112 protein-coding genes, 1 tRNA gene, 9 rRNA genes, 1 riboswitch and 2 other annotated features (2 of these 125 running past the window's edge) are annotated in these 115,343 nt (G+C 31.4%); of the genes, 114 read left to right on the top strand and 8 right to left on the bottom strand.

Annotated elements, in window-relative coordinates:
- From JW646_RS08640 to rpsI, 5 genes are all read left to right on the top strand, one after another.
- On the top strand, positions 1-542 hold the 3' portion of the coding sequence (locus JW646_RS08640; protein WP_074920383.1) for an energy-coupling factor transporter ATPase. 325 nt of this gene lie to the left of the window's left edge; only the last 542 of its 867 coding nucleotides appear in the window; its start codon lies off the left edge, out of view; it ends in the stop codon at positions 540-542.
- Complete coding sequence (locus JW646_RS08635) at positions 536-1,333, top strand: energy-coupling factor transporter transmembrane component T family protein (RefSeq protein WP_074920384.1); 798 nt, start codon at positions 536-538, stop codon at positions 1,331-1,333. Before JW646_RS08640 ends, JW646_RS08635 begins: the two co-directional genes overlap by 7 nt.
- A gap of 12 nt (positions 1,334-1,345) precedes the next feature.
- The gene (truA, locus tag JW646_RS08630; protein ID WP_228417290.1) at positions 1,346-2,077 is read left to right on the top strand and encodes a tRNA pseudouridine(38-40) synthase TruA; all 732 of its coding nucleotides are present in this window, start codon (positions 1,346-1,348) and stop codon (positions 2,075-2,077) included.
- Between the two features lie 118 nt (positions 2,078-2,195).
- Positions 2,196-2,624, top strand: coding sequence for a 50S ribosomal protein L13 (gene rplM, locus JW646_RS08625; RefSeq protein WP_018590401.1), 429 nt, complete (start codon positions 2,196-2,198; stop codon positions 2,622-2,624).
- Between the two features lie 27 nt (positions 2,625-2,651).
- Positions 2,652-3,044: a 30S ribosomal protein S9 gene (gene rpsI, locus JW646_RS08620; protein WP_026255080.1), complete on the top strand. Its 393-nt coding sequence runs from the start codon at positions 2,652-2,654 to the stop codon at positions 3,042-3,044.
- Between the two features lie 280 nt (positions 3,045-3,324).
- Here rpsI and JW646_RS08615 read toward each other — a convergent pair whose 3' ends face one another.
- On the bottom strand, positions 3,325-3,783 hold the full coding sequence (locus JW646_RS08615; protein ID WP_331478085.1) for a rubrerythrin family protein: 459 nt from the start codon (positions 3,781-3,783) through the stop codon (positions 3,325-3,327).
- A 158-nt stretch (positions 3,784-3,941) separates the two neighbouring features.
- Positions 3,942-4,058, top strand: a riboswitch (FMN riboswitch).
- Between the two features lie 180 nt (positions 4,059-4,238).
- Between JW646_RS08615 and ribD the strand changes: the two genes are divergently transcribed.
- From ribD to JW646_RS08475, 28 genes are all read left to right on the top strand, one after another.
- Entirely contained in the window at positions 4,239-5,342 is a 1,104-nt protein-coding gene (gene ribD, locus JW646_RS08610; RefSeq protein WP_228417289.1) for a bifunctional diaminohydroxyphosphoribosylaminopyrimidine deaminase/5-amino-6-(5-phosphoribosylamino)uracil reductase RibD, read from the top strand.
- On the top strand, positions 5,327-5,974 hold the full coding sequence (ribE, locus tag JW646_RS08605) for a riboflavin synthase (RefSeq protein WP_148558550.1): 648 nt from the start codon (positions 5,327-5,329) through the stop codon (positions 5,972-5,974). The genes ribD and ribE overlap by 16 nt, the downstream gene beginning before the upstream one ends.
- Positions 5,975-5,985: 11 nt before the next feature.
- A complete protein-coding gene (locus JW646_RS08600) occupies positions 5,986-7,185 on the top strand; it encodes a bifunctional 3,4-dihydroxy-2-butanone-4-phosphate synthase/GTP cyclohydrolase II (RefSeq protein ID WP_228417288.1) in 1,200 nt (399 codons plus the stop codon).
- An 87-nt stretch (positions 7,186-7,272) separates the two neighbouring features.
- Entirely contained in the window at positions 7,273-7,740 is a 468-nt protein-coding gene (gene ribH, locus JW646_RS08595; RefSeq protein ID WP_074920389.1) for a 6,7-dimethyl-8-ribityllumazine synthase, read from the top strand.
- A gap of 141 nt (positions 7,741-7,881) precedes the next feature.
- On the top strand, positions 7,882-8,067 hold the full coding sequence (locus JW646_RS08590) for a hypothetical protein (protein WP_228417287.1): 186 nt from the start codon (positions 7,882-7,884) through the stop codon (positions 8,065-8,067).
- A 169-nt stretch (positions 8,068-8,236) separates the two neighbouring features.
- Positions 8,237-8,938 (top strand): response regulator transcription factor, encoded by a 702-nt coding sequence (locus tag JW646_RS08585; protein ID WP_148558553.1) that lies wholly within the window; start codon positions 8,237-8,239, stop codon positions 8,936-8,938.
- Positions 8,925-9,119 carry a hypothetical protein gene (locus JW646_RS08580; protein WP_074920392.1) on the top strand — a complete coding sequence of 65 codons (195 nt, stop codon included), beginning with the start codon at positions 8,925-8,927 and terminating at the stop codon, positions 9,117-9,119. Before JW646_RS08585 ends, JW646_RS08580 begins: the two co-directional genes overlap by 14 nt.
- A gap of 16 nt (positions 9,120-9,135) precedes the next feature.
- Entirely contained in the window at positions 9,136-11,163 is a 2,028-nt protein-coding gene (locus JW646_RS08575) for a sensor histidine kinase (RefSeq protein ID WP_228417286.1), read from the top strand.
- A 107-nt stretch (positions 11,164-11,270) separates the two neighbouring features.
- Positions 11,271-11,987: an N-acetylmuramoyl-L-alanine amidase CwlD gene (cwlD, locus tag JW646_RS08570; protein ID WP_206925877.1), complete on the top strand. Its 717-nt coding sequence runs from the start codon at positions 11,271-11,273 to the stop codon at positions 11,985-11,987.
- A 436-nt stretch (positions 11,988-12,423) separates the two neighbouring features.
- Positions 12,424-13,926: ribosomal RNA gene (locus JW646_RS08565) — 16S ribosomal RNA — on the top strand.
- 194 nt (positions 13,927-14,120) lie between these two features.
- Positions 14,121-17,020, top strand: a 23S ribosomal RNA gene (locus JW646_RS08560).
- Between the two features lie 210 nt (positions 17,021-17,230).
- Positions 17,231-17,347: ribosomal RNA gene (gene rrf / locus JW646_RS08555) — 5S ribosomal RNA — on the top strand.
- 434 nt (positions 17,348-17,781) lie between these two features.
- Positions 17,782-17,919 (top strand): hypothetical protein, encoded by a 138-nt coding sequence (locus JW646_RS08550; RefSeq protein WP_228417285.1) that lies wholly within the window; start codon positions 17,782-17,784, stop codon positions 17,917-17,919.
- 522 nt (positions 17,920-18,441) lie between these two features.
- Positions 18,442-19,943 (top strand): 16S ribosomal RNA (locus JW646_RS08545).
- Positions 19,944-20,053: 110 nt separating this feature from the next.
- Positions 20,054-20,129 (top strand) — tRNA-Ala (locus JW646_RS08540).
- 143 nt (positions 20,130-20,272) lie between these two features.
- A 23S ribosomal RNA gene (locus JW646_RS08535) occupies positions 20,273-23,174 on the top strand.
- 137 nt (positions 23,175-23,311) lie between these two features.
- A 5S ribosomal RNA gene (gene rrf / locus JW646_RS08530) occupies positions 23,312-23,428 on the top strand.
- A gap of 435 nt (positions 23,429-23,863) precedes the next feature.
- Positions 23,864-24,001 (top strand): hypothetical protein, encoded by a 138-nt coding sequence (locus JW646_RS08525; protein ID WP_228417284.1) that lies wholly within the window; start codon positions 23,864-23,866, stop codon positions 23,999-24,001.
- Positions 24,002-24,526: 525 nt separating this feature from the next.
- Positions 24,527-26,034: ribosomal RNA gene (locus JW646_RS08520) — 16S ribosomal RNA — on the top strand.
- 195 nt (positions 26,035-26,229) lie between these two features.
- Positions 26,230-29,128, top strand: a 23S ribosomal RNA gene (locus tag JW646_RS08515).
- Positions 29,129-29,200: 72 nt separating this feature from the next.
- Positions 29,201-29,317: ribosomal RNA gene (rrf, locus tag JW646_RS08510) — 5S ribosomal RNA — on the top strand.
- Together the 16S, 23S and 5S rRNA genes with 1 tRNA gene alongside form the textbook arrangement of a ribosomal RNA operon.
- 102 nt (positions 29,318-29,419) lie before the next feature.
- Positions 29,420-30,847: an aminotransferase class I/II-fold pyridoxal phosphate-dependent enzyme gene (locus JW646_RS08505; protein ID WP_228417283.1), complete on the top strand. Its 1,428-nt coding sequence runs from the start codon at positions 29,420-29,422 to the stop codon at positions 30,845-30,847.
- A gap of 24 nt (positions 30,848-30,871) precedes the next feature.
- Positions 30,872-31,462: a nucleoside/nucleotide kinase family protein gene (locus JW646_RS08500; RefSeq protein ID WP_074919742.1), complete on the top strand. Its 591-nt coding sequence runs from the start codon at positions 30,872-30,874 to the stop codon at positions 31,460-31,462.
- Between the two features lie 175 nt (positions 31,463-31,637).
- On the top strand, positions 31,638-32,573 hold the full coding sequence (locus JW646_RS08495; RefSeq protein ID WP_074919741.1) for a DNA polymerase III subunit: 936 nt from the start codon (positions 31,638-31,640) through the stop codon (positions 32,571-32,573).
- Entirely contained in the window at positions 32,570-33,457 is an 888-nt protein-coding gene (locus JW646_RS08490) for a PSP1 domain-containing protein (protein ID WP_074919740.1), read from the top strand. Before JW646_RS08495 ends, JW646_RS08490 begins: the two co-directional genes overlap by 4 nt.
- A gap of 51 nt (positions 33,458-33,508) precedes the next feature.
- A complete protein-coding gene (locus JW646_RS08485) occupies positions 33,509-34,258 on the top strand; it encodes a tRNA1(Val) (adenine(37)-N6)-methyltransferase (protein ID WP_074919739.1) in 750 nt (249 codons plus the stop codon).
- Between the two features lie 2 nt (positions 34,259-34,260).
- The gene (rsmI, locus tag JW646_RS08480; protein WP_074919738.1) at positions 34,261-35,094 is read left to right on the top strand and encodes a 16S rRNA (cytidine(1402)-2'-O)-methyltransferase; all 834 of its coding nucleotides are present in this window, start codon (positions 34,261-34,263) and stop codon (positions 35,092-35,094) included.
- Positions 35,095-35,114: 20 nt separating this feature from the next.
- Positions 35,115-35,819, top strand: a complete 705-nt coding sequence (locus JW646_RS08475) for an HD domain-containing protein (RefSeq protein ID WP_228417282.1) — start codon at positions 35,115-35,117, stop codon at positions 35,817-35,819.
- Positions 35,820-35,841: 22 nt separating this feature from the next.
- Here JW646_RS08475 and JW646_RS08470 read toward each other — a convergent pair whose 3' ends face one another.
- Positions 35,842-36,270, bottom strand: coding sequence for an Lrp/AsnC family transcriptional regulator (locus JW646_RS08470; protein ID WP_148556958.1), 429 nt, complete (start codon positions 36,268-36,270; stop codon positions 35,842-35,844).
- Between the two features lie 32 nt (positions 36,271-36,302).
- Positions 36,303-37,733 carry a nicotinate phosphoribosyltransferase gene (locus JW646_RS08465; protein WP_228417281.1) on the bottom strand — a complete coding sequence of 477 codons (1,431 nt, stop codon included), beginning with the start codon at positions 37,731-37,733 and terminating at the stop codon, positions 36,303-36,305.
- A gap of 185 nt (positions 37,734-37,918) precedes the next feature.
- Between JW646_RS08465 and JW646_RS08460 the strand changes: the two genes are divergently transcribed.
- The 13 genes from JW646_RS08460 (at position 37,919) to JW646_RS08400 (ending at position 48,089) form a co-directional block, all read left to right on the top strand.
- Entirely contained in the window at positions 37,919-38,473 is a 555-nt protein-coding gene (locus JW646_RS08460) for a nucleoside recognition domain-containing protein (RefSeq protein ID WP_074919734.1), read from the top strand.
- The gene (locus JW646_RS08455; protein WP_074919733.1) at positions 38,473-38,994 is read left to right on the top strand and encodes a spore maturation protein; all 522 of its coding nucleotides are present in this window, start codon (positions 38,473-38,475) and stop codon (positions 38,992-38,994) included. The genes JW646_RS08460 and JW646_RS08455 overlap by 1 nt, the downstream gene beginning before the upstream one ends.
- Positions 38,995-39,276: 282 nt before the next feature.
- Positions 39,277-39,522, top strand: a binding site (T-box leader).
- 23 nt (positions 39,523-39,545) lie between these two features.
- Complete coding sequence (gene metG, locus JW646_RS08450; protein ID WP_278280873.1) at positions 39,546-41,525, top strand: methionine--tRNA ligase; 1,980 nt, start codon at positions 39,546-39,548, stop codon at positions 41,523-41,525.
- A 12-nt stretch (positions 41,526-41,537) separates the two neighbouring features.
- Entirely contained in the window at positions 41,538-42,308 is a 771-nt protein-coding gene (locus JW646_RS08445) for a TatD family hydrolase (protein WP_228417280.1), read from the top strand.
- Positions 42,309-42,442: 134 nt separating this feature from the next.
- A complete protein-coding gene (locus tag JW646_RS08440) occupies positions 42,443-42,583 on the top strand; it encodes a hypothetical protein (protein ID WP_187359236.1) in 141 nt (46 codons plus the stop codon).
- Positions 42,584-42,594: 11 nt separating this feature from the next.
- Positions 42,595-42,969 carry a GntR family transcriptional regulator gene (locus tag JW646_RS08435; protein WP_074919730.1) on the top strand — a complete coding sequence of 125 codons (375 nt, stop codon included), beginning with the start codon at positions 42,595-42,597 and terminating at the stop codon, positions 42,967-42,969.
- A 1-nt stretch (position 42,970) separates the two neighbouring features.
- Positions 42,971-43,804, top strand: coding sequence for an ABC transporter ATP-binding protein (locus JW646_RS08430; protein WP_228417279.1), 834 nt, complete (start codon positions 42,971-42,973; stop codon positions 43,802-43,804).
- Position 43,805: 1 nt separating this feature from the next.
- Positions 43,806-44,462: an ABC-2 transporter permease gene (locus JW646_RS08425; protein ID WP_228417278.1), complete on the top strand. Its 657-nt coding sequence runs from the start codon at positions 43,806-43,808 to the stop codon at positions 44,460-44,462.
- A gap of 13 nt (positions 44,463-44,475) precedes the next feature.
- Complete coding sequence (locus JW646_RS08420; protein WP_228417277.1) at positions 44,476-44,994, top strand: hypothetical protein; 519 nt, start codon at positions 44,476-44,478, stop codon at positions 44,992-44,994.
- 103 nt (positions 44,995-45,097) lie between these two features.
- Entirely contained in the window at positions 45,098-45,694 is a 597-nt protein-coding gene (locus JW646_RS08415; protein ID WP_228417276.1) for a DUF3793 family protein, read from the top strand.
- Between the two features lie 166 nt (positions 45,695-45,860).
- The gene (locus JW646_RS08410; RefSeq protein WP_228417275.1) at positions 45,861-46,367 is read left to right on the top strand and encodes a sigma-70 family RNA polymerase sigma factor; all 507 of its coding nucleotides are present in this window, start codon (positions 45,861-45,863) and stop codon (positions 46,365-46,367) included.
- 1 nt (position 46,368) lies between these two features.
- Entirely contained in the window at positions 46,369-47,634 is a 1,266-nt protein-coding gene (locus JW646_RS08405) for a DUF5643 domain-containing protein (RefSeq protein ID WP_228417274.1), read from the top strand.
- A 20-nt stretch (positions 47,635-47,654) separates the two neighbouring features.
- Entirely contained in the window at positions 47,655-48,089 is a 435-nt protein-coding gene (locus JW646_RS08400) for a hypothetical protein (protein WP_228417272.1), read from the top strand.
- Positions 48,090-48,148: 59 nt separating this feature from the next.
- On the opposite strand, the gene JW646_RS08395 is transcribed toward JW646_RS08400, so the two are convergent.
- Complete coding sequence (locus JW646_RS08395) at positions 48,149-48,613, bottom strand: VOC family protein (RefSeq protein ID WP_228417270.1); 465 nt, start codon at positions 48,611-48,613, stop codon at positions 48,149-48,151.
- A 137-nt stretch (positions 48,614-48,750) separates the two neighbouring features.
- Here JW646_RS08395 and JW646_RS08390 point away from each other — a divergent pair, with 137 nt between their 5' ends.
- The 3 genes from JW646_RS08390 (at position 48,751) to JW646_RS08380 (ending at position 50,955) form a co-directional block, all read left to right on the top strand.
- Complete coding sequence (locus JW646_RS08390; RefSeq protein ID WP_074919723.1) at positions 48,751-48,981, top strand: hypothetical protein; 231 nt, start codon at positions 48,751-48,753, stop codon at positions 48,979-48,981.
- A gap of 52 nt (positions 48,982-49,033) precedes the next feature.
- Positions 49,034-49,678, top strand: coding sequence for a YidC/Oxa1 family membrane protein insertase (locus JW646_RS08385; protein ID WP_228417268.1), 645 nt, complete (start codon positions 49,034-49,036; stop codon positions 49,676-49,678).
- Between the two features lie 167 nt (positions 49,679-49,845).
- Positions 49,846-50,955, top strand: coding sequence for a geranylgeranyl reductase family protein (locus tag JW646_RS08380; RefSeq protein WP_228417267.1), 1,110 nt, complete (start codon positions 49,846-49,848; stop codon positions 50,953-50,955).
- A gap of 68 nt (positions 50,956-51,023) precedes the next feature.
- Here the strand turns inward: JW646_RS08380 and JW646_RS08375 are convergent, their stop codons facing one another.
- Entirely contained in the window at positions 51,024-51,308 is a 285-nt protein-coding gene (locus JW646_RS08375) for a hypothetical protein (protein WP_228417265.1), read from the bottom strand.
- A 388-nt stretch (positions 51,309-51,696) separates the two neighbouring features.
- Between JW646_RS08375 and JW646_RS08370 the strand changes: the two genes are divergently transcribed.
- The 10 genes from JW646_RS08370 to JW646_RS08325 all read left to right on the top strand — a co-directional run bounded on the left by JW646_RS08370 (position 51,697) and on the right by JW646_RS08325 (position 58,392).
- A complete protein-coding gene (locus tag JW646_RS08370; RefSeq protein ID WP_074919719.1) occupies positions 51,697-52,098 on the top strand; it encodes a hypothetical protein in 402 nt (133 codons plus the stop codon).
- A 13-nt stretch (positions 52,099-52,111) separates the two neighbouring features.
- The gene (locus JW646_RS08365) at positions 52,112-52,315 is read left to right on the top strand and encodes a helix-turn-helix transcriptional regulator (protein ID WP_074919718.1); all 204 of its coding nucleotides are present in this window, start codon (positions 52,112-52,114) and stop codon (positions 52,313-52,315) included.
- Positions 52,316-52,338: 23 nt separating this feature from the next.
- A complete protein-coding gene (locus JW646_RS08360; RefSeq protein WP_206925068.1) occupies positions 52,339-52,548 on the top strand; it encodes a hypothetical protein in 210 nt (69 codons plus the stop codon).
- Positions 52,549-52,803: 255 nt separating this feature from the next.
- Positions 52,804-53,424 carry a DUF3786 domain-containing protein gene (locus tag JW646_RS08355; protein ID WP_228417263.1) on the top strand — a complete coding sequence of 207 codons (621 nt, stop codon included), beginning with the start codon at positions 52,804-52,806 and terminating at the stop codon, positions 53,422-53,424.
- Between the two features lie 125 nt (positions 53,425-53,549).
- Positions 53,550-54,080, top strand: coding sequence for a ribonuclease M5 (gene rnmV / locus JW646_RS08350; RefSeq protein WP_074919715.1), 531 nt, complete (start codon positions 53,550-53,552; stop codon positions 54,078-54,080).
- A gap of 10 nt (positions 54,081-54,090) precedes the next feature.
- A complete protein-coding gene (gene rsmA / locus JW646_RS08345) occupies positions 54,091-54,963 on the top strand; it encodes a 16S rRNA (adenine(1518)-N(6)/adenine(1519)-N(6))-dimethyltransferase RsmA (protein ID WP_074919714.1) in 873 nt (290 codons plus the stop codon).
- A 163-nt stretch (positions 54,964-55,126) separates the two neighbouring features.
- The gene (locus JW646_RS08340; RefSeq protein WP_206925071.1) at positions 55,127-55,468 is read left to right on the top strand and encodes a PadR family transcriptional regulator; all 342 of its coding nucleotides are present in this window, start codon (positions 55,127-55,129) and stop codon (positions 55,466-55,468) included.
- Between the two features lie 5 nt (positions 55,469-55,473).
- Positions 55,474-56,019, top strand: a complete 546-nt coding sequence (locus JW646_RS08335) for a DUF2812 domain-containing protein (protein ID WP_206925072.1) — start codon at positions 55,474-55,476, stop codon at positions 56,017-56,019.
- 203 nt (positions 56,020-56,222) lie between these two features.
- Positions 56,223-57,467, top strand: a complete 1,245-nt coding sequence (locus JW646_RS08330; RefSeq protein ID WP_228417261.1) for a hypothetical protein — start codon at positions 56,223-56,225, stop codon at positions 57,465-57,467.
- A gap of 136 nt (positions 57,468-57,603) precedes the next feature.
- Positions 57,604-58,392 (top strand): hypothetical protein, encoded by a 789-nt coding sequence (locus JW646_RS08325; protein WP_074919711.1) that lies wholly within the window; start codon positions 57,604-57,606, stop codon positions 58,390-58,392.
- 48 nt (positions 58,393-58,440) lie between these two features.
- Here JW646_RS08325 and murC read toward each other — a convergent pair whose 3' ends face one another.
- Complete coding sequence (murC, locus tag JW646_RS08320) at positions 58,441-59,799, bottom strand: UDP-N-acetylmuramate--L-alanine ligase (RefSeq protein ID WP_074919710.1); 1,359 nt, start codon at positions 59,797-59,799, stop codon at positions 58,441-58,443.
- 235 nt (positions 59,800-60,034) lie between these two features.
- Here murC and purR point away from each other — a divergent pair, with 235 nt between their 5' ends.
- From purR to JW646_RS08070, 50 genes are all read left to right on the top strand, one after another.
- Positions 60,035-60,913: a pur operon repressor gene (gene purR / locus JW646_RS08315; protein WP_074919709.1), complete on the top strand. Its 879-nt coding sequence runs from the start codon at positions 60,035-60,037 to the stop codon at positions 60,911-60,913.
- A gap of 165 nt (positions 60,914-61,078) precedes the next feature.
- Positions 61,079-61,357, top strand: a complete 279-nt coding sequence (gene spoVG, locus JW646_RS08310; RefSeq protein ID WP_018591966.1) for a septation regulator SpoVG — start codon at positions 61,079-61,081, stop codon at positions 61,355-61,357.
- Between the two features lie 250 nt (positions 61,358-61,607).
- Positions 61,608-61,855: a binding site (T-box leader), on the top strand.
- Between the two features lie 82 nt (positions 61,856-61,937).
- Positions 61,938-63,161 carry a tyrosine--tRNA ligase gene (tyrS, locus tag JW646_RS08305; RefSeq protein ID WP_228417382.1) on the top strand — a complete coding sequence of 408 codons (1,224 nt, stop codon included), beginning with the start codon at positions 61,938-61,940 and terminating at the stop codon, positions 63,159-63,161.
- A 212-nt stretch (positions 63,162-63,373) separates the two neighbouring features.
- A complete protein-coding gene (gene glmU / locus JW646_RS08300; RefSeq protein ID WP_228417259.1) occupies positions 63,374-64,750 on the top strand; it encodes a bifunctional UDP-N-acetylglucosamine diphosphorylase/glucosamine-1-phosphate N-acetyltransferase GlmU in 1,377 nt (458 codons plus the stop codon).
- A gap of 60 nt (positions 64,751-64,810) precedes the next feature.
- Complete coding sequence (locus JW646_RS08295) at positions 64,811-65,761, top strand: ribose-phosphate diphosphokinase (protein ID WP_074919707.1); 951 nt, start codon at positions 64,811-64,813, stop codon at positions 65,759-65,761.
- A 203-nt stretch (positions 65,762-65,964) separates the two neighbouring features.
- The gene (locus JW646_RS08290; protein WP_228417257.1) at positions 65,965-67,026 is read left to right on the top strand and encodes a type IV pilus twitching motility protein PilT; all 1,062 of its coding nucleotides are present in this window, start codon (positions 65,965-65,967) and stop codon (positions 67,024-67,026) included.
- Between the two features lie 225 nt (positions 67,027-67,251).
- A complete protein-coding gene (locus tag JW646_RS08285; RefSeq protein WP_228417255.1) occupies positions 67,252-67,866 on the top strand; it encodes a prepilin peptidase in 615 nt (204 codons plus the stop codon).
- Positions 67,867-67,878: 12 nt separating this feature from the next.
- Positions 67,879-68,442 (top strand): aminoacyl-tRNA hydrolase, encoded by a 564-nt coding sequence (gene pth, locus JW646_RS08280; RefSeq protein WP_074919705.1) that lies wholly within the window; start codon positions 67,879-67,881, stop codon positions 68,440-68,442.
- A 13-nt stretch (positions 68,443-68,455) separates the two neighbouring features.
- On the top strand, positions 68,456-71,848 hold the full coding sequence (gene mfd, locus JW646_RS08275) for a transcription-repair coupling factor (protein WP_228417254.1): 3,393 nt from the start codon (positions 68,456-68,458) through the stop codon (positions 71,846-71,848).
- 16 nt (positions 71,849-71,864) lie between these two features.
- A complete protein-coding gene (locus JW646_RS08270; RefSeq protein WP_228417252.1) occupies positions 71,865-72,857 on the top strand; it encodes a peptidylprolyl isomerase in 993 nt (330 codons plus the stop codon).
- 106 nt (positions 72,858-72,963) lie between these two features.
- The gene (locus JW646_RS08265; protein ID WP_074919702.1) at positions 72,964-73,503 is read left to right on the top strand and encodes a stage V sporulation T C-terminal domain-containing protein; all 540 of its coding nucleotides are present in this window, start codon (positions 72,964-72,966) and stop codon (positions 73,501-73,503) included.
- Positions 73,504-73,644: 141 nt separating this feature from the next.
- Positions 73,645-75,258 (top strand): putative polysaccharide biosynthesis protein, encoded by a 1,614-nt coding sequence (locus tag JW646_RS08260; RefSeq protein WP_228417250.1) that lies wholly within the window; start codon positions 73,645-73,647, stop codon positions 75,256-75,258.
- A 69-nt stretch (positions 75,259-75,327) separates the two neighbouring features.
- Positions 75,328-76,776, top strand: a complete 1,449-nt coding sequence (gene yabN, locus JW646_RS08255) for a bifunctional methyltransferase/pyrophosphohydrolase YabN (RefSeq protein ID WP_074919700.1) — start codon at positions 75,328-75,330, stop codon at positions 76,774-76,776.
- Positions 76,777-76,856: 80 nt separating this feature from the next.
- On the top strand, positions 76,857-77,141 hold the full coding sequence (locus JW646_RS08250) for an HU family DNA-binding protein (RefSeq protein ID WP_018591954.1): 285 nt from the start codon (positions 76,857-76,859) through the stop codon (positions 77,139-77,141).
- A 71-nt stretch (positions 77,142-77,212) separates the two neighbouring features.
- Entirely contained in the window at positions 77,213-77,455 is a 243-nt protein-coding gene (locus JW646_RS08245; RefSeq protein WP_018591953.1) for an RNA-binding S4 domain-containing protein, read from the top strand.
- A gap of 60 nt (positions 77,456-77,515) precedes the next feature.
- On the top strand, positions 77,516-77,770 hold the full coding sequence (gene yabP / locus JW646_RS08240) for a sporulation protein YabP (protein ID WP_074919698.1): 255 nt from the start codon (positions 77,516-77,518) through the stop codon (positions 77,768-77,770).
- Positions 77,770-78,246, top strand: a complete 477-nt coding sequence (gene yabQ, locus JW646_RS08235) for a spore cortex biosynthesis protein YabQ (RefSeq protein WP_074919697.1) — start codon at positions 77,770-77,772, stop codon at positions 78,244-78,246. The genes yabP and yabQ overlap by 1 nt, the downstream gene beginning before the upstream one ends.
- Positions 78,243-78,536, top strand: a complete 294-nt coding sequence (locus tag JW646_RS08230; RefSeq protein WP_139216799.1) for an FtsB family cell division protein — start codon at positions 78,243-78,245, stop codon at positions 78,534-78,536. Before yabQ ends, JW646_RS08230 begins: the two co-directional genes overlap by 4 nt.
- 128 nt (positions 78,537-78,664) lie before the next feature.
- Positions 78,665-79,591, top strand: coding sequence for a Ppx/GppA phosphatase family protein (locus tag JW646_RS08225; RefSeq protein WP_074919696.1), 927 nt, complete (start codon positions 78,665-78,667; stop codon positions 79,589-79,591).
- A 93-nt stretch (positions 79,592-79,684) separates the two neighbouring features.
- Entirely contained in the window at positions 79,685-82,054 is a 2,370-nt protein-coding gene (gene spoIIE / locus JW646_RS08220; RefSeq protein ID WP_074919695.1) for a stage II sporulation protein E, read from the top strand.
- A 270-nt stretch (positions 82,055-82,324) separates the two neighbouring features.
- Entirely contained in the window at positions 82,325-84,196 is a 1,872-nt protein-coding gene (pepF, locus tag JW646_RS08215) for an oligoendopeptidase F (protein ID WP_228417248.1), read from the top strand.
- Positions 84,197-84,300: 104 nt separating this feature from the next.
- Entirely contained in the window at positions 84,301-85,188 is an 888-nt protein-coding gene (gene galU, locus JW646_RS08210) for a UTP--glucose-1-phosphate uridylyltransferase GalU (RefSeq protein WP_018591946.1), read from the top strand.
- A 338-nt stretch (positions 85,189-85,526) separates the two neighbouring features.
- Entirely contained in the window at positions 85,527-86,528 is a 1,002-nt protein-coding gene (gene glpX / locus JW646_RS08205; RefSeq protein WP_074919693.1) for a class II fructose-bisphosphatase, read from the top strand.
- A 402-nt stretch (positions 86,529-86,930) separates the two neighbouring features.
- Entirely contained in the window at positions 86,931-88,520 is a 1,590-nt protein-coding gene (gene rho, locus JW646_RS08200) for a transcription termination factor Rho (RefSeq protein WP_074919770.1), read from the top strand.
- 146 nt (positions 88,521-88,666) lie between these two features.
- Positions 88,667-88,867 carry a 50S ribosomal protein L31 gene (gene rpmE, locus JW646_RS08195; RefSeq protein ID WP_018591942.1) on the top strand — a complete coding sequence of 67 codons (201 nt, stop codon included), beginning with the start codon at positions 88,667-88,669 and terminating at the stop codon, positions 88,865-88,867.
- Positions 88,868-88,989: 122 nt separating this feature from the next.
- A complete protein-coding gene (locus JW646_RS08190) occupies positions 88,990-89,562 on the top strand; it encodes a thymidine kinase (RefSeq protein WP_074919692.1) in 573 nt (190 codons plus the stop codon).
- Positions 89,563-89,659: 97 nt separating this feature from the next.
- Positions 89,660-90,556, top strand: coding sequence for a DUF1385 domain-containing protein (locus JW646_RS08185; protein ID WP_074919691.1), 897 nt, complete (start codon positions 89,660-89,662; stop codon positions 90,554-90,556).
- Positions 90,557-90,575: 19 nt separating this feature from the next.
- Entirely contained in the window at positions 90,576-91,421 is an 846-nt protein-coding gene (gene prmC, locus JW646_RS08180) for a peptide chain release factor N(5)-glutamine methyltransferase (RefSeq protein WP_148556992.1), read from the top strand.
- A 44-nt stretch (positions 91,422-91,465) separates the two neighbouring features.
- Positions 91,466-92,530: a peptide chain release factor 1 gene (prfA, locus tag JW646_RS08175; RefSeq protein WP_074919689.1), complete on the top strand. Its 1,065-nt coding sequence runs from the start codon at positions 91,466-91,468 to the stop codon at positions 92,528-92,530.
- Positions 92,531-92,625: 95 nt separating this feature from the next.
- Positions 92,626-93,306: a ZIP family metal transporter gene (locus JW646_RS08170; RefSeq protein ID WP_228417247.1), complete on the top strand. Its 681-nt coding sequence runs from the start codon at positions 92,626-92,628 to the stop codon at positions 93,304-93,306.
- A gap of 29 nt (positions 93,307-93,335) precedes the next feature.
- The gene (locus tag JW646_RS08165) at positions 93,336-94,373 is read left to right on the top strand and encodes an L-threonylcarbamoyladenylate synthase (protein WP_228417244.1); all 1,038 of its coding nucleotides are present in this window, start codon (positions 93,336-93,338) and stop codon (positions 94,371-94,373) included.
- A 299-nt stretch (positions 94,374-94,672) separates the two neighbouring features.
- Positions 94,673-95,125 (top strand): ribose 5-phosphate isomerase B, encoded by a 453-nt coding sequence (gene rpiB, locus JW646_RS08160; protein ID WP_074919686.1) that lies wholly within the window; start codon positions 94,673-94,675, stop codon positions 95,123-95,125.
- A gap of 14 nt (positions 95,126-95,139) precedes the next feature.
- Complete coding sequence (gene upp / locus JW646_RS08155) at positions 95,140-95,769, top strand: uracil phosphoribosyltransferase (RefSeq protein WP_074919685.1); 630 nt, start codon at positions 95,140-95,142, stop codon at positions 95,767-95,769.
- Positions 95,770-95,855: 86 nt separating this feature from the next.
- Complete coding sequence (locus JW646_RS08150; RefSeq protein WP_074919684.1) at positions 95,856-96,086, top strand: AtpZ/AtpI family protein; 231 nt, start codon at positions 95,856-95,858, stop codon at positions 96,084-96,086.
- A gap of 6 nt (positions 96,087-96,092) precedes the next feature.
- Entirely contained in the window at positions 96,093-96,482 is a 390-nt protein-coding gene (locus tag JW646_RS08145) for an ATP synthase subunit I (RefSeq protein ID WP_074919683.1), read from the top strand.
- A gap of 4 nt (positions 96,483-96,486) precedes the next feature.
- On the top strand, positions 96,487-97,191 hold the full coding sequence (gene atpB, locus JW646_RS08140) for a F0F1 ATP synthase subunit A (protein ID WP_083399427.1): 705 nt from the start codon (positions 96,487-96,489) through the stop codon (positions 97,189-97,191).
- Between the two features lie 77 nt (positions 97,192-97,268).
- Entirely contained in the window at positions 97,269-97,529 is a 261-nt protein-coding gene (gene atpE, locus JW646_RS08135; RefSeq protein ID WP_228417242.1) for an ATP synthase F0 subunit C, read from the top strand.
- A gap of 97 nt (positions 97,530-97,626) precedes the next feature.
- Complete coding sequence (atpF, locus tag JW646_RS08130) at positions 97,627-98,127, top strand: F0F1 ATP synthase subunit B (protein WP_074919681.1); 501 nt, start codon at positions 97,627-97,629, stop codon at positions 98,125-98,127.
- Positions 98,124-98,666, top strand: coding sequence for a F0F1 ATP synthase subunit delta (locus JW646_RS08125; RefSeq protein ID WP_148556996.1), 543 nt, complete (start codon positions 98,124-98,126; stop codon positions 98,664-98,666). The genes atpF and JW646_RS08125 overlap by 4 nt, the downstream gene beginning before the upstream one ends.
- Before the next feature lie 15 nt (positions 98,667-98,681).
- A complete protein-coding gene (gene atpA / locus JW646_RS08120; RefSeq protein ID WP_206925082.1) occupies positions 98,682-100,184 on the top strand; it encodes a F0F1 ATP synthase subunit alpha in 1,503 nt (500 codons plus the stop codon).
- Between the two features lie 27 nt (positions 100,185-100,211).
- The gene (gene atpG, locus JW646_RS08115; RefSeq protein ID WP_148556997.1) at positions 100,212-101,081 is read left to right on the top strand and encodes an ATP synthase F1 subunit gamma; all 870 of its coding nucleotides are present in this window, start codon (positions 100,212-100,214) and stop codon (positions 101,079-101,081) included.
- A gap of 12 nt (positions 101,082-101,093) precedes the next feature.
- Positions 101,094-102,488, top strand: a complete 1,395-nt coding sequence (gene atpD, locus JW646_RS08110) for a F0F1 ATP synthase subunit beta (protein WP_228417240.1) — start codon at positions 101,094-101,096, stop codon at positions 102,486-102,488.
- 3 nt (positions 102,489-102,491) lie between these two features.
- Complete coding sequence (locus JW646_RS08105) at positions 102,492-102,755, top strand: F0F1 ATP synthase subunit epsilon (protein WP_083399426.1); 264 nt, start codon at positions 102,492-102,494, stop codon at positions 102,753-102,755.
- A 599-nt stretch (positions 102,756-103,354) separates the two neighbouring features.
- Positions 103,355-103,948, top strand: coding sequence for a germination lipoprotein GerS (gerS, locus tag JW646_RS08100; RefSeq protein ID WP_228417238.1), 594 nt, complete (start codon positions 103,355-103,357; stop codon positions 103,946-103,948).
- Between the two features lie 334 nt (positions 103,949-104,282).
- The gene (locus JW646_RS08095; RefSeq protein ID WP_018591921.1) at positions 104,283-104,564 is read left to right on the top strand and encodes a hypothetical protein; all 282 of its coding nucleotides are present in this window, start codon (positions 104,283-104,285) and stop codon (positions 104,562-104,564) included.
- The gene (locus tag JW646_RS08090) at positions 104,557-104,922 is read left to right on the top strand and encodes a type II toxin-antitoxin system PemK/MazF family toxin (protein ID WP_074919675.1); all 366 of its coding nucleotides are present in this window, start codon (positions 104,557-104,559) and stop codon (positions 104,920-104,922) included. The genes JW646_RS08095 and JW646_RS08090 overlap by 8 nt, the downstream gene beginning before the upstream one ends.
- A 153-nt stretch (positions 104,923-105,075) precedes the next feature.
- On the top strand, positions 105,076-105,903 hold the full coding sequence (locus JW646_RS08085) for a transketolase (RefSeq protein ID WP_074919674.1): 828 nt from the start codon (positions 105,076-105,078) through the stop codon (positions 105,901-105,903).
- On the top strand, positions 105,896-106,825 hold the full coding sequence (locus JW646_RS08080; protein ID WP_228417237.1) for a transketolase family protein: 930 nt from the start codon (positions 105,896-105,898) through the stop codon (positions 106,823-106,825). Before JW646_RS08085 ends, JW646_RS08080 begins: the two co-directional genes overlap by 8 nt.
- Positions 106,826-106,972: 147 nt before the next feature.
- Entirely contained in the window at positions 106,973-107,398 is a 426-nt protein-coding gene (locus JW646_RS08075) for a hypothetical protein (RefSeq protein ID WP_074919672.1), read from the top strand.
- Positions 107,399-107,639: 241 nt separating this feature from the next.
- Positions 107,640-109,652 (top strand): methyl-accepting chemotaxis protein, encoded by a 2,013-nt coding sequence (locus tag JW646_RS08070; protein ID WP_228417235.1) that lies wholly within the window; start codon positions 107,640-107,642, stop codon positions 109,650-109,652.
- Positions 109,653-109,757: 105 nt separating this feature from the next.
- Here JW646_RS08070 and JW646_RS08065 read toward each other — a convergent pair whose 3' ends face one another.
- A complete protein-coding gene (locus JW646_RS08065) occupies positions 109,758-110,327 on the bottom strand; it encodes a 5-formyltetrahydrofolate cyclo-ligase (protein WP_206925086.1) in 570 nt (189 codons plus the stop codon).
- Positions 110,328-110,495: 168 nt separating this feature from the next.
- Here JW646_RS08065 and JW646_RS08060 point away from each other — a divergent pair, with 168 nt between their 5' ends.
- Positions 110,496-111,647: a S41 family peptidase gene (locus JW646_RS08060; RefSeq protein WP_228417233.1), complete on the top strand. Its 1,152-nt coding sequence runs from the start codon at positions 110,496-110,498 to the stop codon at positions 111,645-111,647.
- Positions 111,648-112,192: 545 nt separating this feature from the next.
- On the opposite strand, the gene JW646_RS08055 is transcribed toward JW646_RS08060, so the two are convergent.
- Entirely contained in the window at positions 112,193-112,384 is a 192-nt protein-coding gene (locus JW646_RS08055) for a hypothetical protein (protein ID WP_074919668.1), read from the bottom strand.
- 223 nt (positions 112,385-112,607) lie between these two features.
- Here JW646_RS08055 and cobT point away from each other — a divergent pair, with 223 nt between their 5' ends.
- The 4 genes in view from cobT to JW646_RS08035 are tightly spaced (at most 20 nt apart) and all read left to right on the top strand, a layout consistent with a single transcriptional unit that may run on beyond the window.
- The gene (gene cobT / locus JW646_RS08050) at positions 112,608-113,654 is read left to right on the top strand and encodes a nicotinate-nucleotide--dimethylbenzimidazole phosphoribosyltransferase (RefSeq protein ID WP_074919667.1); all 1,047 of its coding nucleotides are present in this window, start codon (positions 112,608-112,610) and stop codon (positions 113,652-113,654) included.
- A gap of 20 nt (positions 113,655-113,674) precedes the next feature.
- Complete coding sequence (gene cobU, locus JW646_RS08045; protein WP_228417232.1) at positions 113,675-114,232, top strand: bifunctional adenosylcobinamide kinase/adenosylcobinamide-phosphate guanylyltransferase; 558 nt, start codon at positions 113,675-113,677, stop codon at positions 114,230-114,232.
- Positions 114,233-114,237: 5 nt separating this feature from the next.
- Complete coding sequence (cobS, locus tag JW646_RS08040) at positions 114,238-115,005, top strand: adenosylcobinamide-GDP ribazoletransferase (protein WP_074919665.1); 768 nt, start codon at positions 114,238-114,240, stop codon at positions 115,003-115,005.
- 9 nt (positions 115,006-115,014) lie between these two features.
- Positions 115,015-115,343, top strand: partial view of a histidine phosphatase family protein gene (locus JW646_RS08035; RefSeq protein ID WP_074919664.1) — the 5' portion only. The gene runs 280 nt beyond the window's last position; only the first 329 of its 609 coding nucleotides appear in the window; its start codon is at positions 115,015-115,017; its stop codon lies off the right edge, out of view.

Genomic DNA, 115,343 nt, shown 5'->3' with positions numbered 1-115,343 from the left:
CTTCTAATTTGAATTTAAGCCAAGAAGAAATATCTATCAGGGTAAAAGAGTCTATGAGGGCTGTAGGACTTGATTATAATGAATATAAAGACAAATCACCTTTTGATTTATCTGGTGGGCAAAAACGTAGGGTGGCAATTGCTGGAGTTATAGCCATGAATCCAGAATTATTAATACTAGATGAACCTACTGCTGGACTAGATCCAGGAGGAAGAGATGAAATCTTTGCTTTAATAAAAAGGTTGCATGAAGAAAGTGATATGACTATAATACTATCTTCTCATAGTATGGATGATATGGCTAAGATAGCTAAGACTATAATAGTTATGAATCATGGTAAAATTGAATTTATGGGAACGCCTAGACAAATTTTTAATAATCATGCATCAAGACTTAAAGAAATAGGATTAGATGTGCCTCAAGTTTTAGAATTGGCTATAAAATTAAAGGATAAAGGTTTTGATATAAAAACTGATGTCTTAACAATAGAGGAAATAAAAGAAGAAATACTAAACTTTATGAAAGGAAGAAAGAAATGTTAAAAGATATAACAATAGGTCAATATTATCCTGCAAATTCTTGTATTCATAAGTTAGATTCAACAACAAAGCTTGTTGCAACAATAGTATTCATGGTATCTTTATTTGTAGTAAATAAATTCTGGCCATATTTATTAGTGACAGCAGCGTTAGTTGCAGTAATAAAAATGTCTCAAATACCTCTTAAATACATTATAAAAGGTATAAAACCACTTAGATGGATAATTCTATTTACATTTGTTATAAATATATTCTTTTTACCTGGTGAGGTAATTTGGAAGTTTGGTTTCTTAACTCTAACTAAAGAGGGAATAAGACAGGCTATTTTTATGTCTATAAGATTAGTATTTTTAGTTGTTGGAACATCACTACTTACTTTAACAACTTCTCCTATACAACTTACAGATGGTATAGAAAGAATGTTAAATCCCTTAAAGAAAATAGGAATGCCTGTCCATGAGCTAGCTATGATGATGACAATAGCTCTTAGATTTATACCTACATTATTAGATGAAACTGACAAAATTATGAAGGCACAAATGTCTAGAGGTGCTGACTTTGAAAGTAGCAATATAATAAATAGAGCTAAAAACTTAGTACCATTATTAGTACCATTATTTGTTAGCGCTTTTAGAAGAGCTGATGAATTAGCGATGGCAATGGAGGCTAGGTGTTATAGAGGTGGATATAATAGAACTAAGATGAAAGAAGCTAAAATTACAAAAGCTGATTATATAGCGTATGTTTTACAAGTTGTATTTTTGGCAATTATAATAGTAACTAAATTCATATAAATGAGGAAGTAAATGAGAAATTTAAAACTTACTATACAATATGATGGCACAAAATATTGTGGTTGGCAAAAACAGCCTAACTCTTCTGGTATACAGGGTACAATAGAATATGCCATATATGAAATAACAAGAGAAAAAGTAAATATAATAGGATCTGGAAGAACAGATGCAGGTGTTCATGCTTTAGGCCAAGTTGCTAACTTTAAGACAAACTCAAATATACCCGCAGCTAGAATTCCTGATGCCTTAAATGCAAAGTTGCCAAAGGATATATCTATAATTGACTGCCAAGAAGTATCTGATGATTTTCATTCTAGATACAGTGCAACAGGGAAAATATATAGATATTTAATATATAATAAGCCTTATAGAAGCCCATTATACAAGGATATATCATATCATGTTAGATATGACCTTGATATAGAAAAAATGCGCGTAGAAGCTCAATCACTACTTGGAACACATGAATTTAAAGGATTTATGAGTTCTGGATCATCAGTAAAAGATACAGTTAGAACTATTCACAATATTTCAATTGAGGAAAGTGGAGACTTAATTGCTCTAGAAGTGGAAGGAAATGGATTCTTATACAATATGGTTAGAATCATAGTAGGAACATTGGTGGATATAGGCAGAGGAAGAATAGATAAACCGCTGGAAGAAATAATTGCTTCGCAAGATAGGGGAGAAGCAGGTCATACCGCGCCTGCACACGGATTATTTCTTAAAAAAGTTCATTATTAAACTTGACACACCAGGGTCATTGTATTAAAATGAATAAGAGTGTGCTAGTAAGTCCACATTGCCCCGGACTTTATATATACGGTAGATAAAAAATTTAAAAAATTAAGGAGGGACAACCATGAAAAGTTATATAGCTAAACCAGCTGACGTACAAAGAAACTGGTACGTAGTTGATGCTGAAGGAAAAACATTAGGTCGTCTTGCTACAGAAATAGCAACTATATTAAGAGGAAAACATAAACCAACATTTACACCACACGTAGACGGTGGAGATTTTGTTGTTGTTGTAAACGCAGCGAAAGTAGTTTTAACAGGAAAGAAATTAGATCAAAAATTATATAGATACCACACTGGTTATGTAGGTGGATTAAAAGAAATAACTTACAGAGAAATGATGGAAAAGAAACCAGAAGAAGTAGTAGCACATGCTGTTAGCGGAATGTTACCAAAAAATAAATTAAGAAGCAGAATGATGACTAGATTAAGAGTATTTGCAGGTGCTGAACATACACATGCAGCTCAAAACCCAGTTGAATTAAACGTATAGGATTAATAGGTGAAAGGAGGAGTTATCATGGAAAAAGTTCAATTCTACGGAACAGGAAGAAGAAAAAGCTCTGTAGCTAGAGTTAGATTAGTTGCAGGTGAAGGAAATATAGTAGTTAATGGAAGAGATGTTAATGAATATTTTAACTACGAAACATTAATAAGAGATGTTAAACAACCATTAGTTTTAACTAATAATGAAAATAAATACGATGTAATAGTAAAGGTTGAAGGTGGAGGATTCACTGGACAAGCTGGAGCTATAAGACACGGTATATCAAGAGCTTTATTAAAAGCTGATGCTGAGTTAAGAGGAGACTTAAAGAAAGAAGGATTCTTAACAAGAGATGCAAGAATGAAAGAAAGAAAGAAATATGGTTTAAAAGCTGCAAGAAGAGCGCCTCAGTTCTCAAAAAGATAGTTTTTATTCAATATTGGAAATTTTTCAAATTGTATATACAAGATGTATTTCAACAAAGTTGTTGGAATACATCTTTTTTTATTATAAACTTTAACTAACAATTTCTCATAAAATAAACGAATATAAAATTTATTTAATTAGATACTTAATCAATACACAATATAAAATTACAATGTGGGATTGTAAAATTTAAGTTTATAAAAAATGGCTAACAACTAATAGTTGTTAGCCTAACTTAATATTGGGTTTTGGGATTATTTATTTGAGATTAATTACTCACTTATTTATGGTTTTCTGCTCTAACTTGGAAGTATGACTGTGGATGATTACAAACAGGACATAACTCAGGTGAAATGCTGCCTTTATGTTTGTGACCACAATTTTGGCAATGCCAGTAAACTTCACCGTCTTTTTTAAATATAGTTCCATTTTCCAGATTTTCAAGCAGTTTACGGTATCTTTCTTCGTGTTCTTTTTCAATGTCTCCAATAGATTCAAATAAATATGCTATTTTATCGAATCCTTCTTCTTTAGCTTCTTTCGCAAAAGTAGCGTACATATCAGTCCATTCGTAGTTTTCTCCGAAAGCAGCATCTTTTAAGTTTTCTGGAGTTGATGGAATTCCATCATGTAAAAGCTTGAACCAGATTTTAGTATGTTCTTTTTCATTATTTGCAGTTTCTTCGAAGATATCAGCTATTTGATTATATACTTTCTTCTTTGATTTAGTAAATTCAATCTATATAATTAATATTTGTTTTTGTTAATATTACATTTATACCATAAAATGGAAAGTTTAAACATTAAAATGTATTTTTTCTAAAAAATTCATTTATAAGTAAGATAAAAATATAATTGACAGATTAAGCATATTAAATTATGATTATCTTAATTGAATAAAATCTTCAGGGCAGGGTGAAATTCCCTACCGGTGGTTATAGCCCACGAGCCATTATGGCATGATTCGGTGTGATTCCGAAGCCGACAGTAAAGTCTGGATGAAAGAAGATGAAATAATTAATCTGATTTAATTTTTATTAATTGGAATTGTATGCTCTGGAATGAATTTATCATTTCAGAGTTTTTTGATTTAAAATAAAACTATACAATTAGATTAATTGATTTATATAAATTCTGCCTTGAACATATTGTTCAAGGCTTTTTTATTTTTAAGAATGCTATTGGAGGTGAAGTATGATTGATAAAAAATATATGCAAATGGCTTTAGAACTTGCTAAAAAAGGTTGTGGCTTTGTAAATCCCAATCCTATGGTTGGTGCTGTTATTGTAAAGGATAATGAAATAATAGGAGAGGGATATCACCAAGCCTATGGAATGTTTCATGGGGAACGAAATGCAATTAAAAATTGTAAAAAATCACCTAAAGGAGCAACTATATATGTGACATTAGAACCTTGTTGTCATTATGGAAAAACACCACCGTGTACACAGGCTATTATAGAAGCTGGTATAAGTAAAGTTGTTATAGGGTCATTAGATCCCAATCCATTGGTAAGAGGAAAAGGAATAAAGGAGCTTCATAATAATGGAGTTGAAGTTGTAGATGGATTTTTAAAAGAAGAATGTGATGCTCTAAATGAAGTTTTTTTTCATTATATAAATACAAAAATACCTTATGTTGTAATGAAGTACGCAATGACAATGGATGGTAAAATTGCAACTTATACTAATCAGTCTAAATGGATAACAGGAGAAGTTTCGAGAAAAAAAGTACATGAAGATAGACATAAATATAGTGGAATAATGGTGGGAGTAGGAACTGTATTATTAGATGATCCCATGCTTAACTGTAGATTAGATAATAGAAAAAATCCTACAAGAATAATATGTGACACTAATCTAAGGACGCCTATTGAGAGCAAATTAGTAAGTACAGCTCATGAGATACCAACAATAATAGCAACGAGTGAAAGTGATATAGATAAACAAAAAATATACAAAGATAAAGGATGTAGGGTTATAGTTGTACCTAAAAAAGATGATCATATTGATTTGAGAGAATTAATGATTATATTAGGAGAAGAACAAATAGATAGCATTCTTTTAGAAGGTGGGGGAGCTTTAAATTGGTCAGCATTAAAAAGTGGAATAGTTAATAAAGTTCATACTTATATTGCACCTAAAATATTTGGAGGCATAAATGCCAAATCTCCAGTATCAGGCATAGGAGTAGATAATCCTGAGAATTCATTTTATTTAAAAAATACAAAAGTAATAAAATTAGATGAAGATATATTGATAGAAAGTGAGGTGGTACATGAATGTTCACCGGAATAATAGAGGAAATAGGAATAATAAAAAATGTAAAAAAAAATAATAAATCTTCAATTATTACTATACAAGGTAAAAAAATATTTGAAGATATTAATATAGGGGATAGTATTTCTGTAAATGGTGTGTGCCTTACTGTAACTACATTTAGCAACGAAATTTTTACAGCAGATGTAATGAATGAAACTCTGAGTAGATCTTCATTGGATAGTTTGCAAAATGGAAGTTATGTAAATTTAGAAAGAGCAATGTCTGCAAGTGGTAGGTTTGGTGGTCACATTGTATCAGGGCATATCGATGGAACTGGAAAAATAATAAAAATTAAAAGAGATGATAATGCAATTTGGTACACAGTGACAGTGGAAAACAACTTAATAAAATATATAGTAGAAAAAGGATCTATTGCTATAGATGGAATAAGTTTAACTGTTGTAAATGTAAATGAAAATAGTTTTAGTGTATCGATTATTCCTCACACATCACAGGAAACTATACTTTCCCACAGGTTAGTTGGGGATATTGTGAATATCGAGAATGATATTATAGGGAAGTATGTGGAAAAGTTAATAACTTTTGAAAAAAACAAAAAAGATGAAAGTAATATAACAATGGATTTCTTAATAAATAATGGTTTTTAGGAGGAGCAAGAATGTTTGAGTTTAATAAAGTAGAAGAAGCTTTACAAGATCTTCGTGAAGGAAAAATAATAATTGTTACTGATGATGAAGATAGAGAAAATGAAGGCGATTTTATATGTGCGGCTGAATTTGCGACAACAGAAAATGTGAATTTTATGGCTACTCATGCCAAAGGCCTTATATGTATGCCTATGAGCAAAGAAATTTGTGATAAATTACAACTTACTCAAATGGTATCAAATAATACAGACAATCATAGTACTGCATTTACAGTTTCCATAGATTATGTGGATACAGTGACTGGAATATCTGCTCTAGAAAGAAGCATAACAGCTATGAAATGTGTGGATGAAAATTCTAAGCCAGAAGATTTTCGTAGACCGGGTCATATGTTTCCGCTTTTGGCTAAAGAAAATGGTGTGTTGGAGCGCAACGGCCATACAGAAGCTACTGTTGATTTAATGAAATTAGCAGGACTTAAAGAATGTGGGTTATGTTGCGAAATTATGAGAGATGATGGAACTATGATGCGTACAACAGAATTAATAGAGTTATCTAAAAAATGGGACATAAAATTTATAACCATAAAAGATTTACAAGATTATAGGAAAAAACATGACAATCTTGTAAAATGTGTAGCTAATACAAAAATGCCAACAGCTTATGGAGATTTTAGAGCATATGGATATATAAATAAATTAAATGGAGAACATCATGTAGCTTTAGTAAAGGGAGATATAAGTAACGGGAAAAATATATTGTGTCGTGTACACTCAGAGTGCTTAACGGGAGATGCTTTTGGTTCACAAAGATGTGATTGTGGAGAACAATTTGCTGTTGCTATGAGACAAATAGAGGAGGAAGGAAGAGGAATACTTCTTTATATGAGACAAGAAGGACGTGGTATAGGTCTTATAAATAAACTTCGTGCTTATGAATTACAAGATCAAGGCATGGATACTTTAGAAGCTAATTTGGCTCTTGGATTTGAAGGGGATATGAGAGAATACTTTATAGGAGCTCAAATATTAAGAGACCTAGGAGCGAAAACTTTAAGACTACTTACAAATAATCCTGAAAAAATATATGGCCTATCAGGATTTGGCATAGAAATTGTAGAAAGAGTACCAATACAAATGAATCCAACTACAAATGATGTATTTTATTTAAAAACAAAGCAAGAAAAAATGGGTCATATTTTAAATTATTAAAATATATTTTGATCATATCACCAAGGAGATGCCTTAGCTGTAGCTTAAGGAAAAATAAAATTTTAATTATAAAAGGAGATAAAAAGTATGAGAATATATGAAGGAAAGTTAGTATCAAAAGATGTAAAAATAGGTATAATAGCAGCTCGTTTTAATGAGTTTATAACATCTAAGTTATTAGGTGGAGCGGTAGATGCTCTAAAACGACATGATGTAGATGAAGAGAATATAGAAGTTGCATGGGTGCCAGGAGCATTTGAAATACCTTTAATAGCATCAAAAATGGCAAAAAGTAAAAAATATGATGCAATAATATGCTTAGGAGCAGTAATTCGCGGAAATACAACTCACTATGATTATGTATGTAGTGAAGTATCAAAAGGAATTGCTCATGTATCATTAAACAGCGATATACCAGTAATGTTTGGAGTTATAACTACAGAAAATATAGAGCAAGCAATAGAGCGTGCAGGAACTAAAGCAGGAAATAAAGGATTTGATTGTGCAGTAGGAGCCATAGAAATGATTAATTTAATAAGAGAAATAGAAGCGTAGAGGATATTGACTGATTAGAAACTCATAGCATTTTGCTGTGAGTTTTTTTGTAAGAATTCCTTAAGAAATAGAGTGACTATAATGTAAGAAATTTATTCTATTATATTAGTATAGTAAAAAATATAGGAGGTGAAGATTAATATGCTTAATCAATACATATGGAAAAGTGCATTGATAGAAAATAAAAACCTAATTGTAGGAGCAATAATATATTTAACAATTTTAGTAATCCTGTATTTAACTAATAAAAGAAGAAAATTTAAAGTAAAACAAATTATTCAGGAGGTATTGTTAAGCATATACACAATAGCCTTATTAAAGGTGTAAGGTATGCGGGAATTGATAACCTTTTAATAAACTCATTATTTACACTTGTTGATTTTATAATTTATACATATGAATATAAATACATATTAAAAAAACCGAAAGTTATAAAAGAATGTAATTCTAGTGTATAATACAAGTGATAATGAATTGTATAAAGGAGATGATGCAAATGTACAATATATTAGTAGTTGATGATGATAAAGAAATAGTTGAATCAATAGATATATTTTTACGAAATGAAGGTTACAACGTATATAAAGCATATAACGGAGTAGAAGCTTTAGATGTATTAGTAAACAAAGATGTGCATCTAATACTTATGGATATAATGATGCCAAAACTAGATGGAATAAAAGCAACAATAAAAATAAGAGAAGAAAAAAATATACCAATAATTTTAGTTTCAGCAAAGAGTGAAGATACAGACAAAATAATGGGACTTAATATAGGAGCAGATGACTATATAACAAAGCCGTTTAATTTGTTAGAACTTATAGCTAGAGTGAAATCCAACTTAAGAAGATATGTGGCATTAGGAACTTATAATAATGAAAACATAAATAATAAAGAAGTATTAAGTAGTGGTGGTTTAGAGTTAAATACATCTACAAAAGAAGTAAAAGTAGATGGACAAATAGTAAAGGTAACTCCTATAGAGTTTAAAATATTAAACTTACTTCTTGCTAATAAAGGAAGGGTGTTTTCTATAGATGAAATATATGAAAAAGTATGGAATGAAGAAAGTTTTAATGTGGAAAATACGGTAGCAGTTCATATTAGAAGAATAAGAGAAAAAATTGAGATAAATCCAAAAGAACCAAGATATTTAAAAGTAGTATGGGGAGTGGGATACAAAATTGAAAAACTATAATAGGAAAGTATTTAGAGAAAGAAGCTTAATGTTTAATTTTATATTTGTATTACTAATGTTTGCCATAACTCAGATAATAGGAATTATAATATGTTTCAATTATGGTGGCATGAATATATTTATAGATACAGTAGTTATATTTATTTTAAATTACATGTTATATAAAGCATTAAGATTTTAAAGAAAAAGGAGATTATATGAAAGGTAATAAAGGATTTAAGTTTATTAACTTAGTAATTATATTTATATGTATATCAGCATTTTTAGCAATGATACCTACAACAATTAATTTATTTGTTAAAGGTGCAGGAGTATTCACAAGCTATATGCATAAAGGACAATTTGCTATAGAAGATGAGTTTTATAAGAGTAGGGCTTTTGATAATAACTTAATGAGCTATTTAACATCCATTGCAAGTGGAAGCGTAGAAAAAGAAGATAAAAATTCATCTGATGAAGATGCAAATGATACAAAAGAACGAAGGATATATTCAAGGGAAGAATTGAAACAAATCTCAAACCTTAATTATTTTATTATAAATAAAGATACAGATGAGATTTATACAAATACAGATAGTAAGACATCGAAAGAATTTAAAAATAAATACAAAGGAGAATGTGATGTAATAATATCATCAAAAGGTCATAATGTTGGCTATTCTAAAACATTCAACAATAATGAATATAAAGACTCAAATGTAAATGATGAATTAGGACCTGTTATGCAATTAAAAAATGGTGAAATATATATGTCCATCCCTGAAAACTTTGAACGTGATTCTGGTGTATATGACAGAATATATGAAACAAAAAGTAATTTCAATAGAGAGGTAGTATTTGTTCAAATAATATCAGCAACTTTAGCTTTTTCACTTGTATTAGGAATAATATGCACATTTTTATATAAAAGAAGCAAAGCTGAACTATTTGATAAAGATAGTTTTTGGTTGAAACTTAGTAAATTTATACCTTTAGAATTATATATAGTAGGGTTAATATGTGCAGTAGTATTTGTAATACAAAGTATTGATTATTATTATGACTTGGTTAGTAGCTTTACATTTAGTTTTTTAGGTATAGGTTTTATTTGTACTGTGCTTTATATATTTAACAAGCAAGTAAATAGCTATGATAACAAGTTAGATTTCTTCAAGACAACTTTTGTTTATAGAGTATTTAACTTTTCTAAAAAAATATTAGTAAAGACATCAAAACTTACAAGAAGTATGCCTCTATCAAAAAGAATAGTAGGATTAACTATAGTATGCATAATAGCTAATTTATTTTTAATGATAATTGCAATGGACAGCTATAATTTTTTTGTCGTAATTATATCATCCATTTTAACAATAGGTGGACTATCTTATTATATATTGAAAAAGTTGTGGTACCTGTCATATATAATGGATGGTACTCAGAGAATAAAAAATGGAGATATTCATCATAAGCTAAAATTAATAGGTGAAGATAATTTTACAACTTTAGCAGATAATATAAATAATATAAGAGATGGTCTAGACAAAGCGATAGATAACCAACTAAAAAGTGAAAGAATGAAATCCGAGCTTATTACAAATGTATCCCATGATTTGAAAACTCCGCTAACTTCAATAATAAACTATGTAGAATTAATAAAAAAAGAAGAAAGTATTAGTCCAGAGTATTTAAAAGACTACGTAAATGTATTAGATTCAAAATCAAAAAGATTAAAGATATTAATAGAAGATTTATTTGAAGCTAGTAAAGCTAGTAGTGGAAATATAGAATTAAATATGGAAAAAATAGATCTTACTCAATTATTAAGACAATCTATTGGAGAGATGGAAGAAAAATTATCAGAAGCTAACTTAGACTTAAAGATAAATATACCAGAAGCTAAAACTTATGTAAAAGCAGATGGACGAAGATTATATAGAGTTCTTGAAAACTTATTAATTAATATATCTAAGTATTCTTTACCAAACACAAGAGTATATATAGATATAATTGAAGAAGATGACAAGGTTAAATTGACAATGAAAAATATATCTTCTTATGAATTGAATTTTGACCCGGAAGAAATAATGGAAAGATTTAAAAGGGCTGATGATTCTAGAAATACAGAAGGTAGTGGACTAGGTCTTGCTATAGCCAGGGATCTAGTTAACTTACAAGGAGGAACTTTCTCTATAGATATAGATGGAGATTTGTTTAAGTCTATAGTTGAGTTCGATATAATGAGATAATTTTAGTTTAAATATATAGGGAACATACTTTCATAGTATGTCCCTTTTTAATTGAAATAAAGTAATAAATCAAGATAAACCTCAATATAAATATATGGGGTGATAATGTGAGCAAATTAAGTAAAAAAATAATATTTGGAATAATATCATTGGCATTGATAATAGTATCAATAATAGAAATAAAAACTGCTTCAGAAGATGTAATTAAACTAATGCCAATAACCAGTAAAACAATAATTGTAGATGCAGGGCATGGGGGAATAGACCCAGGGTCTATGACTAATGATGAATCCATTAAAGAAAAAGATGTTAATTTGAAAATAACAAAGAAAGTAAAAGAATTATTAGAAGCTAGTGGTGCAGCAGTAATATTGACAAGAAATGATGACACAAGCTTATATACTGAAGAAGCAGGAAAAACTATTAGACAAAAATATAATGAAAATTTGAGAAATAGGAAAAAAATAATTAATGAATCTTCAGCAGATATGTTTGTATCTATACATCTTAATAAATTTCCTCAATCATCTAAATATTATGGTGCACAAACTTTTTACCCATCAGGAAAAGAAGATGATAAAAAACTAGCAACTTATATTCAAAGTGAACTAAAAAGGGTAGTAGATAAGACAAATAATAGACAAATAAAGCCTAGTAATGATATTTACTTAATAAAAGATAACCAGATACCTTCTACATTAATAGAATGTGGGTTTCTTTCTAATGACAAAGAGGCGAAGTTATTAAATGATGAAGAATATCAAGACCAGATAGCATGGGCTATTTATGTTGGCATACAAAAATATTTTAGTGAAAATAATTAAAATTAAACTACATACTCATATAAAAAGTTATAAAATCTGTTTGATTTTATAACTTTTTATATTTAATATTATATAAAAATATAAAAAGTGAAATTGTTAAAAAATTGGCGTATTACTATGTTAAGAGTATATAATATGTTTATAAAATTAAAATGTATAAAAAAACTTTTGTAAAAAGTGTTGACGTATTTTATTTAAAATGGTAAAGTAATACTTGTCCTTGAGACAGGGACAAAACGTCAACGAAAAACTTCTTATAAAAAGTAGTTGACAAATAAAAACAGCTTTGGTAAGATAAAGAAGCTGAAACAAGCAAAGAACTTTGAAAATTAAACAGTAGGTTAACAATAAATTAATTCTTTAAGAATTAAACTGAAACAACAAACAAACCAAGCCAGATATTCAGATAATGATTAGTCTGAGCAATGGACAACTTTTTTATGAGAGTTTGATCCTGGCTCAGGATGAACGCTGGCGGCGTGCCTAACACATGCAAGTCGAGCGATTTACTTCGGTAAAGAGCGGCGGACGGGTGAGTAACGCGTGGGTAACCTGCCTCATACACATGGATAACATACCGAAAGGTATGCTAATACAGGATAATATAAGAGATTCACATGGATTTTTTATCAAAGCTCCGGCGGTATGAGATGGACCCGCGTCTGATTAGCTAGTTGGTAAGGTAATGGCTTACCAAGGCGACGATCAGTAGCCGACCTGAGAGGGTGATCGGCCACATTGGAACTGAGACACGGTCCAAACTCCTACGGGAGGCAGCAGTGGGGAATATTGCACAATGGGCGAAAGCCTGATGCAGCAACGCCGCGTGAGTGATGAAGGCCTTCGGGTCGTAAAACTCTGTCCTCAAGGAAGATAATGACGGTACTTGAGGAGGAAGCCCCGGCTAACTACGTGCCAGCAGCCGCGGTAATACGTAGGGGCTAGCGTTATCCGGATTTACTGGGCGTAAAGGGTGCGTAGGTGGTTTTTTAAGTCAGGAGTGAAAGGCTACGGCTCAACCGTAGTAAGCTCTTGAAACTGGAAAACTTGAGTGCAGGAGAGGAAAGTGGAATTCCTAGTGTAGCGGTGAAATGCGTAGATATTAGGAGGAACACCAGTAGCGAAGGCGGCTTTCTGGACTGTAACTGACACTGAGGCACGAAAGCGTGGGGAGCAAACAGGATTAGATACCCTGGTAGTCCACGCCGTAAACGATGAGTACTAGGTGTCGGGGGTTACCCCCCTCGGTGCCGCAGCTAACGCATTAAGTACTCCGCCTGGGGAGTACGCTCGCAAGAGTGAAACTCAAAGGAATTGACGGGGACCCGCACAAGTAGCGGAGCATGTGGTTTAATTCGAAGCAACGCGAAGAACCTTACCTAAGCTTGACATCCTTTTGACCGATGCCTAATCGCATTTTTCCTTCGGGGACAGAAGTGACAGGTGGTGCATGGTTGTCGTCAGCTCGTGTCGTGAGATGTTGGGTTAAGTCCCGCAACGAGCGCAACCCTTGCCTTTAGTTGCCAGCATTAAGTTGGGCACTCTAGAGGGACTGCCAGGGATAACCTGGAGGAAGGTGGGGATGACGTCAAATCATCATGCCCCTTATGCTTAGGGCTACACACGTGCTACAATGGGTGGTACAGAGGGCAGCCAAGTCGTGAGGCCGAGCTAATCCCTTAAAGCCATTCTCAGTTCGGATTGTAGGCTGAAACTCGCCTACATGAAGCTGGAGTTACTAGTAATCGCAGATCAGAATGCTGCGGTGAATGCGTTCCCGGGTCTTGTACACACCGCCCGTCACACCACGGAAGTTGGGGGCGCCCGAAGCCACTTAGCTAACCCTTTTGGGAAGCGAGTGTCGAAGGTGAAATCAATAACTGGGGTGAAGTCGTAACAAGGTAGCCGTATCGGAAGGTGCGGCTGGATCACCTCCTTTCTAGGGAGAATTAACCTACTGTTTAATTTTGAGGGTTCTTTGAACACTCAATTAGTACTTACTTGTTAAGTACTTAGTACTTTGAAAACTGCATAACATTTAGTGATATGACATTATATAAAGAAGAAGATAAACTTCTTAAAAAATATATCATATAAAGAAGATAACTTTTAAAAATATCAACTTTAATAACTGGTCAAGTTATTAAGGGTGTAGGGCGAATGCCTTGGCACTAGGAGCCGATGAAGGACGCGATAAGCTGCGATAAGCTTGGGGGAGTTGCACGTAAACTGTGATCCCAAGATTTCCGAATGAGGAAACTCACTTAGAGTAATGTCTAAGTATCGTATAGTGAATACATAGCTATATGAGGGGAACCCGGGGAACTGAAACATCTAAGTACCCGGAGGAAGAGAAAGAAATTCGATTCCGTAAGTAGCGGCGAGCGAACGCGGAACAGGCCAAACCAGTGAAGTTTTCTTCACTGGGGTTGCGGACATATCATAACGAAGAGGCTATTGTAGACGAAGAGAGTTGGAAAGCTCCGCTATAAAGTGTAAAAGCCACGTAGTCAAAACAAGAAGACTTCAGATATGATCCAGAGTACCACGGGACACGTGAAACCCTGTGGGAAGCAGGAGGGACCATCCTCCAAGCCTAAATACTACCTAGTGACCGATAGCGTATAGTACCGTGAGGGAAAGGTGAAAAGAACCCCGGGAGGGGAGTGAAATAGAACCTGAAACCCTACACTTACAAGCTGTAGGAGCACATTATTTGTGTGACTGCGTACTTTTTGTAGAACGGGCCAACGAGTTACGTTACCTAGCAAGGTTAAGCACTTAAGGTGTGGAGCCGCAGCGAAAGCGAGTCTTAACTGGGCGTATAGTTAGTTGACGTAGACCCGAAACCGGGCGACCTATCCATGGGCAGGTTGAAGCGAAAGTAAAATTTCGTGGAGGACCGAACCCACGAGCGTTGAAAAGCTCGGGGATGACCTGTGGATAGCGGTGAAATTCCAATCGAGCCCGGAGATAGCTGGTTCTCTCCGAAATAGCTTTAGGGCTAGCCTCAAGATTTAGAGAAACGGGGGTAGAGCACTGAATGTCCTAGGGGGTATTGCACTTACCGAAGACTATCAAACTCCGAATACCGTATTCTTATGCTTGGGAGTCAGACTGTGGGTGATAAGATTCATAGTCAAAAGGGCAACAGCCCAGATCGTCAGCTAAGGTCCCTAAATGTACGTTAAGTGGTAAAGGATGTGGGATTGCACAGACAACCAGGATGTTGGCTTAGAAGCAGCCACTCATTTAAAGAGTGCGTAATAGCTCACTGGTCGAGTGATCCTGCGCCGAAAATTTCCGGGGCTAAAACGTACTACCGAAGCTACGGCATCATTTATGATGGGTAGGAGAGCTTTCTATACGGATTGAAGCATTACCGTAAGGAGATGTGGACTGTATAGAAGTGAGAATGTTGGCATGAGTAGCGAGATGTGGGTGAGAATCCCACAGGCCGTAAACCCAAGGTTTCCAGGGGAAGGTTCGTCCGCCCTGGGTTAGTCAGGACCTAAGCCGAGGCCGAAAGGCGTAGGTGATGGACAACAGGTTGATATTCCTGTACCACCAATAACCGTTTGAGAAATGGGATGACACAGTAGGATAAGCTAACCGCACTGTTGGTTATGTGCGGGCAAGTATTGAGGCAGTTCAGGTAGGCAAATCCGCCTGAATAATGCTGGGGTACGATGCGGAGCGAAATTTAGTAGCGAAGTAGCTGATTTCACACTGTCGAGAAAAGTCTCTATCGAGGTTAAAGGTGCCTGTACCGCAAACCGACACAGGTGGGTGAGGAGAGTATCCTAAGGCCAGCCAGAGAACTGTTGTTAAGGAACTCGGCAAAATGACCCCGTAACTTAGGGAGAAGGGGTGCCATGGAAACATGGCCGCAGAGAATAGGCCCAAGCGACTGTTTACCAAAAACATAGGTTTCTGCTAAGTCGCAAGACGATGTATAGGAGCTGACGCCTGCCCGGTGCTGGAAGGTTAAGGGGATCTGTTAGGGTAACCGAAGCAGTGAACTTAAGCCCCAGTAAACGGCGGCCGTAACTATAACGGTCCTAAGGTAGCGAAATTCCTTGTCGGGTAAGTTCCGACCCGCACGAAAGGCGTAACGATTTGGGCACTGTCTCAACAACAGACTGGGTGAAATTGTAATACCGGTGAAGATGCCGGTTACCTGCGACAGGACGGAAAGACCCCATGGAGCTTTACTGTAGCTTGACATTGAGTCTCGGTGCTACATGTACAGGATAGGTGGGAGGCTATGAAGCATGGACGTCAGTCTGTGTGGAGCCATCCTTGGGATACCACCCTTGTAGTACTGGGATTCTAACCAGCTGCCTTGAATCAGGTAGTGGGACACTGTCAGGTGGACAGTTTGACTGGGGCGGTCGCCTCCTAAAGAGTAACGGAGGCGCTCAAAGGTTCTCTCAGTACGGTCGGAAATCGTACGTAGAGTGTAAAGGCAGAAGAGAGCTTGATTGCAAGACATACAGGTCGAGCAAGGACGAAAGTCGGACTTAGTGATCCGGTGGTACCGCATGGAAGGGCCATCGCTCAACGGATAAAAGCTACCCTGGGGATAACAGGCTGATCTCCCCCAAGAGTCCACATCGACGGGGAGGTTTGGCACCTCGATGTCGGCTCATCACATCCTGGGGCTGTAGTAGGTCCCAAGGGTTGGGCTGTTCGCCCATTAAAGTGGTACGCGAGCTGGGTTCAGAACGTCGTGAGACAGTTCGGTCCCTATCCGTCGCAGGCGTAGGAAATTTGAGGAGACCTGTCCTTAGTACGAGAGGACCGGGATGGACGTACCGCTGGTGTACCAGTTGTTCTGCCAAGGGCATAGCTGGGTAGCTAAGTACGGAAAGGATAAGCGCTGAAAGCATCTAAGCGCGAAGCCTACTTCGAGATAAGATTTCCCACCGCAAGGTTAAGACCCCATGAAGACTACATGGTTGATAGGTCAGAGGTGGAAGTGTGGTAACATATGTAGCTTACTGATACTAATAGGTCGAGGACTTGACCAAAATAAACCGAAAGGTTTATATCGCCAACTAAATCTTTGATTATATAATTATAAGGAAGATTTAAGTTGCTAAAAAATATAATGGAAACATTAAATGTTAGCAGTTTTGAAAGTACTAACAAAAGTTAATACTTAAAACACTTTGAGCAACGGATTTTTCTGAAGCGAAAGCAAAGAAATATCGTTGGCGATATGAGTGTAATGAATTTTATGTGGTTATTATAGCAAAGAGGATACACCTGTTCCCATTCCGAACACAGAAGTTAAGCTCTTGAGCGGCGATGGTACTTGGGGGGCGACCCCCTGGGAGAGTAGCACGTAGCCACGTAATTTTTTTGTTGTTAAAAATATTTTAGGCACACCTTTGTGGTGTGTCTTTTTATATAATTTAAGATTTCTTATCCTATTAAAAAATACAAATTCAGTTATCAAATATTGGGTAATCATACAGCTTGCAATCCAATTCCATTCTATGTAGTCTGTATAGACCGCCAATAAAGGAAAAAAGTACTTTAGACCGTTGACACATTTATATTTTAAGGAAAGTGTACGGTTCTATATAATTACCGGTGTAGTAAAAATACATTTATTTATTCCAAATGAACAAAGGATGACCGTGAAGGTAACTTCGCATATTTTATTACTTGTAATGATTTAATTCGAAATTCAATAAATACTTATAATAAGAAAGAAGGCTTAAGTACTATAATTAAAATAAATCAACTATTTAGTAAATGAGGTAATATACTTTCAGATGCCATATTGGCGAATGCCGTACCTGATAAATTTATATTACAAAAAACTGTTGGATCTTCATGTAGAACAAAAATATTTATTGATTTTCATATTGTAGCTTTTGTATATTTAAATAAATTAAATATAGGAACAAGGGGCAATTAATTATAATTAAATAATTATTAAGATAAGAATAATTGTTTTTACTTTGAGTATATTAATAGATGTGAATAAAATATTTAATAACAAATAATTATTATTTTAGTAAAAAATAAAAAAAGTTATTAACACTATCAACCATTATATGTGAATAAAAACTATTAGTTGATGATATAGGCAGATTTGAGCCTGTTTATAATGTGGATAAAATATAAATGTTGTGTGGATAATTTTTTGTGAAATTATACTATAAAAAAACTTTAAAAAAACTATTGACCATTAATTAATAGGATGATATAGTATTACTTGTCCTTGAGACAGGGACAAAACGTCAACGAAAAACTTCTTATAAAAAGTAGTTGACAAATAAAAACAGCTTTGGTAAGATAAAGAAGCTGAAACAAGCAAAGAACTTTGAAAATTAAACAGTAGGTTAACAATAAATTAATTCTTTAAGAATTAAACTGAAACAACAAACAAACCAAGCCAGATATTCAGATAATGATTAGTCTGAGCGATGGACAACTTTTTTATGAGAGTTTGATCCTGGCTCAGGATGAACGCTGGCGGCGTGCCTAACACATGCAAGTCGAGCGATTTACTTCGGTAAAGAGCGGCGGACGGGTGAGTAACGCGTGGGTAACCTGCCTCATACACATGGATAACATACCGAAAGGTATGCTAATACAGGATAATATAAGAGATTCACATGGATTTTTTATCAAAGCTCCGGCGGTATGAGATGGACCCGCGTCTGATTAGCTAGTTGGTAAGGTAATGGCTTACCAAGGCGACGATCAGTAGCCGACCTGAGAGGGTGATCGGCCACATTGGAACTGAGACACGGTCCAAACTCCTACGGGAGGCAGCAGTGGGGAATATTGCACAATGGGCGAAAGCCTGATGCAGCAACGCCGCGTGAGTGATGAAGGCCTTCGGGTCGTAAAACTCTGTCCTCAAGGAAGATAATGACGGTACTTGAGGAGGAAGCCCCGGCTAACTACGTGCCAGCAGCCGCGGTAATACGTAGGGGGCTAGCGTTATCCGGATTTACTGGGCGTAAAGGGTGCGTAGGTGGTTTTTTAAGTCAGGAGTGAAAGGCTACGGCTCAACCGTAGTAAGCTCTTGAAACTGGAAAACTTGAGTGCAGGAGAGGAAAGTGGAATTCCTAGTGTAGCGGTGAAATGCGTAGATATTAGGAGGAACACCAGTAGCGAAGGCGGCTTTCTGGACTGTAACTGACACTGAGGCACGAAAGCGTGGGGAGCAAACAGGATTAGATACCCTGGTAGTCCACGCCGTAAACGATGAGTACTAGGTGTCGGGGTTACCCCTCGGTGCCGCAGCTAACGCATTAAGTACTCCGCCTGGGGAGTACGCTCGCAAGAGTGAAACTCAAAGGAATTGACGGGGACCCGCACAAGTAGCGGAGCATGTGGTTTAATTCGAAGCAACGCGAAGAACCTTACCTAAGCTTGACATCCTTTTGACCGATGCCTAATCGCATTTTTTCCTTCGGGGACAGAAGTGACAGGTGGTGCATGGTTGTCGTCAGCTCGTGTCGTGAGATGTTGGGTTAAGTCCCGCAACGAGCGCAACCCTTGCCTTTAGTTGCCAGCATTAAGTTGGGCACTCTAGAGGGACTGCCAGGGATAACCTGGAGGAAGGTGGGGATGACGTCAAATCATCATGCCCCTTATGCTTAGGGCTACACACGTGCTACAATGGGTGGTACAGAGGGCAGCCAAGTCGTGAGGCCGAGCTAATCCCTTAAAGCCATTCTCAGTTCGGATTGTAGGCTGAAACTCGCCTACATGAAGCTGGAGTTACTAGTAATCGCAGATCAGAATGCTGCGGTGAATGCGTTCCCGGGTCTTGTACACACCGCCCGTCACACCACGGAAGTTGGGGGCGCCCGAAGCCACTTAGCTAACCCTTTTGGGAAGCGAGTGTCGAAGGTGAAATCAATAACTGGGGTGAAGTCGTAACAAGGTAGCCGTATCGGAAGGTGCGGCTGGATCACCTCCTTTCTAGGGAGAATTAACCTACTGTTTAATTTTGAGGGTTCTTTAACTCTTACAAAAAAATATTGACGAAATTCGACAAAGTGATTATAATATATTTTGTTGAAAAAACATATGGGGGTATAGCTCAGCTGGGAGAGCACCTGCCTTGCACGCAGGGGGTCAACGGTTCGATCCCGTTTATCTCCACCATTTGTACTTACTTGTTAAGTACCTAGTACTTTGAAAACTGCATAACATTTAGTGATATGACATTATATAAAGAAGAAGATAAACTTCTTAAAAAATATATCATATAAAGAAGATAACTTTTAAAAATATCAACTTTAATAACTGGTCAAGTTATTAAGGGTGTAGGGCGAATGCCTTGGCACTAGGAGCCGATGAAGGACGCGATAAGCTGCGATAAGCTTGGGGGAGTTGCACGTAAACTGTGATCCCAAGATTTCCGAATGAGGAAACTCACTTAGAGTAATGTCTAAGTATCGTATAGTGAATACATAGCTATACGAGGGGAACCCGGGGAACTGAAACATCTAAGTACCCGGAGGAAGAGAAAGAAATTCGATTCCGTAAGTAGCGGCGAGCGAACGCGGAACAGGCCAAACCAGTGAAGTTTTCTTCACTGGGGTTGCGGACATATCATAACGAAGAGGCTATTGTAGACGAAGAGAGTTGGAAAGCTCCGCTATAAAGTGTAAAAGCCACGTAGTCAAAACAAGAAGACTTCAGATATGATCCAGAGTACCACGGGACACGTGAAACCCTGTGGGAAGCAGGAGGGACCATCCTCCAAGCCTAAATACTACCTAGTGACCGATAGCGTATAGTACCGTGAGGGAAAGGTGAAAAGAACCCCGGGAGGGGAGTGAAATAGAACCTGAAACCCTACACTTACAAGCTGTAGGAGCACATTATTTGTGTGACTGCGTACTTTTTTGTAGAACGGGCCAACGAGTTACGTTACCTAGCAAGGTTAAGCACTTAAGGTGTGGAGCCGCAGCGAAAGCGAGTCTTAACTGGGCGTATAGTTAGTTGACGTAGACCCGAAACCGGGCGACCTATCCATGGGCAGGTTGAAGCGAAAGTAAAATTTCGTGGAGGACCGAACCCACGAGCGTTGAAAAGCTCGGGGATGACCTGTGGATAGCGGTGAAATTCCAATCGAGCCCGGAGATAGCTGGTTCTCTCCGAAATAGCTTTAGGGCTAGCCTCAAGATTTAGAGAAACGGGGGTAGAGCACTGAATGTCCTAGGGGGGTATTGCACTTACCGAAGACTATCAAACTCCGAATACCGTATTCTTATGCTTGGGAGTCAGACTGTGGGTGATAAGATTCATAGTCAAAAGGGCAACAGCCCAGATCGTCAGCTAAGGTCCCTAAATGTACGTTAAGTGGTAAAGGATGTGGGATTGCACAGACAACCAGGATGTTGGCTTAGAAGCAGCCACTCATTTAAAGAGTGCGTAATAGCTCACTGGTCGAGTGATCCTGCGCCGAAAATTTCCGGGGCTAAAACGTACTACCGAAGCTACGGCATCATTTATGATGGGTAGGAGAGCTTTCTATACGGATTGAAGCATTACCGTAAGGAGATGTGGACTGTATAGAAGTGAGAATGTTGGCATGAGTAGCGAGATGTGGGTGAGAATCCCACAGGCCGTAAACCCAAGGTTTCCAGGGGAAGGTTCGTCCGCCCTGGGTTAGTCAGGACCTAAGCCGAGGCCGAAAGGCGTAGGTGATGGACAACAGGTTGATATTCCTGTACCACCAATAACCGTTTGAGAAATGGGATGACACAGTAGGATAAGCTAACCGCACTGTTGGTTATGTGCGGGCAAGTATTGAGGCAGTTCAGGTAGGCAAATCCGCCTGAATAATGCTGGGGTACGATGCGGAGCGAAATTTAGTAGCGAAGTAGCTGATTTCACACTGTCGAGAAAAGTCTCTATCGAGGTTAAAGGTGCCTGTACCGCAAACCGACACAGGTGGGTGAGGAGAGTATCCTAAGGCCAGCCAGAGAACTGTTGTTAAGGAACTCGGCAAAATGACCCCGTAACTTAGGGAGAAGGGGTGCCATGGAAACATGGCCGCAGAGAATAGGCCCAAGCGACTGTTTACCAAAAACATAGGTTTCTGCTAAGTCGCAAGACGATGTATAGGAGCTGACGCCTGCCCGGTGCTGGAAGGTTAAGGGGATCTGTTAGGGTAACCGAAGCAGTGAACTTAAGCCCCAGTAAACGGCGGCCGTAACTATAACGGTCCTAAGGTAGCGAAATTCCTTGTCGGGTAAGTTCCGACCCGCACGAAAGGCGTAACGATTTGGGCACTGTCTCAACAACAGACTGGGTGAAATTGTAATACCGGTGAAGATGCCGGTTACCTGCGACAGGACGGAAAGACCCCATGGAGCTTTACTGTAGCTTGACATTGAGTCTCGGTGCTACATGTACAGGATAGGTGGGAGGCTATGAAGCATGGACGTCAGTCTGTGTGGAGCCATCCTTGGGATACCACCCTTGTAGTACTGGGATTCTAACCAGCTGCCTTGAATCAGGTAGTGGGACACTGTCAGGTGGACAGTTTGACTGGGGCGGTCGCCTCCTAAAGAGTAACGGAGGCGCTCAAAGGTTCTCTCAGTACGGTCGGAAATCGTACGTAGAGTGTAAAGGCAGAAGAGAGCTTGATTGCAAGACATACAGGTCGAGCAAGGACGAAAGTCGGACTTAGTGATCCGGTGGTACCGCATGGAAGGGCCATCGCTCAACGGATAAAAGCTACCCTGGGGATAACAGGCTGATCTCCCCCAAGAGTCCACATCGACGGGGAGGTTTGGCACCTCGATGTCGGCTCATCACATCCTGGGGCTGTAGTAGGTCCCAAGGGTTGGGCTGTTCGCCCATTAAAGTGGTACGCGAGCTGGGTTCAGAACGTCGTGAGACAGTTCGGTCCCTATCCGTCGCAGGCGTAGGAAATTTGAGGAGACCTGTCCTTAGTACGAGAGGACCGGGATGGACGTACCGCTGGTGTACCAGTTGTTCTGCCAAGGGCATAGCTGGGTAGCTAAGTACGGAAAGGATAAGCGCTGAAAGCATCTAAGCGCGAAGCCTACTTCGAGATAAGATTTCCCACCGTAAGGTTAAGACCCCATGAAGACTACATGGTTGATAGGTCAGAGGTGGAAGTGTGGTAACATATGTAGCTTACTGATACTAATAGGTCGAGGACTTGACCAAAAAATAATGGAAACATTAAATGTTAGCAGTTTTGAAAGTACTAACAAAAGTTAATACTTAAAAACACTTTGAGCAACGGATTTTTCTGAAGCAAAAGCAAAGAAATATCGTTGGCGATATGAGTGTAATGAATTTTATGTGGTTATTATAGCAAAGAGGATACACCTGTTCCCATTCCGAACACAGAAGTTAAGCTCTTAAGCGGCGATGGTACTTGGGGGGCGACCCCCTGGGAGAGTAGCACGTAGCCACGTAATTTTTTTTGTTGTTAAAAATATTTTAGGCACACCTTTGTGGTGTGTCTTTTTATATAATTTAAGATTTCTTATCCTATTAAAAAATACAAATTCAGTTATCAAATATTGGGTAATCATACAGCTTGCAATCCAATTCCATTCAATGTAGTCTGTATAGACCGCCAATAAAGGAAAAAAGTACTTTAGACCATTGACACATCTATATTTTAAGGAAAGTGTACGGTTCTATATAATTACTGGTGTAGTAAAAATACATTTATTTATGCCAAATGAACAAAGGATGACCGTGAAGGTAACTTCGCATATTTTATTACTTGTAATGATTTAATTCGAAATTCAATAAATACTTATAATAAGAAAGAAGGCTTAAGTACTATAATTAAAATAAATCAACTATTTAGTAAATGAGGTAATATACTTTCAGATGCCATATTGGCGAATGCCGTACTTGATAAATTTATATTACAAAAAACAGTTGGATCTTCATGTAGAACAAAAATATTTATTGATTTTCATATTGTAGCTTTTGTACATTTAAATAAATTAAATATAGGAACAAGGGGCAATTAATTATAATTAAATAATTATTAAGATAAGAATAATTGTTTTTACTTTGAGTATATTAATAGATGTGAATAAAATATTTAATAACAAATAATTATTATTTTAGTAAAAAATACAAAAAAGTTATTAACATTACCAACCATTATATGTGAATAAAAACTGTTAGTTGATGATATAGGCAGATTTGAGCCTGTTTATAATGTGGATAAAATATAAATGTCGTGTTAATAATTTTTTTGTGAAATTATACTATAAAAAAAACTTTAAAAAAACTATTGACCATTAATTAATAGGATGATATAGTATTACTTGTCCTTGAGACAGGGACAAAACGTCAACGAAAAACTTCTTATAAAAAGTAGTTGACAAATAAAAACAGCTTTGGTAAAATAAAGAAGCTGAAACAAGCAAAGAACTTTGAAAATTAAACAGTAGGTTAACAATAAATTAATTCTTTAAGAATTAAACTGAAACAACAAACAAACCAAGCCAGATATTCAGATAATGATTAGTCTGAGCGATGGACAACTTTTTTATGAGAGTTTGATCCTGGCTCAGGATGAACGCTGGCGGCGTGCCTAACACATGCAAGTCGAGCGATTTACTTCGGTAAAGAGCGGCGGACGGGTGAGTAACGCGTGGGTAACCTGCCTCATACACATGGATAACATACCGAAAGGTATGCTAATACAGGATAATATAAGAGATTCACATGGATTTCTTATCAAAGCTCCGGCGGTATGAGATGGACCCGCGTCTGATTAGCTAGTTGGTAAGGTAATGGCTTACCAAGGCGACGATCAGTAGCCGACCTGAGAGGGTGATCGGCCACATTGGAACTGAGACACGGTCCAAACTCCTACGGGAGGCAGCAGTGGGGAATATTGCACAATGGGCGAAAGCCTGATGCAGCAACGCCGCGTGAGTGATGAAGGCCTTCGGGTCGTAAAACTCTGTCCTCAAGGAAGATAATGACGGTACTTGAGGAGGAAGCCCCGGCTAACTACGTGCCAGCAGCCGCGGTAATACGTAGGGGGCTAGCGTTATCCGGATTTACTGGGCGTAAAGGGTGCGTAGGTGGTTTTTTTAAGTCAGGAGTGAAAGGCTACGGCTCAACCGTAGTAAGCTCTTGAAACTGGAAAACTTGAGTGCAGGAGAGGAAAGTGGAATTCCTAGTGTAGCGGTGAAATGCGTAGATATTAGGAGGAACACCAGTAGCGAAGGCGGCTTTCTGGACTGTAACTGACACTGAGGCACGAAAGCGTGGGGAGCAAACAGGATTAGATACCCTGGTAGTCCACGCCGTAAACGATGAGTACTAGGTGTCGGGGGTTACCCCCCCCTCGGTGCCGCAGCTAACGCATTAAGTACTCCGCCTGGGGAGTACGCTCGCAAGAGTGAAACTCAAAGGAATTGACGGGGACCCGCACAAGTAGCGGAGCATGTGGTTTAATTCGAAGCAACGCGAAGAACCTTACCTAAGCTTGACATCCTTTTGACCGATGCCTAATCGCATTTTTCCCTTCGGGGACAGAAGTGACAGGTGGTGCATGGTTGTCGTCAGCTCGTGTCGTGAGATGTTGGGTTAAGTCCCGCAACGAGCGCAACCCTTGCCTTTAGTTGCCAGCATTAAGTTGGGCACTCTAGAGGGACTGCCAGGGATAACCTGGAGGAAGGTGGGGATGACGTCAAATCATCATGCCCCTTATGCTTAGGGCTACACACGTGCTACAATGGGTGGTACAGAGGGCAGCCAAGTCGTGAGGCCGAGCTAATCCCTTAAAGCCATTCTCAGTTCGGATTGTAGGCTGAAACTCGCCTACATGAAGCTGGAGTTACTAGTAATCGCAGATCAGAATGCTGCGGTGAATGCGTTCCCGGGTCTTGTACACACCGCCCGTCACACCACGGAAGTTGGGGGCGCCCGAAGCCACTTAGCTAACCCTTTTGGGAAGCGAGTGTCGAAGGTGAAATCAATAACTGGGGTGAAGTCGTAACAAGGTAGCCGTATCGGAAGGTGCGGCTGGATCACCTCCTTTCTAGGGAGAATTAACCTACTGTTTAATTTTGAGGGTTCTTTGAACACTCAATTAGTACTTATTTAGTAAGTGCTATAGTACTTTGAAAACTGCATAACATTTAGTGATATGACATTATATAAAGAAGAAGATAAACTTCTTAAAAAATATATCATATAAAGAAGATAACTTTTAAAAATATCAACGTTAATAACTGGTCAAGTTATTAAGGGTGTAGGGCGAATGCCTTGGCACTAGGAGCCGATGAAGGACGCGATAAGCTGCGATAAGCTTGGGGGAGTTGCACGTAAACTGTGATCCCAAGATTTCCGAATGAGGAAACTCACTTAGAGTAATGTCTAAGTATCGTATAGTGAATACATAGCTATGCGAGGGGAACCCGGGGAACTGAAACATCTAAGTACCCGGAGGAAGAGAAAGAAATTCGATTCCGTAAGTAGCGGCGAGCGAACGCGGAACAGGCCAAACCAGTGAAGTTTTCTTCACTGGGGTTGCGGACATATCATAACGAAGAGGCTATTGTAGACGAAGAGAGTTGGAAAGCTCCGCTATAAAGTGTAAAAGCCACGTAGTCAAAACAAGAAGACTTCAGATATGATCCAGAGTACCACGGGACACGTGAAACCCTGTGGGAAGCAGGAGGGACCATCCTCCAAGCCTAAATACTACCTAGTGACCGATAGCGTATAGTACCGTGAGGGAAAGGTGAAAAGAACCCCGGGAGGGGAGTGAAATAGAACCTGAAACCCTACACTTACAAGCTGTAGGAGCACATTATTTGTGTGACTGCGTACTTTTTGTAGAACGGGCCAACGAGTTACGTTACCTAGCAAGGTTAAGCACTTAAGGTGTGGAGCCGCAGCGAAAGCGAGTCTTAACTGGGCGTATAGTTAGTTGACGTAGACCCGAAACCGGGCGACCTATCCATGGGCAGGTTGAAGCGAAAGTAAAATTTCGTGGAGGACCGAACCCACGAGCGTTGAAAAGCTCGGGGATGACCTGTGGATAGCGGTGAAATTCCAATCGAGCCCGGAGATAGCTGGTTCTCTCCGAAATAGCTTTAGGGCTAGCCTCAAGATTTAGAGAAACGGGGTAGAGCACTGAATGTCCTAGGGGGTATTGCACTTACCGAAGACTATCAAACTCCGAATACCGTATTCTTATGCTTGGGAGTCAGACTGTGGGTGATAAGATTCATAGTCAAAAGGGCAACAGCCCAGATCGTCAGCTAAGGTCCCTAAATGTACGTTAAGTGGTAAAGGATGTGGGATTGCACAGACAACCAGGATGTTGGCTTAGAAGCAGCCACTCATTTAAAGAGTGCGTAATAGCTCACTGGTCGAGTGATCCTGCGCCGAAAATTTCCGGGGCTAAAACGTACTACCGAAGCTACGGCATCATTTATGATGGGTAGGAGAGCTTTCTATACGGATTGAAGCATTACCGTAAGGAGATGTGGACTGTATAGAAGTGAGAATGTTGGCATGAGTAGCGAGATGTGGGTGAGAATCCCACAGGCCGTAAACCCAAGGTTTCCAGGGGAAGGTTCGTCCGCCCTGGGTTAGTCAGGACCTAAGCCGAGGCCGAAAGGCGTAGGTGATGGACAACAGGTTGATATTCCTGTACCACCAATAACCGTTTGAGAAATGGGATGACACAGTAGGATAAGCTAACCGCACTGTTGGTTATGTGCGGGCAAGTATTGAGGCAGTTCAGGTAGGCAAATCCGCCTGAATAATGCTGGGGTACGATGCGGAGCGAAATTTAGTAGCGAAGTAGCTGATTTCACACTGTCGAGAAAAGTCTCTATCGAGGTTAAAGGTGCCTGTACCGCAAACCGACACAGGTGGGTGAGGAGAGTATCCTAAGGCCAGCCAGAGAACTGTTGTTAAGGAACTCGGCAAAATGACCCCGTAACTTAGGGAGAAGGGGTGCCATGGAAACATGGCCGCAGAGAATAGGCCCAAGCGACTGTTTACCAAAAACATAGGTTTCTGCTAAGTCGCAAGACGATGTATAGGAGCTGACGCCTGCCCGGTGCTGGAAGGTTAAGGGGATCTGTTAGGGTAACCGAAGCAGTGAACTTAAGCCCCAGTAAACGGCGGCCGTAACTATAACGGTCCTAAGGTAGCGAAATTCCTTGTCGGGTAAGTTCCGACCCGCACGAAAGGCGTAACGATTTGGGCACTGTCTCAACAACAGACTGGGTGAAATTGTAATACCGGTGAAGATGCCGGTTACCTGCGACAGGACGGAAAGACCCCATGGAGCTTTACTGTAGCTTGACATTGAGTCTCGGTGCTACATGTACAGGATAGGTGGGAGGCTATGAAGCATGGACGTCAGTCTGTGTGGAGCCATCCTTGGGATACCACCCTTGTAGTACTGGGATTCTAACCAGCTGCCTTGAATCAGGTAGTGGGACACTGTCAGGTGGACAGTTTGACTGGGGCGGTCGCCTCCTAAAGAGTAACGGAGGCGCTCAAAGGTTCTCTCAGTACGGTCGGAAATCGTACGTAGAGTGTAAAGGCAGAAGAGAGCTTGATTGCAAGACATACAGGTCGAGCAAGGACGAAAGTCGGACTTAGTGATCCGGTGGTACCGCATGGAAGGGCCATCGCTCAACGGATAAAAGCTACCCTGGGGATAACAGGCTGATCTCCCCCAAGAGTCCACATCGACGGGGAGGTTTGGCACCTCGATGTCGGCTCATCACATCCTGGGGCTGTAGTAGGTCCCAAGGGTTGGGCTGTTCGCCCATTAAAGTGGTACGCGAGCTGGGTTCAGAACGTCGTGAGACAGTTCGGTCCCTATCCGTCGCAGGCGTAGGAAATTTGAGGAGACCTGTCCTTAGTACGAGAGGACCGGGATGGACGTACCGCTGGTGTACCAGTTGTTCTGCCAAGGGCATAGCTGGGTAGCTAAGTACGGAAAGGATAAGCGCTGAAAGCATCTAAGCGCGAAGCCTACTTCGAGATAAGATTTCCCACCGCAAGGTTAAGACCCCATGAAGACTACATGGTTGATAGGTCAGAGGTGGAAGTGTGGTAACATATGTAGCTTACTGATACTAATAGGTCGAGGACTTGACCAAAAAATAATGGAAACATTAAATGTTAGCAGTTTTGAAAGTACTAACAAAAGTTAATACTTTATATAAAGATTATGTGGTTATTATAGCAAAGAGGATACACCTGTTCCCATTCCGAACACAGAAGTTAAGCTCTTGAGCGGCGATGGTACTTGGGGGGCGACCCCCTGGGAGAGTAGCACGTAGCCACGTAATTTTTTTATTGGAAAATGTAAATGAGACCGAGGATTTTAATCAATAATCATCGGTCTTATTTTTATAGATAAATTTGTAAAGTATGCTAAAGGAGAATTCATGGAAAATTATATTTTGAATAAATTAGAAGAGTTAAAAGATGATAATTTGACATCTTTTCATGTACCAGGTCATAAAACAGGTAAAATTTTTCGAAAACTAGGATATAAAAATATTTTAGAAAAAATATACACTTTAGATACAACTGAGATAGATGGAACTGATAATTTACATAATGCAAAAGAAATTATAAAAGAATCGCAAGATAGAGCAGCAAGAGTCTTTAATAGTGATAAAACAATTTATTTAGTTAATGGAACTACTTGTGGTATAGAGGCATCTATTATGGCCGTTTGTAATCCAAAATCAAAGATAATTGTAAATCGGGATTGTCATCAATCAGTTATAAATGCATGTATATTAGGAGACATAGATCCAGTATATATAGAGTCTATGGTATGTAAGAAGACAAATATAATAATGGGTGTAGATGTTGAAAGTACAAAATCAGTAATAGATAACAACTTGGATGCAAAAGCCATAGTTCTTACTTATCCTACTTATTATGGAAAAACCTTTGATTTAAAATCAGTATGCGATTATGCTCATAGCAAAAATATAATTGTAATTGTTGATGAAGCACATGGAGCCCATTTGCAATTAAGCAATAATCTACCTAAATCAGCAATAGAACAAAAAGCAGATATAATAATTCAAAGTACCCATAAGACTTTACCATCATTTACACAATCTTCTATGATGCATGTAAAAGGAAACAGAGTTGATACAAATAAAATAGAGGCTATGTTAAGGTTTCTAGAATCCTCAAGTCCCTCATACGTACTTTTAACTTCTCTTGAGTTAGCAGTAGATATATATGATAACTATGGAATAAAGTTAATGGAAAATTTACTTAGTAATATAAATAATTTTAAAAGTAAATTTAAAAATAATGAAAATATTATAATTGATAATAATATGGATAAAACAAAGATTTTTATATCTTTAAAGAAATTAGGTATTACAGGGTATGAGTTGGATAGTATTTTAAGAGAAAAATATAAAATTCAAGTTGAATTATCAAACTATTATGGAGTTTTATTAATATGCACTATTGGTAACGATGAAGAAGATTTTGTTAGATTAAAAAGAGCGTTGGATGATTTTATTTTAAATACAAATGATAAGGAATTATTGGAAGACATAAATTGTCCAGAAAATATTCCTGAAAAAGTTTTAAATCCAAGACAAGCTTTTTATAGTGACAAACATAGTGTAAAGTTAGAAGATAGTATTGGAAAAATAAGCGGGGAGTATATAATACCATATCCACCAGGAATAAGTTTGATTTCACCAGGAGAAATAATAACAAAAGAAATTATTACTTATATTCAGGAGGGGGTTAAAAGTGGTATGATAGTAAGTGGCATTAAGGATGTTAATTTAGAATATATTGATGTTATCGACATAAATCAAAACTATTTTTAGCTATTGAAAGAACGGGAGGAAAACATGGGCAAAATTTTTTGTTTAATGGGAAAAAGTAGTTCAGGTAAAGATACTATATTTAAAGAAATAAATGATGATAAAGATTTAGATTTAAAACCAATTATATCTTATACAACAAGACCTAAGCGTATAAATGAAACTAATGGCGTAGAATATTTCTTTATTAATACAGATGAACTAAATAAATTTGAAAAAGAAAATAAAGTAATAGAAAAAAGAGTATATCATACGGTACATGGTGATTGGTTTTATGGAACTATAAATGATGGACAGATAGATTTAAATAAAAACAACTATTTATTAATAACAACACTAGAGGCTTATAAGAGTTTAAGAGATTACTTTGGAGATGACAAGGTATATCCTTTCTATATTGACATAGAAGATGGAATTAGGTTAGAAAGAGCTTTAGAAAGAGAAAGAAAACAGGATAAGCCTAATTATGATGAGTTATGCAGAAGATTTTTAGCAGATAATAAAGATTTTAGTACTGAAAACTTGTCAAGACTAGGTATTAATAAATTTTATATAAATGAAAACTTAGAAAGTTGTATTAATGATATAAAAAAAGATATATTAAATTTAATGCAATAATTAATAGAAAGGGATATAATAATATCTCTTTTTTTATTAGTAAAATTATAAATTAATTGTTTTTTATATAAATGAGAAAAAGTGTGTAGAATAAATATAGAAATAAGTTGATTATTTGTTATAATATAAGATAATTACTACAAAAACAAAAAATTACTTTGTGGAGAAAATAGATATGTATTTTGAAAATATAAAAGGACAAGAGTTTGCTAAAAAATATATGAATAACTCTATAAAAAAGGGCAAAATAAATCATGCATATATGTTTGAAGGTATAGAAGGAATAGGAAAAGAAACTTTTGCTAATGAATTAGCAGAAATACTTCTTGAAACTACTCATATCGAAAATGCCCCAGACTGTATAAGAGTAAAACCTGATGGTAATAGTATAAAAATAGCTCAAATAAGACATTTACAATCAGACATTGTTATTAAGCCACATAAGAAATACAAAATCTATATAATAGATAAAGCTGAAAAAATGACTGTAGAGGCTCAAAATGCATTGTTAAAAACATTAGAAGAACCACCTGAATATGCTATAATTATTCTTGTTACTAATAATAAAGAAAGTTTGTTACCAACTATAAGATCCAGATGTGAAGTAATAAAATTTACACCAATTCCTTTTGTTGAAGTAAAAAACTATTTAATTAGTCAAGGAGTAGAAGAAAACAGAGCAAATCTTTTATCAGCATTTTCTAGAGGTAGTATGAAAAAAGCTTTAGAATTATCTAGTTCTAATGATTTTTATGAAATGAAAGAAAGCGTTCAAAATTATATAGAAACAATATTAAGTAAGAATATGGTTGAAATTCTTGATATACCTAGTCAAATGGAAAAATATAAGAGTGAAAGCATAACTGTGCTTGATATGATGATTAATTATTTTAGAGATATAATGATTTGCAAAGAACATGTAGATAAAAATATGATAATAAATGCTGATAAAATAGTATTCATACAAAATATGAGCACTAAAATTACATATTCTCAGGTATCTAAAATTATTGGTATAATAGAAGATACTAAAATAAAAATAAAAGGTAATTGTAACTTTAATGTAAGTATACAAGTGATGTCTTTAAATATATATGAGGTGATTAAATGATAAATATTGTAGGAGTAAGATTTAAAAATGCAGGAAAAATATACTACTTTGATCCAGTTGATTTTGCAATAGAAAAAGATATGGATGTTGTAGTTGAGACTGCAAGAGGATTGGAATACGGAACTGTTGTTGTTGGTAAGAAAGAAATAGATGAAGAAAGTTTAGTTTCACCATTAAAACCTATCATAAGAATTGCTACAGAAGAAGATAATAAGATATATAAAGAAAATAAGGAAAAAGCTAAAGAAACTTTTGAATTATGCTTACAAAAAATTAAAGAACATGAGCTTACAATGTATTTGATAGATTGTGAATATACTTTTGATAGAAATAAATTAATTTTCTACTTCACGGCAGAAGGAAGAATAGATTTTAGAGAATTAGTCAAAGATTTGGCTGCAATATTTAAGACAAGAATAGAACTTAGACAAATTGGGGTTAGAGATGAAGCAAAATCAATAGGTGGGCTTGGACCTTGCGGAAGAAGTCTTTGTTGTTCATCATGGCTTGGAGATTTCCAACCAGTATCAATTAAAATGGCTAAAGATCAAAGTTTGTCATTAAATCCAACTAAAATATCAGGAATATGCGGAAGACTTTTCTGCTGTTTAAAATACGAACACGATGTTTATGTGGAAGCTATAGAAAAAGTTCCACCAGTTGGGTCTATAGTAAAAGTAGATGGTAATAAAGGTAAAGTTATAGAAACAAATCCTTTATTAGAACAAGCTAAGGTAGAATTTAATGATAAAACTATAAGAATATGTATGAAAGAAGAAATAAAAGTACTTCAAGCACCTAAGAAGTGTGATGGTTGTGGAAAAGGAAAAGATTTAGATATTGATATGGCTACGTTAAAAGAGCTTAAAAAATTAGAGGACTAAAGTATAGGGGGATTATTTAATTCCCCTACTATTATTGTAAAGGAGAAATACATGGAAGTAAAAATAAAGGACACTGAAAGAATAGATGACTTGCAACTAAAAGGATTAAAAGTTATACAAGATAAAAATGGATTTTGTTTTGGTATAGATGCAGTTCTTTTAGCTAATTTTGCCAAAGTTAAAAAAAGAGCAAAAGTTGTAGATTTAGGAACAGGAACGGGAATAATACCAGTGCTTATAGCTGGGAAAAGTGAAGCCGAAAAAATCGTTGGTGTGGAAATACAAGAAGATGTATGGGAAATGGCGGGTAGGACAGTTAAGTTAAATAACTTACAAGATAGAGTTGAAATAGTAAAAGGTGATATAAAAAATATAGACAAGCAATTAGAAGTCCATGGATATCATGTGGCAACTTCTAATCCACCATATATGCATATGAATGGAATACAAAATCCAAATGACAAAAAGGCCATATCTAGACATGAGGTACTTTGTGATTTAGAGGATGTAATAAGATCGGCTTCAAGACTTGTAATGCCTAGAGGAAAGTTCTTTATGATACACAGACCTATAAGACTTGTTGATATAGTAACTTTAGGTAGAAAATATAATCTAGAACCTAAAGTAATACAATTTGTTCATCCAAGAGCAAATAAAGCACCTAATTTAGTTTTAGTTGAGTTTACAAAGGATGGTAGACCAGAACTAAAAATTTTAGATCCTTTATATGTTTACGATGAAAATGGAAATTATACAAAAGAAATAGAAGAAATATATGCAAATGAAAATATAGGAGAATAATAATGAGTGGAAAATTATATATATGTCCAACACCTATAGGAAATCTTGAAGATATAACATATAGAACTTTAAGAGTTTTAAATGAAGTTGATTTAATAGCAGCAGAAGATACAAGACATAGTGTAAAACTATTGAATCATTTTGAAATATCAAAACCGCTTACAAGTTATTTTGAGCACAACAAAGACTCAAAAGGAATATATTTAATAAATAAATTACTTGAAGGCGAAAATATAGCATTGATAAGTGATGCAGGAATGCCAGGAATTTCTGACCCAGGAGAGGATTTAATTAAGTTAGCAATAGAGCATAATATAGAAATAGACGTATTACCAGGAGCTACAGCATTTGTTGTTGCATTAGTTGGATCTGGAATGAATACTCATAAATTTGCCTTTGAAGGTTTCTTAGATAGAGACAAGAAGATAAGAAGAAGTAGATTGGAAGAAGTAAAAGAAGAAGAAAGAACTATGATTTTTTATGAATCACCTCATAGACTGAAAGATACCTTAAAAGATATGCTCAAAATTTTAGGAAATAGAGAAATATCAGTAAATAGAGAGCTTACTAAAAAGTATCAAGAAGTAATAAGACAAGATATTGAAACAGTTATAAATATATTTAACGAAAAAGATGTTAAAGGTGAATTTGTCTTAATTGTTGATGGATTTAAGGGCGAAAAAACTTTAGCGAATGATTATAGTAACTTGAGTGAAAGAGAATATGTAGAATCTCTTTTAGAAGATGGTATGAGTAAAAAGGATGCTATAAAAGTAGTTAGTAAAGAAAGAAAACTAAAAAAGGATGTTGTTTATAAGCAAGTATTAGACCTATAAAGAAGAGACGGGGTGATTTTATGGAGAACGTACTTAAGATAATTAATGGGATAAAAAGTAATAATGCCTGCGAAAAAATATGGGAGCTAGATGAAAGTGGAGTTTTAGAAGACATAATACCGGAAGTTAGTAGTATGAAAGAAGTAGGACAGTGTAAATATCACAAGGTTGATTGTTTTAGTCATACTATTTATGCATTGGAAGAATTCGAAAAACTTATAGAAGAAAACAAATTTCCAACTCATCTAAATAAAGGTATATGGAAATATCTAAATACAATAATAGAAGATGACCTAAAGACTTTAGATTTATTAAAACTAGGTGTTTTTTTACATGATATAGGAAAATCAAAAGCAAAAACTATAGACGAAAATGGAAGAACACATTTTAAAGGACATGAAAAATTTAGTGGGGAAATTGCCCTAAAAGTAGGAAAAAATCTTAACTTATCACAAAAATCCATAGAATTAATTTATAACTATACTAGATACCATATGTATCTTCTTACTATTTATAAAAAAAGTGATGCGTCTCATGAAGTGCTAAAGGAGATGTTTAACAAATTACAAGATGATGTTATAGGAGTAATGTTATTAGGATTTGCAGATATTACTGCAACTAAAAGATTATTAGATACAAAAGAGGATGAAGAGATTTTAAAATCATATATTTATTATGTTTTGACTGTTTATTTATATAAATACAAGAAAAATGTATCCTTTTAATATTAAAAGGATACATTTTTTATTACAAAATTGCTTTTGATTGTATTGGAGTCGATAGTATTACGGATGTTTTTGTTGAGCCGATTGTCTTGATACTATCAATAACATTTTCTAGTTCATACATATCTTTTACAATAACTTTTAGAAGAGAACAGTCGTTTCCAGTAACATGGTGACATTCGACTATTCTAGGATCATTTTTCGCAGCTTCTAAAAATGCCACATATTTATCACTAGGTAGAGATATGTGTATAAATGCTTTTATTACTCTTCCTAAAGCATCTGGATTAACTATAGCTTTATATCCCTCTATAACACCAGATTCTTCTAATCTCTTTACTCTTTCTGAAACAGCAGGAGAAGTTAGTCCTACTATTTTACCTAAATCCTTCATAGAAATTCTACCGTCTTTTTGTAATATTTCTATGATTCTGTAATCTGTTACATCCATTGAGTGGCCCCCTTTTATTATTATAATGTATATTATAAGCGTTTTTTTGAATCTAGCAAGTCAGATTTTAGTGTCCAAAGGTTGTCCGATAAATCAACTTTATATTCTTTTGGGTTAGAAAATCTTTTATAAGCATCCCATAGAGTACTCAGTTGGTCATTAACATATTTCTTTATTTCATTAACGCTTTTAGAAACGTATTTACACTCACCATTTTTAAATAATGGTTTTTGAAGTTCTTTTATTGTGTATTTATGGAAAGTTTTACGCTTCCAAGTATATGTAGGGTCAAAAATCGTTAATGGTTTGCTTGTATTGATTTTTTCATCATGAAGCATGATTAAATCAGCTTCAGCCTTATTGTCTTCATTATATATCCTTACTACTTTTTTAAATCCTGGATTATTTATTTTTTCTGGCTCTTCAGAAACTTTAATTTTAGGAACTAGTGTGTCACCATCATAAGAACCAGCCAGTTTATAAACTCCTCCTAAAGATGGAGATTCAGCCGATGTAATTAATTTTGTACCAACGCCCCAAGAGTTTATTGCTGCACCACTTGACTTTAAGCTGGCAATAGTATACTCATCTAAATCATTGGAAGCAGTATATGATAAATCAGTATAACCTGCTTCTTCAAATAATTTTTTGGCTTCAACGGATAAGTATTGTAAATCACCGGAATCTATTCTAATTCCCATTGGTTTATGGCCTTTAGCTTTTAGTTCATCAAACACTTTTATAGCATTTGGAACGCCACTTTTCAAGACATCATATGTATCAACTAACAATAAACATTTATCTGGGTAAACATCCGCGTAAGCACGGAAAGATTCTAATTCATTGTCAAATTTTTGAACCCAACTGTGAGCTTGAGTACCAATAACAGGTATGTTAAACATTTTCCCAGCTAATACATTAGCAGTTCCGCTACATCCGCCTATTACGGCAGCTCTTGCTCCATAAGTACCTGCATCTGGTCCTTGAGCACGTCTAAGACCGAACTCAAAAACAGGATCCCCTGCAGCAGAATAACAAACTCTAGAAGCTTTAGTAGCAATTAGTGATTGGAAATTCACTATTGTAAGCAAAGCAGTTTCTATTAATTGAGCTTGATATAACGGTGCTTTAACTGTTATTACAGGTTCTTTTGGGAACATTATAGTCCCTTCTTCCACAGCATATATATCCCCAGTAAATTTAAAATCTTTTAAAAAGTCTAAGAATTTATCAGAAAATAAATCTAGGCTTTTTAAGTATTTTAAGTCATCATCTGAAAAATGAAGATTATTTATGTATTCTACTAATTGTTCTATACCGCAAATAATAGTATACCCACCATTACAAGCGTTTTTTCTGAAGAACATATCAAATACTACTATGTCTTCATGAATATTCTTCTCGTAGTATCCATTTAACATAGTTAATTGATACAAATCAGTAAGAAGTGTTAAATTTCTCATGGTATTTCTCCTTAAACATTTAAATAAATTAAAAAACCTTATACTTATACTAAAACATAATATACCTCAACTTTCAAGCATAAAGTATATGTAGAGTATTATAAAATAAGACATCATTTATTTTAAGTATACATCATAAAATGGTTTAAAGGAGGAGGATTTATATTAATAAATTATGGTTTTATATGATAGTCCTAGGTATAGTTGGGAGTATATGTTTTAACAATTTACCTCAAACAAATCAAGCAATACTAAATGAGGGAACAAGGGCTATTGAATTCGCCATAACATTGGCCAGTGTAATGGCACTTTGGATGGGTATAATGAATATTGCAAAAGACTCGGGATTAATAGATAAAATAGCGGATAAAATGAGTCCTTTAATGAAAAAGTTATTTCCTACTGTTCCGAAAAATCACAAAGCCATGTCTTATATGATTATGAACATGGTGTTAAATATGTTGGGGGCAGGAAACGGAGCAACAGCCTTTGGACTAAAAGCCATGAGTGAACTGCAAACATTAAATGCAAATAAGAAAAAGGCCTCTCCTGATATGATAATGTTTCTAGTCATTAATATCTCATCCATACAGTTAATTCCTTTTACTATGTTAAAAATAAGAATGGATGCAGGCAGTACAAATCCTAATTCTATAATTTTAACCACTTTATTTGCTACAATTATATCTACAATAGTAGGAGTTGTAGGTTGTAAATTATTACAAAGGAGGTATAAATAATGCTAGATTATTTTTCTAATGTAGCAATACCTGTAATAATTTTATTTATTGTTATCTATGGTAAGAAACAAAACATAGATATATATGAAAGTTTTATAAATGGAGCTATAGAGGGATTAAAAACTGCATGGAACATATTGCCCTATATAATAGGAATATTTTTAGCTATAGGAATTTTTAAATCAGGAAGAGGAATAGAAGTTTTGGAGTACATATTTTCACCTGTAGCTCAACTATTAAATATACCAAAGGAATTAATAGGCCTTATAATTGTAAAACCCTTGTCTGGAAGTGGGGCCTTAGGAGTGTATGCGGAATTAATCCAAAGGGTCGGAATTGATTCTCTTACAGAACAAATGGGATCTACTATGGTTGGAGCGTCAGAAACAATTTTTTATACAATGGCAATTTATTATGGTAGTTTGAAAATAAAAGATACAGGATATACTTTATTTTGTGCATTATTATGTCATATAGCAGGTGTGTTAGCTTCTGTGTATATTTGTTATTTAATATTATAATAAAATTTCAGCAATGGAGTTGACAAAAGCGATAGAGAAGGCAACTCATTGTCGATATGAGGAAAGGAAAATTTTACTTAAATAGAGGATAATTGTTGACAATAAAATATAAATTTACTAAAATTAGAAACATAGTATTAAAAATTTGCAAGGGTCAAATCTTAAGTGATATATCCTTGTTATAGCTTCGAATAAAACCGTTGCTCAAAAGAATTGATTAATATTTGTATCAAAACTTTGATTTTGAGAATAATATTTAATACATATTTAAAAACATATATAATAAAAGCTGAGAAGAGAAGAGTAAGTAAGGATTTTTTCTACAGAGAGCTAGGTTAGGTGGAAGCTAGTGCTAAAAGAATTACTGAAGATGGCCTTGGAGCTTTTTATCCGAAATAATTTAGGATAAAACATTTAGACATGTTACAGTCTACTAAGATATCTATTGTGAAAATAGTGTTTTTAAGCAACGTGAATTTTTCATGATAAATAAATTAGGGTGGTACCGCGAATAATCTCGCCCCTATGGACTCCATAGTGGCGAGTTTTTTATTTATAAAAATAATGTACAAGAGGAGGAAACAAAAATGACTAAACCAACATTTTATATAACTACGCCTATATACTATCCAAGTGGTAGATTACACATAGGTCATACTTATACTACTGTAGCAACTGATGCTATGGCTAGATTTAAAAGATTCTGTGGTTATGATGTAAAATTCTTAACAGGAACAGATGAGCACGGTGAAAAAATCCAAAAGAAAGCTATAGAACAAGGTGTAAGTGAAATAGAATACTTAGATGGAATGATAGCTGGAATAAAAGACCTATGGAAGACTATGGACATATCTTATGATGATTTTATAAGAACTACAGAAGACAGACATAAGGTTATAATACAAAAAATATTCACTAAATTATATGAACAAGGTGACATATACAAAGGTGAATATGAAGGAAGATACTGTACTCCATGTGAAAGTTTCTGGACGGAATCTCAATTATTAGAAGGAGATAAATGCCCAGACTGTGGTAGAGAAACTTATTTAGCTAAAGAAGAAGCTTACTTCTTTAAATTATCTAAATATGAAGATAGATTAAGAGAATTATTCCAAAATCCTAACTTCTGTTTCCCAGAATCAAGAAAAAATGAAATGGTTGCTAACTTCTTAGATAAAGGACTAGAAGATTTATGTGTAACTAGAACTACATTTGACTGGGGTATAAAAGTTCCTTTTGATGAGAAACACGTAATATATGTTTGGGTAGATGCTTTATGTAACTACATCACAGCATTAGGATATTTATCAGAAAATGATTCTGAAATGAAAAAGTACTGGCCAGCAAATATCCAAGTTGTTGGTAAAGAAATCATGAGATTCCATACAATAATATGGCCAGCATTATTAATGGCACTAGATTTACCAGTACCACAGCAAGTATATGGCCATGGATGGATATTATTCGGAAATGATAAAATGAGTAAGTCAAAAGGAAATATAGTATATCCAGAGCCAATGATTGAAAGATATGGAATAGATACACTTAAATATTTCTTGCTTAGAGAATTTGCTTTCGGACAAGATGGAAGTTACACTCATAGAAACTTTGTAACAAGAATAAATACAGATCTTGCTAATGATTTAGGAAACCTAGTGAGTAGAACTGTATCAATGGTAGAAAAATACAACGATGGTATAATACCAGAGGCGATAGAATCTACTGAATTTGACTCAAGCCTAAAAGAACAAGCTAAATTATCAAGAGAAATATTTGAAACTCAAATGAACAAAATGCAATTCCATGAAGCATTAGAAGGTGCATGGAAATTAGTAAGAAGAACTAACAAATACATTGACGAAACTATGCCATGGGCTTTAGCAAAAGACGAAGCTAACAAAGGTAAATTAGATGCAGTATTATACAACTTATGTGAATCTATAAGAATAATAGCTACATTAATAAACCCTATAATGAAAACAACTGCTAACAAAATATATGACCAAATAGGAATAGCAGGACAAGAAGAATTAACAAATTGGGAAAGTACTAATACATTTGGCTTAATTAAACCAGGAACAAAAGTACACAAAGGTCAAGCTTTATTCCCAAGACTAGACATCGAGAAAGAGGTAGCAGAATTGGAAGAATTATTTGCAGAAAAAACAGAAACAGTAGAAGAAGTAGCTCCATTAGAGCACAAAGAATTCATAGGAATAGAAGAATTAGACAAAGTAGAATTAAGAGTTGGTAAAATATTATCTTGTGAAAAACATCCTAAAGCTGACAGACTTTTAGTTTCTCAAGTTAAATTAGGACCAGAAACTAGACAAATAGTATCAGGAATAGCTAAATGGTATAAGCCAGAAGAAATGGTTGGAAAAGAAGTCATAGTAGTTTGTAACTTAAAACCAGTTAAATTAAGAGGTGTTGAATCTCAAGGTATGATATTAGCTGCAGGAAATGACGGAGACGACTTAATAGTTCCAGTTGCAACTGGAGCAAATGATGGTAGTGAAGTTAGATAAGGAGATGTAACTATGTTATTTGACTCACATGCTCACTTAAATGATGAGAGATTTGATGAAGATAGAGAAGAGTTAATCTCTTCTCTTCAAGAAAAAGGTGTAGATTTAGTTGTTAATCCAGGTGCGTGTATAGCAACATCTATTAGCAGTATAGAGCTTGCTAAAAAACACAATTTTATATATGCAGCAGTTGGAGTTCACCCTCACGATGTGGGCGAATTAGATGAAACAGCTATTGATACACTTAGGAAATTAGCAATAGAAAACGAAAAAGTAGTTGCAATAGGAGAAATAGGGTTAGATTATTACTATGACAATTCTCCAAGAGAAGTTCAAAAAGAATGGTTTATAAAACAAATTGAACTAGCTAATGAACTAAAGTTACCTATAATAATTCACGACAGGGATGCTCATGGAGATACTTTTGAAATAATTCAAAAGTACAAAAGTCCAGAGATTGGTTGCGTATTACATTGTTATAGTGGAAATGTGGAGTTAGCTAAAGAATATGTGAAGATGGGATGTTATATATCTTTATCTGGAACAGTTACCTTCAAAAACAATAAAAAAACTAAAGAAGTAGCAAGAGAAATACCTTTAGATAGATTGTTTATAGAAACTGATTCACCATATATGGCACCAACACCACATAGGGGAAAAAGAAATGACCCTTCATTAGTACAATTTGTAGCTGACACAATAGCTATTGAAAAAGGTGTTTCTTATGAAACAGTTTGTGAAGCAACTAAAGAAAATGCGAAAAGATTCTTTAATATAAAATAATAAAAAGACTTATATCTATTTACTTAGATATAAGTCTTTTTATATATAAATATATTTTTTGAGTATACATAATTGTATTAACTGTATAATATATAGTTATACAGTTAATACAATTTATATAAAGGGGAGTATTTATGTTTGGTTTATCAGAACGTTCATTTAAACTAATTAATATTATTTTAGTAATGTTTATTCCAATTGTTTTAATATTTATATTTGATGGGGTGTTTATAGCTATAAAAAATATAAAGAATAAATCTATAAAACACAGATAAAAGGAGGGATTATGAAAGTAATTATTTTAAATAATTCAGACTTGCCAATATACTTGCAAATCGTAAATCAAATAAAAGAGCAAATATTAAGTGGCAAAATAGAAGAAAATCAGATGCTACCTTCTATGAGATCCTTGGCAAAAGACTTAGGTATTAGTTTTATAACTACTAAAAGGTCTTATGAAGAATTAGAAAAACAGGGTTTAATTAATACAGTACCAGGTAAAGGTTGTTTCGTGTCTCACTTTAATAAGGAACTAGTATATGAAGCTAAAATGAGAGAAATAGAAGAAAAATTAGAAGAAGCTATAAATTTATCTAATAGTTTAGGATTGTCAAAAGAAGAGCTAATTTCTACATTAGAAAATATTTATGAGGGGGAATAAAATGCTAAGATTAGAAAACATAAGTAAAAAATTTGATAATTTTGAGTTGAAGGATATATCCTTTCATTTAAAAGAGGGTTTTATAATGGGGCTTATAGGTCCGAATGGATCAGGGAAAACAACCTTGATTAAACTAATAATGAATTTACTACAAGCTGATGAGGGAAAAATTTATTTTCAAGGAAAAGATATATTAGAAAATCCTAAAGAGTTTAAAGAAAATATAGGATTTGTTTATGATAATTTATATTTTTATGAAAATCTAAAAGTTAAAGATTTTAAAAATGTTGTGTCATCTTTTTATTCAAAGTTTGATAGTTACAAGTTTGATAGTTGTTTATTAAAATTTAAAATAGACAAAAATTCAAAAATAAAAAATCTATCAAAAGGCCAAAATATAAAACTGATGTTGGCTAATGCCATTTCTCATAATGCAAAGTTACTTATATTAGATGAGCCAACATCAGGACTTGATCCTATTTTTAGAAAAGAAATGATAGAGATACTTCAAGAAGAGTTGGAAAATGGAGATAAGAGTGTTATTATTTCAACTCATATTACACAAGACTTAAGCATGGCAGCAGATTACATAACTTTTATAAATAATGGAGAATTAATATTTAGTGAAGATAAAGAAATTATAAGTGAAAGTTACAAGATAATTAGATGTGAAAAAAAAGATTTGGATAATTTACAGATCGAATTAATAAATAAAAAACATACTGACTATTATAGTGAAGGGTTATTTATAGATGAAGAAAATAATATTAATGGATTAAATATTCAAAAAGCAAGCTTAGAAGATATCATATATTACTATGGAAAGGAGCTATAAAATGTTTAATTTACTGAAAAAAGATTTAATATGTTGTTTTAAAGTAGATACAAAAACAATTTTAAAACTTATAATAGGAATATTTTTAATATCAATTACTTTAATACCTTCAATATTTACACCACTATCAACAGTAACATTAACTTTCTTTTTAAGCTATATTTTTATATTCAGAAGTTTTTATTTAGATGAACTTAATAAATGTGATTATTTTTTTAATAGCATGCCTATTGAAAAAGATGATATTGTTTATAGTAAATATTTATTTGCAACGGTAATTATAATTGGCTCACTACTGTTGTCATATTTTTGTTCCAAAATAGCAAATAATATATTGGAATTTAGAAACTTTAATATGGATGTAGTTCTAATTTCTTTAATTTTAGTACTATTATTTATATCTATAACATTTCCGTTAACCTTTAAGTATGGATATAGAAAATCCTATATAATTTTAAATATGATTATAGCAGTTGTTGTAATGATGGGAATATTTAGGGCGCGAAATATGCAAACTTTTATGATGGGTGAATGGGAAAAAGCTCCTATTTTAATAGATAAAACATTAATAGTAAAATTGATTTTAGTAATAATTATGTATTTAGTATCTATGTATATTTCAAAGAAAATTTATAATAAAAAAGAAATTGCACAGTAAGGAGTGATAGTAGATGGATAAAAAGTTTTTTAAGGCTAGTATATTTATATGTTTACCAATTATTTTCCTACTTTGTATTTTCGCATTTAGTTTAAAAGATGCCAATGAGTATAATTGGGACACTGAAGATATGTATACAGTGAAGTATAAAGATTATAAATCAAATAGTGACAGTCACATTATAACTGTAACTTTTAAAAATAATACGAATAATATAGCATCATTAAGTGATTTGAGACTTTCCTTTGAATACATTGGTGAAAGTAACAACGTAGGAAATTTTTATTTTGAGGGAGAAGAAGAGGGCAATTTTGACGGTGATTATGTTTATGGCATAGATGGAGGAAAAGAAAGAGATATTATTTTTAAAATTCCTAAATCAATTAAGATTGATGAAAGTCAGTACAATACAAAATCTATAGATGTTAATTGTATGGCTCAGTTTTATAAATTTAGGAAAGGTAAAAATAGTTTATTGTTTTTAGTATGTTCTTCAGGAGGAGAAACTAGAATTAAAAAAACAGATGTTTAGAAAGGTATAAAAAACATATTATCTAAAAATAGTTGAAAATGATTATCAATGTTGGTATAATGAATGTGTAGTGATAATAATTATCAATTAAGAGGGGGATAATATGAAATTTGACTGTAATAAAAATTGTTGTGAAAATAAATCAAATTCAATATATATAAAAAGAATACTAGAAATGATAGGTGCTGTAATTTTGGGATCAAAACCATCAGAAATTATAAATGTACCAGGTAGTAATGAAGAAAAGAAAGTAAAGCTTGTACAAATAGAATCTTTTTTTAGTCATTGTTCTAGAGTTACGTACAGAATAATTACTACACATGATGGAGGAAAAAGAGTTTTATTTATTAACGAAAAATCTATGGATAAAGTGCTGTCAAATAAAAGATGTATAAACTTCTTAAAATTTGTTGGGTACTCATCTAAATATAGGTTGAATGATTATATGGATGAGTTAGTGTATAGACTTCAATCTGAAGAATTTCCTCATGAAATCGGAGTATTTTTAGGATATCCTCTTAAAGATGTATTAGGGTTTATGGGATATGGCAAAAACGAATTAGTAGAAATACGCAACTGGAGAATTTATGGAGACCAAAAGACTTCTTATGAAGTTTATAATAATTTTATGAGAGATAAAGCCATCATGAAGGAGATGGTTCAAAGTATGAACATAACTGAGTTAAAAAGAGCTATATAGAATTTAAAATTAACAAATATCTGCATAAAAAAGACACTATTTTATAAATAAAATAGTGTCTTTTTTATATCTATTTTTAAGTGTCTATAAGTAGTGTAAAATAAAATAGAAAAATTTACAACTTTTTATTGTTTTCATGGGTCTAATATGTGAAGGGAGGCATAGTATGGATGAAAAACTAGTCAAAAAAGCAATTAGAGGAAATTTTAATGCCTATAGTATTTTAGTACATAGCTTAAAAGATGAAGGATATAAATTAGCATATACAATATTAAAAAATGATCACGATAGCATGGATGCATATTTACAAGCAGTGGAAAAGGGGTTAAAAAATATTACTAATCTAAAAGAATCACAATATTTTAAAACATGGTTTTTAAAAATTGTGATAAATGAAGCAAAAAATATTATTGCTAAAAATAGTAAGGTCATTTTCCTTGATGAAATAGAAGAAAGAAGAGAGATAAATTATGAAGATAAAGAGTCTAAGTTAGACTTGGAAATATGTTTGCAAAGAGTAGATTCTCAAACTAGAGAAATGATAAAGCTTAAATATTATATGGGTTATAAGCTAGAAGAAATAGCAATAATTTTGGATGTGCCTATAGGAACGGTGAAAGGAAAAATGTATAGTGCACTTAAAGATATGAAAAAAGAGTTGGAGGTGAGATAGTATGAAAATTGATGATAAAGAAATAGAAAAATTATTAGAAAATTTTGATGGTGAAAACATAAATGTTCCTGATGAACTTGAAGAAAAATTAAATATAAAGCTGAAAGAGCTAAAGCCTAATAAGAAATATAAAAAATGTATATATGCATTAGTTGCATCTATTTTAGTAGTATGTGTTTCATATGGTACTATCCCATCTTTTAGAACTTTTGGAGATACAGTATTTAAATATATATTTGGAGATATTGGAGTAGAAAATGCAGTGAATTTTGGCTATGTTGGTTCGAAAAAACAAAATATAAAAATAGGTGACTATAATATAAGAATTGAAAATATGTATATAGACAACCTAAGAATTAGTTTTGATGCAATAATAGAAAATGATGTAAAGAATATGTCAGGTAGAAGTGTTCTATATGTTGAGGGACTTAAAAGTAATGAAATAACAATAAATAATGGAGGTTTTAATAGAGAAAATAAAGAACTAAAGGCAAATGTTTTAATAATTGGAGATGGAGTAGGTGAAATAATAAAAAATAAAAATGAATTAGAAGTTGAGCTAAAACTAGTAAAGTATAATAATACTAAAGATGAGATATTAGGTAAATCAAAAATGACTATAGAAATACCAAAGGAAATGAAAACAAGTGAAAATATAGAAATAAATAAATCCATAAAAGAAAAAAATCTAAATTTCAATATAGAAAAAATAGAAGCGTCTCCAACTATGATGTACTTATATACTAGTGGAAAAGTAAAAGGTATAGGAAATATTCAAGGGATATATAATTTCAAGATAATATCTGATAATGGAGAATTATATAAAGAAAATATAGCATTAGCTGGAATGGGACATAAGGATGGATATAAACAGAGTATAGTTCCATCAGTTTATTATGATAAAAGCAAAACATTAAATTTAAAAGCTGAAGGGGTTCTTGTTGATGCTAATAAGAAAATAAAGATTGAATTAAATGATGATTATCCTAAAGTGATAGATTATTTTGGGACTAAAGTAACTATTAAAGAAGTTAAATATAGGAATAATAGACTAGTAGTTGAAGTTTTGAATAATGATGATATTGCTTATATGGGTGTAAGCTATATAGATAAGGATAGTACAATAGAAGGTTATTATAGTGATTCAATTCATGGGCTTATATTTGATATAGATAAAAGGGATAGTTATGATCTAGATTTAGGAATAATTCTAAAGTATAAGATACCTATAAATGTGGAGGTAGAAAATACGTTAATTAAAAAGTAAGTTTAAAAAGGAGTATAAATATGAAAGTAGTCAAGTATATTATAAATTGTACAATAATATTGATGATTTTATTTATATCTGGATGTAATCATATTAACAATAATAATATAGACCAAATCGCACTTGAAGAAGCTAAAAGAATAGTAGCTAATGAAGGATACTCTCTAGAATCAGAAATACTTAGTGAATCTGACATTTTAGTTGGAGATGCAGGTGCATTTAAATTGATAAAAGAAGCTAGCATAGAAGGTGGATATTCTAAGGATAATTTTAATTCAATGACAGAAGATAGGAGAGTAGTATCATATAAATTAAAGGAAAAATCTAAATTTAAAGATAGACCCATAATGTTATGTTTAGTTATAGACAAAAACAAGGTAATAGGGGCCTACTTAGATTATGATGGGTATTATCCGAGTATTTCACCTATTAATTTTAAAGAAAATATTAAGTAGTAAAGATTTATACAATCAAAATAAAAATAGTAGCTTATGTAAGCTACTATTTTTATTTATTAAAGACAAGATTTTATATAATCAACAGGAACATCCATTTTAATAGCTACATTTTCAGCAGACATTCCTTTATTTATAAATCGTCTAACTACCTTATTCATATTTTCTCCAACTTCAATAATGTGTTTATCAGGATCATAAAAACGGACAACTTGCTGACCCCAGGAATGTTCAATAATAGGATGGACATAACATATTCCTGGAATTTGATTCAATTTTGAGATGAAATTATCAAAGTCATCTTCTTCGAAATATAACTCACTATTATTTGCACCAAAGAAAACTTCATTTTTGGGCTTATTTATAAAACTACACCAAGACTCCTTTGTTTGGAGGGCTATTCCCCCAGTTAAAGTTACATTTGCCCCAAAATCTAAAACAATATCTAAATCTAAAACAGTAGAATAAAATAGTTTAGACTTTTCCATGTCAGAAACTACTATTAATGGGTTTGCAAATTTCATATTAATCACCCCTTTATTAAAATTATATATTAATTAAATTCTAGCTAAAAACTGTAAGGGTTGTAAATAATAAAGTTTACATAGCAATAATGATAGCTTATACTAGTATTAATATTTTAATTTAATGAGGTGAATAGATGAAGTTAGATTTAGAAAATATGCTATACATATTAATATATATGACATTTTTTCTATCAATTATAAGTTGTATAGCTTATTTTTGTAAAAAAAGAATATCTCATCAAATTGAATATATTTTAATAAAAAATATATCTCTAGATATGTTTAAGTACTCTGAGAAGCTAGAACCAAAAGAGTATTTCAGTTATCAAAAGTATGATATTTGGAGGTATTGTAGCTTATTTTAATTGAAATGAAACATTTTATAAAACCAAACTAAAAATCAAAGGAGATAATAAAATGAATTTCATTTCAGGTATGTTACAAGATTTATTAAATATATTATTCAGTTTTACAGGGGATTTAGGGATTGCCATAGTAGTTATCACTTTAATGGTAAAATTAGTTTTAATGCCTCTATCTCTAAAACAAAAATTTGCGATGAGAAAACAACAAGACTTGGTAGAAAAAATGAAAGACATAAAAGAAAAATACAAAAATAATGCTAAGGAAATGGAAAAGCATCTGCAAGAACATTCAATGGAAACTATGAAAAGTATGATGGGATGTTCAACAATTTTACTACAAACGCCAATAGTATGTGCACTTTACCAAACATTTTTAAATATGCCGAATACGTCACCAAGTGTGTTAATACCATGGATTAGTAGTTTAAATGTTAGTGATAATTTATTTATAATACCTTGTATATATACTTTAACTATGTTGGCTCCAAATTTAATAAGTATGATACCTTATTTTAGAACAAGCTCACAAGTTATGTTTAATAAGCAAATGATTATATCCACAGTAATTATGGGGATTTTGTTAACAGCAAGAACTCCTGTAGCAATAGGGCTATATTTTATAACAAGTAGTTTATATACTTTAGTGGAAGATATCTGTTTTAGAATATACTTAAAGAATAAAGGTAGCTTAATTTAATTGATAATAGAAACCTGCTTCAAGTTTTGGAACAGGTTTTTTTTAATCTATATAATAATTGAATATATTAATATGGAAAATGTCTAAGAAGTGTCTTAGGCATTTTTTGTTTGAAATATTGATAACATGGAAACTATAATTATAAAACCTTATAAGGAGTATATGTTATGAAATGTGATGTTGTAATTATTGGAGCGGGTCCAGGAGGGGTAGCTGCTGCTCATAATTTAATAAACAATAATATGTCTTGTATTTTAATAGATAAGCAAAAATTTCCGAGAAATAAACTTTGTGCAGGGGGAATAACTTATAAAACTTTTGAATTAATGAAAACTCTAAAGTTACATAATGAATTTAATACTGAAAACTCAGTACTAAGTGAAGGTGGTAGTTTATATTTAGAGTATAAGCACATAGCTGATATAAAAACTAAAGGGTTAACTTATTTAGTAGACAGATTTGAATTTGATGATTATTTAGTTAAAGAGTATAAGAAAAAGGATGGTATTTTTATAGAAGGTACTGGCGTTAGAAAAATTAATACAAAAGAAAACATAATAACTTTATCTGATCACCGAGAAATTAAGTTTAAATATTTAATAGGTGCAGATGGAGCTGTAGGTATAACAAAAAAGTTAGTTGATGAAAAATTTAATGCAAATGGATTTTGCCTACAAGTAGAAGTTGACAAAAATAAGTTTAATTATGAGGGAAATAATATGTCTTTGTATTATGGAATTATTCCACAAGGATATGCTTGGATATTCCCAAAGAAAAATAGCTTTACCATTGGTTTTGGTGGAAACTATGATAAAAAAATAGACTATCATAAAGAATTTGAAAAATTTTTAAATAACTTGGGTATAACTTGTGAAAGAAAAAAATTCAAAGGTGCTATGTTACCTTTTGGTGAATACATAAAGACTCCAATTAATAAGGAAAAAAATTTATTACTGGTTGGAGATGCAGCAGGTTTAGTGGACCCATTTACAGGCGAGGGAATATATTTTGCAATGTTATCGGGAATAAAAGCATCCAATACGATTATTAATGCTTTAAAAACAAATGATACAAATGAGATTGATAAATATATTGATGAAATTAATGAAATCACCAAAAGCATAAGTAAAGGTGCTAAGCTTAAGAAACTAGTTTATAAATTTAGAAAGCCTATTTTTAATGCTATGAAAAATGAGAAATTCGGAAGTTATATATTTAATGACTGTTTGTATGAATCAAATTATGATTTATTAGAAATTGTACTTCATCATAAATAAATACTTAAAAAGGGAATGTATATAAGCATTTTTCTTGTGATACATTCCCTATATTTATATAAACATTATTAATAATCTAATTGTTTTAAAGTTAAAAATACTATGTCATCAGACATACTACTTAATTTATAAAGTCTAAGTTTTTTCTCAATTTCTATATTAGTCTTATCGCAGTTACTAAATAAATCTCTTACAGTCTCTATAGCGGAAGTACGTATAGTTATACAACCTCCACCTCCTAATTCAAATCCTAAAGTTAGTGTTTCAGAAAGTTGATTTTTCATTATATTATAAAGTTCTTTTCCATAAGCTCCTTTAATAACTATGTAATCCCATTGCTCTTTTAAACCCAATAATAATTCATCAGGATTATAAGCTTCAAATGCTGTATTTTCTCAAAGTAGATGTTGACCTACTCCTGTTTTTTTATGAACATCATATCTTTTACAATTATTTTTTCTTAGATATAAGTCTAGATAGTTCATTTGATTTTTCCTTTGAAAATATTGTTACTAAAAAATATTTTACTTATTGTAGTGATAAAAATGTAAAATGTTTTGGTACAAAGATATAATTTATATCAATTATATAAGAACGCATCTTTGCATTTTTGTAAGAATACAAAAATTGTATTGACTGAAAACAAAAAAACATGTAATATGAAGTTAAGTTCATATGAAGTTTATTTCACATGAACTCAACTTCATATTGTGAGTGTCTGTATAGGCAAGGAGGATTATTTTGAAAAATAAACTTATTGAACGTATTTTGTTTTCTATTTTAATTATTGTGATATCAATAGTAAATATCTTATTGGGAAAACCATCTAATATATATGTTGATACTTTTTATATATTGATTGGATTGATTGCATTCGTTTATACAATATTTGATTATTATATGTATAATAAAAATCGTAAAGAAGTAGATGATCAATTGTCAAAGGAGTACGATGAAAGAGATGAGTTAGTAGATGGTAAAGTGTCTAAAATCACATTAAAGGTAATTTTAACAACTATTTTTATAGTAATGTTTGTTTCGAAATTTACAATTATAAATGGAGATATTTCATTATTTATAATACTAGTTACCTTTATAATAACTGAATTTTTAGCACGAAAATATTATAACTATATAATATAAATGTGGTGAAATAATGAAAAATAGAGTTAAAGAATTACGTCTAGAACATGGCATAACTCAGCAAGAATTAGCTGATAAAGTATGTGTATCATCGAGAACAATTATATCATTAGAAAAACAAAAATATAACCCGTCGGTTCTTCTTGCATATAAAATTGCTTCGGTATTTAGTTTATATATCGAAGAGGTATTTATATTTGAAGAAGAGGACAAATAAAAAAAGAATAAGGAGATAGCACGATGCCAGGTATATTTATGATGATTTTTGGAGCGATATTAGTAGTTTGGGGAACATATAGAATGAAAACTGATGACGCTTTTTTTGGAAAAACCCAAAGAGGGAAAAATATATTTAATCTAATAATTTTTGGGGAAGCTTCTGGAATAGGTCAATTAGCAGGTGGGGTACTTTGTATAATAATAGGTATTGCTTCTTTTATAATTAAATAAAGTTAAAACAAAGTAACTTATATTAAAATAAAAAAGGTATGAATTCTATGCGAGTTCATATCTTTTTTATTTTATATCGATATCAGATATCTAAATAGAATTTAAAAATTTATATAAAATTAAAATAGTAGAATAATATTCTAGTTACAAATAATAAAAGAGATATTTATAGATTAAAACTATTTTAGATAATTACTTTATTAATATATCTAGGCTACAATAATGATATATAGAATATTATAGGAGGGAATAAGGATGGAGAGTAATTATAAAGTAGCATATTATAATGAGTGGAAAACACTGCAAAAAAGAGATTTTAAAAACGTGGAAGAAATAAGAAATGTTACATATGACGAAGATAAGAAAGAATTTTATATAAAAGTATTTAATAGAGAATACATCTTAAATTGTAATGATGAAACAATAAGACGAAGTGATGATAATCAAATACCAAGTGTTGAAACTGGGGTTATGATATTAAATTATTTGTCCTTTACAGAAAATAATATAGATAAAACTAACAAGTGGGTAAGTCTAAAAGAAATACCAAATGGAGGGATGATGTTTTATCCGGCTTTCTATAAAAGTAGTATAGTCAGTTTAATTAACACTTTTGGTTATGATTCATCAAAATTAAGAAAGTGTGGAGAAAATCTGGGTGGAAAAGAAATAAAAATGGGTGATGTAGCATTTGAGTTTGAAGTTTTTCCAAAGGTATTTTGTCGTGTTGTAATATGGGAAGGTGATGATGAAATTTCTCCAAGTGCCACACTTTTATTTGATTCTTCTGTGCAATATATGATGCATGTGGAAAGTATAATTGGTCTAGGAGGATATGTAATTAATAAAATTATTAATGAGATAGGAAGAGATTAATATATGTAATCAGTTATTTTAAACCTTGATTAAATCTAGTAAAAAACGTAAAATATAAAGATATGATATTAAAGAACTGAATTTAAAATAATTATAATAAATAGATTAAAAGGTGATTATATAAAATGATAAAAGAAATAATAGTAGTTGAAGGAAGAGATGACGTTACTGCTGTAAAAAGAGCGTTGGATTGTGAACTAATAACTACTGGAGGATTTGGATTCCCTAAAGGAGTTATGGAAAGAATTAAAGCAGCTCAAGAAAGAAGAGGTGTTATAATTTTTACTGATCCAGATTTTGCAGGAGAAAAAATTAGAAAAAAAATAGCAGCAGAAGTACCAGGATGCAAGCATGCATTTTTACCAAGAGAAGAAGCCAAAAAAGATGGAGATATAGGAATAGAGAATGCATCTCCAGAAAGTATACTAAGAGCTCTAAATAAGGTTAGAACTGAAAGCACAGAAAAAAGAACTGAATTTTCACAAGTTGACTTAGTAACAAACGGACTTATAGGCAATGAAGATGCATCTTATAGAAGAGATACTGTAGGACAAATACTAGGAATTGGATACGGAAATGCTAAGCAATTTTTAAACAGGTTAAATAACTACGGGGTTTCAAGAGAAGAGTTTAACAAGGCAATAGAAAGTTTATAAGGAGACGAATATGGATAGATTATCATCGCATAAGGCAACAAAAGAAGTTGTTCAAAAACATAATTTTAAATTCTCAAAGTCATTGGGACAAAACTTCTTAATAGATACAAACGTAATAGACAGAATTATTGAAGGAGCAAGAGTTAAAGAAGGAGATTACGTAATAGAAGTAGGACCAGGAATCGGAACACTTACAAAAGAAATGGGTAAAACGGCACAGAAAGTTGTTGCCATTGAAATAGACAAAACATTAATTCCTATATTAGAAGAAACTTTATCAGATTTCCCTAATATAGAAGTAATCAATAAAGATATATTAAAAGTTGATGTGCAAGAACTAGTAAAAGAAAAATTAAATGGAGGGCCAGTAAAATTAATAGCGAACCTTCCATACTACATAACTACACCAATAGTTATGAAGTTTTTAGAAGAAGATATACCAGTAACTGATATAGTTGTTATGGTTCAAAAAGAAGTTGCTGATAGAATGAATGCTAAGCCTAACACTAAGGATTACGGAGCATTATCAGTAGCAGTTCAATATTACTGTGATACAGAAATAGTCGCAAAAGCTCCGAGACATATGTTTATGCCACAACCAAATGTTGATTCAACAGTTATAGGACTTCATGTAAGAGAAGAACAAATATATCATGTAGATAATGAAGATGTATTCTTCAAAACTGTTAAAGCATCATTTGGGCAAAGAAGAAAAACTCTTCTTAATTCATTAGGAGGACTTGGATTTTTAACTAAGGATCAAATAAGAGAGGCTTTACAAGAAGCCAATATAGATGAAAAAAGAAGAGGAGAAACTCTATCAATAGAAGAATTTGCAGCATTATCAAATGCAGCAAATAGAATTCACAACGAAAATAAATAATTACTTAAAGTCAGTCTTAGGACTGGCTTTTTTGTGCAAAAAATTTCAAAAGGATCTTGTTGGTAAAAAATGGTTTACAACTATATCCATTAGTGATACATTATAAATAGATATAGATATATCCATTAGTGATATATCTTAAAAAGATATAAAAAGGTAGAAGGTGGTTAAAATTAGTAGAAATAATTCTTTACAAGAAGAACAATTGACAGAACCAGGCTATTATATATTACTAGCATTACTAGTGCCAATGCATGGATATGGAATATCTAAATATATAGAAGAACTAACGCAAGGAGAAGTTTCAATAGGTCCTGCAACTATGTATACTATGCTGAAAAAAATGCAAGTACAGAGTTATATAACTTTAGAGGGAGAAGAATCAAGAAAAAAAATCTACAAGTTAACAGATAAGGGAAATATGGTTATTAGAAAGGAACAAGATAGAAGATACAAAATGGCACTTCATGGCGTTAAAGCTTTTGAAAGAATAGGAGGAAAATAAGGCATATGAGCAAACAATTTAAATATAAAATGAGTGGTGGATTAGTTTTATCTGAAGAAAAAGATATGAATAAGCTTAGTAAATTGGCAAAAGAGGGGTGGATATTGGAATCTTTTGAAAAGCTATCGTATAAACTAAGAAAAGATGAACCAGAAGATGTTGTTTATTGTTTGGATTTTAATGAGGATAAAGATGATGAAAAATCTTATTTAGAGTTATTTGAAAATACTCCATGGGAATATGTATGCTCATGTGAAGGATATTATTTTTTTAAAGCACCAGTGGGTACGAAACCTATTTATACAGATAAAACAAGTAAAAGTTTAAAATATGAAGTTTTATATAAATCAATAAAAAGAGAGATAGTAGTTATATTAGCAATTGTAGTTTTATGTATGATAGGAGCACACTTTTCACGATCAATTTTTATTAATTCAATATGGATGAAAATATTTAGAATGGGATTATATATAGTAGCAGGTGGAGGTTTAGGCTTAACAGTTTCACTATTAATATGTGCAATAAAAGCTTACAAAAATATAGTTAAATAATATAAATTTTAAAGTAGAATGAAACATTTTATTAACAAATAAGTGGAATAAAATGCTTCATTCTATTTTTATGTGACAAAAACTAATACTGAAATAAATAGCTAGTTTAGTTATATGAAAAAATTCAGAGATATTCATAGTACTTAATAAATAAGTTATTACATATAATTTCTTGAGAGATTATGTTAAGGGGTGAGAAACTGATGGCTACCAAAAGAAAGTTTAAAAGAGATTATATTATGCTAGAAGCTAAAGACATGAACTATAGATTTAAAGATAAGGTATCGCCAAAGGCTTTTGTGAAAATTGAAGTCACTGATGAGAAATCAGTTATAGCTTTGTATGCTGAAAACCTAAAAAGTGTAAGTGAAGGATATTCAGTAGTAGCAATAAGAAGTGACTACGAAACCATAGATTTAGGTAACTTTAATGTTAATAGTCAAGGAAAAGGTGAGTTTAGCCTGGATATGGGTGATGAAGACATAGACATAAAAGGAATAGCGGTTGTACAAGATAGAGCAGTACCACTTATAGGTTTTAAGGGGAGCAAAATAGAAAACTTTGAAGAAATATTATTTCCGCCACAATATGAGTTTGAAGAAGTTGATGATGACGAGTATGAATACGAAGAAGTAGAATATGTTGAGGTGGATGATGTTATTGATGACGAACCTATTGATTATGAAGATATAAATGAAGAAGAAGAAGTAGACGATGACGAGTATGAGGAATACGAGGAATATGAAGAAATAGAATATATTGAAGAAGATGAAATGAGAGATAATGAATATGAGTATGAGGAAGTTATTTATGAAGAAATTGAAGAAGGTGAATACGAGGAAGTAGATGATGATGAATATGAAGAAGTTCATCCTAATATACAGCACAAAGTTCAAGAAAAGAAAAATACTAAAAGTAGAGATGATGACTATATTGAAAAGAAAATAAACAAAGCCAAGTCTGTTTTAGAAAAGCAATACACAAAAAATGCTTATGAAACAGTAAAAACAAAAACAGAATCAACAAAAACAGCTGGGACATTATTAATGCCAAGACAAATAAAAAAAGGTTTAAAATATTTTAGAGAAGTAAAACCTTTTGTAGCAGATTATATTGATAGTACCAGATGGTGGAAAATGGAAATTAATCCAACGACTTTATGTGGATATACAATGCCATACTTAGGTTATGTAAATTCTTTAAACTACACTATGTACAGCGATGCTATAATGCAATCTTATAAATACAGACACTACTTATTTGGAGTACAGTATGATGAATATAATAAGAGACAATATTACATTTATGCAGTGCCAGGAAGAAAAAATGAACAACCAGATAAAGGAAATACAGGATTTACAAGATATCAAGCATGTGATAATAGAAATAATTCTTTAGGTTACTGGTTATGTTTTGTGGATTGTAAAGCGAGAAGAATAGTTAAATAAACGGTTTATATTATATAATACACATGAAATAGTAAGTTAGATGTAATGAAAAGAACTATTTAAAATAAATTAATCTTAAAATTAACAACAAAAAGTTATATAATAGTTATATAAAACATTTAACCGGGGGTAAGACATGGCTAGAAAAAGAAGAATAAAAAAATCAGTGTTTTTAGTTGCAGCTATTATACTATTTTTTGGTGTATATATTATATCGTTTACTCTTTTCTCTAATAAAGACAATAGCAGTAAAGACAATGCAGTGAAAATAGAAGAGCCTGAAGATAATAGATCTTTACTTAAACAATTAGAGGAAAAAGATAAGATATATTTATCTGATGGTACTGTATCAGATGTTAGAGTTGATGAGCAATTATTAGAAGAGTTAAGATACTCTTTTGAGGATATTAGCAAAATAAGAAAACCAGCATCTTATGAGTCTACTTATGAAGGATATTCAGATGATGGACTAAAGTTTTCAACAAATTTAGATGTAATAAGAATTTATACAGTCAATGAAGAAGAATACTATAAAATTCCTGTAGCATCTAAAGATGAATTAAAAAAAATATTAGATAAGGGTATCTATACATCATTTGATTTTATAAAGCAATATAAAACATGGAAAGAAGTTAAGATAACTTATAAAGACACAACTAAGAATTTAAGCAAGTGGAAATATGATGACATAGCCAATACAATGGCTGCGAAGAGAGTGGTTGGTAAAGTACAACCAGAAAAAAGTAAGGAAAGAAGTAAATATAATTTTGTAATTGAAATTAAAGCCGATAATTATGAAGCCAAAGTTGAAGTTATGGGAGCTAACTACGTACAAATAGAATCCAAAGGATTAAATTCTTATTACGAAGTGCATACAGCTTTATATGATTATATTAAGGATGAGGTTTTTCAATTATCTAAATAATAAAAAAGTAGAAAATTTGATAAGTCAAATTTTCTACTTTTTTTATTATTACTTATTTTCTTCAAGTAATAATTCACCTATACGGTAAACAGGGCCTGCACCAGCAGTTATTAGTAAATCGTTAGGTTTCATATTAGCTTTTAGGTAATCAACAATATCTTCGAATTTGCTGATATATATAGCATCCACATTGTTGTGATATAGTTTTTCAACCAAGTCTTTAGAATGAATATCTCCTGGATCATCTTCTCTAGCAGCATATATGTCAGTTATTATAACTTTGTCTGCAGAGTAGAATGCTTCTCCAAATTCATTGAAAAGAGATTTTGTTCTACTATAAGTATGAGGTTGGAATACACACCATAAAGTAGATTTTTTTAGTTTTTTAGCAGCAGCTAAAGTTGCTTTTAATTCTGTTGGATGATGAGCGTAATCATCAACGATTAAGGCATCGCTATAAGTACCTTTAATCTCAAATCTTCTTCCAACACCTGTGTACTTGATTATGCTATTCTTCACATCTTCTACGCTTATTCCAGATACTAAAGAAACTATTATTGCAGAAGTAGCATTGTAAATGTTGTGTACACCAGGAACTGATAGTTGGAATGTTCCTAAATCTTTTCCAAAGTAAGTTAAATCAAATGATCCAAACCCGTTATCATTAAAATGAATATTTTTAATAATAACATCATTGAAAGCTTCCTTACCATACTTGATTATATTAGCCTTAACATCATGTAATATTCCATCTGTATTAGGGCTATCACCATTTATTACAAAGTGACCATCTTTAGGTAATAACTTTCCGAATTTGTTAAATGAAGCTTTAATTTCTTCTATTCCAGAAAAATAGTCAAGATGATCTTCCTCTATATTTAAAACAATTGCTATTTTAGGATTAAAGTTCAAAAAACTATCAGTATACTCGCAAGCTTCTGTTATGAAGTTTTGAGAGTTACCTATTTTTACATTACCACCAATTGATTTTAAGTTACCACCAACTAATATTGTTGGATCTAAGTTAGTTGAACCAAATATAGTTGATAACATAGAGGTAGTAGTAGTTTTTCCATGAGTACCTGAAACTGCTATTGAGTTTTTATACTCTCTCATTATTTGACCTAAAAATGCAGCTCTATTTATTGTCAGTATATTTTTGTCTTTTGCAGCCATAAGCTCTTCATTGTCTGTGTGTATAGCAGCAGTGTAAACTACCATATCTAATCCATTAGCAATGTTTTCTTTTTTTTGGCCAATATAAATTTTTGCACCTTGTGCTTGAAGTTTATCTGTCATTGAAGATTTGCTCATGTCTGAGCCTGAAACTTCGTAGCCCTTATTAAGGCAGATTTCAGCTAAAGCACTCATACTTATTCCGCCTATGCCGATGAAGTGTATCTTCATAATAATAAAACCACCTTTCATTTAATTTATTTCTATGAATAAGAACAATTTTTGTGGTATAATTAAATAATGTTCAATATTTTAAGTATCATATGCATATACTAATTCATATATTATAGTTTATTTATTTTTTTGTAATATATGAAACATAACTAATATTATATCATATAATAAAATCTTATGCATTATTTACTTTATACCATAAATGTTGTAATTGTAGGAGGTTACTGAAACAATGAAGTTTAAGAGAACGGAAAGAATTGGTGCTATAGTCAAGATATTATCTGACAACCCAAATAAAATTTATACATTAAGCTATTTCACAGAAACATTTAATGCTGCCAAGTCTACAATTAGTGAAGATTTATTAGTTGTAAAAAATGTATTCGAAAAATTACAATTAGGTAAAGTTATAACAATTTCTGGAGCGGCTGGTGGAGTAAAATACATACCTAAAACATCAATACAAGAAAATCAAAACTTCCTAATGGAATTATGTGAAAAAATAAGTTCCCAAGATAGAATTTTATCAGGAAGATTTCTATATTTAATAGATTTAATATATGATCCAACAGTTGTAGCTAAAATAGGAAAAATATTTGCTTCAAACATAGATTACTCTGAAGCAGATTATGTAGTTACTATGGAAACAAAGGGGATACCTATGGCTCTTATGACTGCAAAAGCTATGAATTTACCATTGGTTATAATAAGAAAAGACATAAAGGTTTCTGAAGGACCAACATTAAGCATGACTTATGTTACAGGATACAATTCAAAAGTAGAAAGTATGAGTTTACCAAGAAAAGCTATCAAGCCAGGAAGTAAAGTTATTCTTATAGATGATTTTATGAGAGGTGGAGGAACAATAAAAGGTATGACTCAACTTATGCAAGAATTCGGTGCAGAAGTAATAGGAACAGGAGTATTCATAACAACATCAATACCAGAAAATAAATTAGTTGAAGATTATATATCTTTAATAGAAATAGATACAAGAGAAAACGAAATAGTTGTTAAACCGAATTTAAAAACATTTAAAGATGAATATAGAACTGAAGACGTTGTGGATACTACTTTAGATAATGTGGCTGATGATGAAATTGATGAATAATTCAAACTAATTCCAACTGTATAATTATTTTTATGGATAAAAAATAAAAAAAACTCCGAAAAATTAAAGGAATTTGTTAAAAAGTATAGAATTATTTACCAAACAGTTTATAATTATATTGGGTAAATTGTATTTTGTCAAAATCACAAAGGGGGATATTGAGGTATGAACATAACTGACGTAAGAGTAAGAAAAATTACTGATGAGGGGAAAATGAAATGTATAGTTTCAATAACTTTTGATAATTTATTCGTAGTGCACGACATAAAGGTTATCGAAGGTCAAAATGGGCTATTCATAGCTATGCCAAGTAGAAAAGTTGGAGAAGGTAACTTTAGAGATATCGCTCATCCAATAAATGCAGAAATGAGACAAGTTTTAGAGGATGCAGTTTTAAAAGCATATGAAGAAGCATTAGCTCAATTAGAAGTTGCTGCAGAATAATTAAATAAAGTGGGAATATTTTAAAAATTTGCAATAAATAAACGAGTCGACTTAATCGGCTCTTTTTTAATATAAAATATACGACTATTAAGATAATAATGTATTATTTTTATTTTATTGCTAATAATAAAAATATCTAAATAAAAATGTTACAAAATAAAAAATATTATTAGATTTGAAGAAATGTTGACAAAAACATGAAATAAAATTATGATTATATCATAAGATATAATATAAAAATTAGTTTTATATAAAGGCAATGATAAGAACAAGTAATAATTAATAAAGATAAACAGAAAGTTACCGGTTGATGAGAGGTGCATATACAATTAATTATGAATACATCTTTGAGCTTCACACCGAAAAATGTTGAGTAGGCTGTGACGAATTTGACACACGTTATAGTGTCATAGTATTTATTTAGATACTAGCTGAGGTAAACGGTGTGAACTGTTTATAAATGAAGGTGGTAACGCGAGATATGCTCTCGTCCTTTTTAAGGACGAGGGCTTTTTTTATTATAACAAATTATAAAATTGATTTTTAAAATATAATTATAAAGGAGAGGAACACTATGTCAATGACGACTTACGATGAATTAGTTGCTAGAGGATTGGTTGCTCAAGTAACAGATGAAGAAGAATTAAAAGAACTTATAAATGCAGGTAAAGCAGTATTTTATATAGGATTTGATGCAACTGCAGATAGTTTACATGTAGGACATTTTATGGCCCTATGTTTAATGAAAAGACTACAGATGGCAGGAAATAAACCAATAGCACTTGTTGGTGGAGGAACTACAATGGTAGGGGATCCATCTGGAAGAACAGATATGAGAAAAATGATGACTCCAGAGCAAATAAATTACAACTGTGAATGCTTCAAAAAACAAATGAGTAAATTTATAGAATTTGGTGAAGATGAAGCTTTATTAGTTAACAATGCGGATTGGTTGTTAGATTTGAATTATGTAGAATTATTAAGAGAAGTTGGAACTCACTTTAGTGTTAATAGAATGCTTAGCTTTGAATGTTACAAAAGTAGAATGGAAAGAGGACTTAGTTTCTTAGAATTTAACTACATGATAATGCAAGCTTTTGACTTCTATCATTTATACGAAAAATACGGATGTCAAATGCAATTAGGTGGAAATGACCAATGGAGTAATATGCTTGCTGGTACAGAACTAATAAGACGTAAATTAGGAGAAAATGCTTATGCATTAACTATAACTTTACTTCTTAACTCAGAAGGAAATAAAATGGGTAAAACAGCTAATGGTGCAGTATGGCTAGATCCAAACAAAACTTCTCCATTTGAATTCTACCAATACTGGAGAAATGTTGGAGATGCTGATGTATTCAAATGTATGCGTATGTTAACATTCTTACCATTAGAAGAAATAGAAGCTATGGAAAAATGGGAAGATAATAAAATAAATCAAGCCAAAGAAGTTTTAGCATTTGAATTAACTAAGTTAATCCATGGTGAAGAAGAAGCTACAAAATCACAAGAAAGTGCAAGAGCTTTATTCTCAGGAGCAGCACATGATAACATGCCTACAACAGAATTAACTGATACTGATTTAACTGATGGTCAAATAGATATAATATCATTATTAGTTAAAAGTGGATTAGCTCCAACTAGATCAGAAGGTAGACGTAATGTGGAACAAGGAGGAGTAACTGTAGATGGTGAAAAAGTTGATGACTTCAAAGTTACGTTTACAAAAGATGATTTAACTGGTGATGGTATGGTTATAAAACGTGGAAAGAAAAAATTCCAAAGAGTAGTTATAAAATAATTAAATAATAAATAGCAGTAGCTACCAAATTATAGTTGCTGCTATTTTTGTGCATACTAAGATAATGCAAAGAAATACAAAAACCTAGTAATTTTATAAAAAAAATGCTATATTATAAATGACAATAATACGATTGAATTATATACTATTCAACAAATAATACACCATAATAGTAACAATTATAAAAAACCTTATTGAAATGGAGTGAAAATATGAACTTTAAAGCCATAATTCTTGCTGCTGGAAAAGGTACAAGAATGAAGTCAAAATATCCAAAGGTTGTTCATAAAGTGTGCGGAAAAGAAATGGTTAACCATATTATAGATGTATCAAAAAAATCTGGCGTTAAAGACGTAGTAGCAATATTAGGTCATGAATCAGAAGTCGTAAAAAATATATTGCCAGAAGATACTATGATTGCAATGCAAACAGAGCAACTAGGAACAGGTCATGCTGTTAAAATGGCAAAAGAATACATAAATGATGAAGACACAATAGTTATTTTATGTGGAGACACACCTCTTATAAAAGAAGAAACCCTAAAAAAATTATTTGATTACCATATAGAAAATGAATATACAGCTACAGTTTTAACTACAAAAGTTGATAACCCAGCTGGATATGGAAGAGTAATAAGAGATGAAAATGGTGATTTACTAAAAATTGTTGAGCAAAAAGATGGAAATGCTGAGGAATTAGCAGTAAATGAAATTAACTCTGGGATTTACTGTTTTAAAGGTAAGATGCTAAGAGAATCACTAGACTTACTTGATAACAATAATGCTCAAGGAGAGTATTACTTAACTGACACAATAAAAATATTAAGAGATAAAGGGTTTAAGGTTGGAGCATTCAACGGTTCTACAATTGAGGAATTAATGGGTGTAAATTCTAGATTAGAATTATCTAAAGCAGAAACTCTTATGAGAAAAAGAATAAATGAATTCCACTTATTAAATGGAGTTACTATAATAGATCCAGCATCTACTTATATAGAAACAGATGTGGAAATAGGACAAGACACAATAGTATATCCAGGAGCTATGATTCATGGTAAAACTAAGATAGGTAATGAGTGTATTATAGGAATGAATACTTCTATAACAAACTCAACTATAGGAGATAACACAGAAGTTAAAAACTCTACAATAATAGATTCTACTGTAGGAGAAAATACTACAGTGGGTCCTTATGCATATTTAAGACCAAAAAGTAACATAGGAAACCATGTTAAAATAGGTGACTTTGTAGAAGTTAAAAATGCAACAATAGAAGATAATTCAAAAGCATCACATCTGTCATACATAGGAGATGCCCATGTAGGTAAAGATGTTAACATAGGATGTGGGGTAGTATTTGTAAATTACGATGGAAAAAATAAATTTAAATCAATAGTAAAAGATGGAGCGTTTATAGGTTCTAACTCGAACCTAGTTGCACCAGTTACAGTTGAAGAAAAAGGATATATAGCAACAGGGTCTACTATAACTGATGATGTACCTGAAGGAGCTTTAGCTATTGCTAGACAAAGACAGGTTATAAAAGAAGGTTGGGTAGTCCAAAAAGAAAAAAGAGATGAGAATAAATAGCTAATTATTATTTTAGGAAAACACCTAATAATATTTATATAATTTTCAGGAGGATAAGTAATGAATACTAGCGGAAGCGAGATTAAAATTATTGCAGGTAATTCGAATAAGGAGTTAGCTGAAAAAATCGCAGAATATATAGGAGTAAAGGTTGCTGATTGCCAAGTAACAACATTTAGCGATGGAGAAATAAGCGTAAACATTAATGAAACAGTTAGAGGTTGCGATGTATTCGTAGTTCAATCTACTAACAACCCAGTTAACAACAACTTAATGGAATTATTAATAATGATAGATGCACTAAGAAGAGCATCTGCAGGAAGAGTAACAGCAGTTATACCATACTACGGATATGCAAGACAAGACAGAAAAGCTAAGGCAAGAGATCCAATCACAGCTAAATTAGTGGCAAACTTAATAACAGCAGCAGGAGCAGATAGAGTTTTAACTATGGACTTACATGCTTCTCAAATACAAGGATACTTCGATATCCCACTAGACCATTTATTAGGAGGAAGCTTATTAGCTAGCTACTTTAATGAGAAAAATATAGAAGATTTAGTTGTAGTTTCACCAGATTTAGGAAGTGTTACTAGATCTAGAAAATTTGCTAATCAGTTAGAGGGAGAAGTTCCAATAGCTATAATAGACAAAAGAAGACCTAAAGCTAATGTTTGTGAAGTAATGAACCTTATAGGAGATGTAAAAGGCAAAAATGTTATTATGCTAGACGACATGATAGATACAGCTGGAACTATAACAAATGCAGCTAATGCGCTTAAAGAATTCGGAGCTAAAAATATATATGCTGGTTGTACACACGCAGTATTATCTGGACCAGCTATAGAAAGAATAGAAGACTCTGCAATTAGTGAGTTAATAGTTCTTGATACTATAAAACTTCCTAAAGAAAAAGAAAATGATAAAATAAAAGTATTAACAGTAGCAGAAATGTTTGGAGAAGCTATTAAGAAAATATTCTCTAATGAATCTGTAAGTGTTTTATTCTAATTAGTAATTTATATGTAGGAGATATTAGTCTATAGATTAATATCTCTTTTTTTAGTTAAATTTACAATTTGAAAGTGCTAAATTAAAAGATTGAAATTGAGTATTAAATTACATAGTTCTGGTAATGAATTTAAATATACGATTTAATTTATAGAATTTGGAGGAATTAACATGGTGATTTAAATAATTACAAGGAGTAGACTATGAATATATTTGATATATTAAAAATAGCAATAGAGCTTGAGGCATCAGATATACATATTACAGTAGGCAGTATGCCAGTTGCTAGAGTAAAAGGAACATTTACAAAAGTAACAGAAAATATACTAACAAAGCATGATACAGAAAAGATGGCAAGAGAAATTTCTGGAGATAAAAACTTTAATAAAATTGAAAAATATGGTGAATGTGATTTTTCTGTGGCTATAGAAAGTGGAGAAAGATTTAGGGTAAATGCTTATAAACAAAAAGGAAGTTATGCTATTGCAATAAGAGCTATTACTTCTCAAATTCCTTCTTTCGAGGACCTAGGATTACCTGATATACTTAAAACTTTTACAGAAAAGCATAAAGGGCTAGTATTAGTTACAGGACCAACAGGAAGTGGTAAAAGTACGACACTTGCAAGTCTCATAGACATAATAAATAAAAATCAACAAAGGCATATTATAACTTTAGAAGATCCAATAGAATATGTTCACCAACATAAGAAAAGCTTAGTAAATCAAAGAGAAATAGGACAAGATACTGAAAGTTTTAACTCTGCTCTAAAGGCAATACTTCGTCAAGATCCAGATGTTATTCTTGTAGGAGAAATGAGAGATTTAGAAACTATTTCTATAGCACTAACAGCAGCAGAAACAGGTCACTTAGTGTTTTCTACTCTTCATACTATTGGGGCAGCTAAAACAATAGATAGAATAGTAGATATGTTTCCATCAGAGCAACAGCAGCAGGTTAGAACCCAATTATCCACAGTATGTGAAGGGATTATTTCTCAGCAGTTATTGCAGACTATTGATGGAAAAAATAGAGTGGTAGCTATGGAGGTTATGGTGTCAAATCCAGCTATAAGAAATTTAATAAGAGAAAATAAAACTTATCAAATTCAAAATATTATACAGACAGGAAGCAAATATGGAATGCAAACTATGGATCAAGAATTAGTTAATTTATATATGAAAGGAAAGATATCAAGTCATAGTGTGCTTAGTAGATGTACAGACTACGAATATACCTGTAGACTAGTTGGAGATAGATACTAAACACTTTAGACATACTTTCTAAGCGCTTACAAGACTACGTAATTTTGGTTAATTGGTATTTAAATTTAAGTATAAAAAAACTATAATATTAAATACTCCTAGAATAAAAGGAAAAATATTAAAAGAAGTAGTATTTAATATTTATGAATATTGGGGAAATTAAACCATACTATTATTTATTTAAAAAATAAAATAATGATATATTTAACAATAGTAATAATTTTTATGATTTTATCCTATATTTCAGAAAGAATAGTCTATGGATTAGATAACTATATGGATAAAAATCTAACGAACAAAATATTAATATTTTTACCAAACATGATAATACCTATTTTAATATATACTAAGTATGAGCTAAGCATACAAAGCATAAGTTATATGGCATTAATTCCTTTCTTAACAATGGTTTCAATAATTGATTTGAGAACAACTTATGTATATGATATAACAATACTTAGTGGTATAATTATGCAGAGTGTTATTTTTTTATTGGACAAGCAGCTAATTAGAGGTTCAATGAGTAATATAAAAGGATTATTTATAGGTATGGTCCTATCCTATATTTTGGCAAAAGCAACAAAATCACTGGGAGACGGTGATATAGGTTTCTATGGGCTTTGTGCTTTTGTACTTGGGCAAGAATATAGCTTATATATGATATTTTTATCGTTTATGTTAGCTAGTATTTATGGAGGGTATATACTTTTAAGAAAGAAAAAATCTATAAAATCATCAATTCCTTTTACACCATTTATATCTTTAGCAACAATTTTAATAATATTAACACAAAAAGATATAATTAATTTATATTTTGACATTTTAAGTAGAAATCTATAAAGGAGGATAAAAATGTTTATAATAGTAGGTCTGGGAAATCCAGGTAAACAATATGAGAATACAAGACATAATATAGGATTTAATGTAATAGATATTTTAGCAGATGAATATGGTATAAGTGTAACTAAAATGAAGCATAAAGCTTTAATAGGAGAAGGAAGAGTAGGTACTGAAAAGGTTGTTCTTGTAAAGCCTGTAACTTATATGAATCTTAGTGGAGAATCTTTAGCTGAGATATATAATTTTTACAAAGTAGAAACTAGTAACATTGTAGTAATATACGATGATATAGATTTAGATGTAGGTAAAATAAGAATAAGAAAAAAAGGTAGCGGTGGGACTCATAATGGAATGAGATCTATTGTTAAGTGTTTAGGAACAACAGATTTTCCAAGAGTTAGAGTTGGAGTTTCTAAGCCAGAACCAGGCAGAGATTTAGCAAGTTTTGTTCTTTCTAGATTTAGCAAGGAAGAAGAAGGAGATTTAAAGGACGGTCTAGAAAAAGCTATTAAAGCTATAGATTGTATTATTAGAGAAGATATAGATTTATCAATGAATAAATTTAATGGAAAATAATTAGGAGGCTATTATGAAGGATGTATTATTATATCCTTTGCAGAATTTAAATGAATATAAGGAAATTATAAGCTATATTGAGGAAAGTGATGGTGCAGCCTTAGTTAATGGTTTATTACCTATGCAAAAGCCGCATATAGCTTATTCCATATTTAAAGAATTAAAAAAACAAATCCTTTTTATCGCCAATAGTGATTTAGAAGCAAAAAAAGTTTATGAGGATTTAGAAGGCTATATGAAAGGAAAGGTAGAATATTTATCAAGTCAAGATATTTACTTTTATCATTTAGATGCAAAGGACAGAAGCGAAGAAGCAAAAAAATTAAAAACACTGTTTAAATTAGCCAAAGGAGAAAAGGTTATTACAGTAACTTCTGCTGAAGCTATTTTAAGAAAATATATACCAAAAAAAGTATTAATAGACAATATAATTACTTATAAAGTTGGAGATGTTATAGATATAGAAAAATTAACCAATAACCTTGTTAATTTAGGATATGAAAGAGTTTCTAAAATTGAGGGATTTGGTCAATTTAGTATAAGAGGTGGAATAATAGATATTTTTTCTCTAGAGTACACTAACCCTATTCGTATGGAATTATTTGACGATGAAGTAGATTCTATACGAACTTTTGATGTGTTTTCACAAATGTCTATAGAAAAAATAAAAAAAGTTGTAATAACTCCCTCAAGAGAGTTTATATATCCTACGGAATTGGATAAAATAGTAAAAAGTTTAAAAAAAGAAATTAATGACAATACAGATGAAGATGCTATTTCTAATATTGATAAAATCTCAAGTAAAACCTATTTTGAAGGGATAGAAAATTATATTGATTATATTTATCCTCAAGAAAACAAAAGCATTTTTACTTATTTAAATGAAGATGCAGTAATTTTTACGCAAGATATTACAAGACTTAAGGAAAAGTGTGAAAATTACTTTAATGAGTTTAAAGATAATTATAAATTAAACTTGGAAAGAGGACTAGCTCTAAAAAACCAAGGTAAGTTAATTTATACTTATAATGATCTAAACTACCTTATAGGAAATAGATCTATTCTATTAAATACATTATTAACAAGACAAATAAATGAGTTTAACATAAAGAGAATTGTTAATTTTGACTCAAGGGAAATATCACCATATAATGGCAAGTTAGAACTTTTGGCAGAAGACTTAAACAGATTAAAATATAACGGAAATAAAGTTGTATTAGTGACAAGTACTTTAGAAAGAGCAAAGAAGCTAAGTAAGGACTTGATTGAGTTGAATGTGGAAACAATAATATCTAAGAACAGAGATATTGAAATTAAATCTTCCCAAATAATTATTTGCCCGGGAAATATACGTAGAGGTTTTGAATATAAATCAATTAAATTTATAGTTATTACAGACAATGAAATAATAGGAGTTCAAAAAAGAACTTCAACAAAGAAGAAAAAAAATAAAAATAAAAATGGGAAAAAAATTGACTCTTTCCTAGATTTGAATATAGGAGACTATGTTGTTCATGAAAATAGTGGTATAGGTAGATATACTGGAATAGAACAAGTTTTAGTAAATGGAATTAAAAAAGACTATATAAAAATAATTTACCAAGGTGGAGATAATCTTTATGTACCCATAGATCAAATGGATAAGGTACAAAAATATATTGGTGCAGATGTAGAAAGAGTCAAATTAAATAAATTAGGAACAAGTGAATGGACTAGAGCAAAAGCTAAGGTTAAACGAGAAATAGAAGATATGACAAAAGACCTTATTGAGCTTTATGCAAAAAGAGAAAAAGTCAAAGGATTTAAATTCTCAAAAGATACCCTTTGGCAAAAAGAATTTGAAGATTTATTTCCTCATGAAGAAACAGAAGACCAATTAAAAGCCATAAAAGAAACTAAAAAAGATATGGAATCATCAAAAGTAATGGATAGATTAGTTTGTGGAGATGTTGGGTATGGAAAGACGGAAGTAGCGATTAGAGCTATTTTTAAGGCTTGTATGGATAATAAACAAGTTGCTGTATTAGTTCCAACTACCATTCTTGCTCAGCAGCATTACAATACCTTCAAAGAAAGGTTTGAGAATTATCCAATCAGAGTAGAAGTTTTAAGCAGATTTAAAACACCAAAACAGCAAAAACAAATTATAGAAGATGCAAAAAAAGGCTTAGTTGATATATTAATAGGAACTCATAGAATCGTTTCAAAAGATATAAATCTACCTAAACTAGGATTAGTAGTTATAGATGAAGAGCAAAGATTTGGTGTTAAGCATAAGGAGTCCTTAAAAAAGATAAAAAATACTGTAGATGTATTAACTTTATCAGCAACACCTATACCAAGAACTCTTCATATGTCACTTAGTGGAATTAGAGATATGAGTGTTATAGAAGATCCACCACAAGAGAGACATCCAGTTATGACTTATGTTACTGAGGCTAAGGAAAGTATTATACAAGATGAAGTGGAAAGAGAAGTAGCTAGAGGTGGGCAAGTATTCTTTGTATATAACAGAGTTGAAGGGATTGAAAGGATAGCTGCAAAAGTACAAGAGTTAGTTCCAGATGCTAGGGTTGCTGTGGCACATGGTAGAATGACTCCAAAAGTACTAGAAAATATTATAATTGATTTCCTAAATAAGGAGTATGATGTTTTAGTTTGTACAACAATAGTTGAAACAGGTATGGACATTTCTAACGCTAATACAATGATAATTTATGATGCAGATAAAATGGGCCTAGCACAGTTATATCAATTGCGTGGTAGGGTTGGAAGAAGTTCTAGACAAGGTTATGCTTATTTAATGTATGAAAAAGATAAAGTTTTAAGTGAAGTGGCAGAAAAAAGATTAAAAGCCATTAAAGAGTTTACAGAATTTGGATCAGGGTTTAAAATAGCTATGAGAGACCTGGAGATTAGAGGGGCAGGAAATATATTAGGATCTCAACAACATGGTCACATGGCAGTTATAGGATATGACCTATATGTTAAAATGTTAAATGATGCTATAAGAAAAGTTAAGGGAGAACTAATAGTTGAAGAAGTAGAAGTTGAAATTGATTTAAGTGTTAACGCATATATCCCAGATTATTATATTGATGATGAATTAATAAAATTAGAAATGTATAAAAAAATTGCATGTATAGAAAATAAAGAAGATTTAGCAGAAGTTCAGTATGAACTGGAAGATAGATTTTCTGATATTCCTAAACCTGTAGAAACATTATTAAACATTGCTTATATAAAATCTATGTGCAAAAAACTTAAAATAGAAAAAGTAAGACAAGTTAAGGATGAAATAATTTTAAGTCCTTTAACTAGATACAAAACTAAAGAAACTATAGGATATAAAATAGTTAAGGAATTAGAAGAACTGTTAGAAAAAATGTTAAAAATAAATAATTGATTTGGAGAGGTGTTTTATGAAAAAAATATTTACTTTTATCCTGTGCATAATGATGACAATATCATTAATAGGCTGTAGTGCGGATAAAAAAGCAGTAGCCATAGTAAATGGACAAAATATAACTTTAGAGAATTACCAAAAACTATTGTACTTAAATAAATCATCAATGGAATCTTATTACGGAAGTGATATTTGGTCTAAAAAAATGGAAGACGGAAAAACTTATTCAGATACATTAAAAGAAATGGTGCTTCAAACTATGATAGGTTCTGAGGTTATTTATCAACAAGCAGAAAAAGATAAGGTTATACCTACAGATAAGCAAGTACAAGATCAAATAAATAGTTTCAATGAAAGTACAAAAAATAATAGTGAGTACCAAGAACAACTTAAAAAAATGGGAATAAATGAAGATTTTCTTAAGTTCCAATTCACAAGAGATTTAGCTAATACTAATTTGCAAAAGAAATTTGAAGAAGATACAAAAATATCAGAAACTGAAATGAAAAAATATTATGAGGATAACAAAAAAAGTTTTTATACTGACACTGTAACAGCTTCTCATATACTACTAAAAACTCAAGACAGTGAAGGAAAAGAATTATCAGCAGAGAAAAAGAAAGAAGCTAAGAAGAAAGCAGAAGAAGCCCTTGCAAAGGTTAAATCAGGAGAAGATTTTGCAAAGGTAGCTAAAAAATACTCTCAGGATTCATCAGCATCTAAGGGAGGAGAGTTAGGTACTTTTGGCAGAGGCCAAATGGTATCTGAATTTGAAAAAGCTGCTTTTAACATGAAAAAAGGTGAAATATCAGATATAGTAGAAACTGAATATGGTTATCATATAATAAAAGTTACAGGTAGGGTAGATAAACAAGAAACTTATAATGATGTAAAAGATAAAATAAAGACTACACTAGCGGGTCAAAAATATACTGAATATGTTGAAAAACTAAAAAAAGATTCTAAGATAGAACAAAAAGAAGATGTTGTAAAAACTGCTAAATTTTAATATAATAGCTATATCTAATTAAGGATATAGCTTTTTTTGTATATTTTTCTTATCAATGGTAAAAATATATACATATAAAGACAGTAATGGAGGGATTAATTAATAAATGAGAGCGACAGGAATAGTTAGAAGAATAGACGACCTAGGAAGAGTTGTTATTCCTAAAGAGATTAGAAAAACCCTTAGAATAAGAGAAGGTGATCCTCTAGAAATATTTACAGCTAAAGACGGAGAAGTAATCCTTAAAAAATACTCTCCAATTGGAGAATTAAATGAATTCTCACAAGAATATGCTGAAACATTAGGAGAAATACTAGGACAAGGTGTTGTAGTAACAGATTTAGATTCTATAATAGCTGTATCTAAATTGCCTAAAAAGGACTATAAAGAAAAAAGTATAAGTAATGAATTAGAACAATTAATTGAAAATAGAGTAGTTAAGCATGCTAATGATAATAAAATGATACCATTATACAAAGATGATTCTACTCCATATAGCGGTCAAATTATTATGCCAATTATAAGTGATTCAGGAGACTGCATAGGTTCAATTTCAGTAGTTACAAAAGACAATGAAGTTTTTTCTGAAGATATAGAAAAAATTCTTAAAATTGCAACTAGCTTTTTAGGAAAGCAGGTACAATAAATACTAAAGGCCCTTAATATAAGGGCCTTTAGTATTTAAAAAATTTGTTTTCTAAATAATTAAAAAATCTTAAATTATTGAATATACTTATAAAGATGTGATATATTAAAGTTTGTTATATAAATGATATGGAGGTAAGTTATGAATAATAACGCGCAGAAAGAATCGTTTTTAAAAGGTGCGCTTATACTTGGAATGGCAGGTATAATTGTTAAGATAATGGGTGCATTTTTTAGGATTCCTCTTGGTAACATAATAGGGTCAACGGGATTAGGATATTATCAAGCGGTATATCCAGTATATACTTTGTTCTTAACCTTAGCTACAGCAGGGTTTCCAACAGCACTTGCAAAACTAGTTTCAGAACAAAGAGCTGTAGGAGATTTTGGTGGAGCTAATAAAACATTTAAAATATCATATACAGTTTTATTTATTACTGGATTGATATCATTTTCATTTTTCTTCTTTGGTGCAGATTTTATATCTACAGTACTATTGAAAAACAGTGGATCATACGCGGCTTTAATTGCTATTTCTCCTGCTTTACTATTTGTTCCTTTAATGTCTTCTTATAGAGGATATTTCCAAGGAAGAAGAGAAATGTCTAAAATAGCTGTTTCTCAAATAATTGAACAGTTTTTCAGGGTAGTATTAGGATTATTATTGGCTTATATGCTTATGAAAAACTTTGGAGAACAAATGGGAGCTGCTGGTGGAGTGCTAGGAGCTGCAATAGGTGGATTTGCTTCTGCTGTATTTCTAATTTACATATATTTAAAAGGTAGTAAATCTAGGAAAGCTGAAATAGCCCAAAGTAAGCATATAAAGCTTGAAAGTACGGGTACTATATTAAAAAGATTATTATATGTTGCCATACCTATAAGTATTGGTGCATGTGTAATGCCTTTAGTAAATATGGTAGATAGTGTAATAGTAGTAAGAAGGCTTACAGAAACTGGATTTAATATAGAACAAGCAAACTCTCTACTTGGCCAATTATCAGGAATGGCAATATCAACTGTAAACTTACTTGTAGTTATAGATCAAGCTATAGGAATGAGTTTAGTACCATCTATCTCAGAGGCTTATGCATTAAAGCAAATGAAAAGAGTAAGGAAAGAAGCTAAGACAGGATTAAAAACTATTTTGTTAGTTACTTTACCAGCTACATTTGGATTTGCAGCTCTTGCAGGGCCAATAATGAAATTATTATATCCAGCAGAACCAGCAACTCTTGGGACTATGTTATTTGTAGTGTCTCCTTGTGCAGTATTTTTAGGTTTAATATATGCACAAAATGGAATACTACAGGGTATGGGAAAACCTATGATGCCAGTTATAGCGTTGGCTATTGGTATGGTATTTAAAGTAGTACTAAGCTATGTATTAACAGGGATACCATCGATAAATATCATAGGTTCTGGAGTAGGTACTTTATCAGCATATGCAGTAGCATCTATAATAGAGTTTATTTATATAAAGAAACATCTAAAGTTAAGATTATCACCAAAAGAGTTTATTATAAAACCGATGATAACAGTTATAACAATGTATGTAGTAGTTAAATTATCATATGGACTTATGGTAGGCTTCTTAGGAAATTCATTATCAACTTTAGTTTCAATAGCTATTGGTGGAGTTGTTTATGGCTTGGTTTTACTAGGAATAGGTGGAATTAGGAAAGAAGAAATTTTAACTATGCCAAAAGGTGAAAAAATCTACTCAATTTTAAGAAAACTTAAACTTATGAGATAGAAATATATAAATGAATGATAGGGTTATACTGAAGTATAATCTTATCATTTATATATAGGAGATAATAAAATGGGAAAAATATCTATTGTAGGACTAGGACCTGGAGATTACTCCTTAATTAGCCAAGGTGCATTAGAATCATTAAGTTCTAGTTCTAATGTTTATTTAAGAACTAAGAAACATCCAACAGTAGAACAGCTAGAAGAACAAATTCAATATACTGCTCTAGATTATTTTTATGAAAAAGAAGATAATTTTGAAGAGGTATATGGACAAATTGCAAAGTTTATAGTAGAAAAGGGCAAAACTGAAGACTTAGTTTATGCAGTTCCGGGTCATCCTCGCGTTGCAGAAAAGACTGTAGGCATTATAGAAGGTTTATGTATAGCAAATAACCTAGAACTAGATATAATACCGTCTATGAGCTTTGTAGATGCCATGTACAACTATCTAGGAGTAGACCCGGCAGAAGGATTTAAACTATTAGATGCTTTTGAGTTAGAAGAGTCTTATATAGATATAAGTACAAATACTATAATAACGCAAATATATGATTCTTTTATTGCATCAAATGTTAAATTAAAATTAATGGAACATTATGATGATGAACAAGAAATTTGCATAGTAAATGGTGCAGGAATAAAAGATTTAGAAAATAAAACATATGTAAAACTGTTTGAACTTGATAGAAAGCCTGAACTTTTTAGTTATTTAACAAGCTTGTATATACCCAAAAGCGATAAAAAGTTATATAATACAGTTCATGATCTACAAAATATAATGAAAAAGCTTAGAGGACCATTAGGTTGCGAATGGGATGCAAAGCAAACTCATCAGTCTTTAAAAAAATATTTAATAGAAGAAGCTTATGAAGTGGTACAAGCTATTGACAACGATGATATTGATGAACTAATTGAAGAATTGGGAGATGTACTTTTGCAAGTTATATTCCATTGTCAAATAGGAGAAGAAGAAGGATTCTTTAACCTAGGAGACGTATCAAGTAGTATTTGTAACAAATTAATACATAGACATCCTCATGTTTTTGAAAATGTTGATATAGATATGAATAAATTTGATAAAACATGGGAAGAACTGAAAAAGAAGGAAAAAGGTGAGACTAGTGTAACAGAGGGCTTACAAAGGATTCCTCAATTTTTGCCGGCTCTAACTAAAGCAGAAAAAATACAATATAAAGCCGCCCTAGTAGGATTTGACTGGGATAATATTGGTGATGTTTGTAAAAAAGTTGAAGAAGAATACAAAGAACTACTTGACGAATGTAAATCAAGGAATATAAAATACATAAAGGAAGAGTTAGGCGATTTATTATTTTCAATAGTAAATTTAGCAAGATTTTTACAAGTTGATCCGGAAGAAGCATTAAACTTAACTAGTAATAAATTTATAAAAAGATTTAAATTTATAGAGGATAATGCTAAAGCAATGAATAAGACATTGGAAGAAATGACATTAGAAGATATGGATAAACTATGGGAAAAGGCTAAATTTCAATAAATAATAGAAGGAAATTTCATAAATATATAGAACTTACAAGAAAAGAGTTTTATATTAACACATTTTAGGAGGTAAAAATAATGAATAAAGCTGAATTAGTATCAAAAATGGCAGAAAAAAGTGAGTTAGAATTAACTAAAAAACAAATAGAGGATGCATTAAATGCATTTATGGCTTCAGTTGAAGAAGCATTAGTTGGAGGAGAAAAAGTACAATTAGTAGGATTTGGAACTTTCGAAACTAGAGAAAGAGCTGCTAGACAAGGAAGAAACCCAAGAGACCCACAACAAGTTATAGAAATACCTGCTTCAAAAGCTCCAGTATTCAAAGCTGGAAAAGTTTTAAAAGAAGCTATAAACAAATAAGAATATAATAGAGATTATAATAGATAAAAGTGTGGGCTTCCCACACTTTTTCTGCATACTAAGGAGGTCATATGAGACTAGATAAATTTTTAAAAGTATCCAGAATAATAAAGAGAAGAACAGTGGCAAAAGAAGCTTGTGATAAAGGGATAGTAACTATAAATGGAAAACAAGCAAAATCATCTTCAGAAGTTAATACAGGTGACATATTAGAAATTACTTTTGGAGAAAAAGTAATGAAGTTTAAAATAACTGAAATAAAAGAACATGTTCTTAAGGCTGAAGCAAAGGAAATGTATGAGATAGTAGAATAATATTTACACAACCTCAGTATATTTATATTAGGAGTAATTTATATATACTGGGGGGATATGATGGAACATAATATAAGTTTAAAAAACAGATCTAGTCTAGTTATATCAGGAGTAGATCATATATATTCTTTTAATGATAAAAGGGTTGAGCTTTTAACTTCAGCAGGAAGACTTATTGTAGAAGGTGAAGGCTTGGATATGAATAAGCTAAATCTAGAAGAAAGTATAATAAGTGTAGAAGGCACTGTAAACTCTATAAATTATGCCAAAGAGAAAAAACCTGAAGAAAAGTTTTTGAAAAAGGTATTTAAATAATGGAATTCTTTGTAGAAGATATGGGTGTGTTTTACCTTACTATTTATGGTGGAATAGCAATAGGTCTATTGTTTGATTTTTATAGAGCATTAAGGGCAAATTTTAAAATAGTAAAGAAAATATCTTTTGTTTTTGATGTTATATTTTGGATACTAATAACAATTGTAATTTTTACAACTGTCAATTTGTTAGAAAGATTTGACTTAAGATATTATCATTTTGTAGCCTTATTTCTAGGTTTTATTTTATATTACAACACCATAAGTAAATATATTTTTACTATGTTTAATAAAATAATTTCTTTTATAACAAGCTTATTCAAAAAGACTATACATTACATAGTCGGTTTTTTAAATAATTTGTATTACATTATTATCTATTCAATACACCTTATTTTTGATATTATTTGTTATATACCGAGTATACTTTTATCAACTAATAGAAAAAGAAAAAAGAAAAAGGGTGTAGGTGCATGAAGATAAAAATGTTAAAAAGATTTATGGGTCAGTATATGATTCTAAGTTTATTTGTATTTTTTTTAGTGTTTAGTATCATCACTGGATTTATATTTCAGATTAGAAAAATAAATGAGTATAAAGGCCAGATAGCACAAATAAACAACCAGATAGAAGATACTAAAGAGGAAATAAGTAAGTTAGAAAAAATTTGTAAAAGTAATGATTTAGAATCAGCGGCAAGAGAGCAGCTTGGTATGGTTAAATCAAATGAAATAATATATGTGGATTCCAGCGAAAGAGATAACTAAGTTATCTCTTTTTCGTTTATAATATATTATTATAAGTTATAAATTTGAGCAACAGAGTTGCCCGAAGCGATAGCCAAGGCATCTTGTTGGCCATATGAGCAAAGCGAATTTTGACTAAGGAGGAAAAAATGAAAATAGGAACAATCGATATTGGCACAAACTCCATGAGATTATTAATTGCAGACGTCCAAGATAATAAAATAGAAAATAGAAAAAAGTACATAAATACAACTAGAATAGGCCAAGGAGTTGATCAAGAAGGATATATTACAAAAGATGCATTAGAAAGAAATTTAAAATCTCTTAAAGAGTTCTCTGATAAATGCAAAGAAGAAAAGTGTGAAAAAATATATTGTATGGGAACATCAGCTCTTAGAGATAGTAAAAATGGACAAGACTTTGTTAATGAGGCAAAAAAATTAACAGATATAGATGTTAAGATAATTTGTGGAGAAGAAGAATCAAATTTAGGATTTATGGGTGTGTTGCAAGGTACACAAGGTAATAAAAAAGAAGATATATTAGTAATAGATATTGGTGGTGGCTCTACAGAGTTTATAGTTGGAAATGAGAAAGGAATTAAGTTTTGTAAAAGTGAAAATGTTGGAGCGCTAAGAATGACAGAAAAATTTATTACTACAGATCCTATTAGTGATGAAGAGTTTAATAATATGGCAACTTTTATAGAGGATACCATATCATCTACCATAGATAAGCTTAAAACAATGAATATAAGCAAAATAGTAGGAATTGGAGGAGCAATTACTTCACTTTCTGCTATGAATCAACAATTAGAAGTATATTCTATGGAAAAAGTTCATAATAGTGTGGTTACAAAAAAAGATTTAGAAAAAATTCTACAAAATTTAAAAATAATGACACTAAATGATAAAAAAACCTTAAAAGGACTACAGCCAAAACGAGCGGATATTATAACGGCTGGTGTAAAAATATTACATATTGTAATGAAAAAGTTAGAATTTGAAAAAATAATGATAAGTGAGTACGATAATTTGGAAGGCTTAATGTGTCAAAACTCAAAAAAAATGTCTTAATTTTTTAGGAATACTAAAACCAATTATGACAAAATATAATTCTCCCCTTTGATATAATTCATTGTAAACAGTAAACAAAGGAGGAGATTTTTTATGGAGAGAAATGGAGCTGCTGTAAAGAATAGAGGTATAAATTTAAATAAATTAAAAATAAATAAATATATAAATACAAAGACGGTAATTTTTATGCTGCTGGGATTTTTTCTTAGTCGCTTTACCATTGTGGATGGGGTTGCACCCTTTGGAATAGCATTTTTCTTATTTTTTGTTAAATTAGATCAATATAAATATCAAGTATTTTTGTCAACTTTATTGGGCATATTATTATCATTTAATGATGTATCATCTATCGCTAAGTACAGTATATGTTTAGTTATTATTTTTGCTTTTAGTAATAAGATCAAAAAATTAGATTCTGTGGCAAAGATAAGTTTGCTAGGGGCTGCAATATTACTTCCGATGTCTTTAGGACAAACGGCATATTATGGTAATAACAACATATACGATTTTATAATAGTTTTTATGGAGTTTGTAGTCACGTTTATTTCATCATATATATTTTCATTTGGGACAAAGTTCTTAATAAATAACAGGAACAAGATGTACATAAGTCCCGAGGAGGTAGTTTCCCTCAGCCTACTGATTGCCTTTAGTATTATAGGTATAGGCAATATAGGTTTATTTGGTGTTTCAGCTAGAGGAGTTTTAGCAACTGTGTTAATACTTATAGCATCTATACTTGGTGGATCAACTTTAGGTGCTACAAGTGGAGTTATCGTTGGTTTAGGTTTTATGATATCTAACGTAGTATCAGCCTTATATATGGGAGTATATTCTTTTGCAGGCCTTGTATCAGGGGCATTTAATAAATTAAATAAATATATTTCTATACTAGGATATTTATTAAGTTGGATTATAATATATTCCTATACCTCAGGAATAACTTCAAATTTATCAAAAATAATTGATATAGCCATAGGGTGTTTAATAGTTTCTTTAATACCAAAATCATTTTTTAATAAGATGGAGAAATTAGTAAAGACCAAGGTGGACTCTAACGAAGCTGTTTATGAATATATAACAAGAAGCAAGAACTTAACAAATAGCAAACTTATGAATATACAAAGAGTATATAGTGAGTTAGCTAACACTTTTGACAAGGTAAGAGAAAGAGACAAAGTAATTGACCAAAGAGATATATCTACAATAATTGATTTAATTCATAATGATGAATGTCAATATTGTAGTATGCAGCGAATTTGTTGGGAATCAAAATTTAATTATACTTACAACTTAATATATGAAATAATTGAAAAAATAGAGGATGGTGAGATAAGTACAAGAGATATTCCAGAAAACTTTAGGAAAGAGTGTATGAAGCCAGAGCTAATTGTAAGAGTAGCTAATTATTATTATAAACTATATGCTCTAGACTATGATTGGAGTATGAAACTAAGCGAAAGTAGAAAAGTTATATCTAAACAAATAAAAGATATATCCAAATCTATAGAATGTATATCCAAAAGCTTGGATCATGATATTATGTTGAATTTGGATAAGGAAAAAGAAATATTTGATGAATTACAAAGATATAACATAATTGTGGACAAGGTTAATTATATTCAAGAAAATAACGATGATTTTAAAATAACCATCGAAATGAAAAACTGCAGAGATGGTTGCTTGTGTGATGAGAAATTATTAAAAATTATTTCTAACTTTGTAGGAGAATCTTTAGATATTCAAAAGATCGGGTGTCATTGTTTAGGAGAAAGCTGTAAGGTTATTTTTACAAAAGCTGAGAAATTTAAAGTGGTCACAGAGGTAGCAACTATGTCTAGAGATGGTCATATATTCTGTGGAGACAATTATACATTTATGGAAATATATGATGGCAAATATATGATGGCAATAAGTGATGGTATGGGCAAAGGTAAAAAGGCATATGATGAATCATCTGTTACTATAGACATTTTGGAAAACATGATGGAAGCAAAAATTGACAAGGAAATAGTCATAAACACAATAAACAATATGCTTTTACTTAAATCATCTGAAGAAATTTTTTCTACACTGGATTTAGGTATAGTTGATTTGAAAAAAGGAAGATTAGAAACTGTTAAAATGGGTGCTTGCTCAACATATATTAGTAGAGAAAATAAAGATGTGGATATAATTTCATCTTCTTCACTACCAGTTGGAATTTTGTCTGAAATAAATTTAGACAGACATAATGTTAAAATAAAGAATGGTGATTTTATAATAATGGTCTCTGATGGAATTGTTGATGCGGGTAAAAATAATGACTTTGGAGAGAATTGGCTAATATACTTCCTAAAAAAATTAACAACAACTAATCCAAAAGAAATTGCAAATCAAATTTTAGACCGAGCTCTAGAATTGCAGCTTGGGGAGGTAGATGATGATATGACCGTGTTGGTAACTAAAGTTGTCAGCAATTAAAATATAAATATCAACAAAAAAGTATAAATATCTATAAATTTTGTTGATAAGATTGTAAAAAATGTTGATAAATAGGAGGAATATGGTGAAGTAATGTAAATTTGTTAATATAAAAACGTTGAAAATACTAAAACACATTAAAAAAAAGGGGTGTTGATATGTGAATAAGATTGTGGATAAGTTTTGGTTATACACAATATGCAAAATTGAATAATTTGTAAAAAATAAGCCATCCTATTATTAAGTAACTTGATGAAAGGGTGGCTTTTTATGGGCAGAAAGTTATTAAAATTATTAATTGTTTTATTATTATTATTTGGGATTTATACTGAAAGACAAGATATTTATAATGGTTGTGTTACAGTTTTTGCACAAGATGAAAAAGATGAAGAGAAACCAAAAAAAGAAATTGATTATAATAAGTATTGTTGGAATTTATATACCTTATATAAAAATGACGATGCATGGTCAAGAGACTTAAAGAAATTTAATCAAGAGATGAACGAGCTTGAGAACTATACAGGAAAATTAACAAAATCAAAAACTCATTTATCTTTAGGTATGGGAATAAAAGAAAAACTTGATATAAAATTGAACTCTTTATCAGCTTATGCTAAGTTAAAAAAAGATTTAAATAAAAATTCATATGAATATCTAAACATGACAGAAGAAATTAAAAAATCTTATTCTAGGTATATGAAGATTACATCACAGCTGGAGCTAGAAATACTTAAATTATCAGATAAAGATTGTAATAAATATCTATCTGATAAAAAAATCAATAGTAAGTATGGTATGTATATAAAAGATATTAGAAGAAATAAAAAACATTACTTAGATGATAAAAGTGAAAATATACTATCAAACATGTCATCTATAAATGGATTACCTAGTAATATTTATGATTTATTTAGGAATATGGACAAAAAAACCAATATTACTCCTGCAGAATACGAAAACGCTATACAAGACTATAATAGAGAGAAAAGAGTAGAAGCTTATAAAAATGAGTTTCTTCCATATAACGATAATGTAAATACTTTAGCGGGATTGTTAAGTGGTCAGGTTAACAAAAATGTTTTTTATTCTTCAGTTAGAAATTATGACTCATCTTTGCAAATGTATTTAGACTCAGATAATGTAGATGAAAAGGTTTATAAAGGACTAATAAAAACTGTAAGTAAAAATACAGATAGTTTGCATAAGTATGTTAGTCTTAGAAAAAAAGTTTTAAACTTAGATAAAGTATATTATTATGATATGTTTGTACCTATTGTTAGTGAAGGTGAAGAGGTGGTTTCTTATGATAAAGCTCAAGGTATGGTTTATTCTGCTTTGGCACCACTGGGTGATGCATATGGAAGTATAGTTTACAAGGCATTTAATGAAAGATGGGTAGATGTATACTCTAAAGAAAATAAAGTTAGCGGAGGATATTGTTTATCAGTATATGACAATCATCCTTATATACTACTTAACTACAACAGCTCTATAGGAGGGGTATCTACACTAGTTCATGAACTTGGTCATGGAGTTTACGAGTATTTAAGTACTAAAAATCAAAACTTTTATAATTCTTCTCCATCTATTTTTACTCATGAAGTAGCATCAACAACTAATGAAGTGCTTCTTTATGAAAATTTGATTAAAAATGCAAAAAATAATAAAGAAAAAGCGTATTATATTAGCATGTATTTAGATTTTATAAAAAACACACTATATACACAAACTATGTACGCTGAATTTGAAGATTATATACATGAAGCTGCAGAAAATAATAAACAAATAAATGCATTAGTATTAAATGATAAATGGTCTATGTTGTTGAAAAAATACTATGGTGATGATTTTGAAGTAGATCCATTATCTATGGTGGGGTGGGCTAGAATACCTCATTTTTATAATAGTTTTTATGTATACAAATATGCAACAGGATGCTGTAGTGCTGTTACTTGTGCTCAAGATATACTTAAAAATGGACCAGATAATTATTTGAATTTCCTTAAAAAAGGAGGTTCAGATTATCCTTTAAATCTGTTAAAATCTAATAATGTCGATTTAAATAGTCAAAAGCCTATTAAAAATACTATAGATAAATTTGATCAACTTGTAAGTGAATTAGAAAAATTATTAGAAGAGTAGCAATTGCTTAACTAATAATAAACATGACAAAACTATAAGTATGATGATAAAATAAACATGAATATAACTTATTGTATTTTAAGATTATTGGAGGGAATAACATTATGCAAAGGAAAATAAGAAAAGCGGTTATACCTGCTGCAGGTCTTGGGACAAGATTTCTACCAGCAACAAAGGCTCAACCAAAAGAAATGTTACCTATTGTTGATAAACCAACCTTGCAATATATAATTGAGGAAGCTGTTGCTTCTGGAATAGAGGAAATATTAATAATAACTGGTAAAAATAAAAAATCTATTGAAGATCATTTTGACAAATCAGTAGAATTAGAATTAGAACTTGAACAAAAAGGAAAGACAGAGTTGCTAGAAATAGTTAGAGATATATCTAAGATGATAAACATCTATTATATAAGACAAAAAGAACCTAAGGGACTTGGTGATGCCATATATTGTGCAAGAAGTTTTATAGGAGATGAACCTTTTGCTGTTATGCTTGGAGATGATATTGTAGACAATGATGTTCCATGTTTAAGACAACTTATGGATGCTTATGAAGAATATAGAACAACTATTCTTGGAGTTCAAACAGTTGAAAGTGAAAATGTAAATAAGTATGGTATCATAGATGCCAAACATATAGAAGATAGAGTTTACAAAGTTAAGGATCTAGTTGAAAAGCCTGATATAGATAAAGCTCCTTCGAATATTGCTATTCTAGGAAGATATATAATTACACCTGAGATATTTGATATCTTAGAAGATTTACCTATAGGAAAAGGTGGAGAAGTTCAATTAACAGACGCCTTAAAAAGGCTGTCTAAAAAAGAGGCTATGTATGCATATAATTTTGAGGGAAGAAGATACGATGTAGGAGACAAATTAGGTTTTCTAGAAGCTACTGTAGATTTTGCTCTTAAAAAGGATGAGTTAAGAGATGATTTTATGAAATATCTTAAAAAAGTTAGCCTTGAAGACGCTGATAAAGAATAGGTACAAAATTTAGAGAGGTGGTTCATATGGCTAAAAATATGCAAAAAAAAATGACTAAAGTTCTAGCAATAGGAATAGCTGTAATTTTTATATTAACAAGTATATCTACGTTAATAGCAATGTTAGCATCGTCATTATAGGGAAAAAGCTGGTCTTTTGAGACTAGCTTTTTTATTTGAACAAATCCATTATTTATATATGGTCGTACAATAAATAATTATAGTGTATCACATTTATATTTATAATAAAAAATAAAATAGTATGTGGTATACTATTTACTAAAATAAGTATATAATATATAATTTTCTATGAAATATAATAAAGGAGATGGGAAATTAATGGATAGAAATTTAGCATTAGAACTTGTAAGAGTAACAGAAGCAGCAGCCTTAGTATCTTCTCAGTTTATGGGAAGAGGAGATAAAAATGGAGCGGATGGAGCTGCTGTAGAAGCGATGAGAAGAGCTTTTGAATCTGTGAAAATTAAGGGAGAAGTAGTTATTGGTGAAGGTGAATTAGATGAAGCACCCATGCTTTATATAGGGGAAAAGGTTGGATTACAAACAGAAGATTCTATGGAAGTTGATATAGCTGTTGATCCCCTTGATGGAACTACACTAATAGCAAAAGGACTTCCAAATGCCATATCAGTAATAGCTGTTGGAAAAAAGGGTTCCCTACTTCATGCCCCAGACACATATATGAAAAAAATTGTTGTTGGGCCAAAAGCAAAAGGATGTATAGATCTAGATAAAAGTGTTGAAGAAAACATACTAAGTGTAGCAAAAGCTTTAGGTAAAAAAACTACGCAAATGACAATAATGACGCAAGATAGAGAAAGACATAATTATATAATTGAACCAGCTAGAAAATTAGGTTGCCAAATAAGACTGTTTGGTGATGGAGATGTAGCTACAGGTATTGCAACTTGTTTTGAAGAAACTGGTGTGGATATACTTATGGGAATCGGTGGAGGACCAGAAGGTGTAATAACAGCAGCAGCTATAAAGTGTATGGGTGGAGATATGCAAGCTCAAATTTACCCTATGAGTGAACAAGAAAGAAACAGATGTCATGAGATGGGACTATCTGATGAAGATATAGAAAAGAAATTAACGTTAGAAGATTTAGCTAAAGGTGACGATTTATTCTTTGCTGCTACAGGAATTACAGAAGGAAATTTATTAAAAGGTGTAATAAATGTGGGAGATAATAAAGCTAAAACTGAATCTATTGTAATGAGAGGAAAGACAGGAACAATAAGATTTGTAGATGCAACTCATAACCTTGATAAAAATGAAATACTTATTGATTTAATGAAAAAATATAATATGGAATAAATAAAAAGTGGGCAAACTGTCCACTTTTTTATAAATTTAAATATTTTTTATATAGAAGTAGAACTTATTGAAGTGGTAGCAAGGGATTCGTCTACACATGGAACAAACGTATTTTGTTAGTTACCTTAAAAGTAGGACCTATGCAGTGTATTAAACAAAGTAAATTTTTTGTTTTTTGGTGAATAAATTTACAAATAATAGTAAAAATAATAAAAAAGATAAGAACTAGGAGTTTTACGTGTTGACCATGATATTTAATAGTGATATTATTAGTTTATTAAATTTCATATTTAAAAAAAATTACTTTTCTTTTTCACACCCTATATTCCCTATAAAATTAAAATTTAATTACGGCCTTAAATAAAATGTGAGGAGGTTCCTTTGAATTTGGAAAATATAACAATGGAAGAATTGAGTAAAAAGACCTTAGCAGAGCTTAGACAAATAGCTAAAGACTTAGATATAAAATCAGTCACTAAATACAAGAAAAATGAATTAATTGAGTTAATTAATAGCAACTCAAAAAATAATCATGAAAAAGACAAGAAAATATTAAGTAATAATGAAGTAAGCACGAATAAAGAATATCTTAATGAGGATATAGAGGCTAAAGAACAAAAACAGGGAAGAGAAAATATAGATAATAGTGGGGACAGAAATAAACAATTTATTAATAGAAATAGTGATACGGAAAATTTAAAACCTGGTGAAAAATTAGATAATAGATCTTATGTAAAAACTCATAGTAGAGAAAATCAAAACAACTCTCGTAATTTCAACAACAATAATAAAACTTCAAGTATGGAAAATAGAAACCAGAGAAATAATAAAGGTAATTATGTACCAAAAGTTGTTGAAGAATCTAAAATAATTAATGAGTTCAACACATCTAAAGATGATGAAGTAGTTGGAGTTTTAGAAATACTTCCTGATGGATTTGGTTTCTTAAGAGGATCTAACTATCAATCTACAGATGAAGACGTATATGTTTCTCCATCTCAAATAAGAAGATTTAATCTTCAAACAGGGGATAAAGTTAGAGGTATAACAAGACATCCAAAAACAGGAGAAAAGTTTAGAGCACTACTATTTGTACAGAAAGTCAATGAGGAGAATCCAGAAACTTGTATAAATAGAAAATCATTTGTTAACTTAACACCAATATATCCAGAAGAAAGACTAACACTTGAAAAAAGTCAAAACGAAATATCAACTAGATTAATTGACTTAATTTCGCCAATAGGAAAGGGACAAAGGGGTCTTATAGTTGCGCCACCAAAGGCAGGTAAAACTATACTTCTTAAAAGTGTAGCTAATAGCATTGCCAAAAACCATCCTAATGTGGAATTAATAGTATTATTAATAGATGAAAGACCAGAAGAAGTTACAGATATGAGAGAATCTATTAATGGAGATGTTATTTATTCAACATTTGACCAAGTATCAAATCATCATGTTAAAGTAGCAGAAATGGTATTAAATAGAGCTCAAAGACTTGTTGAACATGGAAAAGATGTTGTAATACTTCTTGATAGTATAACAAGATTAGCAAGAGCTTATAACTTAACAATATCACCAACAGGAAGAACTTTATCAGGAGGTCTTGACCCAGGAGCATTACATGGACCTAAAAAATTCTTTGGAGCAGCTAGAAATATTAGACAAGGTGGTTCATTAACAATACTTGCCACTGCATTAGTAGAAACAGGTTCTAGAATGGATGATGTAATCTTCGAAGAATTTAAAGGAACTGGTAATATGGAGTTGCATCTAGATAGAAAACTTGCTGAAAAGAGAATATTCCCTGCTGTGGATATTTATAAGTCAGGAACAAGAAGAGAAGACTTACTACTTACAGAAGAAGAAAAAACGGCTTTATGGAAATTAAGAAAAGAAATGAGTAATAATTCTATATTAGAAGTCACAGATAACTTAATCGATGCGCTAAAGAAAGCAAAAAATAATGAAGAATTTATAAGAAGTATTAAGTAAAAAATATAAACCTAAAATCATATGATGAAGAAATATAAAAATCCTTGTATCACTAAAAAACATGTGATATAATGATGTAGTTGAAGATGAAAACTTAAAATTAATATAATTAATTTAGAATATAATTGAAAAAGAGGTGACTAAGAATGCAAAAAGATATACAACCAAAATACAATGCAGTTGAAGTACACTGTGCATGTGGAAATACTTTCATGGCTGGTTCAACTAAGGACGAAATAAGAGTTGAAATATGTTCAGAGTGCCATCCTTTCTATACTGGAAAGCAAAAGAACATAGAAAAAGGTGGAAGAATCGACAAATTCAAAAAAAGATTCAAAATGGATTAATTATTGTAAAAAAAGGGGTTGGTTATCCAACCCCTATTTTATTTCCCTAATTACTAAAAAATACATAATTTTAGAATATTATCAATAATAACATTAGATAAAAGCTTAGGAGGTTCGAAAATATGTATAGACCAGTAAACCATGGTTATATCGAAGTAGTAGTTGGACCTATGTATAGTGGAAAGAGCGAAGAACTAATAAGAAGATTAAAAAGAGCTAAAATTGCAAAACAAAATATTGTTGTATTTAAACCTCATATAGATGATAGATATAGTAAAAAAGATGTTGTATCTCATAGTGGGGACAGTATAGAAGCTATTCCAATAAAAGAAGCATCAAGTATTTATGATTTAATAGATGAAGATGTTCAAGTAGTTGGTATAGATGAGGTGCAATTTTTTGATGAAGAAATAGTAGATATTGCTGTTGACTTAGCTAACAAGGGAATAAGAGTTATAGCGGCAGGTCTAGATATGGATTTCAAAGGAGAACCATTTGGTCCTACACCAAGACTTTTAGCGGTTGCAGAATTTGTAGATAAAATTCAAGCTATTTGCTCTGCGTGTGGTCAACCAGCAACAAGATCTCAAAGATTAATAGATGGAAAACCGGCAAGATATGATGATCCTATTATTCAAGTAGGAGCTGTAGAAAGCTATGAAGCTAGATGCAGAAAATGTCATGTGGTGAAATAAATTATTAACCCCTTAAAAGTATAATATAATACTCTAAGGGGAATTTTTATATTATAATGATTTTAGAGTTATAAAAATTATTATGAGGAGTATTACCATGAAAAAGCAAAGTGTTGGAGGGCAAGCTGTAATTGAAGGAGTTATGATGCAGTCTAAGAATTACAGAGCAATTGCTGTTAGAAAAAGTAATGGAGAAATTGAATTAAAAAAACAGATAATACAAAGCTGGATAAAAGATAAAAAAATAGATAAGATACCTTTTTTAAGGGGTTCATTTATATTATTTGAAACTATGATAGAAGGTATGAAAAGCTTAAACTATTCATCGGAATTTTTTTTAGGGGAAGATGAGGAAGAGGAAGATGCAATAGATAGATTTCTAAAAAGAATATTTAAAGATAAAGCTAATGATGCAATTATGGCAGTATCTCTTATTTTAGCAATGATTCTTTCTATTGGATTATTTGTATTAATACCAACATCTATAGGAGGGTTATTTTCATCATTTATACACAATAATATAGTGCTTAATTTGATTGAAGGTTTATTTAGAATATGTATATTAATACTATACATGTTGTTAATATCTAGAAATAAAGATATAAAAAGAACATTTATGTATCATGGTGCAGAACATAAGGCCATTTATTGCTATGAAAGTGGTTTAGAATTAACAGTAGAAAATGCAAGAAAATTTACAACACTACATCCTAGATGTGGTACAAACTTTTTATTTATAGTAATGGCAACATCAATTATATTATTTTCTTTCTTTGGATGGCCCAATATTCTAGCTAGAATAGCAATGAGAATATTATGCATACCTATAGTTGCTGGCATATCTTATGAAATAATAAAATTTCTTGGGAAATATAATAATATATTAAGTAAAATTGTTGCATATCCAGGAATGATGCTTCAACATATTACTACAAATGAACCAAATGATGAACAATTAGAAGTTGCGATAAAAGCATTAAAGGCTGTAATTTAAGATAAATAAGGAGAAACTTATGACTATTAAAGAAATAATTATAAGATATTCAAAAGAACTTGAAGAAATAAGTCCTACACCTAGACTGGATGTAGAAATATTATTACAAAAAGTATTAAATGTAGATAGATTATATATACTTTTAAATTTAGAAAAATCTATAAGTGATGATGAAGAAAAATTATTTTATGAATTTATAAATGAAAGATTAAACAATAGACCTATTGCTTATATTGTTGGAAATCGTGAATTTATGGGATTGGATTTTTATGTTCAAGAAGGTGTTTTAATACCAAGACCTGATACGGAAGTATTAGTAGAAGAAGTTATTGAACTAGGTAAAAACAAAGGTACTATAAATATTCTTGATATTGGAACTGGATCGGGAGCTATTACTGTAAGTTTGGCTAAATATTTAGATAATGCAAAGGTTACCTCTATAGATATATCAGATATAGCCTTAGAAATAGGGAAAAAGAACGCTATAAATAACGATGTAGACCATAGGGTGAATTTTATTAAATCAGATTTATTTACAAATTTAGATAAAGATATGAAATTTGATATAATAGTATCCAATCCTCCATATATAAAAAGAGAAGTTATTGAAACTTTAGATAAACAAGTAAAAGATTTTGAACCATACAATGCTTTAGAGGGTGGAATCGATGGCTTGGATTTTTATAGATCAATAACAAAAGGAGCAAAAAACTTCCTTAAAAAAGGAGGTATTTTAGCCTATGAAGTAGGTCATGATCAAAGCGAAGATGTTAGTAAGTTAATGGAGAGAGATGGATATACTAATATATATACTAAAAAAGACCTACAACAAATTGACAGAGTTGTTATAGGTAGTGTTTTATGATATAATGAATTGCTTGAAATTGTACGAAAAAAGAGGTGAACGGTATGTTAAACAAACTACAGGTTTTAGAAGATAAATATATAGATTTAACTGAAAAAATCAGTGATATGGAAATAATAAATGACCAGAAGGTCTGGCAAAAGTATATGAAAGAACATGCAGATTTAGAGCCTATCGTTTTTAAATACAGAGAATATAGAAATGTATTAAATGACCTTAGTGAATCTAAATCTATATTAGAAGAAGAATCTGATGAGGATCTAAGAGAGTTAGCTAAAATGGAAATATCTGAACTAGAAGGCCAAGTTGAACCATTAGAAGCAGAGTTGAAAATTCTTTTATTACCAAAAGACCCTAATGATGATAAAAACGTTATAGTTGAAATAAGAGGTGGAGCAGGCGGAGATGAAGCAGCTCTATTTGCTGGTAATTTATTCAGAATGTACTCTAGATATGCGGAAAGAAGAAGATGGAAAATGGAACTTTTAAGTGCCAGTGATACTGGTGTTGGAGGGTACAAAGAAGTATCTTTCTTAATAAAAGGTAAAGGTGCCTACTCAAGACTTAAATATGAGTCAGGAGTTCACAGAGTTCAAAGAATACCAGCTACTGAATCTGGAGGAAGAATCCATACTTCAACTGCTACAGTAGCAGTTTTACCAGAAGTAGAAGATGTAGAAGTAGAAATAAGTCCAAATGATTTGAGAATAGACGTATTCCGTGCATCGGGAAATGGTGGACAATGTGTAAATACAACTGACTCAGCTGTAAGAATCACTCACTTACCTACTGGTGAAGTTGTGTCTTGCCAAGATGAAAAATCACAGTTAAAAAATAAAGAAAAAGCTTTAAAAGTATTAAAAGCTAGACTTTATGATAAAGCTTTATCAGATCAACATGACGAAGTTGCTGCAGAGAGAAGAAGTCAGGTTGGTACTGGTGATAGATCTGAAAGAATAAGAACTTACAATTATCCGCAAGGTAGAGTAAGTGATCATAGAATAAACTTAACTCTTTATAAGTTAGAACAATTTTTAGATGGTGATCTAGACGAGATGATAGATGCGCTAATTACGGAAGATCAAACTAAAAAGATGACAGCAATATAAAATCCCTAAACTTTTAGGGATTTTTTCTATAATCACTTAAATATAATGGAATATAGTGATATATTAATATATAAATATGGGGTGAGTTAAATAGAATGATACTAAAAGTCACGCTGATAGGACTATTGGCTGGAGTATTGGGTACAGGAATTGGTGGAATAGTATCTGCAATATTTAGAAAAGAAGTAGACAAGTATCTTAATTTTTGTATGGGATTTTCCGGTGGAATTATGTTAGCTGTAGTAGTTTTTGATTTGATGAAAGAGGCAATGGAATTAAGTGGTTTAATTTATACGGTGGTATTTACATTTATGGGTGTACTACTAACAATGTTTATTAAGAGTAGACTAGATTTCGCTGAAGATATGAAGTCGGGATATTTAATATTCATAAGTATACTACTGCATAATCTGCCAGAAGGATTGGCAATAGGTTCATCTTTTGTATCAGCACAAACTCTAGGGATAACTCTTGCTATAGTTATTGGACTACATAATATACCAGAAGGACTAGCTACGGCTCTTAGTTTGGCTGGTGCTAGAGTTCCTACAAAAAAAATAATTTTATTTACATTTATAGCAGGTATACCTATGGGAATAGGTAGCTTTTTAGGTGTATATTTTGCAGGAGTTTTTAAATCTTTAATTGGTGTATTTCTATCTTTGGCAGCAGGAACAATGTTATTTGTAGTTTTAGATGAAATAATGCCGAAATCTAAAAGTCTATATAGTATAATAGGTTTTTTAACAGGCACAATAATTGTATATTGTATATAGGTTTACTAAAGAAGGGAGTGATAAACAAAATGACATTTATAAGTAGAATTGACGAGAAACATATAAATAAAGAGGAAATAAAAAAGCAAGCAGAAATATTAAAAGAAGGAAAAACAGTAATATTTCCAACAGAAACAGTTTATGGATTGGGAGCAAATGCTCTTGATGAAAATGCTGTAAGTAAAATTTATGAGGCAAAAGGGCGACCTAGTGATAATCCATTAATAGTACATATATATGATAAAAAGCAAGTGAATGACCTAGCAAAAGACATTAATGAAAATGCACAGATTATAATGAAAAAATTTTGGCCAGGTCCGATAACTATTATATTGAAGAAAAAAGATATAGTACCAATGAGAACTAGTGGTGGTTTAGATACGGTTGCAATTAGAATGCCTTCTAATCCTATTGCAAAGGCTCTTTTAGAGGAAGTTAAATTGCCAATTGCAGCTCCATCTGCTAATATTTCAGGAAGGCCATCACCTACAAGAGGAAAACATGTGCATGAAGAAATGAATAATAGAGTAGATGGAATTATTTTGGGTGGGGATTGTACTTTTGGTCTAGAATCAACAGTACTAGATCTAACAAATGACATTCCTACTATATTAAGACCAGGTAGTATTACAAAAGAAGATTTAGAAAAAGCTATTGGTCAAGTAAATATTGATCCGGCTTTAGAAAATAAAGAAGATAATATTAAAGCAAAAGCGCCTGGGATGAAATATAAGCATTACTCACCAAACGCAGATGTATATATTGTATCAGGCGATATGGAGAATGTTGTTAAAAAAGTAAATGAATTGTCTGATGATGGGACTAAAAAAGGATTAAAATGTGCAGTAATGTGCTTAGAAGAAAATAATAATAAATATAAATGTGATACAATAGTATTAGGTCGAAATTTAGAAGAAGTTGCCTCGAATTTATTTGATGCTCTTATAACTGCAGATGAGAACGAATATGATATTGTATACACAGAAGAATTTTCTCATTTGGGCGTTGGTAGAGCCATAATGAATAGGCTACTTAAATCTGCTGGGTATAAAATAATAAAAGTATAAAATAATAAAAGTATAAAGTGGAAAAGTTAAAAAATAAACATTATAATATTATCAATAGTATTTTGAAAAGAAATCAAACCAAATTATGATAAAATTGGAATATTATGGATTAAATTCAAATAAAAAGTAATAAAATATTAAAAAAAGTTGTGCTTTTCTATGGAGTATTAATAAAAAATTATGTATAATTAAATAAACTAGTTAAAAAAAAATCAAACATAAAAAATGCTATTTGATTGAAATACTTATTACAAGTTTTAAAATATAATTACTTTACATACTAAAAAGGAGTTCTAATTATGAGAATAGGTTTGGGATGTGACCACGGAGGATTTAATTTAAAATCAGACATTATTAATTTTCTAGAATCAAAAGGAATAGAGTACATAGATTTTGGGACAAATAATTCACAAGATTCAGTAGATTATCCGATATATGGGGAGAAAGTTGCAAATGCAGTTATTTCAAAAGAAGTAGATTATGGAATTGTATGTTGTGGAACAGGAATAGGAATATCTTTAGCAGCAAATAAAGTTCCTGGTATAAGATGTGCTGTTGTTTCAGATGTTTTTTCAGCAAAAATGTCTAAGGCACACAACAACGCAAATATGTTATCTCTTGGAGAAAGAGTATTAGGAAGAGGCCTTGCATTAGAAATAGTAGAAGCTTGGATTAATACAGAATTTGAAGGAGATAGACATTTAAGAAGAGTTAACATGATAGTTGATATAGAAAAAAAGCATAATAAATAGGAGGTTTAATAGTAATGAGCAAAGTTATAGTTACGGATCATCCGTTAATACAACACAAATTAACAATAATGAGAGATAAAGAAACTGGGTCTAAAGACTTTAGAGAATTATTAACCGAGATAACAATGTTAATGGGATACGAAGTTACTAGAGATTTACAACTAGTTGATGTAGAAATAGAAACACCTGTTGTAAAAAGTACTCAAAAAATGATATCAGGTAAAAAATTAGGAATAGTACCTATATTAAGAGCAGGACTTGGAATGGTTGATGGATTTATAAGTCTAATACCAGCAGCTAAAGTTGGTCACTTAGGTCTATATAGAGATCCTGAAACATTAAAACCAGTTGAGTATTACTCTAAATTTCCACAAGATATAGATGAAAGAGAAATGATAGTAGTTGATCCAATGCTTGCAACAGGTGGTTCAGCAGTGGCAGCGATAGATGTTTTAAAAGCAAGAGGAGCAAAAAGTATAAAGTTAGTTAACTTAGTTGCAGCTCCAGAAGGTATAGCTGAAGTGCAAAAATATCACAGTGATGTAGATATATATGTGGCAGCCATAGATGAAAAATTAAATGATCACGGATACATAGTTCCAGGATTAGGAGATGCTGGAGATAGATTATTTGGTACTAAATAGTATATCTTAAGGAATCTATTGATTAAATAGATTCCTTATTATAGATAAAATAACTATATTCTTAGTATAGAGGAGCATAGTTTTATATGAGTAATAAAAAAAGTACAGGTGCACAAATAGCACAAATGCTTTCTTTAATGAGTCAGCTAGGCATTATGATGGTTGTTTCCATATTTGGATGTTTTTTTATAGGCAAATTTATCGATGATAAATTAAACACAGAACCTATTTTCATGCTAATATTTTTAGTGTTGGGAGTAGGAGGAGCTTTTATGTCTGTATATAAAACTGTAATTGGATACACAAAAAGGAAGTGATAGAATATGGATATAAAAGTACAACAAGAAGTTAAAGAAATAACAAAGGGTATATGTATATATGCCATTATAATAGGAATAATATCTTTAGTTATTTCTAAACAACCAATTCACGTAATATTGGGAGTTGTTTTTGGTAGTATAATTGCCATACTTAATTTTAGGTTATTAGCAATTACCCTTGAAAAAGCAGCAGACATGCCACCAGGAAAAGCGCAAGCTTATTCCGGAATTAGATATTTGATAAGGATGTTTATTGTAGCAGTAGTTTTATTTGTTTCAGTAAAAAATCCAAATATACATGTTATAGGTACAGTCTTAGGATTAATAAGTACTCAGATTGTTATATTTATAAAAAAACTTATAATATCAAGAATATCAAGAAAGGAGGTATAAATAAGTGAAGTATACACAATGGGTCATTGAATTTGCAAATGGTTTTAAGATTAGTGAAACTGTTGTAACTAGTTGGATTATAATGGTTGGGTTAATAGTGGTAGCATTTTTATTAACAAGAAATCTTAAACCAGTACCAACTACAAAAAGACAAATTATGTTAGAGTATGCCGTTGGATCACTTAGAGGCCTTATTCATAGTAACATGGGTGATGATATAGAAAAAAGAATGCCTAATATATTCCCTTATATTGGATCTTTATTTCTTTTCTTCGTATGTTCCAACTTGATTGGTTTATTAGGTTTTAAGTCGCCAACTACTGATGTAGACACAACTTTAGCCTGGGCTTTAATTACTTGCTTCTTAATTTATTACGAAGGGGTTAAAGCTAAAGGACCAGGATACTTTAAAGGTTTATTAGAACCAGTTCCGTTATTATTACCACTTAACATAGTAGGTGAATTTGCTAGACCAATATCGCTTACATTCCGTCCATTTGGTAATATTTTAGGAGGAACAGTAATTATGGGATTACTTTATCAATTACTAGCATTTATATCATCATTGATACCAAATGTTTCAATTCCATTCTTACAATTATTAATACCAGTACCATTACATTTCTACTTTGATTTATTTGCAGGATGTTTACAAGCATTTATATTCATAATGCTTACAATGGTATTTGTTTCAAACTCAACAGAGTAAAATATATGCAAATTAAATATTGGCATATTAGAATAATAATAAAAAATAAAAGTTAAAATTCGAGGAGGATTAAAATTATGGAAATTACTACTTTACAACAAGGAATCGCTATAGCAGGTTCTGCAATAGGTGCAGGTATAGCAGTTATATCTGGTATAGGTGCAGGGATAGGTCAAGGATATGCAGCTGGTAAAGGTGCAGAAGCTGTTGGTAATCAACCAGAAGCTAAAGGAGATATAATCTCTACAATGCTATTAGGTGCTGCAGTTGCAGAGTCTACAGGTATATATGGTCTTGTTATATCTATAATCTTAATATTCGCTAATCCATGGGTATAGAATTGAAGATGATTTGTAATAAGATTTTATAGTTAGGAGAAATTATAAATTACTCTCCTAACTATAAATTATGGATGATGGAAAGGAGGATTAGTAGATGGGTGTTAAACCAGTAGTAACCATAACTTGGGAATTAGCTATTCAGATAATAAATACAATTGTTTTATTTTGGATACTAAGAAAAATTTTATTCAAACCAGTTTTGAATATAATAGATGCTAGAGAAAAGGCAATAAAAACAGATATAGCTACAGGAGAGCAAGCGAAAAGTGAAGGTTTAGCCTTTAAAGCTGAATATGAACAAAAACTTGCAGTTGCTAAAAATGAAGGTCAAGAAATCATTAAACAAGCAACTTTTAGGGCTGAGCAAAAGTCTGATGAAATAATATCTACTGCAAAAGAAGAAGCAACTAGCCTAAAAGAAAGAGCTAATAAAGATATAGTACAAGAAAAAGAAAAAGTTATGAATGAACTTAAAAATGATATTTCTAACATAGCTATACTTGCTGCTTCTAAGGTAATTGAAAAAGATATTGACCAAGCTAAACATGAGGAAATGATAAACAAATTTATCGAAGAGGTGGGCGAAGCTAAATGATAGATATAATAGCTAACAGATATGCAGAAGCCCTATTCCAACTAAGTGAAGATGAAAATATCACTAAAGAAATTTATAATGAATTACACAATGTAGTAGAGACAGTAAAAAATAATAAGGATTTAGATAATGTTTTAAGATCACCTTTAGTAGCTAAAATCGAAAAGGTTAAATTAATTGAATCATTATTTAATAATAAAATAAATAATAACTTAAAAAATTTCTTAAAAATACTAGTTGAGAAGGGAAGAATATCTTCTTTAAAATCAATAGAATTAACATTTAAGCAATTACTAAATGATAAAAATAATATAATTGAAGGTACTGTAATAAGTGCCATTCCTTTAACTGATGAAAAAGTTAAAGAACTTGAAGGAAAACTTTCAAAAAAATATAATAAAAATGTTACTTTAGAGAATAAAGTTGACCAAAGTATATTAGGTGGGGTTTTAGTAAGATTAGGAAATACTCAAATTGACGGATCTGTAAAAACTCGTTTAGATAATATAAAAGACCAACTTTCTCAAGTAATTTCTTAGGAGGGCGGTGAACCCATGAACTTAAGACCTGAAGAAATAAGTTCTATAATTAAACAACAAATTAAGAATTATGATAACAAAATAGAAATGACTGATACTGGTAGCGTACTAAAAGTAGGTGACGGTATCGCGACTATATACGGACTAGAAAACGTAATGTCTAGTGAACTTTTAGAATTCCCTGGAGAGATATATGGAATGGCCCTTAACTTAGAGGAAGATGTTGTTGGGGCTGTTATATTTGGTGATGACAGTGGAATCAAAGAAGGAGATATAGTTAAAAGAACAGGAAGAATAGTTGAAGTTCCTGTTGGAGATGCATTAATAGGTAGAGTTGTAAGTCCACTTGGTTTACCTATAGACGGTAAAGGACCTATAAACACTGACAAAACGAGACCAGTTGAAAGTAAAGCTCCTGGTATAATGGCAAGACAATCAGTTTGTGAACCATTACAAACTGGTATAAAAGCTATAGACTCTATGATACCAATAGGTAGAGGACAAAGAGAGCTTATCATAGGTGATAGACAAACTGGTAAGACTTCTATAGTTATAGATACTATATTAAACCAAAAAGGTAAAGATGTTATATGTATATACGTTGCAATAGGACAAAAACGTTCTACAGTTGCACAACTTGTTAGTACATTAGAAAAAGGTGGAGCAATGGATTACACAATAGTTGTATCAGCTACAGCTTCTGAATCTGCACCACTTCAATACCTTGCACCATATGCAGGAGCTGCAATGGGTGAAGAGTTCATGTTCAATGGTAAACATGTTCTAATAGTATATGATGATTTAAGTAAACAAGCAGTTGCTTACAGAGAAATGTCATTACTACTTAGAAGACCACCAGGACGTGAAGCTTACCCAGGAGATGTATTCTACCTACATTCAAGATTACTAGAAAGAGCTGCTAAGTTATCTGATGAATTAGGCGGAGGATCTATGACTGCACTTCCAATCATAGAAACTCAAGCAGGAGACGTTTCTGCATATATACCAACTAACGTTATATCAATAACTGATGGACAAATATACTTACAACCAGAATTATTCTATTCAGGTATAAGACCAGCAGTTGACCCTGGTATATCAGTATCAAGGGTTGGTGGTGATGCTCAAATTAAATCAATGAAAAAAGTTGCAGGTACATTAAAACTTGCTTACTCACAATATAGAGAACTTGCATCATTCTCTCAATTTGGATCAGACTTAGATGAAGATACTAAGAAGAGACTTGCTCAAGGGGAAAGAATAGTTGCTGTTTTAAAACAAAATGAAACTGACCCTATAGCAGTTCAAGACCAAGTTATGATAATATTTGCTGTTATAAATAACTTCTTAGAAGATGTACCAGTAAGTAATGTAGCAAGATTTGAAAAAGAATTATTCAGATTTGTGGATGAAAACTATCCAGAAGTATCTAAAAAAATATTAGCAGCAGAAGATTTCTCTTCTGATTTAACAAACGCAATAGTAGAATTTAAGAAAAAGTTTGTTGTTGAAGCGTAATCCTTTTTACAAAAGGAGGTAAATTAATTGGCAGGAGCTGGAATTAAAGAGATTAAAACGCGTATTAACAGTGTTAATAGTACAAAACAGGTTACTAAAGCTATGGAACTTGTTGCTTCTTCAAAAATGAGAAAAGCAAAAGATAGAGCTTTAGCAGCTAGACCGTACTTTGGAACAATGTACGATACAGTGAAGGATATAGCTACAAGTACTCGTGGCGTTAGAAATGTATTCTTAAAACAAAGAGAAGTAAAAAATAGATGTTATATTATTGTTGCAGGAGATAGAGGACTTGCAGGAGGCTATAACTCAAATATAATGAAATTAACGCTTAGTCATATGGATGGAAAAAAAGAAAAAGTTATGACTGTAGGGAAAAAGGCTACGGAATTTTTCCAAAAAAGAGGTTATGACATATTAAAGTCAGCAGAAAGTGTTGAAAAATGTGACTATGATGAAACATTAGCTTTTGCTCAGGAAGCTATGAATTTATATAAAAAAGGTGAAATTGATGAAGTATATATGGTATATACAGAATTTGTATCTCCTTTAACTCAAAACCCAAAATTATTAAAAGTGCTACCTTTAGCATTTGAAAAAGAAGAAAATAAGGAAACAAAAGAGCAAGCTGCAAAAGGAGCTAGAGTTCAATATTTACCATCGGCAGAGGTTGTTTTAGGTCATATAATACCTAAATATGTTTCTGGTATAGTTTATGATGGAGTTATAGAATCTTTCGCATCAGAACAAGCTGCGAGAAGAACTGCAATGAGTTCAGCAACTGATAATGCAGACGAGATGCTATCTAATTTAGAGTTGAGTTACAACAGAGCAAGACAATCAGCTGTAACTCAAGAAATAACAGAGATAGTAGGCGGAGTAGAGGCTCTAAAATAAGGAGGTTAGGAAATGGCCAACGTAGGGAAAATAGTATCAATCGTAGGTGTTGTACTAGATGTTAAGTTTGATAATGAAAATAGCCTACCTAACTTATTAAACGCATTAGTTATAAAGTTAGGAGATCAAGAAATAGTTGCTGAAGTTGCACAACATATAGGTGATGACACGGTTAGATGTATATCAATGAGTGCTACAGATGGACTAGTTAGAGGAATGGAAGCAATAGATACAGGAAAACCAATAAGTGTTCCTGTTGGAGATGCTACATTAGGAAGAATATTCAACGTTCTTGGAGAACCAGTTGATGATGAACCAGCACCTAAAGATGCACCGGAGTTACCTATACATAGATCAGCTCCAGAGTATAACGATATAGCAAGTACTGCTGAAATACTTGAAACAGGTATAAAAGTAGTTGACTTACTAGTACCATACTTAAAAGGTGGTAAAATAGGTTTATTCGGTGGTGCAGGAGTTGGAAAAACAGTTCTTATACAAGAACTTATAAATAATATAGCTAAACAACACGGTGGGATATCAGTATTCGCAGGTGTTGGAGAAAGAACAAGAGAAGGTAATGACCTTTACCATGAAATGAAAGATTCTGGAGTTATAAATAAAACAGCTCTAGTATTCGGACAAATGAACGAGCCACCAGGAGCTAGAATGAGGGTTGCCTTATCTGGACTTACTATGGCTGAGTATTTCAGAGATGAACAAAACCAAGACGTTCTTTTATTCGTAGATAATATATTCCGTTTCACACAAGCAGGTTCAGAAGTTTCTGCCCTACTTGGACGTATGCCTTCAGCAGTTGGATACCAACCAACGCTTGCTACAGAAATGGGTAACTTACAAGAAAGAATAACATCAACTAAGAAAGGATCTATAACATCTGTTCAAGCTGTTTACGTACCTGCGGATGACTTAACTGACCCAGCGCCAGCAACAACATTCGCTCACTTAGATGCAAAAACAGTTTTATCTAGATCTATAGCATCTCTAGGAATATACCCTGCAGTTGATCCACTTGAATCAACTTCAAGAGTACTAGATCCTAAAATAGTTGGTGAAGAACATTATGAAGTAGCGAGAAGAGTGCAATCTATACTTCAAAGATACAAAGAATTACAAGATATAATAGCTATACTTGGTATGGATGAATTATCTGATGAGGATAAAATAATAGTTGCTCGTGCAAGAAAGATACAAAGATTCCTTTCTCAATCTTTCACAGTTGCAGAACAATTTACAGGATTCCCAGGTAAATATGTACCAGTTAAAGAAACTGTAAGAGGTTTCAAAGAAATACTTGAAGGAAAACATGACGACTTACCAGAATCAGCATTCTTATTTGTTGGATCAATAGATGAAGCTGTTGCGAAAGCAAAGGAGAGTAGATAGGTCATGGCAAATATATTTGCATTAGAAATAGTTACTCCAAGTGAAGTTTTTTACCAAGGCGAGGTAGAAATGGTTATAACTAGAACAACACAAGGTGATAGGGCCATATTAAAAGATCATATACCTTTCGTTGTTGGTTTAGTTGATGGAGAATTAAGAATAAAAAAAGATGGCAAGTTTAAATCTGGCCAAATATCTGGTGGTTTTATGACAGTTAGTAAAGAGAAAACTACTATACTAACTGAAACTGCTAAATGGAACGATTAAGTCGTTGACTTATAATATTACTTAAAAAGACTAGGAATTATCCTAGTCTTTTTACTTTGTCTAAAACTAATATTTAGTGCATAAAAATAAAAATATTATTAACAGTAATAGAATTGCTTATAATAAGGTAAGATAATTATATTAGAGATAATTTATGGGAGAAAATAATGAATATTTGTAGATATAGGGACAGATATTATAGAAGTAAAGAGAATTAAATATGAATTAAATAAAAGAGGTGATTTTCTAAAAAAATATTCACAGAAGGAGAATTAGAAATGTTTGAGGAGAAGGTAAATAACCCAAAAACCATAGGGAGAAACTTTGTAGCAAAATAAGCTATTAGTAAATATTTAGGGTTGGGCATAAGGGGTTATAATTTTAAAGATATAGATATACTCAAAAATAATTTGGAGAAGCATATAGTAAAAACTTATAATAATTTAAAACAAATTTGCATACAATATAGTGTTTTAGAAATAAAGGTAAGCATGTCCCATTGTGAGAACTATGCTGTTGCAAATGCTATAACAATTACAATGTAAAAATAAGATATATTTAAATATACCAATGAATAAAAATATATTAGGAGGTACTTTGTGAAAAATAAGTGTTATTCATTACTAATAATAATTGTTTTAATAATTACTCTATATAGTGTTGGGTGTGGAAGAAAAGAATATACAAAAGAAGAAGTATATGAGGATTTCCAAAATCAAATTTCAAAAATTGAATCATATACTTGTAATGCAAAAGTAGAAGCTATAGGAAATAAGGAAAATACTACCTATATTTTTAAACACACATATAAAAAGCCGGATTATTATAAGTTAGAAGTCAAGTCACCTAAGAATTTACAAGGAAAAACTATTGAATATAAGGGAGATAAAGTTCTAGTTAAAAACCCTAGTATTAATGATACAATAGAGCTTCCTAATATAAATAATGATAGTCACTATTTATTTATTGGAGATTTTATAAAAAACTATATGCAAAATGAATCAATAGTTTTAGAAGTTACAAAAAGCGAATTAAAAATACAAACAGAAATACCAGGGGATAATAAATATTTTAAAAAACAAATTTTATATGTAGATAATAAGACTAAAAATCCAAATAAAATGGAAATACTAGATAATGAAGATAAACCTATATTTATAGTAACATATGAAGATTTTAAGTATGAAAAGTAAAAAAGTAGTATAAACAACTTAAGAGAAATCTAGATGACATAATAATTTGTTTTACTAAAATAAAAAAGATATTAAAAGTCATAACAAAGCTATTATTAATGAATAAGTTGTATAGTAAATTTTTGCTCCAAAAACTATGATTTAAGACATAAAAAAAGTTGTGTAGGTTATAATATTTAACGTGAGGTGTATAAAAATTAAAATAATAATAAATTTAATTTTGTTTACTAAATACACGATAAATGAACGTACTTATATGGAAACAAATGCAATTTTACAATTAGTTAGGAATCTGATAAAATATAAGAGATATTGTTCTCTGGGAGGCGATTTTGTGAGCAATAAAAATAAAGAAAAAATTATGTTTACTTTACCCGATTATATTTTATCTGAAGTGGATCAAATAGTTCAGATGGAAAATAGTAATAGGGAAGATTTTGCAAAGGCTGCTTTTCAGTTTTATATAACCCAAAAAAAGAAAATTAACTTAAAAGAAAGTATGATAAAGGGTTATAAAGAAATGGCTAAAATCAACTTATCATTAGCAGAGCTTGGTATGACAGATGACGTATCTTTGGATGATGATTCTGAAGGAGATATAGCTAAAGTTGAATAATCTTGGCTTAGATATTAAGCGAGGAGATTTATTTTATGCAGATTTAAGTCCAGTTATTGGCTCGGAGCAGGGAGGCGTTAGACCTGTTTTAATAATCCAAAATAATATAGGAAATAAGTATAGCCCAACGGTTATAATTGCTGCTATAACATCCCAGATTAATAAAGCAAAATTGCCTACTCACATAGAAATAAGTTCCAGTGAATATGGACTTAATAAAGATTCTGTAATTCTCTTAGAGCAAATTAGAACCATAGACAAAAAACGGCTGAGAGAAAAAATAGGTTATCTAGATAATAAAACGATGCTAAAAGTAAATAATGGACTGCAAATAAGTTTAGATTTATTTAGCATATAAAAATTATTGATATAGTAGCATATCAATAATTTTTTTGTTTTATATACAAAAAACACAAAAAAACACCATAAAGATGTTATAATATAATGAGATTTAAATACAATATGGCTAATAACAGGTAGCCTCAGTATATAACTTAGGGAGGTAAATTACATGAGAGACCATAAAGGATTAAATGAAATTACTAATGTAATAAGAAAAGACATTGTCTCAATGATATGTAAATCAAAATCAGGACATCCAGGAGGTTCATTATCAGCAGTTGAAATTTTAACAGCTCTTTATTTTGATCAAATGAATATTGATCCAACAAATCCAAAAATGGAAGATAGAGATAGATTTGTTTTATCAAAAGGTCATGCAGCTCCGGCTTTATATGCAACATTAGCTGAAAGAGGATATTTTGAGAAAGAAGAGTTAAATAATTTAAGAAAATTAGGAAGTATGCTTCAAGGGCATCCTGATATGAAAAAGATACCTGGTGTTGAAATGTCAACAGGTTCATTAGGACAAGGTTTTTCTGTTGCGTGTGGAATGGCTATGGCAGCTAAACTAGATAACGCTCCATGGAATGTATATGCATTATTAGGAGATGGAGAAGTTCAAGAAGGAATAATATGGGAAGCTGCTATGAGTGCGGCTCATTATAAGCTTGATAACATGATAGCATTTCTTGATTATAATGGACTTCAAATTGATGGAGAAGTTGAGTCAGTAATGAGTATTAATCCTATAGAAGACAAGTTTAGGACTTTTGGATGGAATGTAATAACTATTGATGGTCATGATTTCGACCAAATATTTGCAGCTTTAGATATGGCAAAAGATACAGTAGACAAACCAACAATGATAATAGCTAAAACAGTAAAAGGTAAAGGAGTGTCTTTCATGGAAAACCAAGCTTCATGGCATGGAAGTGCACCAAGTGAAGAACAACTTGAACAAGCATTATCAGAATTAGGAGGTGCTTTCCATGAGTAAAATAGCAACTAGGGAGGCTTACGGAAAAGCTTTAGTTAAATTAGGAAAAATAAATGATGATGTAGTAGTTTTAGATGCAGATTTATCTAAATCAACTAAAACTAATGACTTTTTAAAAGCATATCCAAATAGATTTTTTAATATGGGTATAGCAGAACAAAACTTAGTAGGAGCTGCTTGTGGTTTTGCAGCAGCAGGAAAAATACCTTTTGCAAGCACATTTGCTATGTTTGCAACTGGAAGAGCATTTGAAGTAATAAGAAACTCAGTATGCTATCCTAAATTAAATGTTAAAATATGTGCTACACATGCAGGTATAACTGTTGGAGAAGATGGTGGTTCTCATCAAAGTGTGGAAGATATATCTCTAATGAGATCTATTCCAAATATGACAGTAGTGGTTCCAGCTGATGGAGTTGAAGCTGAAAAGATGATATTTGCTGCAGCTGAGTTCAATGGACCTATGTATGTCAGACTTGGAAGAAGTGCAGTTCCAACAATATTTGAGGAAGATTATAATTTTGAAATTGGAAAAGGCGTTGTTCTAAGAAACGGTAACGATGCTACAATAATAGCTTGCGGAATAATGGTTAACGAAGCGATAATAGCTGCAGACATGTTAAAGGAAGAAAACATAGATGTTAGAGTTATTAATATGTCTACAATAAAACCAATAGATACAGAGCTTATAATAAAAGCTGCTAAAGAAACTAAGGCAATAATAACGGCAGAAGAGCACAGTATAATAGGTGGATTAGGATCAGCTGTAAGTGAAGTTGTATCTGAAAATCATCCTACAATAGTTAGAAAAGTTGGAGTAAATGATAGTTTTGGTGAGTCAGGAACACCAAATGAATTATTAGAAAAATATGGTTTAACTGCTAAAAATATAGTAGAAAAAGTAAAAGAAGCATTAAACTAATAACATATATAAAAAGGCGTATTTAATATTTTATTAAATACGCCTTTTTAAGTAAAATCAGATTGTTTGGGTATGTTAATAAAGTAAATTTTTTGCTTCTATCAAAGATTATTTTCTCATATATTTATAAGAGATAGGGGGGATAATGTGGAGATTAAGTTTAATATCAAAGGAGTAATATATGGCGTAATACTAATATTATTTATAGTTTTAGGGTTTGTATTTGTACCTAAATTATTTTTAGATACTTCAAAACCGGTGGATTTTACAATGGTGCAAAGAGAATCCATTCCAGATAAAATATTAGATATTATGGATAAGTACGAAGACGAAGAAAGAGCATTAGCAGTAAAACTAGATAATAAGATATATGTTATAGTAACGAGAGGAGAAAAGGAACATGGTATAGACATAGACAAAATAACTATGGATACAGTGGAAGAAAAAGCTGTTATGACAGTAGATATTACATATAAAGACAAGGATAAATCCTATCCTTTTGTAGTTGCTGAAACTAATCTTAAATCTTTACCAGACAAAATACAATTAAATGCAACAAAAGAAGAAAAATAAGAAACTTGAGCCCTAACTATTAAAACTTTGGTCTAATAGTTAGGGTATTTTTATGTATATATACATTTATAATTTCATTTATCAGAAAATTAATAATTTTCATTAAGGTTTCACAATTAAATCCGTATATTACACATACGGGAATATTTTAGTATAAATGGAGCTTATACCTTTATATTATAAATATTATTTTTGATATAAAAATTGCAAAATACAACGTTGAAGGGGAAGGGATAGACTTATGAAAAGTATTAAGACTAAAATTTTAGCAATGATTGGTGGTATTGCCATTTTAGCTATGATAATTTCTGGTGTGTTTACTATGAAGAACACAGTTAAGACTGTATCTAAAAATCAAGAAAGTATTTCAACATTAACTACTAAAAATATAGTTTCTAACATAAATGAATATTTTACAAGATATAAAACAATTGCGATTCAAATGGCCGGAAACACAGCTATCAGAAATGTATTAACAAACGCAACTAGAGAGGATTATAAGAATCATTCATCTTATAAAGATGCTTATAAATCACTTGGATATGTAAAGGAAAAAGATACTCAAATTTTGAATGCATATATTGCTTCAGCAAATGAAGACTTAGCATTTGATAGTGGAACCTATCTTAGCGATAAAGGGTTTGACTTAAAATCCAGAAATTACTGGTTTTCAAAAAGTGAAGACATTGAAAAAGGGTTTATTATATCACAGCCCTACGAAGATTCTGTTACTGGAAATATGGTTGTTACATTTTCAGCTCCAGTGTATGATTTAAATAATAAAGAAATTATAGGGGTTGCAGCAGTTGATGTTTCTATTGAAGATATAAGTAAACAAGTGGCAACAATGGATACTGACTTTAAAGATGGTGGATACACAATGCTTATCTCAAATATTGGACAAGTATTGGCAAGTAAGGATACTGAGAGGGTTCTTAAGAATGTTAGTGAAATAGGATTTGACGATAAAATACTTAGCGAAATCGATAAAACAACAAATAAAATAATAAAATACACTGAAAATGGTAAAATACGTTATGGAATTGTAAGTGATACAAGAGATGCTGGCTGGAAAGTGCTTCTAAGTATTAGTAAAGATAGTTATATGGCTTTAGTAAAAACATCTATATCTACAACATTAGTCATATATTTAATTGCATTTTTAATTCTTATAATAGCAATTATAGCAGTAACAAAAAGCTTAGTTGCCCCAATTCAAAATCTTATGAATGTAACAGAAGAATTAGCTGCAGGAAATCTTGATGCAGAAATAAATATAGAAAGTAAAGATGAAACTGGAAGATTGGCTGAATCAATGAAGAAACTTGTATTAAGATTAAATGAATATATTATTTATATTGATGAAATATCAGAATCTTTAGATAGATTTTCGATGGGAGACTTAAATATTGACTTAAAACAAAACTATGAAGGTGATTTTGCTAAGATAAAAAATTCATTATTACAACTTTCGTCGATATTTAAAGAAACTATAGGTAAGATTGTTGAAACATCGGAAAATGTTGCAGTTGGTTCAAAAGAAATAGCAAATGCAGCACAAGTACTTGCTGAAGGTTCGCTGTATCAAGCAAGTACAACAGAAGAATTAACAGCAACAGTAAATGATTTATCAGATAGAGTATCAACAAATGCAGATAACGCACTAAATGCATCAAAGCAAGTTAAAACTGCTGGAGATCTTGCTATAGAAAGCAATGATCAAATGAAGAAAATGATACTAGCTATTGAAGAAATAAACTCTAAATCCACACAAATAAGTAAAATTATTAAAGTAATTGAGGATATTTCATTCCAAACAAATATATTGGCTTTAAATGCAGCAGTGGAAGCATCTAGAGCAGGCGCTGCAGGCAAAGGATTTGCAGTTGTTGCAGATGAAGTAAGAAATCTAGCTACAAGATCTTCAGATGCATCAAAAGAAACAACTCATTTAATTGAGGAATCAGTTAAAGCTGTGCAAAATGGGAACCTTATAGCCGTGAAAACTGGTAAAATGCTTCAAAATGTACTTGAAGAAGTGTCTCAGTCGGTAAAATTAATAGATGAAATTTCTTTAGCATCTGTTGAGCAAGCTTCAGCTTTAAAACAAACATTAGAAGGTATTGAACAAATAAGTACAGTTGTACAAACAAATGCAGCAACAGCTCAAGAAAGTTCAGCAGCAAGCAATGAACTATCAAACCAAGCTCAAATACTTAAAAATGTTGCATCAGGTTTTAAAATTCAGGACTAAATATAAAAATTACTAAAAAAACTGGTTCCTAAAATTGGAATCAGTTTTTTATTTTGTAATTTCAAATGTAAATATTTTAGATATAAAGTAATAAATAATTTTAATTTATCTTGATGTTAATATTGTAGATTCGGTTACTATGTAATCCAATTTAGCATCGTGATCTTCTTTGGGAACTTGGTCAAAAATTTGTAGATCAAAAGCTATTCCCACAGTAACGGCATCTTCTCTTAGATTCTCAAGGAATCTATCATAAAAACCACCACCATACCCAAGGCGGTAACAATCTTTATCATAGGCTACAGCTGGCACTATAACCACATCTAAATCTTTTATGTCTATGGCAGGAGAGCATTCAGGTTTTGGCTCTCTAATGTTATAAGCACCATATTTAATTCCATTTTCTAAATCTGTAATTTGAGAAGGTATTAATTTTCTTTCTTCTTTTAAAGTTATAGGTGATGCCACAATTTTACCTAATTTTATAAGTTTTTTAATTAGATTGTCTGTAGCAACTTCGTTATTAAAGTCTAAATAAAGCATAATAGTTTGTGCATTTTTAATACAGTCTAGCTGAAGTAGCTTTTCTGTGATTATATCTGAGTTGTGTTTAATAAAATCTTTGTTTTTTTCTTTTCTAATCATAATAACATTTTTTCTAAACTCTTTTTTCATATAATCTACACCTCTTAATTGTGGTATTATATAATTACCTAAATTTTACTTTCCTAATATAGATTTTAGTAAAATTATAGATTTAAAGCAATATAATTGATAAAGAGTAATAAAAAGACAAGCTAGTCATATAATATATAGTAGATTGATTAAAGGAGAGATGAACAAATGATATCTAAAAAAAGGGCTCTTATATATTCTATTATTCTTGTAATAGTAACTATAATTGGTACAACAATGTTTCAAATTACGTTAGGAAATAAAGTAATAATATCGAAAGACTTATATGAATCTTATGCAAAATATAACAAGCTATTGGGTTTAGAAGAACTTATTCAGGAGGATTACTATAAAGAAATATCTGGAAACAATCTAGTAGATGGAGCATTAAAAGGATTATTTGAAGGTCTTAATGATCCATATTCACAGTATTACACAGCAGATGAATTTGAAAGTTTAAAAGAACAGACAAGTGGTTCCTTTGTTGGGATTGGAGTATATATAGGTGTAAATCCTGAAAATAATAAACTAACAATAATTTCTCCAATAGAAGGTTCACCGGCAGACAAAGCAGGTGTTAAATCAGGAGATATAGTTCTAAAAGTTGATGGAGAATCTGTTGAAACTAAAAAGATAGACGATGTAATTAAGCATATAAAAGGAAAAGAAAATACAGATGTTAGTTTAACTGTTCAAAGAAAGGGACAAGAATTAAGTTTTGATATTAAGAGGGAAACTATAGTAACAAAGAGTGTATCTAATGAAGTTATGGATAACAATATAGGTTACTTAAGAATAAAATCTTTTGATGAAAATACACATAAAGAATTTAAAGAAAATTTAAGCGCATTAGAATCTAAGGGCGTTAAAGGCTTAGTAATAGACTTGAGAGATAATCCAGGAGGACTATTAGATGTTTGCGTAGATATAGCAGATGATTTAATAGGAAAGGGAACAATTGTCTATACAAAAGATAATACAGGAAATAAAGAGTACTATAAATCAGATGACAAACAAGTTGATATGCCAATAGCTGTTTTAATAAACGGAGGAAGTGCATCGGCATCAGAAATATTAACAGCAGCTTTAGTTGATAATAACAAGGCTATAGCCATAGGTGAAACGTCTTTCGGTAAAGGTTTAGTACAAAGTGTAAAAGGATTAAAAGATGGTACTGGATATAAATTAACAACTGCTCAGTATTTTACACCAAATGGAGATTATATAAACGGAAAAGGTATTACGCCTAAAATTAAAGAAACAAATGAAAATCAACAACTTAAATCAGCATTAGAATATATTAAGAAGGAAATCAAGTAACAAATATATAAATAAACTATATAACAAAAAATAGTTTGAGTGCATGACTGAAAATATAAGTACTGTCAATAATTAATATATAGGTAATTATAAAAATAATAGTTATTAAAATATTGATTAAATATGTATTAGAATATATGGCGAATAATAAAATAACAAATGTTTCTACAAATTTTGATTTTAAAAATTAAAAATCTAATATTTTTTATAAAAAATAATAAAAAATTTAGAGGAAAAAGAGAAATAACATAGAATTACTTATATAAGTTAATAATCTTAGTTGGGAAGTGAGTTATATGAAGAAAACTATGGCAAAAGTTGTTAACTTTCAAGAATATAAGGAGAAAAAGAAGCATTTAGAAGTTGACAGGAAGGAACTTTTAGAGCTTATTAAACAAATTGTGACTACAAAATAGAAATAATTGTAACTCTAGATAAAGTTTTTTGAAAGAATAAAAGTAAAAACCATATACTTAGTTGCAAAAACATATATAATTTTGTCATTTCGTTTTATTTTAATAATAGGGAGCTTTTGCTCCCTTTTATTATGACATTCTTAAACCACTAACATAATCTTGGAACTGTGAAAATTCATTTTCATCTTCAAGGTTTACAACTGTAGATTTTTCTTCATCAAAATTCTTTAGATATATAGTTCTATTACCTTCAGCTCCGTCTTGATAAATACATCTATAACCATCTTCGTATAGGTTTTTCAAATCATTGAAATTATTCATTCAATCATCTCCTTAAATATATTTATCTATTTATATTTTTTGTTTATAAATAAATACTATTCGTCAAAATAAAAATACCTTTTATTCCAAAAAATGCTTAAAAAATACATAAAGTACTAGATAGTTTTTATATATAACAATATAATTATTGTAGGAAACTTAACAAATAAGATAAATTTTAGACAAATTACAAAAAACAAAAAGTTTAAGGGGGATGGCAGCCGTGAATTTAATAGAAAATATATCAAGAAATATTTATCCATTAGAAGAAAAATACATAAAGCAAGCAGAAGAAAGATTGAATAGGCTTATAAAGCCAACAGGAAGTTTAGGTAAAATGGAAAATATTTGTGAGCAACTTGCAGGAATATATGGAAGAAAATATTTTGATACATCAAAAAAAGTAATAATAGCTTTTGGAGCAGACCATGGAGTTTATGAAGAAGGTGTAGCACCAGATCCTCAAAATATTACCATATTACAATTTCAAAATTTTCCTAAAAAAATAAATGGTGTTGGGACAATTTCAAAATTTGTAGGAGCTGATGTTTTAGCAGTTGATGTAGGGATAAATTGTGATGAAAAAATAGATGGAGTAATTGATTATAAAATAAGAAAAGGCACATCTAACATGGCTAAAGGACCTGCTATGACGAGATCAGAAGCAGAAAAATGTATATCAATAGGGATAGAAATGGCAGAAAAGTGTATTCAAGATGATTATACTTTAATTGGGATAGGAGAGATGGGAATAGCTAATACTACTCCATCTACTGCCATAATTTCAGTTTTTGGAAATTATGACCCACAAGAAATTACTGGTATAGGAGCTGGTCTAAAGAAAGAATTAATTGAACATAAAGCAGAAGTAATAAGAAGATCTATAGAGTTAAATAAACCTAATCCTAAAGATGCAATAGATGTACTAGCTAAAGTGGGTGGATTTGAAATAGGTGCTATGGCAGGTGTAATCTTAGGATGTGCAGCTAATAGAATACCTATTGTGCTTGATGGATTTATATCTTATGCAGCAGCTTTATTAGCATATCATATTAATCCAAAAACAAAGTATTATATGATAGCTTCCCATTTATCAGCAGAACCAGGAACAAAGAAAGCTTTAGAGATTATGGGACTTCAACCATTTTTAGACATGGATATGAGGTTAGGAGAAGGAAGTGGAGCAGCACTATCTTTTAATATAATAGAAGCAGCAAATTACATATATAAAAATATGGCAACATTTGATGAAATAGATATGGGAAGATAGATATCTAAAGGAGAGCAATTATGAGTAATATCATTTTAGTTACAGGTGGAGCAAGATCAGGTAAAAGTAGTTTTGCTGAATCACTTTGTATAAAACAAAATAATAAAACAGCATACATTGCTACGTCAGTAGCATTTGATGATGAAATGAAAAATCGAGTTAAAAAACATCAGGAAGGTAGGCCGAAAAATTGGAAAACTTATGAAATATATAAGGATATATATTCCATAGTAGAAGAATTGAATAAAAACCATGACACAGTAATAATGGACTGTGTAACTCTTATGGTGAATAACTTAATGTTTACTCAGGGGATAGAAGTTGATGAAGCTACTTCTGAAGAATTAAATGAATTAGAAAATTATATAAGAGAACAAATAACTAAATTATTAGAAGCTGTTAAAAAAACAAACTTATATTTTGTAATAGTAACTAATGAAATTGGAATGGGAATTGTGCCAGAAAATAAATTATCTAGAATATATGGTGATTTTGTTGGAAGAGCAAATCAATTAATAGCTAGTTATAGCAATGAAGTTTACTTTGTTGTAAGTGGAATTCCTATGAAAGTGAAGTGATAATTATGAAAAGATTTATAGGGTTATTACAGTTTATGACTAGAATACCTATTAAAGCAGATATTGGATTTGATGAAGAGTTTCACAAATCCATAGTGTATTTTCCATTAGTAGGATTTGTAATAGGGTTGATTTCTTTTAGTATAGGAAGTTTGTCAATTCAAATATTTGATCCATTTATAACATCTATAATAATTGTAGCAGGTGAAGTTATTTTAACGGGTGGTCTACATATTGATGGCTTGGGAGATACATTTGATGCCATATATAGTAACAGAGATAAAGAGAGAATGTTGGAGATAATGAAGGATTCCAGATTGGGAACTAACTCTCTTCTAGCTATATTATTTTTAGTATTAATAAAAATAGGATTATTGAATTCTGCTATAAATAGCAACCTTATGTGCTTAGTTATATTTATGCCTATGATATCTCGTTTGGGAGTTATAGTTATGCTTTATAAAACTGTGACACCAAGAAAAGTAGGCATGGGAAATGTATTTATTGGTAAAGCAACTAAAGGTATGTTTATAACAGCAATATTATATACTGTTGCTATTCTTGTAGTTATTACTAAATTCTTATTTTTATCAACTACTTTAAATATAATAAAATTATTATTATCAATTGTGATAGTAATGTTATTTGATTATTTATTTAAAAATCATATTTATAAGAAAATTGATGGTGTAACAGGAGATATATTGGGATGTACTATTGAGTTAGGAGAATTAATATTTTTATTATTTTCCTATATAGCTATTCTAATTTAAGGTGATGAAATGATAAAGTTAATTTTGGTAAGACATGGTATAACTGTTTGTAATGAAGGTGGAGCTTTGTCAGGATTTAAAGATAGTATATTAAGTGAAAAAGGAAGGTCACAAGCAAATAAGATTGCAGAGTATTTAAAAGATGAAGATATAGATAAAATATACACTACACCTTTGTCTAGAACAAAAGATACAATGAAAAAATTGGCTGAGATTAAAAACATTCAAACTGAAGAGACTAGTCTATTGAATGAAATAAATTTTGGTGACTTTGAGGGACTATCATTTAAAGTAATTGAAGAAAAATATCCTGAAGAAGTTGAAAAAATGATAAAAGA

Source organism: Terrisporobacter hibernicus (assembly GCF_020809405.1).
GTDB classification, from domain to species: domain Bacteria; phylum Bacillota; class Clostridia; order Peptostreptococcales; family Peptostreptococcaceae; genus Terrisporobacter; species Terrisporobacter petrolearius.
Note: the sequence above shows the minus strand (reverse complement) of the source record. Positions and strands in the feature narration are given on the sequence as shown.

Excerpts from the sequence above, each read along its gene's own strand:
- JW646_RS08385 (WP_228417268.1), top strand. The coding sequence starts at position 49,034 with ATGAATTTCATTTCAGGTATGTTACAAGATTTATTAAATATATTATTC.
- JW646_RS08585 (WP_148558553.1), top strand. The coding sequence starts at position 8,237 with ATGTACAATATATTAGTAGTTGATGATGATAAAGAAATAGTTGAATCA.
- JW646_RS08465 (WP_228417281.1), bottom strand. The coding sequence starts at position 37,733 with ATGAGAAATTTAACACTTCTTACTGATTTGTATCAATTAACTATGTTA.
- rsmA (WP_074919714.1), top strand. The coding sequence starts at position 54,091 with ATGGATAGATTATCATCGCATAAGGCAACAAAAGAAGTTGTTCAAAAA.
- rplM (WP_018590401.1), top strand. The coding sequence starts at position 2,196 with ATGAAAAGTTATATAGCTAAACCAGCTGACGTACAAAGAAACTGGTAC.
- ribD (WP_228417289.1), top strand. The coding sequence starts at position 4,239 with ATGATTGATAAAAAATATATGCAAATGGCTTTAGAACTTGCTAAAAAA.
- glmU (WP_228417259.1), top strand. The coding sequence starts at position 63,374 with ATGAACTTTAAAGCCATAATTCTTGCTGCTGGAAAAGGTACAAGAATG.
- JW646_RS08420 (WP_228417277.1), top strand. The coding sequence starts at position 44,476 with ATGGATAAAAAGTTTTTTAAGGCTAGTATATTTATATGTTTACCAATT.
- rnmV (WP_074919715.1), top strand. The coding sequence starts at position 53,550 with ATGATAAAAGAAATAATAGTAGTTGAAGGAAGAGATGACGTTACTGCT.
- purR (WP_074919709.1), top strand. The coding sequence starts at position 60,035 with ATGAAGTTTAAGAGAACGGAAAGAATTGGTGCTATAGTCAAGATATTA.
- JW646_RS08405 (WP_228417274.1), top strand. The coding sequence starts at position 46,369 with ATGAAAATTGATGATAAAGAAATAGAAAAATTATTAGAAAATTTTGAT.
- atpF (WP_074919681.1), top strand. The coding sequence starts at position 97,627 with ATGGGTGTTAAACCAGTAGTAACCATAACTTGGGAATTAGCTATTCAG.
- glpX (WP_074919693.1), top strand. The coding sequence starts at position 85,527 with ATGGATAGAAATTTAGCATTAGAACTTGTAAGAGTAACAGAAGCAGCA.
- ribH (WP_074920389.1), top strand. The coding sequence starts at position 7,273 with ATGAGAATATATGAAGGAAAGTTAGTATCAAAAGATGTAAAAATAGGT.
- JW646_RS08505 (WP_228417283.1), top strand. The coding sequence starts at position 29,420 with ATGGAAAATTATATTTTGAATAAATTAGAAGAGTTAAAAGATGATAAT.
- JW646_RS08435 (WP_074919730.1), top strand. The coding sequence starts at position 42,595 with ATGAAAGTAATTATTTTAAATAATTCAGACTTGCCAATATACTTGCAA.
- JW646_RS08485 (WP_074919739.1), top strand. The coding sequence starts at position 33,509 with ATGGAAGTAAAAATAAAGGACACTGAAAGAATAGATGACTTGCAACTA.
- JW646_RS08445 (WP_228417280.1), top strand. The coding sequence starts at position 41,538 with ATGTTATTTGACTCACATGCTCACTTAAATGATGAGAGATTTGATGAA.
- atpD (WP_228417240.1), top strand. The coding sequence starts at position 101,094 with ATGGCCAACGTAGGGAAAATAGTATCAATCGTAGGTGTTGTACTAGAT.
- JW646_RS08230 (WP_139216799.1), top strand. The coding sequence starts at position 78,243 with ATGAAGATAAAAATGTTAAAAAGATTTATGGGTCAGTATATGATTCTA.
- rpsI (WP_026255080.1), top strand. The coding sequence starts at position 2,652 with ATGGAAAAAGTTCAATTCTACGGAACAGGAAGAAGAAAAAGCTCTGTA.
- JW646_RS08265 (WP_074919702.1), top strand. The coding sequence starts at position 72,964 with ATGAGAGCGACAGGAATAGTTAGAAGAATAGACGACCTAGGAAGAGTT.
- JW646_RS08415 (WP_228417276.1), top strand. The coding sequence starts at position 45,098 with ATGAAATTTGACTGTAATAAAAATTGTTGTGAAAATAAATCAAATTCA.
- JW646_RS08390 (WP_074919723.1), top strand. The coding sequence starts at position 48,751 with ATGAAGTTAGATTTAGAAAATATGCTATACATATTAATATATATGACA.
- JW646_RS08495 (WP_074919741.1), top strand. The coding sequence starts at position 31,638 with ATGTATTTTGAAAATATAAAAGGACAAGAGTTTGCTAAAAAATATATG.
- JW646_RS08400 (WP_228417272.1), top strand. The coding sequence starts at position 47,655 with ATGAAAGTAGTCAAGTATATTATAAATTGTACAATAATATTGATGATT.
- JW646_RS08125 (WP_148556996.1), top strand. The coding sequence starts at position 98,124 with ATGATAGATATAATAGCTAACAGATATGCAGAAGCCCTATTCCAACTA.
- JW646_RS08500 (WP_074919742.1), top strand. The coding sequence starts at position 30,872 with ATGGGCAAAATTTTTTGTTTAATGGGAAAAAGTAGTTCAGGTAAAGAT.
- JW646_RS08055 (WP_074919668.1), bottom strand. The coding sequence starts at position 112,384 with ATGAATAATTTCAATGATTTGAAAAACCTATACGAAGATGGTTATAGA.
- ribE (WP_148558550.1), top strand. The coding sequence starts at position 5,327 with ATGTTCACCGGAATAATAGAGGAAATAGGAATAATAAAAAATGTAAAA.
- JW646_RS08260 (WP_228417250.1), top strand. The coding sequence starts at position 73,645 with ATGAATAATAACGCGCAGAAAGAATCGTTTTTAAAAGGTGCGCTTATA.
- yabP (WP_074919698.1), top strand. The coding sequence starts at position 77,516 with ATGGAACATAATATAAGTTTAAAAAACAGATCTAGTCTAGTTATATCA.
- JW646_RS08395 (WP_228417270.1), bottom strand. The coding sequence starts at position 48,613 with ATGAAATTTGCAAACCCATTAATAGTAGTTTCTGACATGGAAAAGTCT.
- JW646_RS08170 (WP_228417247.1), top strand. The coding sequence starts at position 92,626 with ATGATACTAAAAGTCACGCTGATAGGACTATTGGCTGGAGTATTGGGT.
- JW646_RS08355 (WP_228417263.1), top strand. The coding sequence starts at position 52,804 with ATGGAGAGTAATTATAAAGTAGCATATTATAATGAGTGGAAAACACTG.
- JW646_RS08165 (WP_228417244.1), top strand. The coding sequence starts at position 93,336 with ATGACATTTATAAGTAGAATTGACGAGAAACATATAAATAAAGAGGAA.
- pth (WP_074919705.1), top strand. The coding sequence starts at position 67,879 with ATGTTTATAATAGTAGGTCTGGGAAATCCAGGTAAACAATATGAGAAT.
- JW646_RS08245 (WP_018591953.1), top strand. The coding sequence starts at position 77,213 with ATGAGACTAGATAAATTTTTAAAAGTATCCAGAATAATAAAGAGAAGA.
- JW646_RS08475 (WP_228417282.1), top strand. The coding sequence starts at position 35,115 with ATGGAGAACGTACTTAAGATAATTAATGGGATAAAAAGTAATAATGCC.
- JW646_RS08360 (WP_206925068.1), top strand. The coding sequence starts at position 52,339 with ATGCCAGGTATATTTATGATGATTTTTGGAGCGATATTAGTAGTTTGG.
- JW646_RS08065 (WP_206925086.1), bottom strand. The coding sequence starts at position 110,327 with ATGAAAAAAGAGTTTAGAAAAAATGTTATTATGATTAGAAAAGAAAAA.
- JW646_RS08425 (WP_228417278.1), top strand. The coding sequence starts at position 43,806 with ATGTTTAATTTACTGAAAAAAGATTTAATATGTTGTTTTAAAGTAGAT.
- JW646_RS08455 (WP_074919733.1), top strand. The coding sequence starts at position 38,473 with ATGCTAGATTATTTTTCTAATGTAGCAATACCTGTAATAATTTTATTT.
- JW646_RS08410 (WP_228417275.1), top strand. The coding sequence starts at position 45,861 with ATGGATGAAAAACTAGTCAAAAAAGCAATTAGAGGAAATTTTAATGCC.
- JW646_RS08295 (WP_074919707.1), top strand. The coding sequence starts at position 64,811 with ATGAATACTAGCGGAAGCGAGATTAAAATTATTGCAGGTAATTCGAAT.
- truA (WP_228417290.1), top strand. The coding sequence starts at position 1,346 with ATGAGAAATTTAAAACTTACTATACAATATGATGGCACAAAATATTGT.
- JW646_RS08600 (WP_228417288.1), top strand. The coding sequence starts at position 5,986 with ATGTTTGAGTTTAATAAAGTAGAAGAAGCTTTACAAGATCTTCGTGAA.
- atpE (WP_228417242.1), top strand. The coding sequence starts at position 97,269 with ATGGAAATTACTACTTTACAACAAGGAATCGCTATAGCAGGTTCTGCA.
- prfA (WP_074919689.1), top strand. The coding sequence starts at position 91,466 with ATGTTAAACAAACTACAGGTTTTAGAAGATAAATATATAGATTTAACT.
- prmC (WP_148556992.1), top strand. The coding sequence starts at position 90,576 with ATGACTATTAAAGAAATAATTATAAGATATTCAAAAGAACTTGAAGAA.
- atpA (WP_206925082.1), top strand. The coding sequence starts at position 98,682 with ATGAACTTAAGACCTGAAGAAATAAGTTCTATAATTAAACAACAAATT.
- JW646_RS08290 (WP_228417257.1), top strand. The coding sequence starts at position 65,965 with ATGAATATATTTGATATATTAAAAATAGCAATAGAGCTTGAGGCATCA.
- JW646_RS08080 (WP_228417237.1), top strand. The coding sequence starts at position 105,896 with ATGAGTAAAATAGCAACTAGGGAGGCTTACGGAAAAGCTTTAGTTAAA.
- JW646_RS08150 (WP_074919684.1), top strand. The coding sequence starts at position 95,856 with ATGAGTAATAAAAAAAGTACAGGTGCACAAATAGCACAAATGCTTTCT.
- tyrS (WP_228417382.1), top strand. The coding sequence starts at position 61,938 with ATGACGACTTACGATGAATTAGTTGCTAGAGGATTGGTTGCTCAAGTA.
- yabQ (WP_074919697.1), top strand. The coding sequence starts at position 77,770 with ATGGAATTCTTTGTAGAAGATATGGGTGTGTTTTACCTTACTATTTAT.
- JW646_RS08060 (WP_228417233.1), top strand. The coding sequence starts at position 110,496 with ATGATATCTAAAAAAAGGGCTCTTATATATTCTATTATTCTTGTAATA.
- galU (WP_018591946.1), top strand. The coding sequence starts at position 84,301 with ATGCAAAGGAAAATAAGAAAAGCGGTTATACCTGCTGCAGGTCTTGGG.
- JW646_RS08575 (WP_228417286.1), top strand. The coding sequence starts at position 9,136 with ATGAAAGGTAATAAAGGATTTAAGTTTATTAACTTAGTAATTATATTT.
- JW646_RS08430 (WP_228417279.1), top strand. The coding sequence starts at position 42,971 with ATGCTAAGATTAGAAAACATAAGTAAAAAATTTGATAATTTTGAGTTG.
- JW646_RS08380 (WP_228417267.1), top strand. The coding sequence starts at position 49,846 with ATGAAATGTGATGTTGTAATTATTGGAGCGGGTCCAGGAGGGGTAGCT.
- rho (WP_074919770.1), top strand. The coding sequence starts at position 86,931 with ATGGAAGAATTGAGTAAAAAGACCTTAGCAGAGCTTAGACAAATAGCT.
- pepF (WP_228417248.1), top strand. The coding sequence starts at position 82,325 with ATGGGCAGAAAGTTATTAAAATTATTAATTGTTTTATTATTATTATTT.
- JW646_RS08105 (WP_083399426.1), top strand. The coding sequence starts at position 102,492 with ATGGCAAATATATTTGCATTAGAAATAGTTACTCCAAGTGAAGTTTTT.
- spoVG (WP_018591966.1), top strand. The coding sequence starts at position 61,079 with ATGAACATAACTGACGTAAGAGTAAGAAAAATTACTGATGAGGGGAAA.
- JW646_RS08190 (WP_074919692.1), top strand. The coding sequence starts at position 88,990 with ATGTATAGACCAGTAAACCATGGTTATATCGAAGTAGTAGTTGGACCT.
- rpmE (WP_018591942.1), top strand. The coding sequence starts at position 88,667 with ATGCAAAAAGATATACAACCAAAATACAATGCAGTTGAAGTACACTGT.
- JW646_RS08590 (WP_228417287.1), top strand. The coding sequence starts at position 7,882 with ATGCTTAATCAATACATATGGAAAAGTGCATTGATAGAAAATAAAAAC.
- JW646_RS08635 (WP_074920384.1), top strand. The coding sequence starts at position 536 with ATGTTAAAAGATATAACAATAGGTCAATATTATCCTGCAAATTCTTGT.
- mfd (WP_228417254.1), top strand. The coding sequence starts at position 68,456 with ATGAAGGATGTATTATTATATCCTTTGCAGAATTTAAATGAATATAAG.
- upp (WP_074919685.1), top strand. The coding sequence starts at position 95,140 with ATGAGCAAAGTTATAGTTACGGATCATCCGTTAATACAACACAAATTA.
- cobS (WP_074919665.1), top strand. The coding sequence starts at position 114,238 with ATGAAAAGATTTATAGGGTTATTACAGTTTATGACTAGAATACCTATT.
- murC (WP_074919710.1), bottom strand. The coding sequence starts at position 59,799 with ATGAAGATACACTTCATCGGCATAGGCGGAATAAGTATGAGTGCTTTA.
- cobU (WP_228417232.1), top strand. The coding sequence starts at position 113,675 with ATGAGTAATATCATTTTAGTTACAGGTGGAGCAAGATCAGGTAAAAGT.
- JW646_RS08335 (WP_206925072.1), top strand. The coding sequence starts at position 55,474 with ATGAGCAAACAATTTAAATATAAAATGAGTGGTGGATTAGTTTTATCT.
- JW646_RS08250 (WP_018591954.1), top strand. The coding sequence starts at position 76,857 with ATGAATAAAGCTGAATTAGTATCAAAAATGGCAGAAAAAAGTGAGTTA.
- yabN (WP_074919700.1), top strand. The coding sequence starts at position 75,328 with ATGGGAAAAATATCTATTGTAGGACTAGGACCTGGAGATTACTCCTTA.
- JW646_RS08365 (WP_074919718.1), top strand. The coding sequence starts at position 52,112 with ATGAAAAATAGAGTTAAAGAATTACGTCTAGAACATGGCATAACTCAG.
- JW646_RS08325 (WP_074919711.1), top strand. The coding sequence starts at position 57,604 with ATGGCTAGAAAAAGAAGAATAAAAAAATCAGTGTTTTTAGTTGCAGCT.
- JW646_RS08270 (WP_228417252.1), top strand. The coding sequence starts at position 71,865 with ATGAAAAAAATATTTACTTTTATCCTGTGCATAATGATGACAATATCA.
- JW646_RS08330 (WP_228417261.1), top strand. The coding sequence starts at position 56,223 with ATGGCTACCAAAAGAAAGTTTAAAAGAGATTATATTATGCTAGAAGCT.
- JW646_RS08490 (WP_074919740.1), top strand. The coding sequence starts at position 32,570 with ATGATAAATATTGTAGGAGTAAGATTTAAAAATGCAGGAAAAATATAC.
- JW646_RS08070 (WP_228417235.1), top strand. The coding sequence starts at position 107,640 with ATGAAAAGTATTAAGACTAAAATTTTAGCAATGATTGGTGGTATTGCC.
- JW646_RS08085 (WP_074919674.1), top strand. The coding sequence starts at position 105,076 with ATGAGAGACCATAAAGGATTAAATGAAATTACTAATGTAATAAGAAAA.
- JW646_RS08470 (WP_148556958.1), bottom strand. The coding sequence starts at position 36,270 with ATGGATGTAACAGATTACAGAATCATAGAAATATTACAAAAAGACGGT.
- JW646_RS08225 (WP_074919696.1), top strand. The coding sequence starts at position 78,665 with ATGAAAATAGGAACAATCGATATTGGCACAAACTCCATGAGATTATTA.
- JW646_RS08460 (WP_074919734.1), top strand. The coding sequence starts at position 37,919 with ATGATAGTCCTAGGTATAGTTGGGAGTATATGTTTTAACAATTTACCT.
- JW646_RS08185 (WP_074919691.1), top strand. The coding sequence starts at position 89,660 with ATGAAAAAGCAAAGTGTTGGAGGGCAAGCTGTAATTGAAGGAGTTATG.
- JW646_RS08440 (WP_187359236.1), top strand. The coding sequence starts at position 42,443 with ATGTTTGGTTTATCAGAACGTTCATTTAAACTAATTAATATTATTTTA.
- rpiB (WP_074919686.1), top strand. The coding sequence starts at position 94,673 with ATGAGAATAGGTTTGGGATGTGACCACGGAGGATTTAATTTAAAATCA.
- JW646_RS08285 (WP_228417255.1), top strand. The coding sequence starts at position 67,252 with ATGATTTTATCCTATATTTCAGAAAGAATAGTCTATGGATTAGATAAC.
- JW646_RS08145 (WP_074919683.1), top strand. The coding sequence starts at position 96,093 with ATGGATATAAAAGTACAACAAGAAGTTAAAGAAATAACAAAGGGTATA.
- spoIIE (WP_074919695.1), top strand. The coding sequence starts at position 79,685 with ATGGAGAGAAATGGAGCTGCTGTAAAGAATAGAGGTATAAATTTAAAT.
- rsmI (WP_074919738.1), top strand. The coding sequence starts at position 34,261 with ATGAGTGGAAAATTATATATATGTCCAACACCTATAGGAAATCTTGAA.